Source organism: Mucilaginibacter sp. PAMC 26640 (genome assembly GCA_001596135.1).
Classification (GTDB): Bacteria; Bacteroidota; Bacteroidia; order Sphingobacteriales; family Sphingobacteriaceae; genus Mucilaginibacter.
On record CP014773.1, the window covers coordinates 4,498,374 to 4,613,716 of the forward strand.

Here is a 115,343-nt window from a genome sequence, read left to right on the forward strand (position 1 = left end):
GGGTGAATTAGCGCTAAAATCTGAACGCTCAAACTTACAAATGGCGAAAATAACTACGCCTTAGCTGCCTAATTTAGAATTAGCATAGCTTTTGTCCCGCCGGTTCTCTGTTCTGTTGGATCGGCAACCGGGGCATCGAAAAACGGAAATAGCCTGCTTAAAGGTGTGGTAAGCAAGCGAAACAAAGCACATACGGACTAAGGTACAGGTAAGCGGTTAACCTTCCATAGCCCCGACAATTAAATAACAGCTAAGCATGTAGAAAGCTTACCTTATACCATGTTTGGACGAGGGTTCGAATCCCTCCGGCTCCACTAAGTTCAATGTTAAAACAGACTAAAAGCCTGCAAATCAAATGATTGCAGGCTTTTGTTTTTTAGTCAAATGGTTATATAATTCACCAATTCACAATAAAAAGGAGCGTAATTCGGTGAGTTAGTTTTAGAAATTCCTTACTCACCAAAACGACTTATTGATCTGACAATCAAGGTGTTCAAATTTTGAACATCTTGTACAGATGTGATTGCAAGCTTAATTTTGTTTCACTTTTTAATGCTTAAAACATTATGAAAACTAATTTCAGCTTGCTTTTTTATTTAAAAAAGCCAAAAAACTATCAAGCCGGCCTGGTGCCGATTTATCTACGTATTACCGTAAACGGTAAACGTTCGGAAACTACCACAGGGCGGGAATGTGAGCCAAGTCTATGGAATTGCATTGCGGGTAGATTAAAAGGGACTAAGGAGGACACCAAATCTTTTAATGCCTATTTAGACACTTTGCAAAAACAAGTGTATGAGGCGCACAGTCAATTGACCGAAGCAAAAAGCAGTATTACCGCTGAAACTCTTAGGGATAGGCTATTGGGTAAAAGCGAAAAAACAAGAATGCTTATAGACGTATTTAAAGAACACAACAAGAAAATTGCCACATTAGTTGGTAAAGAATATGCCGCAGGTACATCAATTCGTTATCAAACTTCACTGAAACATACACAAGAATATTTGCAGTGGCAATACAAAATGTCGGATATAGATATTAAAAAAATCGACCACGATTTTATTGCCAATTATGAGTTTTATCTCCGTTCAGAACGCAATTGCGCTAATAACTCTGCTTTTAAATACATAAAGAATTTCAAAAAAATCGTTGGCATTTGCTTATCAAGCGGGTGGTTAGACAAAGATCCCTTTATCAATTACAAAATAAGGATCAAACAGGTTGACCGGGTTTTTCTCAATGGCGATGATTTGCAAGCTATGGCAAACAAAGTATTTTCAACAGAGCGCTTAAATCAGGTAAGGGATATTTTTTTATTTTGCTGTTTTACGGGTTTAGCTTATGCTGATGTAAATAAGCTTAAACGCAACGAAATTGTCAAAGGTCTGGACGGAGAAATGTGGATATTCACAAAACGTAAAAAAACAGATACGCCAAGTCGCATTCCATTATTACCATCTGCCTTAACGCTACTTGATAAATACGCTGATCATCCAGTTTGCGGTAATTTGGGTAAGGCACTCCCGGTAAGTACCAACCAGAAAATGAATGCTTATTTAAAAGAAATAGCAGGGATTTGTGGCATAGATAAACCTTTGACTTTTCACATTGCCCGACATACTTTTGCCACTACCGTTACACTATCCAACGGTGTACCGATAGAGAGCGTAAGCAAAATGTTAGGTCATACCAATATTAAAACTACACAGCACTACGCTAAAATATTGGATTTAAAAGTTAGCCAGGACATGGCCGCTATTAGACAGAAATACGCCGCAATTTAATTTCATAATCTCTAAGGTCACATTTTGTGACCTTAGAGATTCTCATTTTTTTAAAAGACAAGAAACTAATGGAAAATCAAATAATACCTGATGAAATAATCATGAATCAAATCTATTACATAAGAAATCAGAAAGTAATGTTAGATTTTGATTTGGCAAAATTATACGAAGTAGAAACCAAACAACTGAAAAGACAAGTAAGAAGAAATCTTGATCGATTCCCCAATGATTTCATGTTTGAGCTTTCACAAGACGAATATCAAATTTTAAGGAGCCAAATTGGCACCTTAAAACAAGGAGAGCATACAAAATACTTACCTATGGTTTTTACCGAACAGGGTGTTGCCATGTTATCGAGTGTGTTAAATAGTAATAGGGCTATTAAGGTAAACATACAAATCATACGCATATTTACACGCATCCGCCAAGTGTTAATGGATAACACCGACTTACGATTGGAAATAGAAAAAATTAAATCTAAGCTCGATAATCAGGATAAGAATATGGAAGTTGTATTCCGATATCTTGATGAACTTATTGATAAAAAGTCAGAACCGCAAGAACGTAAAAGAATAGGTTTTAAACCGGATTACTTTTAAACGTATAAATAACAAATTCAAATATCACTCAGCTTAATATATCCGGTCAAAATGATGCTCATATTGACCGGAAACTTCTCTATAAGTGAAATAGGTAAATGGTGCTAACACATTCTTAATGGGCAATGGAGCATTTCGATATAGATTAAATAATTGATTTATGTCATTTTCGCTCTTTACCCATATAACAGGCTGCAAAAAATATTCATAAAAGGGGTTTGCAAATTTCATTTTAATTTTATCGCTTAATTTAGATGCAATAAGTCGCTTTACCCTTTCAGAGTCAGTTATATCAATTGTTTGAAAGTGGAGATTCACAACTTCAATTAGAATATATGCGCTATCATATTCGTTCAGAAATTAGAAAATCTGCAGTACAATTATTTTCATCTTGTATTTTCTCTTCAACGTTTATCAAATTACATCCCGGTTGTTTTTTGATTTCATTTAATACTGCCAGTTCACCTATGAAATTCAAATAATTTTTGTCAGGTTCTATCAACAGATTATAAATTGAATGATGTATTAATGCTTTTTCAGTGGATGTCAATACTGATGATAAAGATTGAAAAAGCGTACTATACCAGTCAAACATGCCTGCGCCCTCTCCGGTGTTATAGTGTTCGCTAATAAGAACACTGTAAAATGTAGCCTCTCTATAAATAGAATTTTGAGACAATGCCAAATCACTTTTGACTTTTTCTAAATTTTTGCTGAAATTTTTATTTATTGTTACCCAGCTTATATTATTTGTTCCCAAAAGGCCTAACAATCCCGACATTTTCTTTTCTAAAAATGGCCTTACATCATATTTCATATTGGTGATTCAATCTTTAAATGGGATTATTTAGTCTCAAAAATAAAATATAAATAACTCGAATTAAATATATAACTTCACTTAAATAGACCTATATAATACTTAATCACAAGGAAAAAGTTATATATCTCCAAAGTATATTTTTTTGATTTAAAGCACCCATTATTTTATTAATAGTAAATAATTTGTATGTTATGGAGATGTTGACCACCTGATTCCGGGCCAAACTGACCAGGCAATTAGCTGACGTGGGGCGTGCAGCAAACGCTATAAAAGCGTGTACAAAAATAGTTATTTAAAAGGCAATTTCATTAGTAGCTGGATTCCGGTTCAACGTTACGTTTTCTTCTCATAGATTCTCCCTTTAGTTCGATGCGGTGCGCATCATGAACGATCCGGTCCAGGATCGCATCAGCAACCGTTTTTTCACCGATAACTTCAAACCATTTGCTTACCGGTAATTGTGAAGTGATGATCAGCGAGGTCTTGCCATGCCGGTCTTCGATCAGTTCCATCAGCGCAGCCCTGCTTTGTGCATCAAAAGGCTGAATACCGAAGTCATCCAGTATGAGCAGCTGTGTCCTTTCCAGTTTAGCGAGTTCCTTGATATAAGAGCCGTCTGCCTTAGCCATTTTCAGTTTAGCGAATAGCTTAGGCGTGCTGGCATAAAACACCCTGTAGCCCAGCATACAGGCCTGATAGCCGATGGCAGAAGCCACATAGCTTTTACCGATACCCGTACTGCCCGTAACCAGTATGTTTTCATTGCGGTCAATGAAGGTACAGTCTGCCAGGCGCATGATCTGGTTGCGGTCGATGCTTCGGTCGGCATGGTAATGAACGTCCTCTACGGAGGCTTTATAGCGGAACTTGGCATACTGTATCTGCCGTTCGATACGCCTGTTTTGCCGGTCGTCCCATTCTGCATCTACCAGGTGGGCCAGCAGTTCATCCGCTGTGTAATCATTTGTTTTACCCGTTTCCATGCTGCTTTTGAAGGCATGGAACATGCCGAAGAACTTCATCTTCCGCAGTTTGTCTAGTGTACTTGTGTTCATTATTTGTTGTTTAATGGTTATTTGTAATAGTCTTTCCCCCGGATATTATCATGGTTAGGCATAGGCAGCTCATCTGCAAACAAGCTTTCCTCATACCCGTCCATCTTGTTCTCCAGGATGGTTTGTATCGTTTTATAGTTATGGATACCGTAGCTGAGCGCACGCTGGCAGGCCATCGTTAAGCGCTCGTTCCCGGCTTTCTTGGCGAAGCCAAGGACACCCAGGCAGGACTTGTAAGCCTGCTCCGGGTGTTGCTTGCGATCAAGGATCTTAAGGATATACAGCCGCACATCCTCATGGATGGATGCTGCCCAATCCAGGAACTTATCAGGTGTCCAGTCAGTTACAAAGCGGTGCGTAGTGGCCATGTGGTCTTTATCGGTCGTATAACCGTAGGGGTTCTTTGCCCGTTTATGCAAAGCGATACGCTCATAGTTGGAGTAGATCTCAACGATGGTGCGGGAATACAACAGCTTAACCCGCTTGCCGATGAAGCGGTAAGGCACGCTGTAATAGTGTTTATCAGGGCCGAGGTTGACGTGGCCATTCTTGATCACCTTAGCGTAGAAGTGCTTTTTGAACTGGTAAAGCAGGACAGGCAGCGGCATCAGGGTATGCCGTTCGATCTCTTCAAACTGTAGCCTGCGGCTATAGTTACGTCCTTTAAGCAACTGGCTGTTATGGGTTTCCAATGCTTCCCATATACCTGTATTCAACTCTTTTAAAGAATGATAGGTAACCCGGTTGATAGGCGCGTAGATCTTGGTATAGATGATCTTAACGGCACCTTCTACCAATGCTTTATCACGCGGGCGGTACGCCCGCGCTGGTAGTATGGTGGTGCCATAATGGTCTGCAAAGTCCTCAAACGTTTCGTTCAAAGTAGGTTCATAGCGGCTGCTTTTGGTTACGGCTGCCTTCAAGTTATCCGGCACAATGGCGGCGGGAACGCCGCCGATAAAGTGCAGCGTATTCTCGCAGGCTGCAATAAAGTCTTCCTTTTGCTGGCTCGGAACCGCCTCTACATAAGTAAGCTGACTGGCTCCGAGGATAGCCACAAAGACCTCTACTGCAATAACTTCACCGGTATCCTTGTCGGTATAGCTTAGCTTTTCGCCTGCAAAGTCCACATAAAGCTTATCACCGGCTTTGTGATCCATGTGCATGGTCGGGTTGACCCTGGCTTTCCATTGGTTGTAATAAAAGCAGAATTGGCTGTACTGGTAGCCGTCAGGGAACTCTTTGCGGTAGGATTCCCATAGCATGTACCGGTTGACACCGGTGCGTTTGAGTTCTTTATCTACTTGGGGAAAACAGCGCTGCATGGACTGCATACGGCTGGTAGGCGGGTGTTCTTTGCTTTTCCCGAAGAGGTCTTCGAGTTCCTTATCGTTAAGGGCATCGATCTCTTCAAATGTAAAGCTGGTGGCTTTAAAGGCGGCCAGGTACTTCTTTACGGTATTCCGGGATGCATCAGTCTGGGCAGCGATGGTCATTATGGGCCGCTGCTGGCTGTACATCCTTAAAATCTTTCTAATCTTACTCATGCTGATCGTCGAATTGGCCATGTTTGGAGGTATATGTTGCCTCCGAAAGATGGTTGCTTCTACAGCATTTGCTACACGTTGAGGGTGGTCAGTTTGTCCCGGAATCCCCTGGTCAGTTTGCCCCGGAATTGGTGGTCAGCTTGCCCCGGAATCAGGTGGTCTGGTTCATCAGAATCTCCAGCATGATGACAACAAAACCACATATTTAGAGGAAAAACCAAATGACCTCAAGGAGTTGATAGAAACCAGCATTTCAAGCGGAAATATCATTTTTCTTGGAAATCCTATCAGAAAATACTTGGAACATACCCTTAAAAACATTTGCCTGAACCTGGAGGTGAAATTAAGTTTCCGTTACAATGATATTAATGAAAAACGGATGCCTGATGAAATGTTAAATGAATTGAAGTCAAAGATCAATAAAAGCAGTAGCGATCTTAAAGCTAAAATACCTGTAATTGACCGTTTGGCCAATTCCTCTCAGCTGGGTAACTTGTTATCTCACGACAATGCTTTCAATCCTAAAATCGGAGATTTAAAAGCGTTTTGGGGCGATATTGTAGAATTTGAAAAAATATTTATTTGTCAGGATGATGGCTGTAAAAAGCGTAATGTGTCACTAAAGAATTATGACACAGTTGCAAAAACAATTCGGTGTGGTTGTGATAAAACAAAATATGATTGGAAAATATAACGACTAATAAATATGGTATCGTAAACAACGTTCTGATAATGTGTTTCGATATCAAATTCTCGACTAACCAATTAAACTAACAACCTTTTAGTTTTTCTATAATAGAGCCTTATCACCGCATTTTTAACGTTGAGGATAAACGGTTATTTTTGAATAAACGATCTATCTATGAGAGCACAATATTTTAAACATCGTCATTGGGCTGATTTTTCCCAAGACACCAACGATATAGGCCGCCCTTTGTTTTGGCCAAAAGACAACGAAGACAATCATTTTTTATACAGGTTATATGATAAGCAGGAAGCAGGATTTCCTGCTTTTTATCAATATCACCTCGATTATTTTCTAAAGCTTTATCCCGATGCCGAAGAAGAAGAATTTTTCACACACGTTTGGGAAATAATTGACGATGCCACCGCCGAACTGAAAGTAAAAAACCGCTACACTTCCAGGCACGCAATGGAGTTCAAAAATAAACAACATTTAAAAAGTTTCTTAGCCTACCTTAAAACTATCGACCAATGGAACACAGGCCGAACCAAAGATGAAATCATTGCAGATAAAGAGGGCGAAATCAGAAGTTTAAAAGAACAAAACGCCGAGCTGAGAGAAGAACTTAAAGCTGCGAGGAAATTAGAAACCGAAGACTTTATCAATATTCAGGAGGGCTATCTTTTGACAGTGGTTGACCTCGCAAAGAAGATGCAAGGCTTAGAATTGAATGGTAAGGAACTTGTATTTTCACAAACACAAACGGTCTGGACAAAGATGGTCTGTAAGAATTTCAGACATGGCAATAAGGAAATTAAGTTCGAAACCATAAGGAGATATTTCCCGGGCAATCCTGATGAACCCAGCGGCAGGTCAGCCGTAGTTCCCGCCAAATCACAGCTTTTTCAAATAGTTGAAGCGAAAAGGCGAAGCTGATATAGTTCGCTTTTCGCTTAGCCCCTTTGTTTGCTCCCATCTATCATTTTATTGATAATGAGCTAATTGCATACTGTTGCAACTTAACTCAAACCACTCCAATTTAACCACGCGAATCTGCGTGGTAACGAAAAAGTGCATTTTCACTATTCCTTTGATCCAAAATCGAAGGCTATGGAAATATTCAGCACAAACGCCCTAAGCCAATGCATAAGGGATGCAGTCAGGGCAGAACTACAACAACACTTTAAAACAGGCGGCAGCCAGCCCCTGGATTCGGAAAAACTCTTATCCAAGCAGGAGCTTGCCGCTGAACTGGGCGTGTCATTGGTAACGCTTACCGACTGGATGAAAAAAGGCTTACCCTATTTGCGCCTGCATAAACGGGTGTACTTCAAAAAAAGTGAGGTACTCAATGCCATGCAACAAACTATCAAAGATTAAAAGGAGGATGACAGATGAATGTGGAATTGGTCACAAGAGAAGATTTAAGGCGGTTGGAGGATTTATTAAAAGAGATTAAACAGATCGTTCAGCCGGGACAAAGCCAGCCTAAGAAATGGCTAAAAAGCAGCGAGGTAAGGAAGATGCTTAATATATCACCAGGCACCTTACAGAACCTGCGCATAAACGGGACGTTACGCTTTACCAAAATGGGCAGCATTATGTATTACAAGTTAGAGGACATCAACAAGATTTTGGAGGAGAACGAACAATGATTATCTCAAAAGAATTAAATGGTTACAGCGACATTATTAAGCGCATGGGAACGGACAGGCGGGTAATGGCAACCCATGTAAGCTTGTTCACGACTCTGTTTATTTTTTGGCAGCGAAATGGCTTCGTTAGTCCGTTTGCCATCACCCGTAAGACGGTAATGGCGTTTTCCAAAATTGCATCCATTGCGACTTACCACAAGTGCATCAGGGAATTGGATGAGTACGGTTACATCCGTTATCAACCATCTTTTCACCCGGCAAATGGCAGCTTGATTTATTGGCCGGATGGCTTAAAAGCCAACGGCTTTAAGGCATTTTGAGTTATGCAGATATACCGACTATACCCGCTTGCGGGGATAGCGGTTTTTTATCCGCTTGTAAGGAGCAAGTTTGTGTTTTTGTTGCCACAAAAACATCCCGGATGCCTACGGCACCGGGCAAACTTGCCTTTTGCGCCCGTTGGTTGCAAAAGGAAAAATTGAAGAAAGAGTAAGGAGTTAACCGATGGAAGCGACAGTAAAGACAACTAATAAACAACAGGTAAACCAGACAAAAAACAAAGGCGGTGCGCCGAAGAAAAGAGTTAGGCGGGAGTTGATTATCCGCATTAGAATGACAGCGACCGAGCGCTTTTTTATCGACAATAAAGCCAAGACCGCAGGTATGCGGTCAAGCAGTTGGATAAGGGCAGCGGCTAAAAGCGCGAAGATAGTTCCCCGATTAACGCATGATGAGCGGCACATCCTTTGGATGCTTGCCGAGCTTGCTAACAACCTGAACCAGCTAACTAAGCTTGCACATCAACTTGGGCTTTTAACCGTAGCACGGGATTGCAGTAAGATTTTGAACGAGATAGATATTACTTTAAAACACCTCAATAAGCATGATAGGGAAAGTGATAACGGGTAGAAGCTTTGGCGGGTGCATCCGCTACGTGGTACAAAAACATGATGCGGTCGTATTGGATGCCGCAGGCGTAAGAATGCAGCAGGTCAACCAAATCATCAATGATTTTAACCTGCAACGAAAGTACAATCCCAATTTAGGAAAGGCCGTTGGCCATATTGCCTTGAGTTGGAGCGTAAACGATGCCGCTAAGTTGAACGATGAGATAATGGTAAATATGGCTAAAGAGTACCTGCAAAAAATGAAAATACAGGATACGCAATACTTAATTGTTAAGCACCGGGATAAAGATCATCCGCATATTCACATCGTTTACAACCGGGTGAGCAACAATGGTAAAACTTTATCGGACAATTTTCAAAAGCAGAGGAATGTACTGGTAGCTAAAGAATTGACCTTAAAGCATGGCCTTTATATCTCACCGGGTAAGGAAAAGGTTAACCGACAACAGCTTAAAGGTGAGGATAAGATCAAATATGAATTATTTGATGCGATTAAAGCGGCCAGCAAAAAAGTGAAAAATATTAACGAGTTAAAGCTGGTATTAGCTAAACAAGGTATTGTTACCCACTTGAAATACAAAAGTGGCACTACCGAGGTACAGGGCATCAGTTTCAGTAAGGGTGAATACAAATTTAAAGGATCAGATATTGACCGTAGTTTAAGTTATGCAAAATTGAGCCAGGCCATAGAGCAACAGCAGGTTAACCCGGAAAAGACTTTGGCTGATCAGCTAAGGGAAGTAATGAGAAACGCCGAACAGGAAAAGAGCAATAGTCAAAAGCCGGAACAAACCACCTATTTAAAGCCCCAACCTGAAACACATTATTTGAAACAAGCCTTATCGGCGGGAACTGACTTGTTAGGCGGTTTACTTGCGAATATGCCGGAGGAAGGCAATACACCGGAGAGTAAAAGGAGAAAGAAAAATGAACGCGAACAAAGCAGAGGAATATCAAGATGAAAGAGATAGATGAATTAAATAACAGAATGGACAGCAGTGAGGAAATCGTAGATAACCTCGTAAAAAATAGTTTAGAAATGGAAAAGCAGGTGGCTAAAATCGCTGAAATCCATATTCCAGATTATTCAGTGGCAATGGATACAATAATTCGGGAGGTAAGGGAAATCAAACAAAATGATAGAACAGATCAGCAATTGATTTTGCTTAAAACCCTCATTGAGAAGTTGGACAAGGCACCAAAGTCAGCTGTTAAGCAATTGCGAATTATTTTATTCCCCGAAACTAATCAGGGACAATATTACAAAATTGTATTTGGCAGACTTATTCCTTGGGGTTTATGTTTAGTCGCTATTACTTATTTATATTCTTTAGGTGGGAAAGCAATTGAAGCCTACAGTCAACATAAACAAAGTCAACAATCAGCCCATTATCAACGGGCTTGGATTTATTTTAAGCAGATAGCAAAAAGGAGAACTTTATCAGCTATGGATACAGCTTATACTAAAACAGCAGATAAATAAACCCTTATATAATTAATTATTAAAAAATAAAGTCCCCTTTCACTCGCTGTTAGGGGACTTTAACCTAAGTATTATGATTTGAAAAACACCCGGGCTCATAAAAATGTATATCATAAATAATCAACGGAGGATATTTATGAAACAACAAGTAATTGAAGATGTGAACATTATGCCTCAATTAGATAAAGCCTGTGGATTGGACATGCACAAAGATAAGATCGTCGGCTTTATCTCCGGGAAAGATGGCAGCAATCAGGAGTTCAGGGAATTTGGAACTTACACCTGTGAACTCAAGCAGATCAGAGATTGGTTACAAAAGTGTGATATTCACCATTGCCTGATGGAGAGCACGGGCATTTATTGGATGAGCTTATATGCCATACTTACCGAAGCAGGTATCGAAGTAATCGTCGCGAATCCAGTTCATATCAAGCAGATGCCGAAACGAAAAACTGATCGCAAGGACGCTAAATGGCTTTGTACATTGTTACTGCACGGATTAGTTCGACCAAGTTTTATGCCTGACAATACTCAGCGAATAATCAGAGATTATTGCAGGAATCGTTTATTCTATACTTGGCAACTCAATCGCATACGGAACCGCTTGCTTAAGATATTGGAAAGCAATAATATCAAACTTCGTTCTGTCATTAGTTCCATACATACTTTATCGGCAATGGATATGATAAGACTATTGGCGAAAGGTGTCACAGATCAGGAACAATTACTTAGTTGTGCCAGAGGCAAAGTAATTAAAAAGAAAGAACAGTTGATCAAAGCATTAGATGGGACATTGCAAACCTATCATCACACTCAATTGCAAATGCTATTACAGGATTACGACCATGTGCAAAAGCAGGTCGACTTTTTAGATAACTCAATTACTGAAATAATCAGTGAGCATTATGCACAGGCATTTGAATGTCTTGATAGCATTAGCGGCATTGGTGTTAAATCAGCCGAAATCATTATAAGCGAAGCCGGAAAAGAGATGAGCAGATTTCCATCAGCGGATCATTTCACTGCGTGGTGCGGTATTGCACCGGGCAACAACGAAAGTGCAGGCAAGCGAAAAAACACTGCAATTAAAAAAGGTAACAGTTATTTAAGAGTCGCCATTGTTGGCGCGGCTTGGGCTGCGGTTCGCATGAGAGATTCCTATTGGCATGCTTTATTCGATAAATTACGGAAACGAATGAAAGCGCAGAAAGCTATAGTTGCCGTCGCAAGAAGATTGCTTAAAGTGTGTATAACACATTAGAAACGCTAACTATTTACAAAGAAAAGGGCATTGCTCACTTCGTAGACTTGCAGGCTAAAGCAGCATTGTATAATAACGCGAGGCTGTCGTGGCCTCAAAGCAATATTGATTAACAAAATTAAAAGGACGGAAAAGGTAATAGAATAAAAAGTCTGAAACCTAAGCTGCCAAAACTGTAGATAGCACCCAGGCTTGTTCCATGAGAACGCAGAGGAAACTTATTTTTATTAAATATAATATTGCTTGACTCGTCCGGAAAAAGCTATACACTAAAAAGAAGTGTATGAAAAAAGAAAACGAGGATTTATTAGCGGGGGGTCGGTTCCACGAGAGAGGACATTTCCAGGTAAGTTTACGGGATGAGTTGATAAAAGAGATAGAGGCTGGCACTCCAAGAAGTGTAATAGTTTATCAATATGGTGTATCTCGAAGTACGTTAAGCGATTGGATGCGTAATCACGGATCGAAAGAATACCAAACAAAGCAGCGAGGGGCTCATTTAACAGAAGTTGAAAAAAGATCGATAGTTCGATTGATTGAGCAGGGAGAGTTAACTCCTCATGCAGCGAGGAAGGCGAACGGGATTAGTGGTAACACATTAAATAAATGGCTTAGGGCCTCAAAGAAGGAAAATGTCGAACTTGCGGTTTATGATCCATTTGAGATGAAGGATAAGCTTGCAGAAGGGCTTGAATTACCGGACAGTGAAAAGAAGCTTTAAAAAAGGTGCTGGAAGAAGCGCAACTGAAGATCAGTGCGTTAAATACGCTAATTGATGTTGCGGAGGATCAGTTTAAAATCGCAATCAGAAAAAAAGCTGGTGCCAGGCAGTCAAAATAATGAAGCAGGACTATCCCCAATTGGGGTGGGGCTCTCTGTGCAGACTGTTTGGCAAAACGCGCCATGCCTATTACGATCATTTATGGAGGAGCCAGCATGATTCGATGAAAGAGGAGATCATTCTTCAGCTTGTACATGGACTAAGGGGTCCGTTGCCCCGGCTGGGTACACGGAAACTGCTTTTTTTATTACAGCCTCAACTGCAATCACATGGTATTTCGGTTGGCAGGGATTACTTATTTGAGTTACTCGATGTCCACAAGCTGCTGATCCGCCAGCGCAGGAAGAAAGTATTCACCACAGACTCCCGCCACTGGATGCATAAGTACAGTAACCTGGTTAAAGGGGTGGATATTATACGCCCGGAACAGGTGTGGGTGAGTGACATGACTTATATCAGGGTGATGAACCAGTGGGGCTATTTAAGCCTGATAACAGATGCTTTTTCCAGGAAGATCATGGGTTATTGTTTCCGAAGCGATATGCTGGCATTGGGGTGTATAGCAGCCCTGCAAATGGCGCTTGATAGCCGCAGTTACAGCGGGCAGTCGCTAATCCACCATTCAGACAGAGGGGCTCAATATTGCTCGAAGGACTATGTGGAACTGCTGTGCAGTGAACACGTATCCATCAGCATGACCGAGCGCGGCGACCCGTATGAGAATGCGCTGGCAGAGCGAATGAACGGTATTCTAAAGGTTGAGTTTAACCTGTATAGCAGTTCATGCAACTTTGAGCAGACTTACGGGAAGATACATAGCAGCGTTAAGGCATATAACGAATTAAGGCCTCACGGAAGTTGTGATTACCTAACTCCATACCAGGCGCACAAGCAGGGAAATGTATTGGAAAAGCGATGGAAGGCCTATCCCAGAAAATGGCAGAAAGAAAAGCCAGTGGTTGTGCCGGTATAAATAAACCCCAACAAAAGTTATTCACAAAAAAGAGGAGGCCGGCAAAAAGCAAAAAAAGAAAAACGTGTTGAAATATGGAAAACTGAAGGAGTTTCCCACATTCCAACACGACAAACAACAACAAGTTATTAATGATTATCTTTAAAAAAACACCTGTATAGTTCCTTTCAGGATTAACAGAAAGTGTTGTATAGGTATTACAGGATTTACTCACAAATCTGTATAGCTATTTCCGGACGGGTCAGCTGGCCAGTGCTAATATAAAAGCGGACACTCGATTGTAACGTTATCGAACAGTTGTTAGAGATAATTATTATATATCATACTTATAATCAAGGCGCTATGTAAATGGCATAGCATTGGGTTATGTAGCATATTAATCCGTCGTTATGTTTCAAAACTATCTGTTAACCGCTTTCCGCAGCTTGCGCAGGTTTAAGCTTTTTACCTTTCTGAATGTTTTTGGTTTAGCCACGGGCATGGCGTGCAGTATTCTGATCCTTTTATGGGTGCAAGATGAACGAAGCTATGATCAATTTAACGAACATTCCGGTCACATCTACCGGATAACCGCCAATGTAGCCGGCACACCAGCAGCGGTTACGCCGCCGCCAGTCGCGCCAGCAATTAAGCAACAGTTGCCCGCTATCAAAGCGGTAACCAGGATAGTGCCCGTCAGCGCAGTCGTAAGTGTGGGCAGTCAGAAATTTGCTGAGAAAAATATCTTTTACGCAGATGCTAACTTCCTGCAAGTATTCAATTACCCGTTATTGCAGGGCGAGACTAACCAAGTACTCACACGTCCGGATGGTGTGGTAGTTTCAGAAAGCGCTGCAATCAAATACTTTGGCACTGCAAACGCCATCGGAAAAACGATTCATGTAGATAACGATGCGAACGGACATGACTACCAGATAACCGGTGTGCTGAAGAACACCCCACACAATTCGCATTTACAATTTGCGATTTTGTTACCCATCGAGTTTTATAACCAATCGAATGGCGGTGTTTGGGACAATTTTGCCGCTTACAGTTATATTCAGTTGGATGACAACTTTAAAACAGATGCCAAGGCTATAACGGCGCTTGAACAGCAAATTGACGCCATCTATAAGGCTAATGACAAGAGTAATACCAAAAGCACCTTTACTTTACAGCCACTTGCCGACATTCATTTGCACTCGCAGTTAGCACTGGATGTGGACGGGCAGGGAAATAACCAGTATGTTACGATATTTTTTCTGGTCGCCCTATTTATTTTGCTGCTGGCCTGTGTCAACTTTATGAACTTGTCAACAGCATTAGGTAGCCAAAGAGCAAAAGAGGTTGGTTTGCGCAAAACCATTGGTGCCATGCGTAGCCAATTGATTGCGCAGTTCATGAGCGAATCCTTATTAGTAGCTATAATTTCTTTAGTGATTGGCAGTGCTATTGCATGGTTGCTATTACCGTTATTTAATGACCTGTCTGCCAAACAAATGACAATGGACCTGTTAAATTTCAAATTACTGGGAAGTTTGTTAGCATTAGCGGTATTAGTAGGAATCGTTTCGGGCAGCTATCCGGCTTTTTTTATGTCCTCATTCAATCCGGCTAAAGTGTTAAAAGGATTAAAGATACTCGGCAATCAAAAGTCTTATTTACGTAACGGCTTAGTAGTTTTCCAATTTGCTATAGCAGTCATCTTAATGGTGAGCACCATTGTGGTCAACTATCAGTTAAGGTTTATCCAAAACCGCGATATAGGTTTTAACAAGGCAAACCTGCTTTACCTGGAGATGCCCAAAACCGGTGATCTGCAGAACAACTACCAGGCGTTAAAAGCGGGCCTACAGCAAAGCCCTGATATTACTGATTATAGCCTGATCAATCAATTGCCTACCAATCTGAGCTCGGCCACAAATAATGTTACCTGGAGCGGAAAAGATCCCCGCCTGCAAATTCTTTTTCCGCACATCAGCGTAGATGGTAGCTTCGTTAAAACCTTCGGCATGCATATGCTTGCCGGACGTAGCTTTGATGACCAAGCCAAGGGGGATGAAAATAATTATGTATTAAATGAGAAAGCAGTGAAGGTTATGGGAATGACTGCTGAAAATGCTGTGGGACAAAAGATCAGCAGTAAAGGACATGAAGGATTGATTATTGGCGTAGTAAAAGACTTTAACTTCAAGCCGGTTCAGCAACCAATTGAGCCCCTTATTATAAAACATACCAACAATGGCGGCTACCTTGTCTTACGGTCCCGTCCGGCAAATGTTCAGGCCCTAATCCTGAAGTTGCGTTCTATTTTTCAGCATGTTTACCCAAATGCACCTTTTGCATATGGTTTTGTAGATGAGGATCTCTCTAAATTATATGTAGCCGAGCAGCGCATGGGCGTGTTATTCAATACCTTTTCAGTAATATCAATCCTGGTATCATGCTTGGGCCTTTTCGGTCTGGCCACTTTTGCGACCCAGAGACGTATAAAGGAAATTGGCGTAAGGCGTGTATTAGGCGCTGGCGTTGGGGGAATAGTGACCATGCTAATGCAGGACTTTGTGAAACTGGTGGCATTATCACTTTTCATTGGTTTTCCATTAGCTTGGTATGCGATGGACAAATGGCTGAGCAGCTATGCTTACCGGATAGAACTCAATTGGTGGATGTTTGCCAGCGCAGGTCTTTTGGCCATCGTCATCGCAGTGTTAACAGTCAGCTACCAATCGATTAGGGCAGCGTTAAACAATCCCGTTAAAAGTTTGAGAACGGAGTAAACAATAAGATTGAAGTAATATTTGGTTCTTTTTAGAGGAAACCTTATCACAATTGGACAAAAGAATTTGTCCTTTTAGATGATGGCAATTTAATATTTTTTGGGCTGCTTTTGTTATTTACCTTTTAACAGTTCGTTCTTTTCTTTTTCAGCCTGTAATAGGCGTTCAAGTAAAACAATCTTTTCATTATACAATTCGACAATTTTATCAATTGGATTAAACGATGGTTGAAAATTAATTGCGTTTAACGTCGAAGTATCCTGACTGGTAAAAGTATTTGAGATTATATTCAAAACAGCATCATCATTAAAGTTTTTGATAGCGTCTGCAGGTACACCCAAAATCTTAGAAATCTTTTCTAAAGCTTCGCCGTCAACATCTGCACTCTGTTCGATTTTAGAAACAGCTTGTTGACTTATTCCCAATTCAGTAGCAAGGGTTTCTTGCTTCATTCCCCGCAACTCACGAATTTTGCTGATTTTTCTGCCGATATGTAAGGTTGGTTCTGCCATAAGTCAAATGTATTGTTAAAAAGTAAATGTACAAAACAACGCCTTTATTGTAAAGTACAATCGCTTATGGTTCGGTACGGTGATGTTTCGCTATTCTTTTGCTTTGCCGGTTAATGGAGGCCGGTATAAAAAGAGTATCATGTACAACGGAACTTATGCACCCTGGGAACATTATCCTAAAACGCTTCGCCATTACGAAGTGGAAAATCCAATGTCTGTAGTAGTCGATTTTTTTAGTGCTGATTCAGTAAAAGGCCACGGCAAGCGGCTAAAGGAATGGCGTTATTATGTAGTTAACGATGAGCATTACGATGAAAAACGACATGGACCCGGCACTTTACTTTTTATATATGACCTCAATTTGAGGATTTTGGAAGCTATGTACCTGCTATTAGTCAATTACAAGAGCTTCTCTTACCAGCGGAAACAGCTTACGGGAGAACAATTAGAGAAAGAAAAGGAACAATGGGAATACTACCCTAAAAACCTTTCCTTGAAAGAACAGCTTGAACCCTATAAGGCAGTTAAGAAAGTCTTTAAGAAAATTAAGCCGCAGGAATATAGGGATCAGCTTCACGAGTGGTCACATGTAGCCCTTTACAATAATGCGGATGTAGAGGCTTTATATGCAGGTGAGGTGATTACCGTTTATGAAAACTTAATTAAGCTTTACTCGGCAGCATGGCTAATCTGCCAGCGAGAGGGCGGTCGCCCACAGCTAAAGCGGAGCAAGCTTGAAAATAGCTTAACCGAAACATCCAGCGAACCAATTGCGCTAAGAACCATAAACGCCGAACCAACGGCAGCCGAAAAATTGGCATTGGAAGAAATCAAAAATTTGATTGTAAAACGCTGTCCGCAGGTTCAAATGATTATTCATTTGGGAACTCATCCCAAGCCGTTTACATTTTACCTGCTTATTCTGATAGACGATGATGAAAAAACACCTGAGCATGAAATCAGTAATAAGATTGAAGATAATTGCCAATACCTTGCTCATGTACATGCTATAGTCCACAAGGCAAACAGCGCAAAAGAAGCGCTTAATATCGGCAGGCGCTTTTGGTTAACTGTTATGGAAAAGGGATTTGTTCTATATCAATCCCCGGAATTAATATTACCGGAGCGTCAGGAAATAACTAAGGAGGTATTACTGGAAAGGGCAAAGTTCAATTGGGAACGTTGGGGCAAACAGGGTAGCGAATTTTTAAGAGGTGCAGAATTATACAGGGCAGATAATAATTTCAGGCTTGCAGCATTTCTCTTGCATCAATCTGTTGAAAGCGTTTTAAAAGCAATTATACAGGCCGTTATAGGCTACCGGGTACAGATGCATAATTTATCAAGGTTATTAAGGCTTACCTTGTTGTTTACAGATGAATTAAAAGATGTTTTTGAGCTTAATACCACCGAGGGGGCACAATTATATCAATTGTTGCAAAACGCCTATTCACAATCACGATATAACAGTTCATTTGATCCTGATGGAGATTCAGTAAGGATACTATCGAAGCAGGTAACGAAATTTAATAAGGTCGCAGAAAGAACTTACAAGCAATATATACAAGATATTAAGTGTTGACAGCCTCAGCAGTATTGGCAGGCGGGCATTCGTTCGCCTTGCCTTGCTTCTGAAACTATTGATCGTAAAGATGGTACCGCTAAGAACCCAAAAGCAGCATGTCGGGCGGTTGATTTTAATCGTCCGACTTTGCTGCTGAAAAGCAAAACGACTCGTACACCCGTTGGAACCATGCAGCTACGGCAGGCGGCTTCATTGCACCTCGCGCTTGCGCGCCGGGTTTCATTGCGCCGTCAGCCTCGCTGCCGCTGGCAGGAGTGAAATTCGTTCCTCATAACACACCTGCCTTTCCCATCACTCAAATATTATAATCCCATTTCACCGCATCCGGCAAAGTTACCGACCGGCAGGTGAAATGTAAAGGCTATACAAGCGAAGCATTTTAATTTGTTTTTTAGCGGTGCTTCGGCCTTGACATTTCACATGCCTTGCGCTTTTGGTGCCTAAGCGTTGAAAATGGGATGGGGTGTTTAATGTCATAAAGAGTGGAAAGTCATGTTAAGCAATAGTTGTAATTATGAGGTAGCTTTGTTCACTTATTTATAGTTTTCCTCAACTACTTCTATTTCCTCGGCTGTTAATTGAAAAATTTCATAGACTAAATAAGCCATAATGTTGGGGTGATATAACTCATAATTTTAATTGAATATACAGAGGAAGTGTTAAGAAACTTAGCATCGAGATCCATCGGACAGGATTTTATTGTGCTGACGCCTTTATTTTAGTAGCAGAACATTTGATTTTATACACAAACTTACAACGCTCGAACAGGATGAATGTATTGCAATTGCAAAAGAAAACAACATGAGTTACAAAGAATTATCTGGTTATGATCCGTTATGAATTAACAAATTAAGCTGTTTTTCTACTCCCCATTTTCATCAAACAGCAATTTTGCAAAATCCCAAAATACACCTGGTGTTTGCCGGCGCTTTCTAAGCAGCCGTAGAAATGCGCCAAATGTTAAGGTGCTATCATAAAGCGCCTGAGTGATCCCCAGTTTTCCTAATGCTAAATGTCCCTCCTTGTAAGCCCAAAATTGTCTGATCATCAATCCCAGATCGTATTTACCATTTTTAAAATCATCCTGAAAAACTATTAAGGTATCCAAATCAATCATGATTAGAGGTTTAACATCAATCAGATCCTGAACTTTGGCCAAATCAGTATCATTGATTAGTTCTGTTTGAAACCACTGATTGACAACCTCGTTTATTCCGGGAGTTGATAGGCTTTGATCAATGTAAAGTAATATTGGGTAAAAAGTCAGGTACTTGTACTTCAAATCACTATCGAAAGGCAAACCGTTTGCTATCGCCCGTTTGATATTGTTTATTATCTGCCTGACTGCTTTAGGCTCAACCTTTACTCTATCCTTTTTTTGTATTTCTTTATACCAAAGTTTGGCTTTTAACTCATCTGAAATCCGGCCGACATTAAAGGATTGTTTAGTGACCCCATTTATAAAAGTATCTTTAAGCTCAAATACGAAAACTTCATCCGAGGCGCGGGTATAATAATCAGGCTCGGCACTGAAGGCCGGGCCATATAATTTTCTTATTTGCTCACCAGAAAATTTGAGGTATTTACCATTATGGAATATCGAATCGAGCACCTGTTTTGATAGGTATGATTCTGAAAACTCATCATTCAAATATCCTTTAAAATCTATTTTGGGGAATAATTCAGGTTGTTGTTTAATAATTCCGCTAAACTCAAAAAATAAGGAATTATACACTTTATTGTAAACCAATAAATTATCGATAATTAAAAATTTATCAGATTCAATTTGAAATAATGGTTTAGATCGTGGCAATATAAAGTCATGAAGAGTAAAACCTGTATCTTCACTTTCAATTGCTAACGCATTTAAAAACATCCTTGATGTTTCAGCCCGTTGAGTGTTTGGATCAACAACTAAATATGCCAAGCCATTGATATTATTTTTAAGGGCATGATCTACAAGAGGAAATATAGCCTTGAAATATTCCTTCCAATTAGAAGCGCCATACGATTTTAAAAACACCTCAAGTATTTGCGGCAGATTGATTTGAGCAAATTGGAAAAAATATGATGCTTTTATAAACTGGCTAATCATGGCATCAGCAGCATCTATGTGATTTAGATCGTGATATGGCAATAACATGGTCGTCATTGTCAATCCAAGCATCATCAGTACCCCTCCACCTTTTGGAATGCTTTCTATTATACGCTGTGAGTTGAAGTTAGCAACATAAATTTCATTGATGAGCAGGTATGCTTTTAGAAGCCGTTCATGAGTCCCATCAACATCAGGTGGATGAATATTACGATTCTGAATGCCATAAACTTCTAAAAATCGCTGTAACAATGTGAGATTCGACCACATGTTCAATAGGCGAAGGCTCTTCCATTCCTTTTCAGTGTAGCCATGGAGTATCCGCAACCTATATTGATTGACAAGTGGGGATTGAGAGCCAAACCAAAAGTCAAGTTCATCATCAAAAGATTTATATTTTCCTTCCCTTACAACAAAATTCAGTCTGGCAACAATTGGAAAAGCAACGTCAAAATCAACACCGGAGATTAAGGATAAAATCTCACCATGTTTGTCACCCGATAGTTCGGGAAACAAATATTTATACTCCAGCATCGTCACGTTGTTTACCGTCATTTATTCAAATTTCCTAATTTCTATCGCGCAATCAATTAACTCTTTGACTCATTGGGGTTATCGTCCTGATCGTTTGCTGATTCGCCGGACTCGTCTTGTAATTCTTTCATTAATTCGGGCATATAGGCATTTAAGCTATCCCTCATTGCTTGTTCTTCCTGTTTAATATCCTTTAAAAATAACCTTAATTCATTATCGGATAACGTGCTTTTCCATGATTGACCAGTCTGTTTGAAACCTTCCCTTTGAAGAATGTTAATCATGCTGTTACCATCTCTTATTTCAGTAGTTGCCATTAAATTTTGTTTCCCGTACAATTTCAGCAAATGTTTAAAAATTATAGATGAGAACCCTTTGCCCTGATGTTCTGGATGCGTATAAAAATATCCTGCCTCCCAATCATAATCATTTGCTAAATCTGGCAGGTTTGCTTTATCTGCTCCAAAATCACTTGCTGTTTTAGGTTTAATGGCACCTATTGCAACAGGTTTGCCCCACGAGAATCCCATTGCAATAAGTTTGCACCTTTTTACCTTTTCTTCTGAAGGATTTCGAACTTTTCCTTGCTCTTCTAAAAGTTCAACAAAGCTGGCAATTTGTTCTTCAGTAAATTTAGAAGGTTCACCTATTTTGAATGACTTATCATTGATCCATGGAACAATTGTTCCGGTATTTTTCCAAGGATTGCCGTCTGTTCGATTTCTGTATTTACCTTTATAATCCATTATAAATAATAAAGCCAGTTCAACGTACCAAATGCCAAGCTGTAATGCCTGGTATTTTGCCATTAAGTCTATTTTTCTCAATTCCGTACGCTTGGATTCCTGGCCGTGTACCAACGCATTTCTGATAAACGTAAAAGCTTCAGGCCCATCAATGACGTTAGGTAATGCGGCAAGCTCCTGAAATGCCGGAGGTACTGCTGCATCAATCTTTAATTGAAAAATGATCATACGGATTTTATTGGCAGCTGATAGTTTTTCAGCATCGCCACCAATTATTACCTTCTGTCGTTCAACAATTAACCAATTGTAGATTAATTCTAATGCTGTTTGAATTAAGATAATTGAACCATCAACCATTCCCGCTTGTGAATTGGCCTCTACATACCAATGTATCGCGGTTTTAAGAAAGTCCTGGTCATTTTCATCTTTCCAGAGTTTATTGTAAGATTTCCATAAAGATTGCAAGTCGTTCAAATAATGGATATCAGACCAACAGTTTACGTGTTTATGTATATCAACTGTATAATTTGTATAATCAGTCCAAAGGTTCTGACCGTCGAAAGAACCCGTGTAAAACATTGGTGCTATTCGTCTTCCGTTCAAAAAATATAGAAAGTGATGAAAACGATCATGCCATTTATGCAAATCTGACAGGCTCAGAGCCCCTTTGATATTCGTAATCTTCCCTAAATAGGTAATTAAGAAACCACCATCTTCGTTGAGCTTTTCCTGTCGAACTTTATAATCGACAGTTTTGTCAAGAATGATCTTATAGGGCTTATCCTCAAGGGTTAACCGAGATTTTTGAAGTTTAACAGAACCATCAGTAATTTCCTTAACTGAATCACCTAAATATTCCCGCATATTAGGTATGGCGAAGATTACTTCGTTAACGGCAATAGTTTTTTCGCCCCAGATAAATTCGTTAGCATGGCCCCCACAGGTGGCTTGTTCAGTCAAATTTAGATCGTAGACCTTTATTTTAGCCATAGACTGATTGTCTATCCAAATTTCATATTCTCCAGTTTCATTAAAATTTGGTTTAGCAGAAGTTGTAAAAGATGCCTTAAATTTTACCCCCATATCTGGAAACCATTTAAAGATGATGTCCCCATTTACCGGGAATTCCTTTTCTTCCCTTTTCAGAATGAAATCACCAGAATAAATTTTAAGAATTTCATTGGCTTCAGCCATGGAAACCAGAGATACATTTCTTAATGGAACATCTTTAAAGAATTCCTGCAATTGATCAAACATATTGTTAATATATATAAAGTTGAGGGATAGGTTGGTAAAGTGTGATTAACAGTGACAATTATTAGTTTAGAAATAACTGGCGGATAAGACTCTTAGTTTCTTAGTTGCAGATAAAGCAATGTCCTTGCGTCGTATCTGTCAGCCAAGTCGTCAAAGTCCTCATTCCTCAAACCATTTATGCTTCTATCACCAGTAAAACATTTTAGATAATCTTCCATAAATGCTTTCAGGTTTTTAAAATCGTATTGTGCTAAGGAACCTCCTTTGCTTGCTACAATTTGTTCTGCGGGAATGACATAAACATCATTTTGTGAGTAAACAAAGACAAAGCTACCTGATGATATTTTGAGCATTCGGTTGCATTGCTCACGCAATCGTTCAAATTCTGAGCGGCCCATCTTAATTTGAATTAATCCTTTTTTATCCAGATAGACGGTATCAGGAAGTATCTGGGAATGAATTTCATTGCCTGTTTTAACTCCCGGATAAACAGTGCTTGACATAACAACGGGATCAGCTTCATATTTGGCCTGAGCAAGAAAACCTTTCTTTACTTTAAGGCCTGGAATATCAACATCCAGTAGCGTTGCTAAATCTGCCCCATATTGAGTTTCTGCAGCATTACGACCTCTATCACGTAAAGTTCTTGTGCTTATAGATATTGTACTTGGGTTCGGCGATTGAAAATCTTCAAAATCTCTCTGGATATTAGCTAAAAGACGGTCGGTGATATTGGGTTCGGTTTCTATAAGTCCTTCTCTCAGGTCTGTCAACACACGTTCAACACTTCTGGAAATCTTTTGAGAAATGGTATCAACAACTTCTAATGGTATCATGATAGGTTTAAAGAGAACAAGATAGTAAAAATTGAAGAAGAAATATTGATGAAGCTTTGAGTAGAAATATCTTTATTAAGCCCTGTTAAAACAGAGTTTAAAGGTTTCGGCGATATCCTACAAAAAACCGAAAGAAGGTAAAGGAAGCCAGTAATGTAATGGAGCGGGCAAGTATCAGAACACGTGCTATAGAATGGAAGCTGCGTGATGTACGTGAATTACCAACTGGTACCGTCACAAATCTAATAGAAGAAGTTGTAAAAAATAACTTGTTAATTGAAGATGAATCAGAAGTTTGGTAGAAAGGAAATCCACAAAAATCCTTATATTTGTATTATAAGATTTGCAATTAATCTGTATTTGAAAAGTGGTGAGTAATTCGGTGAGTAAGAATTTATATCCACGTAAAATATTGAATATCAAGCCAAGATAAGGGCAATACAAATCCCTCCGGCTCCACTAGTTATGTTTTAAAAAATGCCCTTATTGCATCAATAAGGGCATTTTTTTGTGACTACTATTTACAGGAGTGTAAAAAGTGGTGTAAAAACAATCTCTTGAATTGATTTTTTTGTCTATATTTATTTAAAAAAACTTCAATAGCTATTTCAATTGGATACTTGCACAGACCGCAATTTAAGATATAAACCCATTATTAAATGGGCTGGTGGCAAAAATTGGCTGATCGATAGACTGAAAAAAATTATCCCAGAAAATTTTAATCGTTATCATGAACCCTTTTTTGGAGGCGGCTCTACCTTCTTTAATCTAAAACCTTCCGCAGGGGCTTGCCTTTCTGATACTAATGAAGAGCTAATTAATTTCTTTATTCAGCTGCAGAACGATTTTGAAAGTGTATTGAGTATACTTTCTACAAACGAAATTAGTGAAGAGTATTTTTATAGGTTGAGAGAAACAATTTTAGTCGACGATGTTGAAAGAGCTGCAAGGTTTTACTATTTAAATCAAACATGCTTTAACGGCCTCTATAGGGTTAATCAACAAGGCAAATTTAATGTCCCATACGGGAGAAACAATATCACAAATTTAAGTGATCACGATAAATTTTTAAAAATTCATGAAATGTTACAAACTTCTATAATAAGATGTTGTGATTTTGGAGAAACGTTAAGTGAAATAAATAAAAATGATTTAGTTTTCTTGGACCCGCCTTATACGGTTGCGCATAATCTAAACGGTTTTATAGAGTACAATAAGAAGCTTTTTTCATGGTCAGATCAGGAACGTCTGGCAAAATATATTGCCAATATAATCGAAAAGGGCGCATTTTTTATTTTGACGAACGCAAATCATAGTTCGACAGTAGAATTATATAAACATTTAGGTAAGGTCTCTGAAGTTACAAGATTTAGTACTATTGGGGGAAAAGCTCAATCTCGTAAAAAAATATCTGAAATAATAGTTACTAATTGTCCTGAATTAATTTAACCTAAACCAGATGTCATTTTTAAAAATCGCTGTGATTAGTGACCTTCATTGTAAGCACAAAAGTGCTGAACATAAAAATTTGACGTCAACCATTTTGTATTCAAATGATATAGGTGTCGCTGAATTTAAGCATCCTGTGAAAGCTCTTTACAAGTTTATAAAAGCTCAAGAATTAAAAGCTGATATAGTTTTATGTCCTGGAGATGTTACTGACAGTTCTGACGATCAAGGTTTACTTACAGGTTTTTCTTATCTTGAGAAAATATCCAAAGCTTTAGATACAGAAAAATTGATCTTCACAATAGGGAATCACGATGTCAATAGTAGAGATTCATTGGCAGATGATGTATTCAATAAATTAAAAAATATTGATGAAAAATATCCTCTACCAACCAAAACTGCCAATGATCACTATTGGCTACATGGATTTGCTGTAATAACAGATGGGGATGTTTTAATTTTGGTTTTTAATAGCTGTTACTCGCATCGCACTTCAGCAAAAGCACAAAAATCGAAAATTGATCAGCCCACTTTAGATAAAATAAATGCAGAATTGGCTCTACATAAGGTAGCAGACTTCAAGCATAAGATATTACTTTGCCATCATCACCCATTAAACCATGCTAACATAGACTACGAAGATTCTGATGTTATAGACAAAGGGGACTTATTAATAGACTTAGTTGTCAAAAACGGCTTTCACATATGTGTCCATGGACATAAGCACGAGCCTCGACTTAGGACTGTTAGCAAGTTGCCCATATTTTGCTCAGGAAGCTTTTCTTCTTTGATGAATGTATCTGTCATTAAAGGGGACAATACATTTCATATGATTTATCTGAAAGAAACCGAAAATAAAGGGTATATTAAAACATGGGTACATCTACCTATGGTTGGATGGATGACCCGCGATGACAGCCAATTTCCATCTTATGTAGGATTTGGATATCAGGGAAATATTGAAATCCTTGCTAAACAAATCGTTGATTTTTTAGAAAAAACAGGTTCTTCATTTATACAATTTGAAACACTTGAAAAGCAATTTGAAGATATATTATATTTAGACGAACAAGATCAGAAAAAACTTTCGACTATTTTGTTAGATAAATATCATTGGAGTTTCGAGCCTAATTATCCAAACAAACCGCGGCTTCTTTTAAAACAAGTTATATGAATAAAATTGAAGCACAAGAATCGTTTAATGCTCGATACCTTTCATATGAAGATATCGCAAAAACGTTCATTCCTAATGATCAATTCTATCAACTAGTTACCAATAATCATACATTATTGATGGGGCCTCGTGGCAGTGGAAAAACAACATTGTTGAAAATGTTAGCCCCTCCAGGACAGTTTTATCTAGATCGGTACAAAACCGCTACAGATATAAATTTAGGGTTTATTGGCATATATATACCAACTGATATACAATGGAATAAACAAATAGAAGTATTCTTATCCGATGAAAATTACTCCCGCAAAATAAAAGAAACATTTCCAAGATTTTTGGTAACAACGAATATCTTGATCTGTCTTGTAAATACTTTTATTCAAGTGCTTGAATTGAAGTCAAATCATGAACATCTTGATATCCTTTCCAGCGAAATTGATTTAGCTCATCAAATTATTAATTTTTGGGGGATTGAGAAGCCTGTTAGCCCAACATTAAATAGTATTAAGCAATCATTATATCTAAGACTCACCAGAGCTAACACCTTGCTTAAAAGGCTTAGATATAGTAATGAACTTGATGAAGGTGAATTGCCAAATTACTTTTTTGAAGACTATTTCGACTTATTAGTACTTGGTTGTAACGCCTTTGAATCTATCTTTGAAAAAGGTAACGCTTTATTGTCTCGAAAATGGGCACTGTGTTTCGATGAATTGGAAATTTCACCAGATTGGCTTCAAAAGGATTTATTAGAGAAGATACGAAGCGTTGACCAAAGGTTTATTTTCAAGCTTACTACAAGTCCTATCGTGTCAATCGTCGATAAAATTTATGATCGTGGCAATACTATTCAAGCAAGAGAGGATGAAGATTTCAAGGTTATAAGAACTTGGAACTATGATTTTAATTGTCAGCAACAATGGAACAAATTTTCTGATCAGTTAGTTACGCAGAAAATTGCAAGGTTCTTCTCAACGGATGTTACACCAAAAATTGTATTTGGTGAGGACTCTGATGAGAGGAACTTAAAAAATGTATTCCCAAGAAACTTTCTTACGAAGCCGCGACCTAAGTCTGTAGCGAGTCTTTACGAAGAAGGAAATTACTATTGGAGCTTGTTTAAAGGATTGGCTGCAATTGACCCTAGTTTTAAAAAGTTTTTAGAACAAAAAGCTATTAACCCTAACAATCCATTACCTAAATCACCGGTTCAAATGGATCAGATATTTCGGAAGGTTAAAGAAATTGTATTGTTTAGGTTTCATTTCAAACAAAATGATCTTAGCATAAGAAAACGTCGGAATCCTTCGCTGTACTACGGAATACCCGCCATTTATGAAATTTGTGATGGCAATCCAAGATTTTTAATAAGTCTTATTGATTCGCTTCTTTTTAACTTAAACGAGCCTCTGATTAAATTAAATATAAATTTGCAGTCGCAAATTATCACTGATTATTCTCAGAAATATCTTAATCTGATCGCGTCACACCCAGATTCTAATAAGGAAATAGCACATGGAAGAAATTTAAATTTAGCTACGTTAATTTCACAAATTGGCACATTTTTCTTTGATAGACTTGTTCGAGACGAATTTAAGATGAACAAGCCGACAACATTTTGGGTCGATAAAGATGTTCCTGCAAAAATTTTAGAATTAATCGAATTAGGTGTGCATTTAGGCGCTTTTATTTATTTAGACCCTAAAAAGGTTGTAAGTAAAGAAGGCCTTTTAGGTGTCAAATTTAGGCTTTCCTATCTTTTACACCCGCATTTCAGATTACCTAAAAGAGAATATGATACTATTATGTTATCAACCATTCTTAAAAATAAGAAAAAACAATCAAGTCTCGATCAACTTACAATTTCTATTTAATGAAAGTCATCACCACAACACAGTTGTCGAAATTAGATATCAAAAAGATAGATATTGGAATTTTTTCAGCAGGCTACGAAAAAAGATGCACTCACATTGCGACTACCATTGATAAGACTGCTCAATTTGAAGTTAAACTTTGTTTGTCCTTTATCAATCAGGATTCTGAGACTAAATTAAACAAAAAAATATTTACGCAGTTAGGTTTTGATATAAAAGGTGGAAATGGCAATGATGGTAGATGGGTAGAAAATCTACTAATAGATTACTTTAAAAAATTAGATATTTTAACCGAAGAAATAACTGTTTTTATCGACTACTCCTCAATGACTCGTGTTTGGTATGCAAGCATCTTGCGTTTTTTTTATTACTCACCTTTAAAATTTAAAAATATAAGACTCATTTTTGCATATTCATTCGCTCAATTTTCTAATCCGCCTATCACCACAGTGAGAAATATCCATGTCGAACCCCTTGATGGCTATTCTTCTTTTTCCTTACCTGACAAACCAACTGCCTTAATACTTGGATTAGGCTACGAGCCAGAGAAGGCTTACGGACTTACAGAATTTTTTGATGCTGAAACATATTTGTTTTATAACGATGCAAGTTTAAGTGCAAAGTTTTCCAAAGCTGTCGAAGAAACGAACAAATATCTACTAAATTTAGTGCCCAAAGAAAATATTTATTTGTACCCTATTGGCGATATGATATTTACTGAAAAACTACTGTCTAATTTATGTCGGGCATTAGGTGAAAGTAATCGTATAGTAATAGCGCCCACTGGTCCTAAACCATTTACGCTTATAAGTCTAATTACCTCGTTGAAGTTTGATGACGTAGATGTATGGAGAATTAGTCCAGGTAATGATGCTAAGATTACAAACAGAGAAGCAAGCGGAACGGTTTCTTATTTGCAGGTAATGATTGGTTAAAAATTATTTCAAGGCGTTTAATACCCTTTCACCTTTACTACAGTAATAGTGGTAGAAATACCGACTACCTTTGCAATTTATATAATTGTACAATCATTTTCAATGTATTTTACTATTTCGGCCTTTGGTCGGTGTTTCCACCGCACCAACCGTTTAATCCTGCCCTGCTCAACAATCGACTCCCTCCAATTTAAGATAAGTTGCTCATGAAACTCCGCAAGCAATAACCGTTAAATATTTAACAGGCGATCTTATAACATCTAATCCACCGTTCATCTGTTTTTACCCCTCCCTCCCGGTTGAGCCGTACACACAAAATAATTGAGCCTTACAAGCAACTCTTACCCCATTTGATCGTTGATATTTGTACCATGAAAAACATCACAAAAATTCAGTTGGGCAAAAATGGCCCGTTGGTATCTAAACTTGGTTTAGGCTGCATGCGGATGTCCTCCATTTTAGGCAGCCCTTCTCCATACGAGGCAGAAAGTATGGCTACGATCCATAATTGCAAAACTCGTTCAAATTCTCTTTATGGTCGACTAGAAAAGTTTATTCAAACTACGGCATTGCCTAAGGCTGGCCTCTGATCTATAATCTTGTCGTTTTCTTTAGCAGTAAATACGGGTTTATTATGAGTTCGACTATAAAAATTGGGGAGTAATGATCCAGCTTTTGAATTAAATGCATCCTAGGCAATTCCGGCAGTAATTACCACTATTATAATTTATTTGGTTTACAACCATCCGGCAACTATTAATTTTGATTCTTTACTGCATAACGACGTTGGATGACAGTGCTTCTTTGTAGGCTTCAAGCAATTGTATGTATTTATCCTTCCAGTACATATCGTCTCCATTTTTAACATCGGGGAATGCAGCTTTTTGATATTGATTAACCCTTGCTTCAAACTGATCGCTTGTAAACAGGTCAGGGAATTCTTTGGAAAAATCGTGACGAATGGCAGATCCTATCCGCAAAATAATGTCGTATTTCAGATACTTATTCTGAAAGTAATTATAAACGGATCGCCTATTTACACTCAAATCAGCAGCCAGATCAGTTATGCTGTATCCATTTTTTCTAACTGTATATTCTACTATTTGCCCGTAATGTTGCTCCATAACCTTTTAATTTGATAAGGTTAGGCAACTTACAAGCCGAAATCATCTTTTAGGCTAAATGGTGTAATATCAAACTGGCGGTTTGCTTTAGTGTCAAAATTTTGTTGCTCAGTTACAAATCCTGATTTTTTTGGGAGGTTTTCTTCAGAATTCAAAATAACGTGTGTATCAATTTTTAGTCGGTATTGTTCATCTCGTTTTATCAATTGAAATACTGCATGAACGCTTGCACCAAATCAAAAAACATGAATGACCAGCTGCCGTCATCAATTAAGTAGCCCAATCATTATAACATTACTCTAAATTTACTCAAACCACGGCGTTCCCTGAGGCTGGCCTTTGGTGTATAAGCTTGTCGTTTTCTTGAGCCGTTAATACGGCTTTATTAGCCCTGATTTTTTCCCCAAACAGGATAACAGAGAAAAATTTAAACCGCCCTAATAAGAGTTGGAGTACAATAGGAAATGCAATACCAATCACGATCCCGAAAATAATTTGAACAACTTTATTATGGATCGATAGCTTAGCCATAACTACCCTGGATGCAACACTTCCAAAAATGTGGAAAAGATATATAGCATACGAGAAGCCACCTAACCAGATAAATCGATCGTTTTTCCACACCATCCCTATGAGCAAAATACAAGCTGTGGATCCTACGAAAAAAGTAAGGAGGTTATTGAGCCGGATATTTTCGGGATGATTAAAAATATATAGTTGATAGCTAAACATACACAGAAAAATCAGTCCGGCGATTTTCAGTATCCAGCTATGAAAAATGATAGTATAAAATCGTTTTAGTATAAGGCCAAGCGTAAAAAAGGTGAGCAGGAAAGGGACCTTATGTACACTAAAGTTATTGAACTTATAAGGAAATGCTATAAAAATTACGGTAAATACCGATAGCCAAATAATTGAAGGGATAAACTTGCTCAACAGGTTCAGATTTTCGAAAGCCATAATGATTAAAAACACTACCAGCATTCCTTGCAGGAACCAAAAGTGGGCGTACGGGTATAAATAGATATAGCGAATGTCTGTAAGGTGGTTCTTGTAATTTACCCCGGGGGTAAAATGTTGAATTACATAAAATAGCGTGGATACCACAATTAGTGGAATTAAAAGTCTGTTAAGTTTTCCCGAGACAAACTGACCATTGGATGCAAACTTTGAAAGCGGTTTATAGGCGTAGATATATCCTGAAATAACCGTAAACAGGGGCATCCGGATATATTCAAAGGTATAATAGAAAAACCTCCAAATAGAATCGTCTGCTACTTTTAAACCATCAGTTGATTTAGCACCTATTACGTGCCCCGACACCATTAATACGATAGCAACTCCCCGTAACGTTTCAATTGCTGTGTTTTTTTCTACTTTCCTATTTTGCGACATTATTTCGGTTTAGGTTAATAATTATTGTAAATATATCTTAAGGCAATATATTTTAAACTGTATATTTCATTATGTATACTCGTTTGAGCATTTATCAAAAATAGTGTGTGGCCATGCACCCCGTTGTGTATAGCCTGCCTCACTTTTGGCCCGCCTACTGTTGCCCTTGATCATAAGCATTTTGGAAGGATAAAAAACCTTAGGATACTACGTAAACTTTTATTGATCATGATCGCTCTGATCAAATCAAGTGTGCTACGCTTAGTTTCACGGTTGCTAGTGGTAAGTAGATCTACGCAATTATATAAATACGTAGAAGTACGTATAAACCACCCTCCTTTCGTCCCTATATTAGATCAACCTAACCCATTGATTATGAAGTCAAGATCATCTGCTTAAAAGGTAATTTCTGCGATTGATAACAAGACGCTAACGATACAACATTTGAGGTAGGATTGACAAGTTAACCTGCTTTATTAAAGAATTAAGTATTGCTGATTTAACCTACCTAACACTTATTACCATATGGAAAAAAGACCTAAAAAATCCGGCGTCGGGCCGGGAGCATCATGGAATAATCTTTTTACGAATATTAGCAGACAGGGCAGTAAATTTAATTCCCCCATAGCAGCCAATAACCTGTATTATGCTTTTTTATCGAAGGTTGACTATGACGAAAGCAGCAGTACGTGGTCGGTTGCGTTTGAGGTTCAACCGGCAGTGTGGACGGTTAATATATTTGAAAACGGGAGCAAGCCAATAAAATACAAGGCGCCGCTGGGGCCGGCTTCCATTTTCCACATGCCCTACGCTTCAGGCCAGGATCTGTTATCGGTGCTTGGGCTTACGGATCCGGACGATATTGCAGAGGGAACATGGTACCTGATCAAAATAGTTCCGCAGGTAAGCGAGGTATTGTCAGGCATTTTCTACAACCCGGATATTGACACCAACCCTACCGATGAGACGATGATGTACGGGGATTATAATCTCATTGATGCTTCGCTGCAGGTGGAACTGGAGATGAATGTATATGTGATCAACAACCCGGTACCGCGAAAAACGGTTGACGGTACCGTTGGGTACAAAAATGTAAAGCGAGGTTTGGTTGATCGGTACATGCCTTATGGTAAAAAGCAATCATTTAAACGGGTTAAAACGGAGCCTGATGCAAGGCTGGCGGTTACCGCCCCCATAACAAGCATCGGCGCAATGGATATCGGTCAGGGAAATTGTAATCTTTTAATAGATACCGTTAACCAGCCGTTTACCTACTTCGATCTTGGCTATCCTTTGTGGTTTTATGTGGGCAGCTTACCGGCCAACATGAACTATGCCAATTTGGGGGGTGCATACCAGGGCCCAATTACCCAAAATCCTCCCGGTAATGATCTGGAGGTTGTACTCTCTCACTGGGACTGGGATCATTGGCGCCTGGGTAAGGTGGCCAATATGATTACACTCCCGTGGATTGTTCCCTACCAGCCCATAGGCGGTTCAGCATTAGCTTTTTATAATTCACTCACCAACGTACAGATATATAATAACGGGCCATTTAACGGGGCTGGCGGCACTTACAGCCTGTACAGATGCGCCCCCGGCACCCTTCCGGCAGCCGCAGTGCTTAATAATACAGGTATTGCAATGAATGTAAACATGAAATTGCCAGCAGGTACCGTACCAGCTACCACCGTTTTAATGACGGGCGATGCCAACTTTAGCAGCATCCAGGGCGGTCCGTTCAACTTCGTTGCCGGTATCGAAGCGGTACATCACGGCTCAAACGCCCACGGCGCATCGGGCAATCTGCCAGCCCCTATTGGTGGCAACCCGGGTCGTGTATTTTACTCTTACGGTTTAAGAATGCAAGGTGGCATCCTCGTATATGTTTATGGCTTCCCTGTTCCCGCAGCTGTAAATAACTATCATTTGGGCGGCTGGACAATTGAAAGCAGCACCGCCGAAGGAATGCATATAAGAGCACTGCCTACCACACAAGCCAACCGGGGCAATGTGCGCGTTGGCGTACAAACAGCGCTCGATCCGGTAACATACGGATATTCAGCTTTTTCAGTATTTCCACCTGCTAATGCAATTAACTAATCACAAACCAGGATTATGGCAGACACAATAACAAATTTAGAAGGGGTAAAAGCGTGGCTGCAGCCAGTTAAGCCGGGCGATGTGGTTGGGGTATCATCAGCTATGTTTGACGCACCTATGGTTAACGAGCTGCTTGACATGCTACCCGATACTACAAACATTGAAGTAACCGTAACAGCGGTGGCGCCTGACGGCGATAGCCCGTCATTAACAGGCGTAGCTACTGTGCTGGGGCAGCCTTTAACTAACACCATTTTCACGTTTACGCAGCCGGCAGACGTGCTGTTGCTGGATTTGAACCTGAACATTCCTGAAGAGGTAACCTGGCAGTTGATTGATATCTTTAATATTGGGTTCACTAAGCTCAAAGGCACCATGACCCCCGATGCAGAGCAAAGTGTAATTACGCTGGGGTTTGCCTGCGATGTGGTAGCCGGTTCGCCCAAACAAGTGCACCTGCCGGTAGAAATGGCTATACCTACCTTTGATGGAGATTGGACATTGTCGGGCAGTTTCGATCAAATTGGCGATTTAAGCTATGATATACTCGACGCCCTGGCAGGCAATAATAACATTACGAGTATCCTGCCCGATCAGATAAGGGTACAAATCAATAAATTCTCGATAAAGGAATTTCAATTAAGCTTTAATCCGTCAAATCAAACTTGTGCTTTTATACGCATCGTATTAAAATACGACGCCGACTGGCATTTCTTCGGTAATTTATTTGTGGTAGAGAATATAGAATTTGAGTACGAAATTTATAATCCTTTCACTTCCGAAAATTACTATCAGGCTACGTTATTGGCCAATATGAATCTTTTTGAAGGATTTCCCTTCCAGGTGGGCGGGCAGTTTCCGGATAAAGTTGTATTTGCACAATTGCAGCCCGACAGACCGGCTGAGCTTACCAAAGTATTTAACTTCCTTAAACTTCCGCTGCCGGGGGGATTCCCTGACATCGAGATCAGCACACTTAGCCTTGTTTATTACACCGCCGACGGGGGCTATGATTTTAAACTTTCCATAAATAAGCCTATACCCATAGCGGGCAAGGTAAGTCTTGATAGCGCCTCATTCGACATGGGTGCTAATTATGACGATGGTACCGATAAATTAATCGGCTTCGGCAGCTTGTATGCAAAATTTACTATTGATGAAACGGTAGTGCTGCTATCTGCCGTTTACAAGGAAGGCGAAGGCGTTGATATGACCGGCGAAGTGGATAATTTGCCAATAGGTCAGCTGATAAAAGAATTGCTGCTAACTTTCCAGATCACCGATTACCCAAAATTTATTGAGGGTATAACTTTAACCAAGCTAAAAGTAACCTACAATACCTCAAGCGGCGATTTCACCTTCCTGTGTATCGGCCACATCCCTATGGCCAATAACCCGGGCGTAGATATCGAAGTAAGCCTAAAAGCCCTGAAGAGTGGCGATGGCTACGATAACGATATAGAAGCAATGGGTAAGGTAACCTATAACCTGCAGGAGTACACCCTACTTTTCACCAAAACAAGTACCGAAACAGCGTTTTCGGCACAGTGGCTCAACAAAGGCACTCCGCTTGGGATTAATGACATTGCCGATATGCTGGGTATTGGCAACGAGGTGCCAGAAATTCCGTCAGATCTTGACCTCGGCCTTAAAGCTGCCGCATTTGTTTACGACAAGGCAGAAAAACAGCCACTGTTTGTGCTCGAAGCGGCATCTGCCAATTACGGTAGTGCAGCCTTCGCAGCTATAAAAGACCTCAAAACCCAGAAGTGGATCTTCTACTTCGGTATGGCTACAGATGCGGTTATCGACCTGTCGAACCTGCCGATCATCGATAAGATCACCTTCATCAGCGAAGGGATTCTTGCGGTGCAGGCTATTCACGCAGATATATCGTCAGGCCCGATCAGCAAAGACAGTGCGACTACCATTAACGATTGCATCAATAAATACGCCCCGGGCGGCATCATATTCCCGAATGTTCCGGCAGCGGGGATGATCAATTCAGTGGCGTTTTCTATGCAGGTGAATATAGGCGGTACAATTATTCCTATCTCGCTCGGCGCTGACCAAGGTACGCAGCTCTTCCTGCAATCGCAGCGAAATATGCTCCAGATCGACGACAGATACGAAAGCCTCTACCCTATTGTACAAACCACCAATTCAGACAATGGCGGATCGAAAACTTTCTGGTTCAACCTCGAAAAGAATTTCGGCCCATTGTATTTTGAGAAAATCGGTCTTGCCTATAAAGACTCTAAAATATGGGTATTGGTTAACGTTGCGGCCACAGCCGGCGGCTTAACCATTGCACTCGACGGCTTTGGAGTGAGCCTGCCAATTAAGGATTTCGACGTTTCGTTTACCATCAGCGGCATCAGCCTAACCTTCCAAAGCGGACCAATATTAATCAGCGGTGGTTTAATGGGCAGCTTCAGTCCGGTAAACCTTGTAGGCCAGGTATACATCAAGAACAAAGTTTTGACCATTGGCGCATTGGCAGGCTACACCGTGGTAGACGATCATCCGTCACTCTTCGTTTATGCCGTGCTCAACTACCCTATCGGCGGGCCGCCGTATTTCTTTGTGACCGGCCTCGCAGCAGGGTTCGGCTTCAACCGAAGTCTCGTAATTCCGGGCATCAACGGCGTGGCTAACTTCCCATTTGTGCAGTGGGCCATGGGCCTAAACAATCCGCCTTCGTCAATCGCAGGCAACGACATTGCCAAACAGATTAACCAGGTACTTACAACCATTGTCGACGATGGCATTGTGGCTCCTGCCGCCGGCAGCAACTGGCTCGCGGCAGGCATCCGGTTCACCAGTTTCGAGATCCTCGATTCATTCGCCTTGCTCACCATCGCCTTCGGCAATAACTTCGAGATCGCATTGCTTGGCCTTTCAAGGCTGATACTGCCGCCAGGTGCCGGTATCCAGGGATCGCCGTTGCCGGTAATTGTTTATGCGGAATTAGCGCTCATCGCTTCCTTCTCTACGGAAACAGGATTGATCGCCGTACAGGGACAGCTCACCAATAGTTCATACGTACTTTCGAAAAATTGCCACCTCACCGGCGGATTTGCGTTCTACATTTGGGTAAGCGGCGATCACCTCGGCGAGTTTGTGGTTACGATGGGCGGCTACAATCCAAATTATCAGCCGCCATCATATTACCCGGTAGTTCCGCGCCTGGGTATGAACTGGAGGGTAACTTCCAATCTTACAATTAAAGGCGGCGAATATTTCGCCCTTACATCAAACGCTGTAATGGCGGGCGGTTACATGGATGCTGTTTGGCAAAGCGGCGGTATCAAAGCCTGGTTCAGCGTACAAGCCGACTTCCTCATCATGTGGAGGCCATTCTATTACGACATTCGCGCCGGGGTAAGCATCGGCGCCAGCTTTACCATCGATCTTTGGTTCACCACCGTAAGTATGACCATTCATGTTGGTGCTACCCTGCATATCTGGGGTCCTGAATTCTCGGGTATCGCCACGGTAGATCTCAGCATCATTTCGTTCACCATTTCGTTTGGCGCCAAAGGCCAGATTAAGAACAAAACCATCACCTGGAACGAGTTTGCCAAAGACATGCTTCCGCAAAAGAATGCAACGGCCAAAAAACTGCGCAGTATGCATGCCGAAGATGCCGGTAAAGAACCCGATCCGGATGTTTGCAAGATCGTTATCTCCAACGGTTTGATCACCGAGTTGAGCAATGTTCCCGGCGAACTAAACTGGATTGTAAGCGGCGAGAAATTCGAGCTGACCACACAATCTGCCATTCCTTCAAAAGACTTCGAATTGCTTGGCTTGGTTCAGGCTGATGAAGATGATGAAAATTACGCTGTGGCGCAAAACACCGACTTCGGTATCAGGCCCACAGGAACTGCAACATCAGCCTTAACATCAAAGCAGGTTCTAACGATCACCAGCAGCGAAAACAGCTCGTTCCGCGCCAGCAAAACACTTGGTAAGGTGGCAAAAGGCCTGTGGCAGCCGGTTCCGTTTGATTCAAACGGCAACCCGATATTAGGCAACCCTGTTAAAGATACCACCATTGATGGCGTACTTACCGGGTTTAGCGTATTGCCGTATGTGGCGCCTCCTAAGCACACGTTGCCAGTAACGCTGGCCAACCTGCAATATACGCTGGCGCCAGAGTTCCAGTACTTCATCTGGAGCGACACTTATGTTGCCACTGAAGATGATTTTGCAAGCGATACCGTTCAAAGCACCATTATGAGCAAACGGGCCGTAGACAACCGCGACCTGTTACTACAAGCCATCCTGGCCAACGGGCCTGGTATTAATCCGAATGTTAACGTAGCCCTTTTGGCTGATCCTGCTACAAATTACCTGCTGGCGCAACCTTTAATGCGATTATTGGGGGAAGAAAAATAATTAAACAATGGCAAAGAAATCAAAAAAAGTTACTGCCCTTTCTGAAAACGAAACGGAAAAGAAGGTGATCTTTATCCAGTATGATGAACCGCCATTAAAGGCAGGTAAATACACCGTAACGCTGGAGCAACAGGTAAACCTCAATACCGGTGCGCCCTATACCACAACGCGTGAATTTGCCGTAACCGGGCAACGGTTTACGCTAAATCCGAATGATTTTAATTCGGTTTTTCCGCCTAATCTGGCCAATGGCGAATTCTCGGGGGTATTTCCGCTCGCAGTGTTTAACCGGCGTACGCTTCCGTGGGAAAGAACATCAGTAAAAACAGACCCCAGTGCTCCCTGGCTTGCCCTCCTTTTATTTAACCAGGACCAGGTTCCCGAGATCAAAAAAACTACAGTAAAAGATCTCGTTCCGCTTGGCACTGCCATCACTGTAGAAGGTTCGGATCAAACCGGGGTAGGCACCATGCCGGCTTCGCTGTTCTCCTACCCGGGGTTGAACGAACTGCAATACGGCGAATCGCCAAACGATGAGGTTAACGTGATTGATGTGCCGGTAACTACCTTTAACCAGATCGCACCGTCTCCGGCCGATCTTTCCTACCTCGCCCATATCCGCGATACCGAGACCATCGACAAAACAGACCAGAAAATAATCGACGAAGAGTTTTACTCGGTAGTGGCCGGCAACCGCATCCCGAAAGATGATGCCATAAGCTATGTTTTCCTCGTGTCGCTGGAGAACTTTGGTGATTGCCTGCCGGGCAACGACGGCGCTAATCACCTGCCGGTTGGCACCAGCTTTGTAAGACTTATTACTTACAGTTCGTGGCATTTTACCGTAAATCTGGGCAATGAAACCTTCGAAAAGTTATTGGAGGGACTTAACAAAAATATCCTTGGCGAACGCGGCCTCACCACACTTCAATATCCGTTTGACGGAACCGCTCCAACCGATGCAGAAATTGAAACCGCATTGAAAAATCAGGCCGACAATAAACTAACCGCCGCCGATTCCAAAATCCTTGTTGGCAATGCACTGGCTATGGGTTATGTGCCACTCAACCAGATTCTGCGCCATACCGGTAATACGGTGTCGTGGTACCGGTCTTCACTTACTCCGTTAAACGTAGCCCAAACATTAAACCCACCTTTCAGCACGCCCGACGCGATAAATCAGTACAATCCCGAAACCGGCATGTTCGATGTATCTTACGGAAGCGCGTGGCAAATAGGGCAATTAATGGCCTTGCAAAACAAGGCTTATTCAACCGAACTATACAACTGGAAAAAAGGTGAAACAATGCTCGAAGCGATTGCAGAAGAGCAAAAGATCATAGCCGATAAATTTAAATCGCTCACCGCATTCAATCATATAATGCTGGCGAGAACGAATATGCTACGCGACAGCAATTCTGAACCCTTGCCCGATAGCATTACCCTATGGCTTGCGCAACTCGCACTGCTCAAAGGACTGCCGTTCAACTACCTGGTGCCTGATGAATCGATGCTTCCGCCTGAGACTATCCGCTTTTTCTACATGGATAATAATTGGGTTGATTGCTTGCTCGACGGCGCTTTCAGTATAGGCCGCTCTGCAACTGCCGATGATCTTCGCGATCTCACAAGATTCAACAAGGTAAAACTGGCCGGTAAAAGACGGTCAAAACTATTCAGGCCGCGCAAGTTTAAGCTTCGGGCGTATAATAACGATACCGGCATTGTCACCGGTTTCCTGTTGCGATCGGCGGTGGTAGGCGGATGGCCGGGCCTGGAAGTAAACGGCTACAGCGATATAGACGGCAAGAACGAGATTCAAAAATTAAGAATGGAAGCACTTTCGAGCGATACGCTGATCTGCATTTTTGACGGCGAAGTGCAAATGGTGGCTATTCACGAACCGCCTGAAGCGCTGCACCAAGGCCTGATAAAATATAACAACGGCTGGGCATCCACCCTGCGCACACTCGGCGGAGCCGACCCCGGCTCGCAAATACCCGGCGCTTATGTTGCAATGACCCTACGAGCAGATGGGCAGACGCTGCTGGTTCAACAGGCTGCCGACAGCATTAAACAAACGCTGAACAGCCCGCCATACAACGAAGGTATAGCAGACTTTACTTCGGCAGAATACGCGCTTGAAATGATAAAAGGAGTTGTGAAGGTTGAATTTCTTAACAAAAAATAACACTGGAAATGCATACAACAGTTACAAATGATTTAGGATTGGTAGTTCCGGTAGATATTGCGGCGCTTTGCGTAGGGATTATTGACCAGAACGATAAGAAAGGCACCAACAGTTTTGCCGGTGCAACCACAGTATACACCAACCAGGCCGGGAAAAACCAGGCTTACGTAGGCACCAACGTAGTGCGCGCGCTTTCTGCGGCCCCTTGGCAGCAGCTCACTACAGGAATTCACCTTCACTGGAACCTGCCCGAAACCTTAACTAATGGCACTAACAACAAAGCAGGATTGCTCGTTTTTAATTCAGTTCCTAACCGCTGGCTCATCAGCCGGGTAGTAATTACCGCAACCGGCCCGGTTAGAAGCAGCTGGGTAGTTGAAAGTGATGCCCTGAATATGAGTTTACCTAAGGGGCAATTAGCGATCACCCTTCCGGTGAAAAAAGTAAAAGCCACCGATCAGGATTATATGTACAACGGTACCTATAAGGTTTTTGACGCACAGTGGACCGATCCCGGCAACAACGATAATTTTAAAAACCTTACCGGCCAGGATTTGACGGCAGTATCGAGCGGCGATTCATCATTCGCGGCATTTTACCCGAACAGCCGTAGTGTTTTTGGTTTCCAGGATAAATTAGAGGATATCAAGATCACCGCGAACGATCCGCCTGTTGATATCATGTACGAAGTGACCGGCTGGTTCAGCAACCCTGCCAATGACCCTTTAAAAGGTGGAAAGACCAAAGAGCAGGTCAATAATGACCTTAACTGGACCTACACCGGTGATAGTGTAGTAACTAACTATTCAGTATATAGTGGTTTAGTTCAAAACGTGTTATGGAATCCGTACAATAAATACATTGTAGACCAAGCCAATCAGCTGCCTATAAATGCAAAACTTACGATAGGCAATACGCCGCCGGAGTCTTTCGCGGCTTATTTCAAGAATCAACTGCACCCCGACATTGCATTCTTTGAAACTTTGCTGAATGCCTTCCAGAATGGTTTGCTCAGTGAGTTTATGCAGCCCAAACCCGATCAGCTTGCGCAATTGCAGCAGGTGTTGCACCAAAAAACATTTGCCGACTACAGTTCCGGCACCATCTACCAGATCGTACGCCCTGAAAAGGATTCGCCAGAAGAAACCGAAGTAGAATTGCCGCTTCCGCTGGCAGAATCGCTTAACCTGTTGAACCTTTACCAGCAGGAGCTCGATTTTTATATAAACTATACCGGCCGTTTTCAATGGCAGCTCTTTGCCGATTGGTATAAGCTGGTCAACACCACCGATCCTAGTATTCAAAATAACTTATATCAGATAATATACCAAAACCTCGGCATAGTTTGGCCGGAGGTCCAGGCAACAAATAAAACCCTCAGCGATCAGCTTTCTGCACAGAAAACCATAGTAAAGGGCCAGATCCAGACATTCGATGCCATGCTGGAGCTTAAGCCTACCGCACCGGCACGTTACTGGCAGCCAAATGAACCTGTTGTGTTATTGGTGCCTGAGCATATGAGCAACGCCATCCGCAGCAAAGCATTAAAGCAGAACTATGATGCAAATGGCTACCTGCCATGCCGCACAACACAACAGCTCATTACCCAAGTGGTGGTGAATAGCGTGACGGTTGCAGCTACACAGTTTGCGAGCGCAGAATTGCCAAGCCCTAATCATCTTCCGTATCCGGATGTAACCAATCAGCTTTTAGAAGAATCTTACCTGCTGAACAGTCAGTTGGGTTCCGCACTTACCGGGGTATCGGCCAACGATCTGGAAAAAGCGCTGAACGCTGCCATGGCCGGCAAGGAGCAATCGGTTTATACCTTTACAGGCGTGGTGCCTTCGGCAATCGAAGTAAGCTGGTGGCATTCTAATCCATGGTACCCGGTATTTACCGAATGGATTGTTAAATATTATCCGCTGGAAGCTACCGAAGCAAATGGCCAACTCCTGAATTATAACCCCGATTTGTTCTATAATAATTACGCTATCGACCAGAGCAATGGCGGTTCTGTAGTTTACACAGGCACCCTCGACCCCTCAACTATCGATTTTAGCAAGGCTCAGCAATACAAAAGCTCGGCGGTATTGAGCAACAGCGCTGCGAAAACATTCCGTACCCAACTAGAGGATTATCTTAATGTGTACCCGAACGAAACATTACAGTTCATTGCCGATGAACTGGCAGTGGGCCTATTTGCTTCTGCACCGCTGAGTGGGATGAATAGCTTGCTGGCCATGCAACAACAAAGCATGCAGCTGAATATTGCCGTAACGCCGCAAAATCCATATTATTCCATTACCCAGTTGGTAGCACAGGTATCGGCAGGAGCCAACAAGGTATCGCCGGTTCCGAATGGTTATTTTAACCCCATCCGCGCGGGCTTCCTCGAGTTCAGTATTTCTGTGGTAGATGTTTACGGACAAAAACGAACCGTAAATATCACCGAAACCATCACCTCGGTCCAGGTTACCTCATTATTTAAGGGATCGATAGTACCAAACGTGGTGTACGTGCCGCCGGCTATGGCACAGCCAACAAGGCTGCTTTTCCGCTGGCTTGCCGCAATCGGCGATGAGATCCAGGAAATGAATGCGCATCCGTCCACCACCCCGATATGTGGTTGGTTTTTACCGAACCACCTAAACGGCAGCCTGTTCATTTACGACCAGCAAGGCAGATCGATGGGAACACTGGGCATGAACGGAAATGAGACCGCCATGGTTTGGCAATCAGCTCCGGGCAACAACGCCACCATCAATGAATCGGTAGAGGAAGTTTTCGCCCTACAAAACCCTAACCTGCGCGATATGGCGGTAGCGCTGTACAACAACGGCCCGGCCTTCTTTACCCAATTCTGGAAGGCGATTGATAACATGCACAACTTTATCGATCCGGCTAATTACGCGCAAAGCAGCGATCTGGCTGTGTTGATAGGCCGCCCAGTTGCGCTTGGAGAAGTGATGTTGCGACTGGAAGTAGACGGAGGCCCGGCAATGAACCAAAGCTGGACCACCATTACCACCGACAATTACCGAACCGACAACAAGTTTACCGATGTCCGGTTCCCTGTTATATTGGGCGATATGAACCAGATCAACGATGGTTTGATAGGTTACTTTCTTGATAAGGATAACGCATTCGATTTCTCTACGTTTTATACCGAAGGTGCACCGGCTACCAATACGTCTGGCGTGATCAGGCCGGCCGAAAACACCATAGAATTGGCTGTTTCACCAAAACCCGATTCGGCAAAACCATATGATTCACAGGCCAATGCAGAATTTGTACTGATGCTGTTTGACCCAAGGGCAACCATTCATGCAAGCACAGGAATCCTGCCTACAAAATCTATCGACATCCCATCGGAACTTTATGCAGATACCCTGGGTATTCTGGAAATGACCTTCCTTACTACACCGGTATTAAAAGGTGTTACAGGCTTTAATATGCCGCTGCCCGAAGAAGAAGGTTATCAATGGTCTTGGGTGGAGGAAACTTTTATAAATGACGAGCCTGCATGGGCTATAAACCCTGATGTTAAATACATAGAAGGACAAGCTATTGGCGATTATACGCCGCAAACTATCCGCGAAGGCTGGCTGAGGCTCAATCCGCAGCTACTGCGTTTCGAGATGCTGAACGACAGGCAACAGGCTTCGGCCCCTGCTAATACATTAACAACACTGTACCTTGTAGTAACCAATCGTAAACCTGCAACAATTAAGTTTATACCAGGCGTTTTCCCGCTTTTAGGCGCGCAGAATACAGGTTCATTGCTGTATTTCCATTTGGGCGGTCTGGTCGATCAGGCTAAAGTATCAGCCATACAGCCAATGGCTGATGGTTGGCAGTTCCGAGCGATGAACACCCAGCGTTACGGCAACTACTGGGCGGCAACACCAGTGAATGAGGTATCGCTACTACCTGATGACAGTTTCACCATAACGCTGGCCAACCTGCAAACATCTGGTCAAACCGGGCAGATCCAGATGTATTTCGATTATCTGAACATTACCAGCCTTAATGATGGAATCGATGCTCCGCTCATTACGCTAACCAATTAAAAAACAGCTTAAACAACTAATCAAAACTAACCTAAAATTATTATCCCAACCTTTTAAAAACCAAGCATATGAAACAAGAAACTACCTTTCCGCAACTGTCCTTTGCTATCAATAACAAGGAGCAGGCTAATACCATTTACATTACAACCGACCCGGCGAATAACCAACTGACGTTTACGATAACTACAAATATCGAAAACACACATCTTAACATCGGGCAACTGGTTCCCCCTGCAGACGCATCATCGTCGACAGGTACAGAATTATACCTTGATCTGAGCAGCCTGCAGATCCCTGCCGCCGATTTTGCCAAAATTGTTTGCACTGCAACCGGATGGCTGTTCCAATCGTATCCTGACAGTATTATTTGTATGGCGCCAACTGCCGATACTGTAATTGGCGTAACGGATACCGTAACTATTGAAATTGCTAACCTGATTTTGCCAAATCCGCCCGAAACGCCAAACGTAAATATCCCGGTGACTTATTACCGGGCTTCACCAATTACCATTGGAAATTTACCACAGGTTTCTTTTTTCAAAGTACTTTTGCAGGCCGCACCAGATGGTTCTGAAGATTTGCACGAGGCCGTCGATTGCGCGTTAACCACCACGCCGTTTATTGTAAATACTATCGACAACTACGGACAGGTGCAAAACAACATTACGCTGGCATTCAAACCCGGCACAAAACCAACAACCGTAAAGGCAGGAAGCAGCACAACCTTTACCGTAAGTTTTGTTTACGCCCCCAATGCACCGGGATACGGCGCGCTGACCACACCTCAATCTGCCTGTGATAATATTGTTGTTGAGCAGGGTGAGAATGCTTCGGCCTGGAGCGTAACACCAAACACAAACGCTGCCAACCCTTGCTGGGTACTGCAGCCACCTAAGGATGCACCTATTATTGGCACAGGTACCGGTGCTATCGTGTCGTTCTATGTTAACGACATTGTAACGCGTTTCGAGCCGGGTTCAACATTAATGTATGTTCAATATCAAAACGTGCCGGGCTATAATGATGGTGCCTACTATATCACCTTAACCAAGGTACCCCACGTTTCTATCAGCAGCATTAATGTAAACCCTAACCCATCCGTAATCAATAACGGCGAAGCTTCTGTAGATATCACCTGGGCGGCTAAAGACTATACATCACTAATGTTGATGCCTTTTTACCAGGACGTTACCAGCGTAAACAGCTTTAAAGCCAAGTTGAAAAAATCAACCTTAATAAACCTCGTAGCCACCGGCGCCGGCAACAGCGCCAACCAGGCCACGGCTACTATTACTGCAGACGTGCTGCCAGTAATTAACTCTTTCGATGTAACGCCTACCGATGTTTATTATCATGATTATCCGCACGATGCCAAATTTTATTGGGAAGTAGACACGAATGATACCGTGCTGCTGGTGAATGATACAACCGGAGCATCAGAGAACGTACCAAAAAACAGTTCGAAAACAATCAACGTTACCGCGCCGGGCATGTGGTCTCTAATACCGCAGGATACCGCCAATCCATACACACTGGCTCGTAACGTGCTGGTGCAATCGTTCAAGCTCGATCCTCAGCCAAAAGCAACCACTATCACTCCTACTACTGCAGTGGCATCGCCCTCGGCAGAATTTATCTCGGTGCTCGATAAAACCGGCAACACCATCAATATCCTGAACGCGCTGAATTTCAGCCAATATGTTCCGCCAATAACGGCAGGTGGCTCCCCTGTCGACGAAGTGTTCTCTTATAACGGTGTATACTTGTTCGTATTAAATGCAACAGGTTCGGTTACTGTAATCAAAGTCACCTGGGATGCAAGTAAAGGCTTATACAGTTTCAATACCTTAACTACGCTTACCATTGAAGGAACACCTGTACGCATCGCCATATCAAATGACGATAAATACATATTTGTAACAACAGCGCTAACAGGTTTGGGCAAACTTGTGGTAATTGAAAACACCGGAGTTGACCAGTTTACTATTAAACAAAGCATCGAGCTTACCCAATCGCCGGCCGGTATTGCCGTAGATCCTTCCGGATTAAACGTTTATGTAGCCATGAGCGGCGATAACAGCATCGCCGTTATCGGATATAGCTCGGTAAACAATGCCTTCACCTACAACAGAAGCATCACCAACATACCGCAGAACCCGATTGACATCGCTGTAGGCGATCCTCAGGGCAAAACGCTGATGGTAGTATGTACTGCCGCCAACCAGTTGATGGTTCTGGATTATGATGACGACGGAACATCGCCCCGCCAGTCCATCGAAATAAAAACCGGACCTGTAAGAATTGCCACCACACCAGACAGGGCTTACGCCATTGTAATAAATAACACATCAAACGATGGGGTATTGGTGAGCTGCTACGGAGGAACAGGTAGCTGTAAAGTACTTGAGGCGGGCCTTAAAACTGGCAACAAGCCAAATGCGCTATCAATGGCTAACGATGGCACCGCCGCCTACATTACGAACGGAGACAAAGCCGTTGTAACACTCAATGTGATGAACTACCAGGTGCGCAACACGCCGATAGATATCGGCAAGCAGCCAACTAGTGTTATCGCATCAAACGATGGGAAGAAAGTGGTCATGTGGCACAACGCTTTGTACATAAGCGCAAAACCCGGATTCACTAAAGGGATTTATATTTATGAAACCTCTTCAGGCTCGGTGTCTACCAGGCTGGAGGAAGATACCATCGTGAAGTGCGTATTTTCGTCGACCGACCCTACAGCGTTAATGTACCTGATAAAACAGAACATTGCTGAAGTAACTGTCATGGAGACATTAAGATTCACCGTTAAATCGGCCATTCAGATACCTAAGGGAGCGGGCAGCGTGCAACGTTTTCCTGTTGAACTTGGCATGTCGGCAAATGCCAAAAACCTTTATGTGCTAACACGCGATGCTTCTGGTAAGTACAGCTTTCTTGCATTCACTGCCGACGAAACCAAGGGTACCTATACACTGAATACAGACGTAGATGTGTTTACAAATTCATCTACATCAAACAACGTGCTGATGCAGAATACGCCCGATGGTACAAATGTTTTTGTGTTGAGCTCGTTGGATAAAACGATCTGGAATTTGAAGCTCTCTGTAGATAAGTATGTGTTGAATACGAAAACGGTGAGCCTTTCAATACTGGCGCGCACCATGGTAACCGCTCCTGACAACAGCACTTTATACGTAATACTGCAGCAGACAATGAGTTCGGCCATGGTTACGGTAAATGTTGCTGACTTAACTTCGTGGGAACATAAATTCCCGGCATCCTATTCAACGCTTATCAACTTCCAACAGGCTGTAGTTTCGCCAGATGGCAGCATGTTATTCATCACTGATGCAAATATTGCAGGGGTACGGATAATGAGCGCAGCAACATTAAGAGTAATTCAAACCTTATCGTGGTCAAGCATTGAATACCCCGTGGGCATAGCCATTCAGCGCAACGGATCGGCGGTTTATATTACCGGTTTCAACAGCAATAACATGACCATGATTAATCAAATCATAAACTAATAAACCTAATTATTCACTTTTAAACAATAAACACATGAGTTACAATGGATTTTTTATCAGAGACTATATTGGTGAAACAATAGATAGTTCAACAGGTACCAACTGGACCAATTCGCCGGATATCATTTGTCCGGGCCCTACGCCATTGCCTGACCCTTCTGTGATTATAAACGCAAGTAATTATAATGACGGCACGCCATCAATAAGTAATCAAACCCCGCTTGTAAATAATTGGGTGTATGTACGGGGAGTAAATCCTCAATCCGTTCCGCAAACTTCAACGGTGTTTCTTTATTATGTGGATACATCGATCATACTGTGGCCGCAAAACTGGAAATATGATACCATCACGTTCGGCGGAACAACGCAAAACTGGTTTCAGCTTGACGCCCCTGCCAGCAGCAATAATCAGGGCATAGCCGGAACCATAGCGCCCTTTGGCTGGATCCCGCCACGGAATAACATCCACTATTGTTTGGTTGCCTGGGCAACTAACGGCGCAGACCAGCTCACACCACCAGATCTGGGAGCTATTGGTACCGTGAACGATATGGCCACCTTTATACTTAGCCATCCTAATATCGGCTGGAAAAACACCACCGAAGTTGACGCCACCGTACCTACCATGCAGGGGTCGGCTTCCATTATAGGGCCGTCGGCGGGAGGTGTGCTAAACCTTGGTTTACAATGTCACAAACTTCCTACCGATGGCTACATTGAATTTTCGGTACCAGGTCCTGATTCGGATAATACCATCATCTTCCCTAAAACGCCTATTATATCAACAAACTACGCGCCAACGTTCCAGGTTGAGTACCCGCCAAATTTTACTACACAAATGAACTGGACTTATTACCAGGGAGCAACACCATGCCCAGACGGCGCAAACGTAATTCCAATATCAGGAACTTGGGGTCTTACAGAATCATTTATAGATCATGTAAGAAAAGTAGCGCCAGGCCATTTGGTAGGTGCACATTTTTATGGTACGCCTGCCGAATTCTTAAAACGTGACGCACCTGCAGCAATGTTAAGCGGCCCTCCAAAAAATATGATGATCGTTGGCTCGGTTCCATTCAAAATGGTTCGCTAATAAACCGCAAAAACCAATGTAAAAAAAACACTTTCCCGCTTTGGGAAAGTGTTTTCTTTATAAAACCCGCAAGCTGATGATATCGATTAGATTAGGAACATGCTTATTCTTTTAATAAGCTTTTTACGAACTCGCTCATGGCCAATAGTCATCTAGTTATCTAACGAAATTGCGCATATAGTGAGCCGTACAAACAAAATAATTGAGCCATACAAGCAACTGTAGATTTGTTTGAACATTCATATTTGTACCATGAAAAACATCACAAAAATTCAGTTGGGTAATAATGGCCCGTTGGTATCTAAGCTTGGTCTGGGCTGCATGCGGATGTCGTCCATTTGGGGCGGCCCTACTCCAAACGAGGCCGAAAGTGTGGCTACGATCCACGAAGCGTTAGATAGTGGCATTAACTTTTTAAACACCGGCGACTTTTACGGCGCCGGCCATAATGAAATGCTGATAGGTAAAGCCATTAAAGGTAGGCGCGATGATGCCTTCATCAGCGTAAAGTTTGGTGCCATCTTTCACAATGGCCAGTGGCTGGGCATGGATCTGCGGCCTGTAGCGATCAAAAATTTCGTCAATTATTCGCTCACCCGTTTGGGCATTGAAACCATTGACCTGTACCAGCCCAGCAGGATGGACAACAGCGTGCCGGTGGAAGATATCATTGGCACAGTTGCCGACCTGGTAAAAGAGGGTAAGGTGCGCCACATCGGTGTTTCGGAAATTACTGCAGAGCAGCTGCGCAGCGCCAATCGTGTTCACCCCATCAGCGCATTGGAGATTGGTTATTCGCTGGCCGAGCGCGGGATTGAACATGAACTGCTGCCCGCAGCAAACGAACTGGGCATTGCCGTAGTGGCCTTTGCAAACACCGCCGAAGGTTTATTGACTGGCGACCTGAAAGCGCCGCTTGCCGAAAATGATTACCGGAACCATTTTTCGCGTTTCCAGGGTGAAAACTTAATCCATAACCTGGAAAAGGTGGCAATTTTAAAGCAATTTGCCGGAGATAAGGGTTACACGCCAACCCAGGTAGCCATTGCATGGGTGAATGCACAAGGCGATTTGATGATGCCTCTAGTGAGCATGAGCCGCAGATCGCGTTTGCCTGAAAATATGGCAGCTATGGGAATTGTATTTACTCCGGAGGAAATGAACCTGTTAAACCATACTTTTGCCCCTGGCGCTATATTGGGCGGCACTTATTTGGAACGCTAAATGGAAAGCCCTGCAGAAATTCTCCCCGGTGTTATTTTTTATTCGTATCTGTCGGCTGTACGGAGAGAAAAAGTATGTTTCTGGAACCACCATACCCTGATCTTCCAGGTGTCTGGAGCGTTTGTTTTAGAAACGTCTGCGCAAAAAATTGCGATGGGCGGGGGAGAATTGCTGCTGATTGGCAAAAACCAGCTGGGTACCTTAACCAAAACACCCCTGCCCGGCGCCAATTATGAAACCATTGTGATTTCCCTGCAGGAGGACCTGCTGCGAAAGATCGTACTGGAAGAAAAGCTGGAAGCGGACCGGAAGTATGTAGGTCCACCAAATTTGCTCATCCCGATCAACGAATTTCTGCAGGGTTATTTCCAATCCATCATTCCATATGCACGAAACTCCGGGGCAGAGATGACGGACGAAATGGGCATTTTAAAGGTGAAAGAAGGGGTTAAACTGCTCCTGCTGGCTTTGCCAGTACTTCGCAATTTCTTATTCGACTTTTCGGCACCGTACAAAATCGACCTGGAAAAGTTTATGCTGAACAACTACACTTTTAATGTGCCTGTTGAAAAATTTGCACAGCTTACCGGCCGAAGCCTGGCAGCCTTTAAGCGGGATTTTTTGAAAACATTTGGTGCCCCGCCCCGCCACTGGTTGCAGGATAAGCGACTGACAGAAGCCAGGTACCTCATGGAAACCAAACAAAAAAAGCCTTCGGCTATTTACCTGGAACTGGGGTTTGAGAGCCTTTCACACTTTTCAAGTTCCTACAAGAAAAAGTTCGGCAAGTCGCCCACGGGGTGAACCGGCTACCCGCAACAAGCATGCAATTTTAGGTAAGACCAATTGGATTGCCGGCGTGTTAGCTGCTAGCGCTAAGTGTGTCAAAAATCACATCAAAAACGTCGACCGCTGTTAAAGTTTGATTGGAAATGGCACTACCGGTCACTAATACCGGCTTGTATTGATCCTCTATATTTACCCGGCCATGCGATCCTTTGATCAGCGAGGCATCCAGCGGGATCACATCCATAACATAACGGAAACCCATTTTTTTCCGGAGCAATTTATAAGCCGCACGCCCTTTTGAAGTCATAAACATTTCAACAGGATCGTACCCCGGCTTTTTATGAATATCTACTACTCGGGCATAGTCCGGCGCAACGGCATCGTCCAGCCAAAAATAGTAGGTGAACCAACTATCTTTATCAGCCATTACCACCAGGTCTCCTGCGCGTTCGTGGTCGATATGGTATTTGGCTTGTTCTTCCCGATCAAGCACCAGCTCCACACCCTTAACGCCGCTAAGCAGCGTTTTCACGCTTTGCGTAACAGAGGGGTCATTGATATAAATATGTGCTATCTGGTGATCGGCCACCGCAAAGGCTTTGGAAGCGCCGGGATCCAGCAGTTCCAGCCCGCGCTCTGTCCGTATGCCCAGCATACCCTCCTGCCGAAGCAAACGATTTAAGTGCACGGGGTTATTTACGGGTGCAATACCATATTCGGAAAGCAGGATTATCCTGGCGCCCTTGCGCTCGTAAAAGCTCACCAGGTCCTTCACCACCCCGTCTATTTGATTGAGCTCGGGTGCTGTTTGGGGCGAGGTTGGACCAAATTTTTGCAGGCAGTAATCCAGGTGCGGCAGATAGATGAGCGTAAGAGTTGGATCATGAAGATCATCCGTATGCATCGCCGCATCGGCTATCCAGCGGGTAGACTTGATATTAGCGCCGGGTCCCCAAAACTGGAACAAGGGGAACTGGCCCAGTTTTTCCTGCAATACATCGCGCAGCTCGGCAGGCTGTGAATAGCAATCGGGCATTTTACGGCCGTCGGCCAGATAGTTTGGCCGGGGTGTAACCGAGTAATCGGCAGTGGAATACATATTATACCACCAGAACATCATAGATGTGGTGAATGAGGGATCGAGTGCTTTGGCTTTATCCCAGATCTTTTCGCCCGTTACCAGCTTGTTAGATTGTTTCCAGAACTTTACCTCACTGTCTGCACGGTCATACCAGCCATTGCCGACGATGCCGTTTTCGGCCGGCCACTTACCGGTTAAATAGGCAGATTGTACCGAGGTGGTTACCGCAGGCAATAGCGGCTCAATCAGTTTGAGGTTATTTTTTGCAATGTAATCTTTCAGGAATGGCGTATGCTCACCTATCACTGAGGTAGACAGGCCAACAATATCAATAACGACCGTTTTATGCATAACGTAAATTTTTATGAATTGATCTGATCGATTACCCAGGCCAGTTCGCGGCTGATGGAACTCGTCATAGGAATCTTAAGCTCCGGCGGTAACACACCCCAGGTATAAGTTTCAATTTCCAAATGGTTTGTTAATAGTTGCGCTTTCCATAGCGCCAGTGTTTCCCGGATGTCGCTTTGCGTAGAACTCAGCAAGCCAAACTGTTCCAGAAAAATTGGTACGTGAAAATGGGCACGCCATTCGGCAGCATCCTCTTTGGATAGTAATGCATCGGGCAAATCCGGATAGCGGTTCAGCCGACCGTCTTCAAGTCGTTCAATTACCTGATGCAGGTAGGTTGACTCGTCAAATTTGGCAAACTCGTTTAAAATGGCCTTTTTATTCTCGGGGTAATGATCAAATGAAGCTTTGAGGGCGGCGCTAATTTGTATTTTACCCGTTTTAATGCCCTTTGCAGAAAGTTCTGCAACTACTTCTTCATGCCGCTCATACCCGATTGCAAAATGGCAAACATCGTAACATAGATTGATATGGCGTTTTATTATTTGTTCTGCATCGCTTTGATCAGCAAAATATGCTATCCCGAGGGGTAATAGTTCCTGTTCGTACCAATCAATAAACTCGCGACCGGTTTCTAATAAACCATCCGGCTCTGGCTCGATGTCCAAATGCAAAACCTCACCGGTTTGCTCAAAAATATCATTAAGCTGGCGGGCTATCTTGAGGATATTCCTGGTGGCTGTAAGGGTAGCCTCCTTTATTTCACCGGAAGTAGTAAACCAATACTTATAACTTAATGGTGAGGTGGATATGCCACCATCCATGCCTTCGGGAAGCAGCCTGACCAAAATTTCAAACAGGCGCTGTGTGTAAGCTAGTCTTTCGTTTGTGGTCCAGTCCGGCGCATGAACCTTATCTTTAACAACCGTATCATGAAAGCCGCCATAGGGGAAACCGTTCATGGTAAATACGTAGGCATTGTTCTCCTGTAACCAATCTATAAATTGCTGCACATTATTACCGGCTAAGATCTCTATGCTGGCCTGGTTAGACAAACGCAGGCCTATCCCCATAGGGGCATTGGGCGATACTTCCGTTTTAATTTGAGGGAAATTTTGCTGCAATGCTTCAAAATGTGCGTCCCAGCTTTCGCCAGGATGGATATTTGTGCAGTAGGTTAGATGTGCGTTATGAATCTGCATGCTTTTATTCTGATGGTTATTGCTTTATGTCAGCTAATATACGACCGGCTTGTTCCAGTAAACTGGCATCCATCTCGTGCACTTCCTCGCCTTTGCCTATGGCGCGTAGCAGCATAATGGTTAACTGCCCGCCGAGGTGTTCCCTAAATTCCTCCAAACCGGCCAGCACTGGGCTCTTACCTTCGTTTACCTGCAACAGAGGATGGGTGATCTCAAACCCTAAACCAAGAAGCACATCAATCACACGGCGGGTATCGGCAGATGACAAACGCCCTGATAAGTTAGAATACACGGTATCCAAAGCGATGCCGAGTGCTACAGCTTCACCATGTTTAACATCAAAATTACTCAGATATTCCAGCTTATGTGCACTCCAATGACCAAAATCTAATGGTCGGGAAGAGCCGCTTTCAAACGGGTCGGCACCTGCAATATGTTCCATATGCAGCTTGGCACAGCGCCAAACCAGTTGCTTCATGGCGGCCATATTCCGATGTGCAAGCAAGGTCACGTTATTTTCTATCCACTCAAAAAATTCTTCGTCTTTTATCAAGGCCACTTTAATTGCTTCAGATATTCCCGAACGCCAGTCGCGATTGGATAAAGTGGTTAGGAAATATTCGTCGTTGAATACCGCTGCAGGTGGAGCAAATGTGCCCAGAAAGTTCTTTTTGTTAAAGTAATTGATGCCGTTCTTTACACCAATACCCGAATCGTTTTGCGATAAAACGGTGGTTGGGATGCGAATGTGTTTAATACCGCGATGCGATACGGCGGCGGCGTAACCTGCCATATCCAAAACAGAACCGCCACCAATAGCGGCAATATAGGAATGGCGGTCAACCCCGTGAAAGTTCACCGCTTCGAGCACCTGGTCAAAATAGCTGGAATCATTTTTCGCCTCCTCACCGCCGGCTACCACCAGCATTTCTTCCACAAGTTTCACCTCCGTGTTAGCGGTAAAATAGGCTTTGATTTGCGCGGTAAGTTGTGGATGCGCATCAATAACACCAGCATCAATCACAAAAAAAATTTGCTGCGGTGCCTTGCTTGTTATTTGTGAAAAGAAACTGCTCAATGTTGAATTGCTCGCATCGAACAGGCCGGCAGTAAAAAATACTTTATATTCATATTGTACAGTGAACGACTGTTGTAAATGTTGCATGATAAATACTGATCAATAAATTAAAAGATCATGTGACGGCGAAAATACGGGCGAGCCACATAGATAAGGGTAATAAACACGCTATTAATAGCGCTACATAAATTGTGCTGAAGGTAGCTGCCCAGGCGGCGTCCATCAAAATAAGCGATAGCACGCCGGCCTTTACCGCCGCGCCAATATTTTTGCCAACCGGATCTGCTATTGCCTTAATTAGCGGCTTAAAAATCATCCATAGAAATGGGGCCAAAAATAAAGCAGTTAACCACAACGTGTGGTTATACCAACCGAAATAAGCAATAGTGGCAGCAACGATACCATAAAGAAAAGTTGCAATATAAAGGTTACGCTTGCTACCGCCATGCACCTCTCCCCTGCTGATCATGGTTATACAAAAAATGTAAATAATAGGTACGGCGGCTAAAAAATACCAGCCCGGCAACAGAGAGGGAATAATGCTGATACCAAGCAACAGATTTAAACCGCGGCACAGGCCCATGTTGAAGGGCCCCAAAATAAAGTGATGCTTACTAAATTTATTATATAGCAACGCAAAAAACGCGATGGCTGCTGCTAAAACCCCGGAGAAAATACCACTTGAAAAGGCGGCAATAATACCTGCAAATAACAGCACAGCACCTAAGGTAGCTGCATTTTTCAGACTGATAATACCGCTTGGAATTGCCCGTTCGGGTCGTTCTGTTTTGTCCAGTTCAGCATCGAAGACGTCATTAAAAACAATGCCCCCACCATATAAGCAGGCGGTAGATAAACTGAGCAATAATGCATTCGCGAGGTATCCAGTGAGTGTTGCTAAGTGTGTAAATACACCGGCGATAGCTATACCTGCCAATACATCTGCTACAGACGTAACCATGTTGGCAGGGCGCATCATTCGAAAATAATGGATAGTTCTGTTCAAAATCTTAACTGATAATGATAGAAGATTTGTCTATACGCGGTTGCTGCCCGCCACGTAAAATACTGTTACCAGCAAATTTGCTGCTTTGGTCTATCGTGCTGGTAAACTCAGTTTCGTCTATTTGTCCGCTTTGCGCAAATGCGGTGATGGCATTGCGATAGGTAACCAATTCGATATCCTGAGCACTGATTCCCTGCTGCTGCATTAAGGCTGCTGTTTTGGGTACAGCCAGCGGATCGCTGATTCCCCAATCCGCTGCAGAGTTGATCATGATCCGTTCGGAGCCGTATTGCTTCACAATTTCCACCATGCGCTGGTTACCCATTTTAGTGAACGGATAAATTGTAAATGCCGCCCAAAAGCCCCGGTCCAACACTTCTTTTACAGTCTCCTCATTGTTGTGGTCGATTATTACACTATATGGAGCAAGGCCATGCTCGATAGCAATGTCCATACTGCGCTGAGTGCCGCGTTTTTTATCCCGATGGGGGGTATGCACCTGCACCGGTAGTGCAGCCTCCCTGGCTAAATCCAGTTGCAAGCGATAATATTTATCTTCAGCAGCGGTCTGGTCATCAAAGCCAATCTCTCCTATACCCACCACTCCTTCTTTGTAAATAAATAATGGCAAAAGCTCCATCACCTGCTCGGCCAGGGCTTCGTTATTTGCTTCACGCGAATTTAGGCCGATGGTACAATAATGTTTAATACCGAACTGAGATGAACGGAACCGCTCCCACCCTACCAGGCTGCTATAGTAGTCGCGGAAACTATCCAGGCCCGTACGTGGCTGGCCCAACCAAAATGCCGGTTCTATCAGCGCTACCACTCCTGCATCGGCCATGGCCTGGTAATCGTCTGTTGTGCGCGATGTCATGTGCACATGCGGATCGAAAAACTTCATTCCCTTAACAGCACTTATATCAAACACCTCCGGTACAGTTCCCGGCTGGTGTTCGTTTTCAAACGAGTGGCTACAGCACATATCCTTAAAAATTTATTCAGTTTAATTGATATTCTTGTTTCAAATTATTTATAACCCCCGCCCCTTCAAATTGCCCGGCCAGGTTCCACAATTCTCTCGTTACGTCACGGCCGGCAGCCCCACGTTCGCGGGCGTGGTCCAGCAGCATCCGGGCAAGCTCGGCATTGTTACGTTCATGAAGTCCAACAATTAATTCCAGGTGTTTCTCGGTGAAAATCGCTTTCATTACCAATTGATTCCAGGCATCTGTGGAGAGTTGCTCAGCAGGATATGGGTTGTGATACATGATTGCTTCCAGCACGTTCGCAATATTACTGCGAATGCCTTCGGCACAACGCATAACCCAACAATCTGGATAGGCCAGTAATGGCAGGGCCGAATACAGGGCTACCAGCTCATTCATCTCCCCGGCAAGAAATAAATTTTCAACAACCTTTACATAACGATTTTTGTCTGTGGTATCAGCCAATGTCAATAAAAAAACCCGCCCCAGGCGGTCAGCCGTCCATCCCTCAACGGATAAGTTGGGCCGGGTGACGTTGAGTTGTGTGATTTGTTCAGGTTTAACTGATATGACTGCCTTCCCGGTCTTTCGCGGCATCATAACAAAGGCAGCATTAAAAGCAGCGGTATCGTTGCTATTTCCTTGCTTCATCAACCACGCAAAGACATCCGGCGGGGTATTGTCTTGTATAATTGAACCAAGCAATTGGTTTAGCGCATGGATATCGTAGGTATACATTGTATTATAAAGACAAATAATTGATCATTAAAGCAGCAGTGATAATTAGCAGGCCAAAGAACTCGCGTGTTTTTTCTATATAAGGCTTTTCTGCCTGCATAGTTTCTACTAAACTTGGCCTGTTATATTTGGAAACCCAATCACGTACGCCATCCTTTTGAAAGAATAGCAACCCTGCATAAATAAGATAAAATGCGATTAGTAATAAATACACCGTTGGGTATATCATGTTTGCCACGTATAAGCCACAGCAAATGGTTGCACTAAGGTATATGGGCACCCAAAGATACCAGTCAGGGTCGTTAAAATTCAAATAAGCGAATATCAGAAACGCTATTACACACAAAATGTTGAAGTAAATCAAAGGCTTTGTTTTTTAAAAATTTCAGAAGTATAAAAGTAATAAAGTATAAAGGAAATTGAAGCAGGAATTTTATTTTGACTTTTGATATACATTTTAAAAACCTTGTTTTAAAAACCTGAATATTGCGAACCTCAGAACAAGAGTTTCGGGGAGGCAGAAAATCCTTTAAGCAACCATCGAGCAAGCTAAATTACCAGCATTAAACTATACCGTTTAAATCTAGTTACCCAAACTAAGGTACGTTTAACTAAGGAATACTATGATAAAGCCTTGAGGACTTCTTCGCAAATCCTTCGATACAATTTTTGAAAAGTAGTTAAAATTCCTAATCCAAAAAAACTGCATTTCGCGCTGAAAAAATTTTTCCTCAACGCTTGCTGGCTTTAAGAACGAGCCAATCTTTTTAAATAGCAGTAAAAATATAAAGCCCCGGAAACTTCGCCGGGGCTTTAAGGGAGGGTTTAATCAATAGTTACCCCTGTATACGCGAAACTAACAGCCTATGTTGCACCTCGTAAACAAAAAAACTCTCCGGAATTCCGAAAAGTTTAACTATTGACTAAAGAGCACCCCTGCCCCGTAGTTGAAGATAAAACGAATTGGTTTTAAAATAGTTTGTAAAAATTTTAATAAATGATCTTAAGAAGATAATCAAATATACGTATTGTTAAATATTTAAAGCTATAGGTAAACCAAAACTAACTATTGATTAATTACCACGCAATCTATCCTATGTGGAAATAAAAGATTAACACTTACTCAATTTTAATTCAATCGCAATATTTCGAAATGTAAACCACCAGTTAACTTAAAGATGAGTGATTTTACCAGCCTCAAAGGTTAATTAATTAGCTTGATGTAGTGCCCCAATTCCGACCATTAGCAAACGTGATTCTGTCAAGAAAGGAAAAAAGATAACCTTTTGGTTAATTTAACCGTACAAGGTAGAACTATTGATTAAAAAAACACCCTAATGATTAAAAACTTTCCCAACAGTTTAATGGCACTGCTATGTGCTGTTAGCTTAGCATTTGGATCTTGTAAAAAAGATTTAGCCGTTCAACCAGACGTAGCGCCTCACGATTCAGCAACACTATCAGCTGCTGATTTAACCAAAAATCCAATTTCAACATTTGACAATTTATCACCCTCATTTACGCTGGGTATAAATGGCCATCCACTAGGCGATATTGCCTATTTTGGAATTCCGGCTTCGGCTCAGATTGATATGATAAAGAAAATGGGAATGGGCATTTACCGGGTCAATATCTTATCAACAAGCGATGGTACATGTACAGTACCAAAAATTTTGCAGCCACTTTTAGCCGCAGCAGCAGCAGGCAACATCACTTTACTTCCTATGTTAAATCCCCGAACGCTTAGTTACAGCGATACGGAAGATATAGCTTATCAAAAAGGAAAAACGCTGGGCGGTAATTTTGCAATGAAGTACGCTTCCGTATTTAAATACTACGATTTAGGTAACGATCTGGATTTAAAATCTATTTTATCCGGCAAAGACGGCAGGGTAGCAAAAGACTACGATAACCGTACACTTAGTATAACCGCTGCTTACCTTAAAGGTATGAGCGAGGGTATACATGAAAACGACCCTGATGCGCAAACGATGATCTCTGCCGGATGGGTGCATTGGGGTTTCATTAAGTATTGCGAAGAGTACGGCGTTAAATTTGATATTCTGGCCTATCACTGGTATTCGGATATGGAAGGAGCCATCGCCAGGTCGCCGTCGCTTAAAATAACCGATATCACCCTCACGCTAAACACATTATTTCCTGGCAAACCAATTTGGATAACCGAAACAAACAGCAGGCCTAAATCTTTAGGTACGCTTGAAGCTGATCAGAATATGTTTTTAACAAGCTTCATAGCTAAATGTAAAGCCAACCCTACTGTTAAGGCAGTTTTAGTGTACGAATTATTTGACGAGCCTTACAAAAATGGTGAGGAGGGATACTACGGTATAGCTAAATGGGCATTGCCGTACACCAAATCAATCAACAAATTGATTGCTGATTCATTTGAAAAACTACAGTCTGTACCTGTCGTGACTGAGCTGTTGACAGATTTAATTGGTTATACAAGCGCGAAACTGCAAACCGCTAAACTAACAGTTGGTGCAACCTATTATACGGACAGGGTATACCAAATAACATCAGGACCAGACTATATCCTAAACGGTAAGCTGATTAAAACCGCTAATGATGATAAATTAAGCAAACTCACAAGTTTTCTATCTTTTAAAGTGCACAAAAATGCAACGGTTTACGTAGGGTATGATTCTCGTGCAAAGAAGTTGCCTACCTGGCTGGAAGGTTTCACAAAAACATCAGAGACGCTAGGTGTTGATGATCCAAAAATTGCCACTCTAAACATCTTTAAAAAGGAATTTCCAGCAGGCTTAGTAACGCTTGGTGCAAATCTATCGGGACCGGCGATTGGCGCTCTTTGCCAATACGTTGTTGTAATCAAAGAAAAATAATTGGATTGAATCAAATACATAGGCACAGCTTTTTAAGTGCCTTTGTATTTTAAACATTCCGCATAATCATAACAATTAATTTAGCAAGTAAAGGTGTCTTTATTAAATTCCAACATCAAACTAGCGCCCTACTGATTTGGGGCAAATACTGAGAATATTACACATCTTGTGTATAAAAGGGTACGATCTTAGACAATTACTTATCACTTCTTATTTTTTACAATACCTTCGCTTTATCTACAGGGTTTTTACCCATTGTGATAAGGTTTAGGTTTAAGTCCCCAAAGAGCAAGTCTAAGGGGACTTTATTGTTAATGACAAAACCGAATATTACGCAATCGAAGCCCCCTTGATAGCCTGCCCAGCACCTCTGATATCACCCGAATGGTAACTTTTCCACGCAGATCATTGTAAGTTAATGTACGGTGAGAACAACGGAAATGGCTCATCCATCCCTTCAATCATTTTTTGGAGCCTGACTAGTCTCAGGATTTTTACGTTTTTATAACATCTAATCATAGCCAGCATTCGTCTTCTTGGTTTGCTCATAATGCAATTTTTAAATGGTTCTTAATTGGTATACCATCAAAACTACAGCACTAACTAATCATATTTATTGTTCATTTTATTCAATTAATTAATTAGTAATTAATTGTAGCTATACACCTAATTGGTGTTATAGTGGCTTCCGCAGTTGTTTACACTTTGAGGTAGGCTTTATAGGATCAGATTCACAACAATTGAGAATACAAAGGATGAGCCAGCTATATGACGCCGCGCGTGTGGTTAGCTCGTGGATCAGACGTTTTAGGGCGGTGTAGAATGCGGTGTTCGGGGGAACTGTAGTTTAAACCATAAACCTTCAACCATGATATCATCATGATAATTAAATTAAGCTGCTCAATGGTGTAGGCAATTAATCTTTTAACCCGTTAAAACGGTGTAGAAGTTTAATGTTTAACGGTGTAACTTACGATTGGCGAGGAGGAATTAGCAGTAATGACAAAATCTTTTGTTGCCTTCAGCAAACCATTTACATAAATATTAGCAGTGCCGCTGGCTTGGCTTACCGCCGCGTTCGATGAAATTTTTATGTAGGCCGTCTTAAAATAATCCTTATTTGTTACTTTAAAAGTTGTTTCAAATAATTTACTGGTAAGGGGTGCAGTAACATCATAATTTAAGCTATCAGCAAAGGTTACACTGCATGCACAATCAGTATTTAAATTTACCTGGTATTTTACTCTGATGCCCTTATTGATTGGATAAACTACGGGATCAAGCTTACAAGAAGCGATAACCAGACATAAGGACAAGAATAAAAAGCTTTTAACAATATTAATTTTCATACGTTCCTGGAATTTTAATTGGAGTTAAATTTTACAATTTTCTTATTAGCAGCCATTTAGTTTACACCACCTCTTGAATTTCCCTCCGTATTAATAGGAAAGGAGTGTAAGTTATAACTACCTGCTTATTTCAACAAAACTAGGTTATAAGCTCGGGAAATTTGAGAAACCAACTAAGTTGGACCGATGATGTGAAATAATGAGAATTTTTTTACTTAAAATGGGAATCTGTGAATTTGGATTTAGGAGAACCACTTGCACCATATTGGAAAAAAAGCAAGGTTTCTAATTAAATGATAGTTTGGTCACCAATAATAACTGTCTTAAAATATGACCTATAATACACGGCATTAAATAAATATTTGGCTCAATTCACTGTGTTACATTACTTTTTGTTTAAGAACCTATGCCGCGATAAGTATGAAATCCATATTATATACATAAATGGATCGTAATTTGTACACCTTATCTAAATACTAAGATAAATAATATCTTAGCACCTTAATTATTTTTAGAGTTTTAATATAAATATGATTAAAGAAATCTCCAGGGTGTTCAATGAACTGGGCATCGAGATTGATCCAAACTCTACTGACATAGTGGGCTACTGGGATAAAAATCTACGTTGCAAATATGCTAATGCGGCCTATTTTGATTGGTTTGGCGTATCGCCAAAAACCATGATCAACAAAATGCATATCAAAACATTGCTTGGACCGCTCTATACTTTAAATGAGCCTTACATCGATGCAGTTTTAAAAGGCCGTGTACAGGTATTCAGTCGTGATATACCATCACCATTCGGTTCCATCCGGCATGCTGTTACTACCTACAGCCCGGCATTTGAGGGTGATGAAATAATTGGGTTCTATGTTCACGTTGAGGAAGCAACAAATAATGAAAAAGCATCAAAACCGAGCTTAGACCCCATGAATGGGAAGGCTGAAAAATTTCTGCAGGTTCGGGATCCTATTGAAGAAGTAAGAAAATCTTTGGCCTCTTCGCTTCATGAAACGTTTCCGGGAATAAGCAGCCTGGCGAAGGCGCATTTCATCTCTGAGGCAAAACTGAAGACTGATTTTAAGGCGAGATTTGGGCGGGGTGTTTTTGGTTATTACAGGCATTTACAAATGGAACTTGCAGAGTTTTATATTAAAGAAAGACAACAGACAAAGAGCTACCTTGCCCATGTTTTTAATTTCACCAACATTACTAACTTTTCAAAATGTTACGAGAAATATCAAAGAGAAAAATCCAGACTCAAAATTACTGAGCAATTAACTAAAGCTAACGACGACCGGTATAAAGTTTTTATTACGCAGGTACCATTTGCTGTGGCGATGTTGGACCATAATATGTGTTTTATATCAGCATCGCAAAAATTCATTAGCGATTACCACCTAGACCATAAGCCTGTAAATGGTTTAAGCATCAACCAGGTTTTTCCAACTATGAAATCCCATTGGAAAAAAATGCACCAGTTGGCTTTGAGGGGAAAGATACAAAGCGGTGAAGATCTCACCTGCTTAGCCGACGGTTCTAAGAAATGGACAAGGTATGATATAAGGCCGTGGCGTAACAATGAAAACGAAATAGGTGGAATAATTATATTTACAGAGGATATAACCCATTTAAAGAGACAGACAACCTGCTGAAATTGAGCGGGAAATTTGACAATATTAGTTGGCGGCTGAATATATTCTTAGAAAAGAAGATGGTGTAAACTTTAACAAATTTTCAATTGCGATATATCCGCAACATATATAATCATATCTTCTACAACTAGCTAACCGGAACGATATATTTTACATTTGATTCACTATAAAGTAAAATATTCGCCTATGGAGAATTTTTTAGTTGATCTTACTAATTGCGATAAAGAACCAATTCACATTTTAGGGATGATACAATCCCACGGATTTTTGACCAGTGTGCAAATTTCAACAGGGCTGGTAAATTATGTAAGTGAAAATATTTCCCCTTATATAAATGAACACCCCGGAGAACTACTTGGAAAGGATCTTTTGTATTTGGCCAATGCTTTGCACCTCAACACCCCGGGTTCGCAGTTTCTATTCAACCAGTTGGTTAACACGGGCTATAACAAAAAAATTGTTGAATCTCTCAGCCCCTACTACGTAGAATTGGCGGGCAAGCCTTACAATATTATTTTGGCCCTGGATGATCGAAACCTGATCATCGAATTTGAAGTAGTCATAAATGATGAGTTTGATTCTGAAAAAGTTATCGGCGCATCGGTATCCAAAATTTTACTAGGCAGCTCCCTGCAGGCCATATTACACAATGCCGCGAGGGAAATAAAAAAGATCATCAAGTATGATCGGGTAATGATTTACGAATTTGGCGACGAAGGCCATGGCAAAGTAACAGCAGAAGAAAAAAATGACGACCTGGAGCCGTTTTTAAATCTGTACTATCCGGCATCAGATATACCCAGGCAGGCCAGGGAACTGTACAAAATAAACCTTACCCGCATTATTGCAGATGTAAATACCGAACCTTCGCGCATTATTACCAGCAAAAACGAAGAAATTCCACTGGATCTCACTCATGCCGAATTGCGGGCCGTATCGCCGATGCACATTCAGTATTTGAAAAACATGGGCGTACAATCAAGTTTCAGCATCTCTTTAATTTGTAAGGGGCAACTGTGGGGCCTGGTAGCTTGCCACAACTATTCTCCAAAATTCATCAACTTTAACGCCCGGTCGGCTGCTAAATTAATAGGTCAAATACTTTCATCAGCAATTGAGTTTCGTCACCACGAAGAGAGTATGGAAAAATTTGAGGTATTGGACAAAGCCTCCACACAGCTCATTGATTTGATTGACGATACCAGTGAAATTTCAAAAGCTTTGACAGCTAACAGCGTGACTATAAAAGATATTACGGAGGCATCTGGAGTTGCACTGCTGTTTGAGAATAAAATTACTTGTTTGGGAAAAACCCCCGGCGAGACCCAAATACTTGAAATTAATAAATGGCTGCTAAGCAATATGGACGATGTGGTTTATAACACTAACCGGTTCCCAAAGTTTTACAAACCCGCGGTAAAATTTAGCGGTGTAGCCAGCGGGATTTTAGCCTGTATAATCTCCCGCGAATTTAAGGAGATGATCATATGGTTTAAAACCGAATTACTGGAAAATATAGAATGGGCGGGCAACCCGGAAAAGCCTGTTGAAATTAGCAACGAGGGCGTAACCGTAATAAGTCCAAGAAAATCATTTGAAAGCTGGACAGAAACAGTAAGGCATACTTCCGCAAAGTGGGCCCGTGCCGAGGTAACATCGGTTATAAAAATGCGCGAACATATCCTATATGCTATAAAGCGTAAGGCAAACGAAATACGGATGCTTAACGAAAAATTAGTATTGGCATATGAAGAGCTGGACACTTTCAGCTATACCGTATCACATGATTTAAGAACTCCCTTATCATCAATAAAAAGCTATTCGGAATTGCTGCTGAACAATGACAACCTGGATGATAGTGCAAAAAAACTGTTGGAACGCATAAGGAAGTGCACAGATAAAATGGGGGTATTGATCACCGAGATCTTAAATTATTCACGGGTTGGGCAAAGTGAAGTGCAAACTAAGGTCATTGATATGAAAAGTTTACTTGAAGAAGTGAAATTGGATATTACCGAATCGATTAAAACGGGTATAGACTTTATTATTAACGATACACCCGAAGTATCGGGCGACCCCACAATGATTAAACAGGTATTTAACAATTTGATAGGCAATGCTGTTAAATACGCCGGCAAATCCAAACCATCAAGAGTTGTAGTGAGCGGTGCCGTACTCAAAAAAGAAACGGTTTATTCCATTGCAGATAACGGAATAGGGATCGATTCAAGATATCACCACAAAGTTTTTGAATTATTTAAGCGTATGGAAAATGCACAGGACATTGAGGGTACAGGGGTGGGCTTAGCGATCGTAAAAAAAATAATTGAAAAGCACAAAGCGCGAATTTGGTTTGAAAGCAAGTTGGGGGAAGGTACCACCTTTTACGTAGCGTTTAATAAGTCGCCATGAGCATAATGGTAAATAGTGATGTTGAATTGCACATAAATAGTAAACAAACACCCCATAAATGAAGAAAATACTTATTCTGGAAGATGATTATGATACCGGCGAAATAGTTGAAATAGCGCTTAACGGCATGTATGAGATTTTATTAAAACGAGATTGCCTCAACCTGCAGGAAGTACTATCAGCGTTTTTACCCGACATGATATTGATGGATAACTTTATACAATTTGGGAATGCTAAAGGTATAGTTGATGGTTTGCGTGCTAACGGGTATAAAATTGATATTCCAATCGTGTTATTTTCTGCCCACAGCGATGTTGCAGAACTTGCTGCCGAAATTGGAGCAGTTGATTATTTAGCAAAACCTTTTGAACTGGAAGATCTATATAGTTGCCTAAACAGGATTTTGACCCCGGAACAACCTTCTCAGTATAAGCCCTATAAAAACACTTTGCTATTACCAAAACCTCCTCCGAGTTAAATTAATGGCGCAGAATTAAATTATTACAGCATAATTTACAATCCCACAAGCTGCGCTTCCCTTTATTCAACTCGCTGATTGATAAAATTTTAATATAATTAATCAAATATCACTTATAACTATGATTGAGCATCGCGGAAATACTGTTGAGTACGTAATTAGAAAAAATGGCTATAGTATTAGCACTTTGGCTGCCGGAATGGGTGTCAACCGGAGATCGGTTTACAACTGGTTCAATAATAAACTGTTAAAATCAGTTATCATATACAAAATTGGTTGTCTTATTAATCATGATTTTTCGAAAGAATTCCCTGATTTATTTAAAGGCGCCGATTTTAATAACCCCGAAAACAAGTTTAAACCATCCAAATATTTAGTGGATGCTAAAAATTCAAACACCGACGAATGGAAAATGAAATACATTTACCTGCTGGAAAAGTATAATCAACTACTTTTTAACGATCTGGAATCTTCTGTAAATACATCAAAAAAATAAGAAATCTGCGTAGCTTATAGCACCGTAACCTACCAGGGACTGGGGGAAAACAACGTCGGTAAGATTTAATTTTAAGGTATCTTATGTTTTATTTTCCCCGGCTAAGCTTGCCTTTTTTTGAACCTGATCTTTAATTGCATGCGCACAGGCATGAAATCAGCAAAGGTATTTATACAAGAAATGTGTTATTTTCATATCAGGCGGCTGCAAAAATTGTTCTAATTAAGTCTGATGTGATGGGTTTAGATATAAAAGCCTCAACTAACGGACAAGCTTTTGATCGGGTAATATCTTCTACGAAAATGGAAGACGATAATACAAAAATGTGAACGTTTTTATCGCGGAACAGATTAAGCCGGTCAAATTCTTCCAGTATCTCCCATCCGTTCATACCAGGCATATTAATATCCAGAAAGATATAATCAGGCATCAATTGGTGCTGCATTTCAGCTAATTCCTTTAACCTGTCTATAGCAGTTTGGCCATCGCTTAATATCTCAACAACTGTATCCTTCAATACATTATTGATCGTTTTTTTACATATAAAACTATCCAGGTCTGTATCATCAATTACCCATATAATTGGTTTTGAATTTGGCATGTTAACTAAAAATTGTAAATTCCAAATATACTTGTACAGCTAACCAATAGCTATATCAGCGCTAACTTGCCCCTAAAATGTCCTGTTATACAATTTTGGTGAATTGCTGGTCACGCTTGTCGAACTCAAAACCCGTCTAATCTCTTCCTTATTTCTTTAAATAGTTGGAAATACCTTATCGTTATTTTAATATATTATTGTTCAAACTTAACGTTGTCGGGGGCGTTTTTAAAAATTCCAAGTTGTTGCTAACCAACTTTACACGTAATCAGCACACTTTAACTTCACCAGATATAGGTGAATAGTAAAATGGGTATTATTACAGTATAGAAGCTATCAATGACTATTATTAAAGAACCTTCTTTCGAGCTTGCCAATGATCAGATTGCGCCGGCTTCGAAAACAGATAAAGCACTTATTAAGTCTGGTGTAATCTGGACAGCATTACAAATGCTGATCAACCAATCATTTTCATTCATTGTTAAACTGATATTAATTAAGCTTTTGCTACCGTCGCAATTTGGCTTAGTTGGAATGGCAACTGTATTTACAGGACTGGTGCAGGTTATAAATGACATTGGCGTTGGGGCTGCACTTATCCAGCGTAAAGAAGCCGACCTAACGGAAACCCACTTCCACACCGCATTCTGGACCGGTGTTGTATGGTCTGTTATCCTTTTTGTGATTATAAGTGCCGGGGTTGGGCCGCTGGCTGCCTACTTCTATCACCAGCCGGATTTAAAGCTGATTATCCCTGTAATAAGTATTGGCATATTGTGCAGCCCTGCTAACCTTGTTCATAAAGCCCAGCTTACCCGGCAAATGAACTTTAAGAAAATTGCAATAGTTGATAATACAGCTAACATTATTTCGGGTGTTTTAGCTGTAGTGCTGGCCTTATCAGGTGCAGGCATTTGGGCACTAATCTTCAATGCGGTAGCAACGGTGGTGATTGCAATGCCACTTTATTACAACGCTACCAAATGGCTGCCAAAGTTGCACTGGGGTAAACAAGCATTTAAAGACATTTTTGGGTTTGGGGCGTATACAGCCGGCGCTAATGTGTTTACCTACTTTTATAATAATGTAGATTATCTGCTGATTGGCAAACTTCTCGGCGCCTCAACACTAGGCACCTATACGTTTGCTTTTGTAATTACCGACACATTCAGAAGCCGGATAATGGCTGTAATTAACAATGTAATGTACCCCATTTATGGTAAAAAGCAGAGCGAACCAATTGCACTTAAGCGTTACTACCTAAAAGTAGTTCAGATAAACTGCCTTCTGGTGTTCCCGATCATGTTATTCCTGGTTTTATTAGGCGCTCCGTTCGTGCTTTATATATTTGGCACAAAATGGCAGGGCGCCATCATTCCCCTGCAAATCCTGTCAGTTTCGGTAATGTTTCAAATGATGGTGAGCGGTAATACGGCGCTCATCAGGGGGCTAGGCAAACCGGGACTGGATATGAAATTGCAAATCCTCAAAGCGTCATTGTTTGTACCTACACTTGCTTATGCTACCATCTACTACGGCATCATTGGTGCATCCATAGCTATATTATTTAATAAATTCCTTTTGATTGTTATAGCGCAATTCACTTTCAATTTCTTACTCCCCGTGAAAATATCAACGGCTGAATTGTTAAAATCACTATATCCATGTTTTGCGGCCTCCGCTGCAGCCATAATGGTGTACCTGGCTGGAAATGAGCTGGGATTGCATTTCCTGTTTTTAAGCCCACTGTTATTTGTGTCTTACGGAATTGTTGTGTGGTTGATGATCGGGCACGAACTTAAACTACTGTTAAAAAAAACTTCATAAGTATCTTAATATCCCCATTTACAATTATGGTTATAGAACTACGCGGTGTTGAATTTGTAAACAAAGGCGCACAATTAATGATGCAAGCCATCATCAAAAATATCCGCGAAAACTACCCGAAAGCAATTTTGACCATGCAGATAGGTGCCAAAACACCAAAAGTAAAATTGCTGCAAAACGGCATCAAGGTGAAATTTAGCAATGAGAGGTCTAACAGGATAGGTGCATTTATACCTGGATTTATAAGGCACATGGCAGGTTATTATCTTGAAAAGGAAGTCGACATTGTATTAGACGCCTCAGGCTTTGCTTTTGGAGACCAATGGGGCACTGCTTATGCAGAACGCAGGATGGGTTCCAAAATAAGTAAATGGCACAACGAGGGGAAAAAAGTAATTCTACTGGCCCAAGCATTCGGCCCGTTTAAATCTGAAGATCTCAGAATTGTAATGAAGAAGATTATTGTAAACGCTGATCTGGTGTTTGCCCGCGAGGACGAATCATACCGCCATTTACAAGAAATCGCCTCGCTCCCAACAATTAAACAATCAGCCGATTTTACAAATTTGATAAGCGGTTGTTTACCTGCAGATTTTGATGCCCATAATTTCCAGGTAGCCATTATACCAAATTACAAAATGGTTGATAGTAATGCCGCAAAGCAGGATGTATATATCAGTTTTATTAAACACGCTATTGCTAAAACTCAAAGCCTTGGTTTAAAGCCCTATTTTCTCATTCACGAGGGCGTAAAAGATCAACGACTTGCCGAAGAGGTTAACAGCCACTTAGACTTTCCGCTAGATATTATCGTAAAAGACGATCCACTGGAGATCAAAGGCATAATTTCCGCAGCTAAATTTATTATTTGCTCCCGCTTTCATGGTGTGGTAAGCGCATTGAGCCAAGGTGTACCATGCATCACAACCAGCTGGTCGCATAAATACGCTATGCTTTTAAAGGAGTATGATTTTGAAGAGGGTTTGATTCAAGACCTCACCGATTTTGAAAAACTAAATACATTGGTTTTTAATTTGACAAAACAGGCTCATCGCCAACAACTTTCAGAAAAACTGTTGAAGAATAGCCAAATTCAGAAAATAAAATCAGCACAAATGTGGGAAGATGTATATCGGGTGATAGATAGCTACTAAACCCGGGATTTGCGTTTTAGCTCAACGAGCCTAGTTTACCTAGTCAGCGCTCATTTGTTCTGAAACAATAAAAAGACGATTATCTTGCGAGAACATGATGATCGCCTCACGAGTTGATCACTGAAAATTGAGGCTGACTTTTTCTGGCAATCCTTTCTGTAAGCGTAGCGTTGTAAGTTTCCAATAACTGAATATACTTATCCTGCCAATACGACTCATCGTCCGTAACGGCTGCTATGGTATGAAAAGTCGGCTTCGGGCGTTGGTCTACATCAAATTGATCAGCGGTAAACAATTCCGGAAAATCTTTAGAAAAATCATGGCGAACAATCAACCCTATTTTGTAAATTACATCATACTTCACATTCTTACTTTGAAAGTAGTTATAGATAGTTCGCCGGTTTACATTTAAGCCAGCAGCTAAGTCGGTTATACTATAACCATTCTTTCTTACTATGTACTCAACAATCTGTCCGTAATGCTTCTCCATAATTACATTTTTTCTGCTTCATCCGAACAACTTTGAAGCCAATAAAAGCGCTTTAAACCTTGAGGTTGTATCGAATGATACACATTTCTCGTTGATTAAAATTTTGTTTTTGCGGTTACAAATATTGACTAAAATATAGTTTCTCTACAATTACAACAATTAACCCCGTATCATTTAATGGCCAATATGTGTGAAATAAATACACCTTTTGTCCTTTTTTGTTATCAATCCGAGAAAAAAACCAAACTTTTGGGTTAATTCTTCCGTACAAAACACCAATCTATTGAATTACTAAAAACACCCCAAATGATTAAAAACTACCCAAAAAGTTTAATGGCACTGGTATGTGCTATCGGCTTAACCTTCGGATCCTGCAAAAAAGATTCGTTAACCCAGGAAGCGGCGAGTAATTCGTCATCATCTTTTCCTTCAAACACGTTGGCAACAACATCTCTTCAAGATCACTCAGGTTTGTCCAGCTCGTTTACGTTGGGCGTGAATGGCCATCCACTTGGCGACATTGCCTATTTGGGTGTCCCGGCTGCTAAGCAAATTGAAATGATCAAAAAAATGGACATGGGCATTTACCGCATCAATATCCATACATTAAGTGATGGATCATGCACCGTGCCAAAAATTTTACAGCCTCTTTTGGATGCAGCAGCAGCAGGTAATATTACCTTGTTGCCCTTGTTGACACCAAGAACGCTGAGCTACAACGATTCTGAAGCAGACGCCTACCAAAAGGGAAAAACCCTTGGAGGAAACTTTGCTGCAAAATATGCTTCAGTATTTAAGTTTTACGATATGGGAAATGACCTAGATGTCGCCTCTATTTTACCGGGCAAAGACGGCCGTGTTACGGAGGATTACAACCTAAACAAACTTAAGGTTATTGCAGCATACTTAAAAGGAATGAGCGAAGGCATACATGCTAATGATCCGGATGCACAAACGATGATCTCAGCGGGCTGGGTACACTGGGGCTTTATTAAATACTGCGAAAACAACGGTGTTAAATTTGATGTACTTGCCTATCACTGGTACTCGGATATGGAGGCGGCCATTACTAGAGCTAAGTCATTAAAAATTACTGATATCACCATTACATTAAATGGTTTGTTTCCCGGTAAACCCATATGGATTACAGAGACTAATTTAAGGCCAGACAACCTGAGCACACTGGAAACCGAACAAAATACTTTCCTGACCAGTTTTATTGCAAAATGTAAAGCTAACCCTACCGTTAAAGCGGTGCTGGTTTATGAATTGTTTGATGAACCTTATAAAAACGGAGATGAAAAATACTATGGTATAGCTAAATGGACCTCGCCTTACCTTACCTGGATTAATAAATTAGTTGCTGACACCTTCGAAAAATTGAGTGCAAAGCCTTCCAATACAGAGGAAAGTAAACCTGAACCAGCAACGGCGCCCGCACCCGTAACGGCACCTGCACCTGCACCGGTTGCTGTTGATTTAGTAACAAATTTGGTAAGTTACACTGCCGCTAAACCCGTATTGGCTAAATTAACCACAGGCAGCACTTACTACCTAGACAGGGATTACCAAATCAAATCGATATCCGCTTCTTTAATCAACGCTTCATTAATAAAAACAGCAAATGATGATAAGCTTAGCACGTCAAAGTCTTTAATCTCCTTTAAATTAAACCGGGCTGCCACCGTTTTTGTGGCCTATGATACCCGCGCAAAAAAAATACCAACCTGGCTGCAAGGTTTTTCTAAAACTACCGAGAAGCTTGGAACAAACGACCCGAAACTGGCTTCTTTAGCCATTTATAAAAAAGACTACCCAGCGGGCACATTTACCTTGGGTGGAAATCTTTCAGACTCGGCTACTGGCGCACTATGCCAATATGTTTTGATGGTGAACGAAAAATAAAGGCGACAATTTAACTGAACAAAAAGAGCACCCGGGTAATACGGGTGCTCTTTTTGTTTAGATAGTAGCAAGATTTACTGCGTAGTTTATTTAAAAACGCATAAAAAAACCCCGGTTGTAATACCGGGGCTTGGGCGGGGAAATTAGTCAATAGTGCTTTTTTATACGTCTCCAGCCTGAAAATAGTTGCAATTACCCAAAAAAAAACCCTAAGGAAAAAATCCAAAGGGCTTATCTATTGACTAAAGAACACCCCTGCCCTTTAGTGTAAACAAACTTAACACTAATTTAATTAGTTAAGCAAATGAATTTAATTATTTCTTTGCGCGGCCAATGCTCGCCTGGATAGTATTTATCTAAACCGGATTCACTTTGGTTTCAAAAGCGCCGACGTACCTGCCTAAGCCCGGACAATAGCCGACAGCATCTTATAACGCGGGAAAATATGAGCAATTTTTCACACTGCCTACACCTAGCTAGGAATTATTCTCCAATTGATTTGTAAAACTTATTCAAACATTTGTAGCAAATATACTTGCGTAACGGCACCAGCGGGGCGCAAAACTTGAATATAAAATTACGGCTTACACGTGAAACATCTTTACTGTTGCATTTAGGGCAGCACACCGAAATGGAAGTATGCTGTTTGATAGATCGCAATGCTGTATACATAGGCTTGTTTTAATTATTTAAAAATACTGTCGTTCGAAATAAATCCATTACAACTTTTCATTTCGTTCCAAAAATGTAAAACTTGAGAATTTTTTATTGCAGTATCCCGAAAGGAAGTTTTAGGCAGGTTAAGAGCGAATGATGAAAATATGAACTGCTGATTAAACAGAATTAATGATACAAAGAAACCCATGCATCAAATTGATTCATTTAAACAATACAACTATGAAAAGTAGGTATTACAACCCAGACAACTAGTCACTGCGGTCTGTTGAACCTTAGCTAAAACGTCGTTAAAGAAAGCAAACTGAATATCGCATTGGCGTTAAGTAATGACTATTCAAATTTTATAGCATGTATTTTCAATAGCTTATGCCAAATACTTTCTCATAAGCTTTAGCACATTGCAGTCTGATTGAATCCGGTAAGTCGGAATTTTCGGTAAATTTGAAAAATAAATGGTCGAAGCTAATATAGTCGATGACAACATGGTTCGATATGAGATCATCTGATGTATGATCGCCATCGCCACGGTGCGACTTGAACCACCACCAATTTTCAGTCTGAATTGCTTCTAATTCATCAATAAAATTGGATACCTGATTTATAAATTGCTGCCCTGGGTACATCATATCTTCAATTTAGGCCGATCGGGCTAATATAATGCCACCGAAAGATCTTTCGGACTGTTGTTCCTGATTTCGGGAAAGGTATGATAATTTGTACCAGAAATATTACAAAAACGGCTCAAACAAATGTGCTAACAGAAGCTTATATTTTAAATCATGTGTTTATTAAATAAATTAATCTATGGTTTATGATTTTTCAATAATAATTCCCTAATTTAAGCCTCTATTAAATTAATTATTTTTTTCGGGTCGGCACCTTTTTTTTGATGGCATGCTGCCAATTTTATTTACAGATACATTCAATTTTTTAAGAAAATGATACGAAACAGTTCAGAGATCATCGAGGCAGTAAGATTGTTAGAAAACAATTTGGAAACCTGCCAGCCCGTTAGCGCGTTGGGTATTGATAATCACAAGCAAATTATGATTATGATTGAAGTGATATCGGTACGCTGTACACAAAGCTGGATAGATAATAAGTATTTGACCTTTCCACAAAACATGCGGGAAAAACTAGAAAACACTGAATGGAGAACTGCTACTGATGCAAGAGAATGGCTTGATGGACAGTTTGAAATTGAAGATTTGTTATATCCGGATAAAATGTCGCAAAAAGGCTGGGCTACTGTTTTGTCTGGAACAATTATGAATAATCAATAACAATTTTTTGATTGTTAAAAAGGTTCAAGGTTTTTTACTTATCGTTTAATAAAAGAGATGGACAAACACTACGGAAATATTGTAGCTAAAATTTTGGCGCAAAATGGATACATCATAGGTGATATAGCCGAAAAACTGATGGTGAATACCAGAACTGTAAATAATTGGCTTAAAACTAAAAATCTGAACGTAACGGTCATCGCTACAATTGGCAATGCCATTAACTACGATTTCAAATCTAAACTGCCAGAAGTATTTGTAAACAAGCGGCCATCTAAAATTTTTATTGTGGACGACGCCGAGCTTGACAGCGTTATTGTGAAAATAGGGCTGAAACAGGTTCTTGGAAACCTTGAAATCGAAGTATTTAATAATGGCGACGATGCCATAAACAAGTTATTAGAAATCAGCATTAACGACCCCTCATTATTCCCAGACTATATATTTCTAGACCTACATATGCCGGTGATGGGCGGATGGGAATTTTTAGACGCTTATCATCGATTAAATATTGACCCGGAAAACAAAATCAGGATTTATATTTTAACATCTTCAATATCCCGTAAAGATTTAACGCGCTCTATTTCAAATCCATTAATTGCAACATTCCTTTCAAAACCTATTGAATTGAATACCATCCGGTCGATTTTTTGCGGAGTGTAAGTATTTAGACTTCAGCGGATTTGTTGGTAAACAATGCTAAAAATAGGTTTTCGACAACGGTCTAATTTATAATTCCGTTTACTACGGCAAAGCGAACTAAGGCAGCAGTATTACGGGCACCGGTTTTGTCGATGAGGCCTTGACGGTATCCTTCAACAGTACGCTTTCCGGTAAATATTTTGTCTGCTATTTGTTGGTTGGTGTAGCCCTGAGCAATTAATTCAAGTACTTCTACTTCTTTTTCAGAAAATTCAAGTCCATGCGGTGATACGCGCTCTGTGCGATCAGAAACTGTCAGCATCCGGTTTAAAATCTTCGTCGATAACTGGGAAGCGACATATTGATTGTTTTTTGCTACATGTTTTATGGCAAAAATAAGTTCATCTGCGCTGATGCTTTTTAAGAGGTAACCGGCTGCACCTGCCCTAAAAGCCTGCGCAACATATTGTTCGTTATCATGTGCACTTAATACAATTGATTTAATCTGTGGATAGTTGGCTTGCAAGTTACCTACAAGTTCCAGCCCGTCCATCCCCGGCATACTTATATCCGTAAGCAATATATCGGCTTTGATTCCGCTATCAAGTAATTCTAGCACGGATAAGCCATCAACCGCCTCTGCTACGACATTATAAGTGGGCTCTTTATCCAATAAAGCTTTAATACCAGACCTAATGACATTATGGTCATCCGCAATAAGTATGTTAATCATATCATAAAAACTAAAACCCTCAATCTGGACTTTGCAATTTAGCCGTTCGTTTTTATTTATAAATCTAAAGTTATGGTTACAGCAGAACCTTCCCCAATCACTGAATGAACCTTTACTTTACCATTGTAAAGTGCGAGCCGGTTCCCTATACTAAGCAATCCTGATCCTGTCGGATTAGCTGCTTCAGCACTATAATTAAAACCTTTACCGTTATCATTAACTTTAATAGAGATCTCATGGCTTAATCTTAGTTGTATATCTACTATTGTAGCACCAGAATGCTTGATGCAGTTGTTAATTAATTCTTGTATTATGCGGAAGATATTTAATTCCAACGCCAATGCAGGCCTTTCAACATCTTGGAAGCAAGCGATTCTAATATCCATATTGGCCGATGATAACCTGCCTGCCAATTCGTTTAGCGTAGCAGGCAATCCAAATTCAACCAAAATGGATGGTGCCAATGCAAAAGATATATTGCGCAGATCACTTATCGCCTCGTCAACCAGCACATCAATTTCGGCCAGGCTGCCTGTTTCATTTAGGACAGGTTTTAACAGGTCAATCTTCATCTTGACGCCATACAACAATTGGCTTACACTATCATGCAGCATATGGCTAATTTGCCTCCGTTCGTTCTCACCAGCTTGTAAAATAGCCATAGATACCTGTCGTTGCTGATTGTCTTTCAGTTCTGTCTCCCGTTGCTCTGCTAAAACTTGTTCGGTTACATTCATAATAATACCGGCAAGACTCTTACTGCGTGTAATATTATTCAAAAACTGGCCTTTAATTCGACCGTAACATATTTTCCCATCTTCGGTAGGAAACCGGCATATTACGTTGATTGGAACGTCAGAATCTATTGCAAGTCTAAAACTGGCTTGTACCATGTTCTGGTCGTCCGGGTGGATATATTTTATAAATGTACTATAAAGTCCATCGAAACCTGAAACCGGTATTGGACACAGTATTTTGTTAGACAGCAACAGGTAAAACCTCATCGTATCAGTTTCCAGCTCCCAAGTCCCTGCATGAGATGCCTCCAACGACATCTCCAATTTCTCTTTAAATTGCTCTACAACATAAACATTTGGTGTTAATGTGCTGATGTTTGTAAACGCGAGATAATAAGCTATCGGCCCGTTATCGTTTGAGCCTATTCCATCCACACGAACAGCTTGCACCTTATCGCCAGGCAGTATTAAATCTAACTCCAAAAAATTTCTATCGTTTCCGGTACTTAGGGAATCTAGAAAATCATTCAGATCACTTAGGTAAGTACGTTCTACAAATTTTGAAAGCTTTTTTCCAACCAATTCGGCTATACTCAATTCAAATAAACTGGCACCCGCCAAATTAACCTGTCTAATAACACCTTCTGCGTTCAGTAATAAGTACGGGAAAGGCGCAAAATTATATACGCTAAAAAAAGGAGATTCTTGCATTCCGAACCCATCTTTTGCATTTCCTTTAGCTGCACCATGTCCATTAGAACCGGCTGCGAGGTCGATTGCAATGATACCTTTTTCTTGACGTGATCTTGAACTTTGGGGATTATTCAAATCAATTATAATTACGGTAATAAAATGAGTAATGAATGTAACATAATTGATGCAAAATTTGTTTCAACCAAGGTAGGTCAAAAAATTGACATTGCACAACAAGCTAAGCCTCATGTAATATTAGCAATTAAGCGAATAATCATACGACTACCGTTTTGCTACACGAAAATGCCAGAGTATAAACAAAATCAATTTGTTTATACTCTGGCATTAAAATTGTTATTGTACTATTGCGAGATGTAGTCTTTACTGTGCCGAATTAGATAAAAAAGTTTTTGATAATGTTTTGTCCAAGTGATTAGTATATTGGGTAGCCCATTTTAAAATACCGTATGTTCTCTCTTGAGTACTTTTGTATGGTTCGTCAAATAATTCGTAAACCATAGCTACCTTAACCTGAGGATTTGCTTTACATTTAGCTACAAATTTTGTCACAAAAGCGTTTTGATCTGCTTCATTGGTTGTACTTGTTGCTTTATATCTAAAGTTGAATTCCGTAAACCATATGGGTTTAGTAGGGAACAATGAGGATAATTTTAAAGTAATATCCGGAATGCCCGGCCCTTTTGGCGCAGCATTTTCCATATCAGAGTACCAATTATAGCCTACAACATCAAACTTAACACCATACCATTCGCACATGCGTAAAAAACCATAATGCAACCAACCTGCTGTAATCATAGTTTTAGCACCGGCATCTTTAGATTTAATGCCCTCGTCCATACCTTTCAAATAAGCTGCTACGACATTAAATTTTGCTGTAATATAATGAGCTTGACTTTGACCAGTTGTTTGTGGCAATAAAAGAGGCAATTCAAGATCATTTCCTAAATTATAATAAGTGAAATATTTGCCGTATTTAGCAGCAAAATTTGCCCCTAGCGTTTTCCCTTTTTGATAGGACGTGGATTGGGAATCATTATAATCCATTGTGCGCAGATAAAGCATAGGTAAAATCTTCACGCCACCTGCAGTAGCTGCCGCTTGCAGTGCCTCTAACAATTGGGAAGCGGACGCAGTACCATCAGATGTAGTTTGAACGTTTAACCTATACCAATTCATGCCCCTATCTTTCAACATTTGAATTTGTTTTGTTGGAGAAGTTGCGAGGTAAGGGGCATCCCCCATATGGCCGTTTATACCAAGAGCAAGTGTACTGCCTGATAGGTTAGAGACAGGGGCGGTTGAAGCAAGCATAAAATTTGCCGGCTTTGATACATAGGTTGCTTCTTCTGCAACCGGTTCAACATCAATTTCCTTTTTGCATGAAGCGAAGGTTACAACGCTAAGGCACGTTAGTAGCAAGCCTTTTTGTAAAGTTGTTTTAAGCATAAGTTATTTTTGTGTGTTAATCAATAGTTCAGGTTGTTAACGTTGCCTGTAATAGGAATGTTGCATTAGAATGATTTTTTTTGAAACAATTAAAATAAGACGAGGTTATAATGAGAAATATTGTAAAAAAAATATGAGTATTTTAAATATTTAGCATTAATTGCAAAATTCAAAACAATACAGGTCCAGTTGTGTGAAATAGTATGACTTATATTTTCATATACCTCACAAACGGTCCAAATTTTAAATTCCGAGTAATAAATTCATAAAAAATCCATAGATTAAAGGAAGGTTGAAAGCTAATGCATCACCTAAGCTTTTAAAAAATACATCGTATTTTCTGATTTATTTAATGTTTCAGTGTTCAAGACTACCTGAATTTGCCCGATAACTGTATACCATAGTGTTACCCTGACACAGGGTACTTATAAACACTGCTGTGTATTTTAGTAACATGAGTACGATGACACCTTTCAAGGTTAATATAAGCTATTTTGGTTTTAAGCTAGCCTTCCGTGTATTCCAGATAGCGCAAAAAAATAACGTTGAAATTTATGAGCTTAAGTGTGGCGGCCTTAACTACGTTGTAATTAAAGAAAACCTCAGCTGGTCGTTTATGGCTCAGTTAGATCCTTGCCAGGAACTAAAAGATGTTATAATTAAGAGGTTAAAAAAAAGGGCGATTAATATGCGTTTACCACACAACTATATTGCACCATCTGACGCTGTTTTACCAAATGTATAAAAGCGTGCAACTTGCACAATTAGGGTAACGAACAACCACAATACCCTGTTAAGTAACATCGATTTACAGTAAAATGAGTAAATTTAGACTTACTTATTTACTATGAAAAACTTCAACATTACCTGTAATATAAACAATGAATCTCAAAAGTTTAAACTGATATTCAGGCAATCGGCAATAGCATCATTCTATATCTATAAAAATAATAAGTGGATAGGAACATTGTGCAGAAACGATGGTGATCAATACAGATTAATATCTTATAGCAGGTTCTCTATTTCACAAATTGATGTCGATGCAATAGGCAAACAAATAGATAGGCAAACCTGCTTACAACATCTAAATCCTAATAAAAAGGACTTAGTATTGCGGGCAGCATAAAGTCCCAAATTGCTTTCGGCCTGTACAAAAAGAATAGGCCTAACTATTTTGGTGATTCTTCAGCCAAAACGCACTAACGTTTGATCAACCGCCAGTTTTATGAAGATTGAGCAAAACAAAGATCAAAGTGGAAACTAAATTTGATTTTATCAGCAGCAAACCCTGCTGCCGGTAAAGTAAAATAGTCACTGTAAAACTGAGTCAACCCTACATTACCCACTATATAATAAGCCGGCCATATAATTGTGGGCGGCTTTTATTTTTGACACCTATCCACTATAAATTATTTAGAATACAAAAAAAGGCCGTCCTTTTTGAGGGCGGCCTTACTTTAGTTTGAGTTTATTGTAGTTTAGTTAGTTTTCAATATTATATAAGGTGTTAAGCAATAACCGTAGTACTATGAAGATAGGATTGTATAAGGCTGCTTACTTTAAAAGGACTAATATTTTTTAAACAAATATTATCCTCGCAAATAAATTTACCGCATCCTGTGATCATATCACAAGGAACGACCTGGTTAAGCAAGGTGACCTGACCTTCGCTAAAGCTGTATGGTTTCCAAACATTAATGTTCGACGTACCACTGAATAAAATGAAAGATTTTACTCTGAGCACAGCGGCGATATGAGAAAATCCAGATTCGAGCCCCATAAACAAACTGGATTTTTTGACTATATATATAGATTGGGGAATATTATAGGAACCAACACAATTCACCACATTGGGCATGTTGGCAATTGTTTCAATCTCTTCTGGAGTGGCATCCTGCGATGTACCCAAAACATATACGGTAATATCCTTGCTTACCACCTTTAGGGTCTCTATAAAATTCTTTACGGGCCATTTTCTCGACTGGGCCCCCGCACCTAAATGCATCACCATATATTTGTCAGGAAATACTTGCGCGGTTACCGGTTCACAAGGGATGTCGTCTACATTCCAAAACTCCGGAAAATTAATATCAGGCAGCTTCAGGTAGTCAAAAAGCGGCTTTATCAAATCCGATGCATGACCATTAGCTTCAAATGGAAATAGTATATCCAACAGGTCACCGCCGCCGCCAACATTATAACCGGCAAATAATTTATGACGGGTGAAGAACTTTAAAAAAATGTTATTCCTCAGATCTCCCCGTACGTCAAAAATAAGATCTGTATTGATTTTTTTAAGTTGCTTTATAAAAACAGGATAACTCCCCTTCTTACCCCTTGCAAACCATGGCGCATCAGCAACAGTAACCGTATCAACAAATTTCAATTTGCTTGCAATTGCAAAATTTTGACTATTTACAACCAGGTTGATCTTATAGTTAGATAAAACTTTTAGCTTTTTTATAGCTGGCAACATCAAAATCAAATCGCCGATATGGGCAAATTGCACTATTGTTATTTCCTTTATTGCTGATGGATCAACCGTCTTTTTGTTGAACGGCTTATAGAAACTATGGAGCAGCTTGTCTGCTAGTTTAATTACCTTTATCTTCTTTTGCGAAAAGTCGGGGTAAAATCTGTATTCAATTTCGTTCATGGCAAATTTGTTATAAACGCTTTACTATTAAGGTTGCATTGAATGAACTATTTGGTCTAACGGGAGCTTAATTAGCATTCATCATGCTAATTAGGGCTGTCGAAGAATGCCCGTCTATAAAATCAATAGTCCGCACAGCACCACCATTAGCTAATACCTTTTTCGCACCGATAATATTTTCTATTCTATAATCCGCCCCTTTAACCAACACATCGGGCAATATAGTGGTGATGACTGCAGCGGGGTACATAAGATGAGTGATAGAGCATCAATTTAATGCGCTAATTCTCCAATAACTATGCTATGGGTGTGAGACGATACCTATTCGAAAAGATCGTCGACTGCTTTGCACAAAATATGCCCTATCAAGATATGCATCTCCTGTACGCGTGCAGTAACTTGCGCAGGCACAACAATGTTAATATCGCAGACATCATTCATCTTGCCACCACCCCTACCAGTTAAGCCAATAGTTTTACAACCAGCTTTTCTAGCCACTTCCAAAGCGTTCAAGATTGATTGGCTATTACCACTCGTAGATATGCCTATGAACAGATCACCGGGTTGTGCAAAGGCTTCTAACTGTCTTGAGAATACAAACTCATAACCATAGTCGTTAGCTATTGCGGTTAAGGCTGATGTATCTGTAGATAACGCCAGGCCTGGTAGTGGTTTTCTTTCTTTAACAAACCTGCCGGTCATCTCTGCGGCAATATGCTGCGCATCGGCAGCACTGCCACCGTTGCCCGCCAAGTATATTTTGTTACCGTTTTTGATAACATCCTGGATCAGCAGGCAACTTTGTTCTATAGGCGCAGTTGTATGTTCTATTAAATCCCTTATTGTTTGAAGGTGATCATTAAGTTCTTGTAATACCATAATTAATTAATTTACTGGCTGTAGGTTATTTGAATCTTTTTCAATATCCATAATTATCTCGTCAATCGTAACGGTAGCGCTACCAATTTGCCGTAATACAACAGCGGCTGCATGATTGGCAATTTCACACGATTCTACCACGCTAAATCCTAATGCAACAAAATAGGATAGAGTTGCTAAAACTGTATCACCAGCACCTGTAACATCAAAAACCTCGGTGGCCTTAACTGGCGAAGCAGTTATACCATCTTGATTAAAGATCACAATGCCTTCTTCAGATAAAGTTACAACTAAATTTTCCACCTCAGTTTGCTCTATAATTATGTTTGCGGCAACCTGCAGTGCATCTGCCGAATCTAAACTCTCGAGCTTAGCCGCAACAGCCAGTTCACTCCTATTGGGTTTTATAATAAACGCACCGCTGTATTTTGAGTAATTATTCCCTTTAGGGTCTATGATCACTTTTTTACCGAAACGTTTGGCAACTGAAATAATATTCCGCGTTAAGCTTGGTGATAAAAATCCCTTGTTGTAGTCAGATAAAACAACAACATCAGCGTTTTCAATCAATGTAGTTAATTCGGTAATCAAATCATTTTCAGCAGCAGCACTCAAATTATTGGTACTTTCCTTATCAAGTCTAGCAAGCTGATGTCCGTCAACAAGTATTCTTGTTTTAACGGTCGTTGTCCGGGTTTTATCTTTAACAATCGCGTCTGTACTGATACCCTCGCTATGTAGAATGTCCATTGCCTGTGCGCCGGCTACGTCGTCTCCAATTGCGGCGCTTACAGCTACTTCTGCACCAAGAACTACCAGATTTTGAACCACGTTACCAGCACCGCCCAAGGTAAAATTTTCTGTTTTTAAATTCACCACAGGTACCGGCGCTTCAGGTGATAAGCGGTGAGCTTTGCCGTGTAAATAGTGATCGATCATCAAATCACCAATAACCAATATTGCCGGCTGCCTATTTATAGACCGCGCATTTTTAATTTTATCTGTCAACATTTTTTTGAGAATTAAGAGTTGAAAAGTTTTGTTACTTTAATGCTAATACGCATTTTTATCGCCTTTGATCACTTGAAAAACGGTCATTAACACAATTTTCAAATCCAACGACATAGACCAATTTTCCAGATACCAGATGTCGTGCTCAACACGCCTTTGCATCAATATCGGATCTTTTGTTTCGCCCCGATAACCACTTACCTGTGCCCATCCGGTAATGCCCGACTTCAGGAAGTGCCTAACCATATATTGATTAATGATCTTGCTGTACTCATTGGTATGCGTAAGAATGTGTGGTCTGGGGCCTATTACACTCATCTCTCCTAAAAACACATTAAAAAATTGTGGCAATTCATCCAGGCTTGTCTTGCGTAAGAAACGCCCTATTTTTGTTATACGATCATCATCGATCGTAGCTTGCCTTTCGCCAGCATTTACCTTCATGCTGCGGAATTTATAGCAAACGAAATCTTTATTGTCTTTACCGCTTCGAAGTTGTTTGAATAAAACAGGCCCCCGGCTTTGCAGCTTAATTAGCAAACCAATAATAGGATATAACCAGCTTAGTAAAAAAATAATAACCAAAGAGCTGAAAATAATATCGAACAATCTTTTCTTAACGCGGTTACCAATTTCCTCCAATGGCTCATCGCGGTGACTTAACACTGCGAACTCACCCATATAACTTACCTTTAAATGATTTACTAGGGAAGCCGACATGTCCGGAATCAACTTAAGCCTCAGGCATTGTTTCTCCGCTTCCATTTGAAGCAAATTGTACTCGTGTAACCTATCTGGAGATATAGATAAATAGATGTCCCTGATACCACTTGCCGCTGCAGATTCTATCTGGCTCACAATAGATGGTAGAACACGGCCATTACTATCCAGATACGAAGCGTTATCCTGATCAAGGAAACCTTCAAAAGCAAAATGACTGTCACGCTCTTTAAAGAAACTGGCTAGTTTCAATGCAACGTCGTTATTGCCTATAACAGCTACAGAGCGGGCAATCTTAAAGTACTTTTTAAAGATTGTTTCTGATACGAAATATAGGTAACTATTAACCATCATACAAGGCAGCATAATGAGGTAGAAGATTACCGTTGAACTGAATGCGTATTCTGCACCTTTTGAGATAAGAATATAAGGTAAGAATAGAATTGCGAACAGGGTGAAGCTTTTAAGAGTTAACGAAAAGCTATTTTGACGGCTGTGTAAAAATTTGCGGTTATATAAACCAAAATAAATTGCTGTAAATATCCACAGGTAATTAGCCACAATTAGCTGGCTCGTAAAGTTATTTACGCCGAAACTATTGTGGCTAAAAGCTGTGATGAATGCAATATTTGTTATGAGAATATCAATAACGGACATGGCCAAATAGACCAAATATAAGTAGCGTGTTTTCATGGGTATTTATGTAAATAATTTCAAGTATTGTTATACAAGTGGTGTTTTTAAAATCAACATTTTAATAAAGTGATCAAAACGTTATTAAATGCATTTTTATCTATACCGTAATTATGAGCAATTATACATCCATTTTAGTCATAAAACAGTACGCGAAATGTTGTTGGACCGTTATTGTGAAAAAGTGTGAACCTTTTTCTTATATTAAAGGGCCCTTTCCGTTTTCATCTCTCCAATGGCTTTGCGGCCTACACTATTGTAGTAAAAACCATGGTCAATCATTTGCTCTAATCCGAACAAATTCCTTCCGTCGAAAATCACTTTACGTTTAAGTAATGAGCCAACCCTGTCAAAATCCGGGTTTCTAAATACGCTCCATTCGGTAAGTATCAATAGCGCATCTGCCTCTTTTAAGGCATCATATTGGTTTTCGGCAAAGGTTACCTTGTCGCCAAGTAAATCCTTTACGTTAGCCATTGCTTCCGGGTCATAAGCCACAACATTTGCGCCGCTCTGCAACAAAGCTTCAATAATCTCCAAAGCAGGTGCTTCACGGATATCATCAGTTTCGGGTTTAAAAGCCAATCCCCATAAGGCAAATGTTTTGCCGCTTAATTCGCCTTTGTAATACTTATTGAGCTTATCAACCAGTATAGTTTTCTGAATGGCATTAACATCCATTACAGCGTTTAATATTTTAAAGTCGTAAATATTCTCCTCAGCGGATTTTGCCAGCGCCTGAACGTCCTTAGGGAAGCAGCTGCCACCATAACCAATACCCGAGAATAAGAATCTTTTACCTATTCGCTCATCTGCACCAATTCCAAGTCTTACCATATCAACATTTGCGCCTACCCTTTCACATAAGTTAGCTACCTCGTTCATAAAAGAGATTTTGGTGGCCAGGAACGAGTTAGCCGCATATTTTGTAAGCTCTGATGAACGCTCATCCATAAAGATGATAGGGTTACCCTGGCGTACATACGGTGTGTAAAGTTCAGTAAGAATTTTTTTAGCGCGGTCATCCCTGGTACCAATAACAATACGATCGGGCTTCATAAAGTCTTCAATAGCAACGCCTTCCCGTAAAAACTCTGGGTTAGATACAACTGCAACTTCTACATCTGAGTATTGTTCAAAGATTGCCTTCACCTTGTCTGCTGTGCCCACAGGTACAGTTGATTTGGTAACAATTACCTTATAGGAAGAGATGATTAAAGCTATATCTCTGGAAGCACCAAGTACATAAGTTAAATCGGCAGACCCGTCTCCACCCGGAGGCGTTGGCAGTGCTAAAAATATAACTGCTGCATCATTAACGGCTTCGGCCAAATTAGATGTAAAACGAAGTCTCTCTTCCGTAATATTGCGGTGAAGCAATGTTTGTAGCCCTGGTTCGTAAATAGGAGATTCGCCATTCCTGAGCATCTCTACCTTTTGTTCATTAATATCAACGCAAGTAACATCGTTACCCGTTTCTGCTAAACATGTGCCGGTAACCAAGCCAACATAGCCGGTACCAATAACTGCAATTTTCATAGTGTGTGTATTATATTAAAAATATTTTTTGTTTGTTTTTTGTTACTCGCGCTGCGCGGATTTGCCCAGGCTAACCATGAACTTTTCGCGAGCGGTGACGATAGACAGATAGTATCTGATGTAAAACACTAGTAGCTTTTGGGCTACATGCATTTGTTTCCCTTTAGATAATATTAATGGAATGCTTTTAATTGGCGGCCTAAGGTCATAAAGAAACTTTACCGCCGATTGAAAAAAATTGCCTGAGGTATTACTAAAGTTTGCTTGCCCACCCCCAACTCGCTTGGCTTTTTTTACAAGCTCGGCCAGGTGATGCCTTGCCGGGTGGTTTACAATCACTTTATCTGAATATTGAATTTGGTAGTTTGCATTACGTGCTCTTACTGCCCACTCATAATCGCCGCCAGACAACAGATCCTCCCTGAAATTGCCTACTTCATCAAAAACGCTTCGTAAAGAAAACATATTTGCAGTTACACCTGTACCATCTTGCTCTACGTATATATCCTGGTTAAAAGCATACACGGTTTCATACAGCTCGGCATTAGTTAGTCTGTCAGATTTGTAATACAAGCGAATTTTACCTGCTATACGCGCATAGCTGGCATCTTGTTCAAAAGCCGATACCGCATTGCTGATCCAATCTTCGTCAGGTATACAGTCTGAATCTGTAAAGCCGAGGATTTCGCCAATGGCAAGTTTAATTCCGGCGTTGCGTGCAACGTAAGAGCCTGGTTGGCTTTCAACAACTATTTTGCAATTTTTAGGGACAAAATAGTTTTCCGGAACTTTATCTGCTGTGTAATTATTTACGACAATGATTTCAAAGAAATTGGCATCGTAAGTTTGATTAGCTAAAGATTGAAGGCATAAGGATAGCCTAGCCCAATCTTTGTAAGTTGGAATAATGATCGAAACAAATTTCGGAGTCATGATATTAAAATAAGTGGATTGTAATTATCATTTAAAGCCTATTTCACTTGCTTTAAATACAATTTGGTTTTAAACTTCATCTGCTTGAGCAGGCTCACCCGCAATTTATATTGCTGCAGCAGGCTATTTGCATACGCCGGGAAGCTGGAGTAGTTGCTTGTAATTTCTGTATAGATGTAATTATCAATAGCCGCATGCAATTCGGGGGTAAGCAAGGAGCGGTATCTTAGTTCATTCTTTATACGCAGGCGCAAATTAATGCGGTTGTTCATTATTTGCTTTAGCTTTTCCTTATCAGTTGTTTTAGACACGGAATTAGCAGAGAAATGGATAATGGTATTTAAATTTTTATCTACGCTTATCTTAGATTTATTTTTTAACAGCCGGAACAGAAGATCATATTCTTGCGATGAACTAAGATTTTCGTCCCAACCGTTCACCTGCATCAGCGAACTTTTGCGCCATAGGTTAGAACTCGTAATACCCAGATTGGAAGTAATAAGCCCCTTCCAAATATTACTGTCTGTACGCCTGGTAACTTCAGTATTATTACTATGATACTTTAACAGGCACTCCCCTGCAATTACGTCGGCATTTGTATCAACTGCAATTTTAAGCTGACCCGTTATTTTCTCGGGAAGCAGTTCATCGTCGGCATCCAAAAACTGTATCCAATCACCTTTTGCATTTCGCAATCCATAATTACGGGCAGCTGGCGCACCTTTTTTTGACTCCCTGAAAACTTGAATGAGGTCTGGGTACCTGCACTGCTGATCTAGTAAAGCGTTAAAAGTATTATCGGTTGAGTTGTTTTCAACAAGTATTATCTCAACTTCTTTTAAAGACTGGGCAATTACGCTTTGTATGGCGCGATCGATAAAACCTTCGCAATTATGACAGGGAATAACTACTGATACCATTTTCTTTTTATTGATGTAAATTAGTTTTTCCTAAATCCTTTGTATAACGTCAGCAGCTCTTCTTTCATCAACAGCCAAATACTGAGCCCGTAACAAGCAACAGTGATCGCGCCTATTATAATGTAATTTATACCTATCGATTTGAAAAAATACGTTACAAGAGCTGTAACAATTGCGGCGATAACCGGAGCCTTAATCGCAATCAGAAACTCAATGAAAGTAATTTTAATAGGAATAAGAAAATTAAAGGTATACTGAGCAAAAAGAACTACAACAACCTTGTTCAGCAAAATAGCCCAGGCAGCACCTGTTATACCGTAGTAATAAATGCCTATTGCCAATGATGGTAAAAATATTAGCGCTTTTAAAACTTGCTGCTTCATTTCAAGCCCTGGCTTACCCAGGCCTCTCAATAAGGCAGTGTTGCCACTAACCAATATATGCAACATCACTGATAACGATAAGATCTGCAGCGGCGCCACTGTTTCGCTCCACTTGGCACCGAATATTTTCACGACAAACTGCTCGCCCGAAACGATAAAATATACCATTATAGGGAAAATGAACAGGCAGTTGAAAAGAATCACCTTAAGATAATATCGCTTTAAAGCAGTGGGGTCTCCTTGCTTTTTACCATAAATTGGATACATTACATTGTTTATCACTGCCATCAATCTGCTTCTGAATGTATCAGTCAACACAAATGCAAGTGTATAAATACCCAGGGATGATGCACCTAGTAACTTACCAATAAGCAGGTAATCGATATTATTGTACAGGTAATTTAATATGTTTGAACCTGTGGTATATACGCCGAAGCCAAAAACGTCCTTAAACGCTTGTTTATCCATAATGAACGCCGGTTTCCACTTGGTTGCGTTAAAAAATAATGGCATAGCGAACAAAACTGTTGCCACTGAGTTAAATACCAGCGACCAAACCCCAGCACCCATTAAAGCCATAATTAAAGCTATGGTGCCCGCCAGTATGTTTGAAGTATTATCTATAAAGGCAAGTTTCTTAAAGTTCATTTGCTTGGTTAGCTGCGCCTTATGCACCAGGTTCACCGGACTGAACAATATGCCGATACTTAAAACCGGTATAATTTGCTTTAGCATTGGTTCGTTGTAAAAACTCGCGGCAAGCTGCGCAACACCCAAGCTCATGATAAGATACAAGAATACCGACCAGATAACGCCTACCCAAAATGCAGTGTGAAAATGTTCGTTCCGCAGATCTTCTGCTTTTCTTTGTACCAATGCGGCACCTACACCTAAGTCATTTAACACCTGAACAAAACCGGTAAATACAACTGCCATACCCACAAGCCCAAATTGACTCGGAAATAATAATTTAGCAAGTATAAGCTTAAGGCCAAATGCAAAGGCTTGGTTAATAATCATTTGGATAAAATTCCAAACGATGCCGCTTGCTACTAACTTCTTATCAGTTTGTATAATTGGCTTTTTTAAAGTAGTCTCCATTTAATATAAAATAATTAAGGGTAGTGCCTATAAGGCCTGGCCTAAAAAACAGGCATTTCCTCTTCTTTTTCTTGAGGCGCAACTGAGGCAGTAATTGATTTGTATAGGGCGCTGTGGTTATCAATGTATTTGTCTACAGAGAACTTACCAGCCTCGTTAACGCAGCTTAGTTTCTTTTCTGCGAGTTCGCCCCTATTGTTTAAAATGTGTGTTACCTGGGTTAATAATTGCCCGGGTTCCGGCGAAAACATCCAGGAACTATTTGGGCTATAAAGCTCTTTTAACCCACCCCTATCCGATTGAACCACCGGTACCATGTAAGATAATGACTCGATTACAATCCGTCCAAAAGGCTCATTCCACAACGCAGGTACGATCAAAACATCAATATTGTTATAAAAATCGACCGGTTTTGCTACGCCCAGGAATTCATATTCAATATCTGCAAGCTTCGCCTTTAGTTCGTTAATAAACTCAACATCACCCTTACCGGCGAATACCAGTTTAACGCTAGCTTTAAGTTGTGCAGGTAATGAGCTGATTTCGTTTACCAGGTATTCCACACCTTTATCCACATCAATGCGACCGATATAACCAAAGACAACTTTAGCCGACGGCGCGTTTATCTTGAGCGAGCATTCGGTTGTATCAACAGCATTATAAATAATACTACTATGGCTTCGCACATCTTTGCTAAAAGCACTGTACTTATTCAAAATAAAATTACTGATGCCAATGAAATGATCCGGGTATTTAAAAAAGCGCTTTTTGATTGTATTAGTAACTCCGCAAGGCGCGCACAGCGATTGGCAGTTACCATTATTATACATATTGCATTTGTGGCAAAGCATATAATAGTCGCGCATGGAGTGCACCAACGGAATATCAAGTGATTTAATAGTGCGCCACAAATAAGGCGAAAACCCTTGAATACTATTGGTATGTACAATCTCAGGCGCTATGCGTTTTAAGATCGCTTTTATTTTATTATGGTACGAAAAATTGCAAGTGTCTATGAGATGCCAAAGCACCTTAGTCACCGGCGAACGTTTTTGTTTATCGTAGCTATTAAAAATATTTTTTTGTTTTATACTAATCACTATTACGCCGTTCACCCGGTAAACCTTATCTGCTAACCCTGTGGTGAGCACATAAACGTTGTTGCCCGCTGCCCGCATGCCTTCTGCAAGAAGTTTTACCGAAATTTCGGCACCGCCAACAAACGCCGGAAAATAGTAGGTATTAGTAATTAGGATTCTCATGCAATGATAGCTTTCTGCGTTAATTTCTCAACCACCTCATTAGGTGTGCGGTTGGCCAGTTCATATTTTTTTAGTACAAACTGCTTGATCTTTGAAACGAAGGCACCTTCGTCAAATGATTCGGCGTGGCTGCGGATGAATTTGGCATCAAACTCCAGTGTTTCAAATTTGTTGATGGCATTTGTTAAAGACTCTTTAGTTTGCTCTTCAAAGAACACCGCTGTCGATTTTAACGAGTCACCTTCATATGGGATCATTGTTTCTGTCACCCCGCCTTTACCATAGGCTATTACCGGGCGGCCGGAAGCATTAGCCTCCAGAGGGGTTATTCCATAATCTTCAAGCTGGGGGAAAATAAATGCCTTACAGTTTGCATAAACGCCTGCTAATTCTTCGCTGTTTAAGCCACTCAAAAAGGTAATGTTCGGGCCAGATTTCTTCTTTATCTCGCCTTCCATGGTTCCTTTACCAACAACAACTAATTTTTTGCCAGGCATTGCTATAAAGGTGTCAACTACCATATCTACCTTTTTATAAGGCTCAAAGCGCGACACTACCAAATAGTACTCACCATCTTTGCCGGAAAGGAAAAAGTTGTCGCATTTAACCGAAGGATTAATGATTGCAACTTCATTTTTTGGCTGATATGCTGCTTTAATTCTTGGCAACACTTCTCTCGAGTTGGTAATGAACCAGCTAGTTTTATCTGCAAAGCCCTTATCTACCCCTTTTAAAAAGGTCAGAATTTTGGTGTACACAAATTTCTTCAAAAAGCCAGCGTTAAATACTTTCTCGTAGGACTCGGTGCTCCAAACCAGGCGGAACGGGTTATGGCAATAAGTGATGATTAATGCTTTTGGGCTGGTTTTAATGTATTTAGCACAATGTGTGGTTGATTGCAATATGATATCGTAACCGGTTACATCCAACTGCTGCATTGCTAATATGCCAAGTGGAAAATAAAATCTTTTACAATTTTTTTCGCTGTGAATGATTTTACCGAACCAGCTGGTTTTTACTTCGCAATCTTTAAACTCTGGGTAGGTATTTTCCGAATCGTAGCTCAATGTGTAAACAGGCGCTTCAGGGAAAGCGTTATGAAAGCTCAGGGCAACCTGCTCGGCGCCACCTTTACATACAAGGTTGTCGTGTACAATTGCTATTTTCATGGTTTTTTTTATTGGTTTAATAAGTAGATGTGAATAAATGAGCAGCTAACAGCCGCCCGGATTTGCATGGTACAAACCGTACAACTAGTGCATCCGGAGAGTACAAATCAAATAGATATTAATTATTTTTTATAGATTGTATAGCGTTCCTTATTATCTGCCGGTAGGCCTGATAAGCATCCTTTGTAATATAATTTCCAGAATCATCCTTGTACACCAATCCATAGTTGGCTTCGTTTGGATATCTAATTTTTAGCGCGGGTTGATCATAAAGCTCATATATAAATAACCCCGTGACACCCCTGGAAATCAGATCAGGGATAGTTGCTGTAATATATTGGCTTTGCTGAGCAAAGGTTGCCTTACTGGTGCCTTTAGATTGGTTAAATTCTGTTACCCAAACTGGTTTATTAAATCTGTTTTTAAATTCAGTCAGCACATCATCTCCAAAAGGTTTCGCAGCACCTATGGGGCCCATATTAGAGTACCAGTGGCAACCTATGATGTCGTAATTAACATTGTTATCCTTCAGTAATTGCAGATAATAATAGTGTATATAACTAACTGATATTGTAACTTTTATAGTTGAATTTGAAGATTTAAGTCCATCAATGAAACCTTTGATTGAGGCAATTATTTTCTGCGATTTTTGCGTATCATAATCCCCCTTATTTCTGCCGCTCGGGTTGCCAGGACCCATCATTTTATTATCTGCCTCGTTATTCACCTCCACAACTTGCAAATATTTACCGTAACGGGCGCCAAAGTTTTGCCCCTGCAAATAACTCTTTTGGTAAATCAAAGCGTTATCGGAACCTTTTAAGCCACTTTGCATCAATGTTGGCAATGGCATAACCCCATTTGCACTTAGCTTAGTAAGCAATTGAGCGAATAACTGCTCCTTTTTTGGGTAGCCATTACTGTCGAGCAATACATCAAAACGATAGCTTTTCAGCTTCAGATCATTGATTCGGTCTAACTGGTCGTCAATGTTATCTGAGTACGCGATTTGAGTAAGCGGGTGCCCGTTTATCCCCCATACAAACTGCCGGGGCGAGATTTGTCCGCTGCAATTACAATAAAGGCATATCAGCACAGCAGCTAGAGAAGAACTAAATAATTTATGCATTGCTTAACATTTTTTGAGAAGGAGCGTAATTATAAACCGGCTCATTCGTAACTTCGGGGGTCTTTAAGTTCTGTAGCACATAACCCAAGGCTATAAATATCCATAACGACGGGTAGGCAAATTCTGGCACGGTAGCCATCATGATTAGATACACGAGAAACAGCCCTGCTTTGTAACAAATTGACAGTAACACCCCCGGAATTTTCAACCATAAGTTTCTTAACACAAAGGTGGTAAACACCGCCAGACCGACCAGGCCATTATTCACCATAATGGTAGAGAAAAAGTCGGTGGAGCGCACATAACCAAAACCTATTCCAAACGCCTGGCTAAAACCGTTAAGGCTGGCCCAATAACTTAAGTGAGTTGTGAAACCGTTGCCCCTGTCTCTTGCTGAAGCGCTGCCTTCCAACTTTCCGGCAAATACGAAGTTGTAAATGCTATCCAATAGGTGGCTAAATATGTCTAACTGCAGCACGAAACAAACCGCTATGACCGCAATACTGAGGTAATAGAACAATTGGAACTGCCTGCGGTAAATGATCCAAAAACCACCGAATAGTATCATACAGGCATAAGCCGTAGTAGAGAATGTTAAAATAAGGCAGCCTAATAATAACATTTTATCAAAAGTTCTTTTCAGGCCAAAGGTTAACACCCAAAACGGAAATACTGTAAAAACAAACATAGATGGCTCGCCAGTATAACTTTTAAATCGCATCAAGCCTATCCCACCAAGGTTAACGGTTTGGAACAAAGAGGCAGATTTTTCATCATCTCCAAAGGTGCGGTTAACCATAAAGTCGCCGTTTTGGCCGGTTAACATATAAAAGCAAAATTCGTACAGGCCGTAAAGGCATAGCAGCCTTAAGCCCCAGTATATATAATCAATGATCTTCTCGGTAGAGAAATACTTTACGTACGCATAGATTACAAATCCTACTATAAGCGGCAGTGTTTGTGTAAGGTGTGATTTGCGATAGAACGTCTTAGTAAAATCGTTACGGTTGATCAAAATAAGCGGTTTAATCAGCTTCAGATTTGTAACTAAGTTGATAAACTGAGAGCAAAAACTTAAGGCCGCTACTACACACAAAAAATAAAACAAGTCTAAGTAGAACGAATACTTTTTTTCCTTTAAATCCGACAACGGAATAACAAAGAACATCAGACCAGCCAACACCGTTATAATGGTTGTTCCAGGTATCACCGGAATTAACAAAAATGCAGTGATCGGGAAAAACAGCATTAAGATGTTTACATACTGCTTAATGAACTTGCCGGTTACGCTTTCCGTTGATTGCAGAGAAAGACTATTAGATATCATGCTACTGTGATTCTTCACCTTTAATTCACTTTATCACCATAGCCCATACTGTAACCGGCTGCCGAGTAACCAGTACCAGAGAAATCAACATCATTGATAACCAGATATAGATTTTCAACATTATCCTTCGTCTTAATTTCATTCAGGATGTCCATCTGATTTTTGTTGGTATAGTTGTGCCTGCACACAAAAATTGTCATGTCTACATGCTTTTGAATTACCAATGCATCAGATACTAAACCCACCGGAGGGCTGTCAATTAATACAAAATCAAATTTCGTACGCAAATCAGCTATAAGCTCGGGCAACCGATCGCTTAACAAAAGTTCACTTGCATTTGCCACAACCGGTCCAGATGATATCACAAAACAGTTCTCATCAAAATTGCTTGGCCTGATAATTTTATTTAAAGGAAGATCTTCCATTACATAATTGGTAAAACCAGGACGAGTGACATCCAAACCTAAAAATCCTGCCAGGCGTGGTTTACGCAAATCTAGCTCTACCAAAACCACACTCTTACCGGCCATTGCCAGTGTGCTGCCGAGGTTAGACGTTAGAAACGTTTTTCCTTCACCTTCTACACTGGAGGTAATCATGATCACATTAGATTGGTCGTTATCCAGCAATCCTCGCAGTTTAGTTCGCAGGGTTCTGAAGCTCTCTGTAACCAGCGACCTTGAGTTGATATCAACCAGATATTTGTCTGTTTTCTTGTTATGACCAATTTTGCCGATAACTACTACATCAGTTTGCTTCTCAATATCGGCTTCCGAGTTGATTTTTTTAGCAAATAAGCTCTTAGAGTTAACATAGCCTAATGGAATAACGAAGCCTAAGAAGAACGACATTACGTAAATAATTGGCTTGATGGGCTTAGCGGGTGATTTGGTACTCTTTGCATTGTCCACAATTCTTGAGTATGGCATATCTGCCGCTTTAGCCATCGCAGTCTCTTCACGTTTTTGCAATAAATACACATACAATTGCTGTTTTAACTCCTGTTGTCTTGCAAAATCACCCAAGGCACGTTGTTTGCCTGGCACGTCTTTTATAGTATTATTTACTGCGTTGTTTTGGCTGTTTGATCCGGCAGTTGTTAAAGCAATCTCTCTTGCGTAACTATCTATGCTTTGCAACAGGTTACGTCTGGCTAATTGAATTTGCTGATCAAGATTTTGTATTACCGGGTTAGATTCTGTATATGATAGTTTACTTTTCTCACGCTCGTTAATCAAATTATTATATTGAGCAAGACCAGCTGCAAAAGAAGTATTCTGGATGCTCAATGAACTTGGGATAACATCTCTGTTAGTTGCATCGTTTAGCCTGTTTTTTAAGTTGTTGATAATAGACAACTGTACTTGCTGCTGCTGATACCTGTCGGCATAAGCGCTCGCGTTACCAACCAGTACTTTAGACTGCTCGTTGATATCGGTAATATTATTATTGCTTCTAAAAGCCTGATAGTTTTTTTCAATTCCCGTTAACTCGTTAGCTACAACTTCTATCCTGTTATTTACAAAATTTATGGTGCTATCAATGTTACGCTTCCTGTTGGCAAGATTATCTGCCAGGTAACGATTCATTAAATTTTGCAGAATCGCTTCGCCTTTTTTTGAATTTGGGTAGTATAAAGTAAACTCAACCGTTGTGGTGGCTTTATCTGTAAACTGGGCATCGTAGTTATTTAATAACGCGCTAACCGCATCGTCTTCGGACATGATGTTAACTGAAAACTCCTGTTCAACAGGCACTACACCTGGCCGTTTTTCAATTTCAATATTATACTGCGGAAGACTAACCGTTTTTCCAAAAGGAACTTTTAAATTAATATCCTCATCGCTGTTTGCGATATTGACCGTATTAGCGTCTATTACATTAATTACATATTGACGTTGTCTCAGGGAATCAACCTTATTATTCTTTATTTTTACAATAAAGGGCGTTTCTTCATATGCCTCGGTTGCTAAAATACCGCTCCGATAAAAATATTGAATGTTCAGATGCATATTCTGCACTACTTCCTTCATCAAGTTGCGGGAACGTAGCACATCGCCTTCGTTTTTGATATTATCGGCAACGTTTAAAACCGAAGCGACCCCCCCATTTGCATATTGAGAAGACTGATCTGGTGTTGTAGGATGCTGTTGAAGAAGTATTGTGCTGGTTACCAGGTATTGTTTAGTTACAAAAGTTACATAAGCATACCCTAATCCCAGAAAGAATATAAAGCTGATTGCAAATAATAACCAATGTGATTTGATCTGTAAAAGAAAATTAGAAATGGCGTTGCCGTTTTCTTTCACCAGGCGAGTTTCCATAGATTGTATTTAATTAATTTGTATTGATTGATTATTGCACCGAAGATTATAAATACCTTATACCAAGTATAATTGCTGTGAATACTGTTGCACCTGCTGTAATGAATTTGATAACGTTATTATCATTGTTCAACACCTTGGTTTTGTTAGGCTCTACATAAATAACATCATTCTGTTTTAGATAGAAGTAGGGTGAGTTAAGTGTAGCTTTTTTAGTAAGGTCCATTTTCACAGTAATATTTTTACCACTCGCATCTTTCCTTATTAACAAAACATTTTCACGTTGACCATAAACAGTCAAATCACCCGCAAAACCTATTGCATCAAGTAAGCTTACTTGTTCGTTGGGTACAACATAAGAAGCAGGACGATTTACTTCGCCAATTACTGTTATTTTAAAATTAAGGAACCTAACATCTACTACCGGATTTTTGAAAGACTCCACTGCTTTCGCGGCAATTACCTCCCGGGCTTTTACAGTGGTTAGTCCCCCTACTTTAATTTTACCTAAAACAGGTACGTCTACAAATCCCGTCTTATCAACTAAATAACCAGAAACCGGAGTTATCATGCCGGATTGCGGCGAACCTGCATTTACAAAGCCACCATTGCGGCTGTTAATACTATTTGTAGCCTGGGGATCAATTGTATTGATGTTGATTGCTAAAATATCATCCGGTTGTATAAAAGTTTCACTGTAGCTAGCAATATCTACTTCCGCTGCATTATTAGATGTTGGCAGATCCTGAAAATATTTTAAGCGTTTTGTGTTAAAGCATGAACTGAATGTGCACAAGCCAATTAGTGCAGTAAATAAAATAGCTTTTGGCAGGAATATAATCTTCATGGTATGGATATGAGTATTAATGTGTTTTATGTTAAATTTTATGTTTAAAATGCTATGGAGCTTCGCCACTTCGCTTACATGAGCGAGCTCCTTAAATAGCATGTTTTCAATTATAGCCCGTTATTTATTTTAATCTAATAATTGTGGCTTTAATTATGATCAAATATTGCAATTAAAACCCTTAATAATTAACGTTTACTGGGGTTGGTACATTAATGTAAAATAATGGGAAATAAATTCACCCAACTGTGCAAACCTGTTTATTGAACGAGCAACTTTGAGTACATAGTACCCGAGTTTGACCGGACATTTATGATATAAACCCCTCTGGACAGTGCGTGATTTAGCTGTATTTGCATCCAAGCCATCCCGTAAGCGTCGGTGATATACTTTTGTGTCTGAATAGTTTTACCAAAAGAATCTGAAATAGTTATCACACCTGACTCACCCTTGGGGAAGTTGGACATGCTCAGGTTAAACTGGCTACCGAGATTTGGATTTGGGTAAACAACTAACTTTTTATCGGTTGATGCTGAATCGACTTTGTCTGCTAATAAGCTGTTATTATTGCTAACTGTTACTGTTCTGGGATCAACATTGCTTACCTGGTACAATTCGAGCGCTGCCAGGGCTACCCTATTCGCCGTAGGATTGAACTTAATGGTTAACACGCCATCGTTTACCGTTGTCGTAAAATCTTTTACCATCGCAGTACGGTATCCTGCTTCGCTAAAGATGTCGAAGTTTGGTAATACCAACTGATTTTCGATGTTAATACCAAACACCCTTAATCCGGCGTCCGTCCAATAATTCTCTACAAAATGCATCCTCACCAGGTAATCCCCATTGGTAACAGGAATTTCATAACGGGTTTCGGCAAAATCAGCAGCTGCTGATAAATACGTTTGATAGAGCGAATCAATATCTGTGCCTGCTATCGGACTAGATATTACCTGCTTATCTAACTTAATAGATCCTGTGCGGTAGTTTTTATCGCCTTCCCAGGCTGTATTACCTATGGTTACAGTCGCATCCGCACCGCCTTTGATTCTTTTTACTACATTAACTGTAGCTGTAGCTGTATTTCCGATTCCATATAGAGGTATACGCAATGGCGCTAACCCGCTGTTGTAATTCACTATCAGCAAGGCATTTTTGATACCTACGCTAGCAGGACTAAACTTAACATTGATATTTTTTACACCCTGAACTCCAATTGTTGTGGTGGTAAAAGACGGTGTAGAAAATTCACTTGCATTTGGCCCGGTAATTTTTACGCTTTTGATTTGGATAGACGGGTCGCTGGTGCTATCCGCATAAGAATTACCATTGTTCTTTAAGGTAACCGCTATGGTTTGACTACTGCCGGTTACTGTTGGGCCAAAGGAGAAGGCGGTATTTGGCAACGACACCAGTTCGGAATAGTTAACCGTTCCAGAATCCGGCCTCATATTTTCAATATAATAAATATTATCCTGGTAGTCATAATTGGTAAAAGAGGTACCCAGGTAATCACAATCTAAAAAGTATGCATTTGGTATCACGTTACCTGCAGCATCTAAAGCCTTCAATACCCTGATGCCAATTAAGCCATTGATATTTTGCTTACGGTCTGTTGACGAAGTGCCCACACGGAAACCAAATTCAGTTGTGGGGTTAAAGGTTCCACGCGCCAGATTAGTTGTCGACCCAATAAGCCTTGGCAATATCGATTGTCCATCCAATGGGTTATGAGTAAAAAGATTAAGATTAGAGGACGAGCCCTTATTAAAATACTTTATTGATTCGGTTGCAGAGCAGCAACCATGATAAGCCGCCAGCTGCGTAATGGTCACCGGCTTAGATGCATCCGCTCTCACAAAATAATCCGCATTAATCTCGCTCGAATTGCTAACACGAGTAGCGCCATCAACATTACCATCATCGTGTCCGTAGCCTACGATAGTGCCAAAGCCAAACGCATTGATCAGTTGCTGTGCGTAAGGTTCATTAGTACTCTCTCCTTCCTTTTGCCAAATTCCGGATAAAATCACTTTCTTCAAGGGCGAAATACTGTCAGTGCTGGCTATTGTTAGTGTATCATTAAACACCTTTAAACGAGTTGCGGCATTCTTGGCTATAAATTGAATGGTTACATCTGTAAAATTACCAGACGTTACAGAAAACGGAACAGTTGCTAAAGTATCGGTATTAACAGACACAATTTTCCACACTGCCGGATTCGAAAGCTTCAGGTTGTTCACCTTCAATTTGCCTGTCCCTTTGTTATTGATACGCAGCTTCACTCTATCGTGGTTAGCATTGTAGGGGGTTGTATCAGGACTGGTGCGCCTCCATGGTACCTGTATTAATGAAAATACCAAACGATCGTTTGAAGGGAAAGCATCTAAATTTTTTAAAGACATGTATGCGCCTGAATTAGACTGCGCAATTACACTGAAATTATAAGAATTGGTTGTTGTATTTCCATTAGCATCAATAGCTTTAACGGCCAATGTATAACTACCGGCTGTACCCAAAATAAATGGTGCTTTATAATCTACAAACGCACCTGCGTTAAGCGAGTATTGCAGCGCAGCCAGTCCGGATCCACCTGCATCAGTTGAGGATAAAAACACCTGTACTTCGTCGTCATAAGCTCCGGCTGATTTTAATGTACCGACAAACCTTGCCGTTGCCGTAGGTGCTGTATTGTCTGTTACCGCCGCCGCTGGGGCAAATGTTATGTAGTTTAATTTTGAATTTGTACCGCCATTAGCATCAACAGTTAGCTTACTATCAGAAACCTGGACAACGGCTGTAGCTGTTCTATACTTGGTACCGGTTGTTTGGCTAAAATCTGCTATAGCAGGCAAACCTTCAACGTTAATTTGGTTGTTGCTATCGTAATATCCATTATCACCTGCACTAACCGTTACGCGGTATTGTCCGTTTGTTACGGCATACTCCCATGTACCGGGTACCTGGCCGCCGGTAGTAGCCTGCATTTGAACAAGGCTAAGCTGTTTGATATCACCCGTGGCAGTTCTTAAGCGCATATTTGCCTGCAGGTCAACAGGCTGTTTTGTATTTGGATTAATCCATCCAAATTGACGGGTTGCATCATAAGGTAAACCAGTATCGGCAACATAACCTGACGGAGTGGTGGTAGCTGCGGTTTGAAAGTTAATGTTGACATTTTGGGTAGGAGGCACAACTGGAACGGTTAACGAAGTCACCGCAAAATCGTCGAACGTATAGGTTATAGGTGCTGTGCCGTTACGGTAAGAGGAATAAATTGCTGCATAAGCTGCGGTATTAGTAATATTCATACCTGCAACGCTAACAGACGTAGTAGGATATGACGACCCCACATTTATAAATGTAGAACTATCAGTAGAGTAGTAGCCCTCTACCGTGTTATTTGCAGAATCAATAATGAGACGCAAACTAACTATCTTGCTGTTTAAACCGCTAATAACTGCTGTTGTACGCTGGTCGGGGTTACCGGTACCTGTTGTGGTAGATGATACATCGTTTATTTCCCTCCTTAGTTCAACCTTGTTGCCGGCAATGGTCAGTTTAATAAATGTTTTATCATTCAAGCCAAACCAAATACCCGCTTGTTGCGCTTGTGTGCCATTATAAGGACTCACAACTTTAGCATCTATCTGAAGTTTTTTAACTGGTGCAACCTGCACACCCAATACGTTAATCTGATTATTATTCGCTTGGTAATCTATCCCCTTGTTAGATACTAATTGTAAGCGGCCACCTGTCAAAGTAATTTTTGAAGGCTCATAACCTGGTACTGCGCTAAAAGTACGTGTACCATCAACGGCTAACCTGGTTCCCGAATAAGTGTTTACTGTGGTAAATCCGGTACCCTGCCCTGATTTGTCACTTATAGTCCCGGCAACTGGGGAAGTAAAATTTAAATTATATGGCAGCGCAACCTGTATGGCACTGCAATTAAGTGTACTAACCGGGCTGCAGGTATCTGCCACTGCTGTACCCCCAATGTTATATGATGCCATACTTTTAGCGCTTAGTAATGGTTTCCCAAATACTATATTGCCCGTTCCCAATAGGAACAGCATTAATAAAACATTGGCGAAGCCAACTAAACCGGTTTTGTAATTTTTACCTATCATATGAATTGTTTAAGCATGAGGTGATGCAAGCGGTGGGCTACCTGCGTTTTGATGGATGGTTAGTATTTTTTTTCGTTGCAATTACTTTTTGAAGCTGCTTTTGCACAACAACCTTTAAAAGCGTTATCTGAGATATCAGGTTTGGATTGTCATTCCAATTAAATTCGCTTACATACAAGTTTCCATTGGTCACATCTTCGGTCAGGTCTAACGGATTTGCAAAACCGACCATCCCTTGTAACCCATAGTTGCCTGAACCACTTGCAGAACGTACAATATCATATTTACCGTCATCCTGTGGTTTTAGGTTGGGCAGTTTGCTGATAGAGCCGGGTTCCAGCACCATAATATCGCCGCCACCGCTGAAGCGGCATACCAATAATTTGCCACGCAGCGCGCCGTTGAAGGCCCCATTTTTATATTCAATTACACCATTTGGTGATTTATTGTAACCGAAATCGAAAGCGGCCCCTCTATAATTCTTGTCTGGTTTTACCGATGGTTTGTACATCGGGTTATCGGCAAAACCTCGATTTATTACATATTCTCCCCGCAATGGGTTTGGATGGCCATAATATCCAACTCCTTTTAAAGGATTTACTCTGAAAAGCCAGTCGTGCTGAACCGGCACATTGTCTGTGGCTAATATCGGTGGCCCGTCATAGTAAGTCCCGTTAGGACGTTTGGTTTTTTCAATGGCTGCCGGAGAATTCCCGCCACCACCAGATCCATTTGCAGGAAGATACAATTGCCCGTTACTATGCCAAACCATATCATATGCATTGCGAATTCCCGATGCGTAAATAGTTAATGGCGACTCTATTGCATACGGATTATACTTACCGTCGGCCAGTTTTATACCTCTGCTTGGTGCATGGTTTATCAGGTTCTTATTATCGCTGGTTTTTACATCCAGCGGTAATTTAATCGTGTTGAGTTTACTGATGTTTAATCTGAGTACGGCTCCGGAAAGTAGTGTTTCTTCCCGCTGCCACCCTTTGTCATAGTTCCCTGCAGAACTATTACTGCCCTGCGATATATAAAGTGCCCCGTCAGGCCCAAAAGCCATACTGTTAACCATATGGTCTCTTGTAGATCGCGGCAGGTTGACGATGATCTGCTCCTCGTTTTGCAAGTCCGGACCGTTAAGCCTGGATATTTTACCATCGAAAGCCGGGGCAGCATTCATTTCTGCAGAAGAGTAAGAAACCCAGGCTATCAAATTACCGGCTGTTGATTTAGGATCAAAGGTTAAACCAATGGCTGTAGATTCGCCCCTCTTTTTTACGAGTGTATTAATCTGCTGCATGCCGCTAAGCATACCGCTTTGGTGGTCAACGTTAAAGCGCTCGATACCGCCGTTGATCTTGAGCGCATAAAATTTGCCATCTGGCCCAAACAGCAATGATGTGTATTTCTTGTTTTGTGTACCCGGTACAGATATTTTGGTAAATTCGGCGTTGATAATATTACTGGAGTCTACCGGTGCTGATTCGGTTGAAAATGTAGATTGAAACGGCACGAAAGGAGTACCGGCATAGGTTTTAACGCCTTCGGTGATTATAAACTTATAATTTGTATGCGGTTCCAGCGGTTGGGATGGCGTAAAGCTGATGGCATCCCCTCCCCCGGTGCCTTGCACGTTGCCCTGAACATTCACTTCTACTCCGTTATCTAGTTTTAAAAGCTTCACTGTTTTGTTGGTGATCGTAGCATTGTCTGTACCACCCTTAAAGCCTTTCACAGCCGGAATAGAAAGGCTATTTGCAGCTATCGTGATATTGGTTGTAATAGTTGCACCATTCATCGGATTTGCCGATATTACATATGGCCTCGCTTTTTCTACTACTCGTAGTGAAACATCAATACTTGCAGGAGCGTAACCGGCAGATGATACTTCTACCCTGGCTGTATAAGTCCCAACAGGCAAATCTCGTGCACGGGAATAATCGAAAGTAACCGAATCCAATTGGGTCTCAGAAGCATTAAATTTTATCCAGTCTTCTCCCGCTTTGGTATATTTTGCCTTTAGCTTATACGCTAGTTTTTGCTCTGCAGAGTTTCTAATTTTAAAAGTTGCGGTGTGTTTTGAACTATCCCCCTTTTCGATAAACAAATTTTGGTTTGTAGATAAAAGGTACAAATATGGGTTGACGCTAACGGGTACAATACTTACATAACATATTTTAGTGTTTGTTCCGCCGTTTGCGTCTATAGTTAGCAGCCCATCAGTAACAGTAACGGTAACGGTTGCTTCTTTGAACCTACCCGGGCTCCGCAACTTCCCGATCGGGATAAAATTTGATATCGCCTTAACGCCTTCTACGTTAATACAATCAACCTGTTTAGCTTTTGTAACTGCACCATCACCCGCTGCAACGGTAACTTTGTATACGCCGTTTATTACCTTCAACTCCCAAAAACCATTGCTCTTTACCCCATTAAACGGACCGTACCTGAGCGTACTGATATCATTGGCCTGCATGTGTACAAACGTTGACAGCAAAACATCTTCAGGCTCCAAACGTGCTCGTCCATTGCCCTGTAAATTTATAGGCTGCTTTGTTTTGGGATCTTTCCAACCAAAAGTTAAACCCGAACCTTCATACACACCCGGACGCTCAGAAAACGGCTCTCCTGTATCTTTCAACCATCCCGGGGGAGCTTGGGTAGTACTATCCTGAAAGTTTATCTTAATTGGTACTATTTGTGGTACTGCCGATAAATTGAATAAATCAGTGGGCGGGATAATACCTCTCTGGCCAACCTGCCCTTTTGATAAATTACCGTTGATAAAAAGAAGAACAACTGCTAATATGATAAGAAGTGGTAAAAGTAGAAACTTTTTAAAAAAGTTGAATGTAGATATCATGTTGAATGTAAAGTGTTAGGCAGCCCCCTTAAAAGCTTCGCCCTCTCGCTTACAGTTACTTACTGCACACGAGTATTAAATAATTGATACAATTTTAACGCATTTTGGCCCGTTTTGGGTGGTGCTGAGGGCAGTTGTACGGTTTATGTGCAACAGTGAGAAAGACTGTATAGATACAAACGCTACAACACAAAGCATGAGAAATGATGTGAACTAAAAATGGCTGAAATGAACTCGATTTAGTATCAGATTAAAAAAATAGTGTTTTTTCTTTTCCCAACACTTCACATATTGATATACAAGGTTTCATTTCCGGCAACATCACGAGCGTTTTGCAGTAATTTAGTTGGATAAAAAGTGTGGTTATTAGCGCATGATAAAGCAGCATCACAAATACTAATACAATCTGCGTCTACCTATGAATAATGTTTATAATACTAATTGGATGGTACTTTACACGCGTTCGCGTTGGGAGAAAAAAGTTGACCAGTTATTAAAAGAACAAAACATAGTGTCTTATTGTCCCCTCGTTAAAACGAGCAAACAGTGGGCAGATCGCAACAAAACGGTGGAAGTGCCACTTTTTAATTCGTATTTATTTGTGCGAGGCAACATGACGGATCTTGAGAAAATCTCACAAGTTCCTGGCGTGGTATCCTACATTACCTTTTGCGGAAAACCAGCAATTGTACGGGATACAGAAATTGAGAACATTAAAGACATTGTTAAAAACTACTCAGATATAGAAACCATACCTCTGGCAAATTTGCAAATCGGCGACGAGGCAATGATAATCGATGGCCCGCTTTACAATCAGCGGGGAGAGGTGCAGCAGGTAAATGGAAAATCTGTGATAATGGTAATTAAAAGCATGAACTGTGCTTTAACAGTAAAGATCGATCCAAAAGAACTGATCGTTTGCTAATTAAATTTATTTAAAAGGTGTTAATCACCCATTTATGGACAAACATTACGGACAAATAGTTGAACTGACTATCAGGAAACAAGGTTTCAGTATCAGTGAACTCGCACGGCTTGCCAGTATTAACAGGAAATGCGTGTATAACTGGTTTAACCAAAAGTATCTTAAACCGGAAGTAATTCACCGGATAGGTGGTTTTATTAAACATGATTTTTCGGTAGAATTTCCGGAGCTTTTTACGCCGGAAGATTTCCTTCCGACCGAAAGCTTCAAAATGGGCTTTAGTCAGGGTTTCACTGAACCCGAAAGTGAGAAAGTTTGGAAAGACAGATATATTGATTTATTGGAAAAATACAACCAATTACTTTTGGAGCAATACGAACGAAATATGTAATTCGTGAATCCCCGATACAGATCAGGGTGAACATTAATCTTTTGCCCTAAAATATTAAACAGCGCCGCACTTAAAAATGTTGGCGCTTTGCTTTTTTACAACTTTGCTAACACCAAGTTTATTAAGCATTTTATTCTTTGTCACAATTACTGACCCTGAAAATACAATGTAAAATAAGAGCTGATAAAAAGGAAACTATTCTTTGCCAATCGTATTGATTTCCAATTTTACAGCAACCTAATCAACACCATATACATTGAATGTTCAAGCACGTATCCGAAAAAAAAGCAAAAAAAAGCAGACTGAACGATGTTCAATCTGCTAAGCAATTTAAAATTGGATTACTATTAACTAACTTAAATATTCTCTAAATTATGGGATCAACACTTTTGTGGTCCAGGTTTCACCAACCTTTTTAACTGCGCTGTTACGAAAGATTTGTTTTTCTTCACGGCTATAAACGTTTAAGATTACATTTTGATCAACGTCTGTTGGCGTAACGTTAACTGTTAAGTCGTAGTTGCGTTGGTACCTGATATAATAGATGGCCTGAGATTTTTCTACATCTATCTCGCTCAACGTAGTTCCGGTACCATAGCTCACGTGGCATTTGCCGGCGCACTCTATAGTAAGTTTAGCATAGCCATAATCCCTGTCGTTATTCACTGCGTTTGTGCTCTTTTTACATCCTGTTCCAAGTAGTATTACTGCTGACAAAACCAGCATACATTTGAAGGTTATCGACTGGATGAACTTCGCTGATCTGTTCATGCAAAGTGAGCTTAAATTGTTTCCTAAATTTTTCATTTGTTAATTTTTCATAAAAGTAGACCATACATTCGGCAATTAACTGTTTATCCCAAGAGTGTATAACAGTATGTGAAATAGTGTAAAATTGACCCAGCAAACGGGAAAAATTTCGCTCAGCGGCGATGTGAAAGGTATGCCAAACGAGAAAAATGCGAGCAGTGTTCAAAAAATTTGCATGAACCAAAGCTGTGTAATTCTTGCCTTAAAGTGAATATTTCGGCGTATTTAGAAGGTTAGAAGAAAAAACCTACTCTATTTGAATAACACTAACGAGTTATTATTTTATCCATTTCCGCATTGATAGAGGACGTATTCTGGTGTTAATATTATGATGCAATAAAAAACCGTTTTGTTAAAAAAAAACGTATTTATTTTTGAGGAACATCCGTATAAATACACCAGTGTATTTATCGGAGTTAATAAATTTACCATTTGATAATGGTAGGTTAATGTTAAGGATGTGACAACTAAAAAGATATGATGGATAAGCATTACGGACAGATTGTTGAGTATAGGGTAAGAAAAAATGGCTATAGTATTAGTGACCTTGCTAAAGGTCTTCAGGTAAACAGGAGATCTATTTATAACTGGTTTAACCAGCGCCACCTTAAAAAAGACATTATACTATCTATTGGCTGCACATTAAGACACGATTTTACAGAAGAACTACCGGAATTGTTTTCAGCCGAAGATTTCAAATGTTGCCTTTACGGCCCCACAACGGAAAGTAGCGAAACTGCAGAAACCCAATCTGAGAATGAGCGTTATAAGGATAAATACGTTGCTTTACTGGAGCAATACAATCAGCTACTGGTAGATTCTTTATAAATCTGCAAAGCGAATCTTTTCATACTTATTCTCACTCTTTCACATATTAGGTACAAAAACCTTTATTTTCCCTGTATAGGCGGAGTTTAACTTAATTTTGCGTGTCTTACCTCCGGGTACGGTGATTTTAATCTTATCAAACATGCCGCTACTTGTTCTAATCAAAAATAGGCTCTATCTTCAATTTATCCTGTTAACCATCAGTATTGCCATCGCCATTTTAATAGCTGTAACTGTACCCCTTCAAAAAGATGAGCTCGGCGCCCTTGTAAATATTTACTTACCCATTTTAATAGGTGTTGTATCATTATTTATATACGGCGGTATCAGTATCATCAGCAAAAATACCAGCATCAGGCTAATTAGTCTAACGGTGTTTATCTTACTCAATATTGTCATTGGTATCAGGCTGAATTTAGGCTTCAATAGTTTTAACAAAAATTTGTCACCCTCATCTTCACTAAATGCTAAATCGTCTTACAGCGTGGGCTCACCCCGGCAGGATGTAGAAATCACCAACCTGGATGGGTTTACTGCTGCTAATCGTGCAGTATTTTCATATACTTTCAATCCTGACCTGCCTGTTAACAATGCCTCAACACATAATACGATCATCAATCATGACGTTTCCAGGTTAAGAGTTAAAAACAAATTGGGTAAAAATCTTACAATTTACAAACCTGATTTTACTGCTAATGGGTTATGGACGGCAACTGTAGCCAACAGCAATACAACATTTCCCCTTACTCTACATCCTGGGGATTCTTTGGATTTAAATATAACTTTCACAGCCAAAGCGCTAAACAAAAGGGTTGAATCGGTTTGGTGGAAAGCAGTCTTAAAATTTCAACATGCAGCTGTCGGCTTCGGCCGTCTTTATAATTATCAAATACCTTATGGCAGCACCTGCGCCAATATTAGCGGAAAGCTAATGTTAGCAACCGATAATGCAACCAAGCTTCAACCTATTGATTTAACCGGAATATGGGAGTATCGGTATGAGAACGACTGGGAACCCGGATTACAAAGAATATTAAATTCTCTTAATTTCAAGACCAAGGTTGGCTTTACTTATTTTGACAATGGTTTGAAAGGAGAAACTACAACGAAGCATTCTGATGAGGTTGCTGCCGACTATTTTGAAGCAGCCAACCCAACCCGACCCGTAAAAATCAGAAAAATTGCTTCCTACCATGGCTGCTGTACAACCGAAGATTCGGACACGTTAGCGATATACGACCCTAACAAACAGCTAACCAGGCAACTCCAATATACAAATCAGTATAGCGGCCAAATGTTGCTGCCTTTCGCGTCTGATCTACCTGATGCAAAGCATTTGGCAAAACTTTCCGGGCCATTTGCTGTAAAAATTGGATTAAGTTATACCGACCGGACCCTAAACCACGGGAAAAAAATTGGCATAAGGATTTGGAAAGCAATTGACGATCAGGGGAAAGTGATTAATAATGCTTACATCTTAGGCAGCGACTACCTGGGTAAAAAGGGTACAAACTACGACTATCAGGATAATGTATATTACATTGAAAACATTAAACTTTATAACAAATCCCATGCACCCCTAATGGCACAAAAGTAGCGGCTTTCTTATGACCCAACCATTGCGAATAAGGGGGCGAATTGCCAAATTTCAGCCTGAGGGTCGGGTGGTGTGGCAACCTTCAGGATATTCATATATCAGAGATGGTGAGGATGCTTGAAAAACCCACGGCAGAGATTCAATATTGGTTTGTTAAAGGTTCCACTACATGAGGCTACACGAAGAGGCATCGGTTAATGATCCTCAGCCTATTTTAATAAGCAGGTAGACCCCTGCGTTTTTTTGAAATTTAAGTCTTGGACTGCTACACACAATCTGCGATTTTCAGTACTAAATACACAATTTTATACATAAGTAGAACGAGTTCCTCACGCAGTTAGCAGTAACTCCAAAATACGTTTAATATTGTATGAATTTGATGTGTAAGTGATAATAAAAGGTACCACAAGTTAGGCATTTCCCCGTTTGCCGAGTTGAATCTGATCATAAAACATCTTTAATTATTTAAAGCAGGAAACAAACGTCATAACACCTGCGCTTAGCTAAATTTTTTATGAAACGGTCTATTTTTTCTTTGTTCTTCTTGTTACTTGGTTTAACAGCTTTGGGTGTAATTCCTGATTTAGGTACTAACCTTACTGTTCAGGATACTTGCGGGCCGGTAAGTACCCTACCCTGCGCTGCACTAAAAGTTAACCTTCCTTATACCTTATCTTTCGATGCACCCGTAGCTAATACTATAAACGATAAAAACGGACAAGGAACCGGCTTCACTACAATTAACACCTTATCGGGCACGCGCCTGGCGGCAGATGGGCAAACGCCAATTAAATCAGTACCGGGCTATGATCCTTCTAAAATTACAATTACCGGTGGCTACCTCCAATTAGTAACGAACAAGGGAATAGATTTTCAAACCAATAACAATCAACTGAATGTATTGGGTGTTCAAATAAAGGCATCTGGGAAAATTCAGCTCGAGGTAAAAGTTATTAACCCTTATAACAACACGCAATCGCAACAAGGCGGCCTATGGTACGGCTTAAATGATAAAACCTATCTTAAACTGGGTATAACAGGTAATAAGGTAGAGTTTCGTAAAGAAGTAAATGATGTTACCAGCACCGTTTCTGGCACAACTAACCCTGACCAGCGCGTAACAGGCGTTATTACCAGTTTAAGTACGAAAACCGTAACCCTGCGGTTAGTAATAGATTCAGCGTCGCAAACGGCAGAAGGCTTCTATTCTACCGATGGTGTAAACTTCACCAGTGCTGGTGCAGCGGGTTATCCAAATTCATCCTTAAACATTCAAAACAGCGGATTGGCATCCGGAATTCTCTACGCAGGCATCTTTGGTACTTATCGCAACGGAACTACCCCGGTAACGTACACATTTGATGATTTTAAGGTCATCTCGATAGCACCGCAAATTTTTGCGGGCTGTGCGCCTTTAAGCACATTAGCGTGCGCTGCTTTGAATGTAAACTTGCCCTTTAATTTGTCGTTTGATGCGGCAATACAGGGTTCCATCAATGATAAAAATGGACAAGGTACAGGTTTCACAACTGTAAATACATATTCCGGTACACGGCTATCGGCCGATGGCCAGCCCTCAATAAAACAAGTGCCCGGGTATGAACAGTCTAAAATTACTTTATCGGGAGGCACCTTGCAGTTGGTTGCCAACAAGGGCATAGACTACCAAACTAATAATAACCAACTAAATGTTTTGGGAGTACCGATACAGCCTTACGGCAAAGTGCAGCTGGATGTAAAAATAATAAATCCGTACAACGGCACACAATCCCAACAAGGCGGGATATGGTATGGGCTAAGCGACAAAACCTATATTAAATTAGGGGTTACGGGCAATAAGGTAGAGCTTCGTAAAGAAGTTAACGATATTACCAGCACAGTAACAGGTGCATCTAATCCCGATCAGAGGGTTACAGCAGCCATAGCTAATTTAAGCACCAAAACAGTTTATTTGAGATTAGTTGTAGACTCTGCCGCGCAAACAGCAGAAGGCTTCTATTCCCTTGATGGCTTAAACTACACCAGCACCGGAGGTGCCGGCTATCCAATACCTGCAGTGAGTATTCAAAACTCGGGAATTACATCAGGAAGTTTATATGCAGGCCTGTTTGCTACGTATAGGAATGGAACCAGCGCCGTAACTTACACTTTTGATGATTTTCGTGTTGCTGCGGTTTCCCAAACCGTAATTCAGCCGGTACCCGCATATACCCTGGGATTCTCCCGCGATACGTTAAATTTCACTGTTTTAAAAGGTGGAGAGATATTGCCGCAAGCTGTTAAACTTCTTGCAAATCCTCCAACATCAGTATTTACTTTAACCAAAACCACGGCTGACTGGCTTACTTTACCAACCAACCCGGGTGATAGTTTAAAATTTAACGCGCAAAATATCAGTTCGAATTTACCCGTGGGCAATTACCAGGCATTGGTTACCTACGCATCTGACGGGTATAAACCTGCAACACTACTCATCACACTGGATGTAGTAGAAAGCATTACCGCGAAAACAGTGAACGTTAATTTTCAGCCGGCCCAAACGGTACCCCCGGGTGATTATATTATAGATTACGGCCAGGCTTATGGTGATCGTAAAGGTCAATATCAGGGTGCATTATTGCGGTACGGCTGGAGGAAACGAAGCGATGGCACTCCTTTGAGCCTGGTAGGAAACGGCCGGCTGCGAACACTGCCTGAGGATATTTTGCTGGCAACCGTTTTTCATATGCAGGCCAACAGTTTAACAGGTACTTTCCAGGGCGTAAAAACAGAAGGGTACTGGGAATTAGAAGTGCCAAATGGCACTTATGATGCCACCGTATCTGTTGGCGACGGAAATGTTTCTACCGCCACCGAAATTCATTACATAAATGTAGAAGGAGTAAACGCGATTAGTAATTTTAAACCTATAGGTAAGCAGGGCGATATTGGCAGGTTTAAATCAAATACCATCAGGGTGAACGTTTCCGATGAACACCTCACCATAAATGCTGATGGCGGCACAAATACTAAAATTAATTTTGCCAATATTGTGCCTGTCAGTACAGCCCCGTACCTGTACTGGGTTACAAGTAGTAAAAATTTATTGCTGCGCAAAGGGACCAATCAAAACACCTCATTTATGATGGTGCTTAGTAGTTCTAATAACCTTGGAAACGCTTACCAGCTCAGCATTACCTTTCCCGCGGGCAGCCCGGCATGGTTAAGCACCCCTCCTACTGCAACCGGCGCGCAACCAAAAATTGCCTTTAATTATGCTGCTGCAAAAAATTTAAATGTTGGAGTTTATTACGCCACTATCAAAGCGACATCAACCGCCTTTACTAGCGCAGAGGTGGTTTTGCAGCTAAACGTGGTGGATGATGCCACCCCGTATGTAATTGCTACCTCCCCCGCTAACGGAGCAAAGGATGTAAGTTTAAATACGGTGAGTATTGCCGCAAATAGTCTGCATGTGCCGGCAGTAGCAGGATACCAGGGAGGTGTGGACAACCAGACTATTAACGACACGACCGTTAAACTATATAAACAAATTGACACTTCCTTGTATCAGATCAAGGGCACCGTGCAGGGAACCGGTGGCGGAGATGCTATCAGCTTCTCACCGTCGACATCGTTGGAGCCTTACACACAATACAAATTTGTTGTTACATCTGGAGTTAGATCATATCCAGGTACGGCCTTCACACCCTATGAGATGAAATTCACTACAGGTCCGGCTGTGATCGACTCTTCAACTTTTTTAAACGCGCAGTTTAAAAAAATACCCGTACCAGGCACCCAAAATATAAAGTACTCATCAATGGCTTTTGGCCCCGATGGTAAATTCTACGCACTTCGGTTTGATGGTTTAATTGAACGATATACTGTAAATCATTCTGATGGTAGTTTTTCCGAAAAACAGACTATTAATACGCTGGTAAATAAATATGGTGCACGTACAGCTATTGGGCTGGCATTCGACCCGCAGTCGACACCAACAAACCTGCTGTTGTGGATCTCTCATTCGTCTGGCGGTTTAACTGCCGGGCCAATGTTTGATGGCAACATCTCGCGCCTAAGCGGTGATAGCCTGCAAAATGAGCAATTAATGGTTACCAAACTTTCTCGTTCTACCCGAGACCACATGGTGAACAGTGTGAAATTTGGCCCTGATGGCGCATTATACATCTGCCAGGGAAGCAATACATCTGCTGGAGATTACGATGCAGACTGGCAACGCGACGAAACATTGCTCGCCGGATCAGTTTTGCGATTAGATTGCAATAAGCTAAATGCCATTGGTTTGCCATTGAATGCCCAAACCACAAACAGTCAGGCGGTTATTAATGCTGCGCCTGCGGTATCGTATCTTATGTCCGATGGCACGTATAACCCCTACGGCACCGAATCCCCATTAACCATCTATGCATCTGGCGTACGCAATGCATACGATTTAGTTTGGCACTCAAACGGGCAATTATATATACCTACAAATGGCTCTGGTGGCGGTGGTAACTCACCGGCCTCTGTACCAGGCACCAGGCGGCCTAATGGTACATTTTATAACGGACCAACTATTGAAGCAACAAAGGGGGTTAAAGTACAGGACGACTGGTTGTTTAGAGTTAATCCCGATAAGCCTGTCGGATACTTCGGCCACCCTAACCCGTTAAGGGGCGAATATGTTATTAACAGAGGTTTTATAGATAACCCATTATACTCACCTGCAGTTAATGCTGACTCTAATTACAGGGCGGCTTATGACTTCGGCTTGAACCATTCGCCAGATGGTGCTTTGGAATATAAAAGCAATAATTTTAATGGTGCACTAAAAGGTAAATTGCTGGTTTGCCGCTTCAGCGGCGGCGGAGATATTGTTGTAATGGAACCTGGTTCTCTTACAAAAACTACCTATTTAAATGGCGATGATCATATTTACGACGTTGTAAAGGTTACCACCGGATCTAGCAATAGCGGGCTTGTTGGCATGTCAGGATTCACCAACCCATTGAATATTGTGGAAGATGTAACCAATGGTAACCTCTACGTTGCGGAATTTAATTGGAATGATAACCCTAACCTTACTGCGCAAATAACGCTATTAAAAGCACAGTCGCAGCCATCGGCGCCGCTTGCTAAATTGGCCGTTGCAGCTAATTTAGATGCCCCTGTAAGTGAGTATGACAGCAAAAATTATTGGATAACTATAGCAAACCAGGGCGACGGTACCTTGAAAGTAAAGCACGTAAACCTGATTGGTGAAGGTGCCGCCAAGTTTAAAATTAGCGGCTTGTCACTTCCCTCAGCTAAGGATCCTCTTATCATCAAAAAAAACACCTCCATTTCCTTTAAAGTAAATGCTACAGGGGCTTATAACAGGTCAACCATAGCCAACATTAGAGTAACCACTGTTGGCGATACTACAAAAGATGTCCAGATAGACAACATTATGCCTGCACAAACCGCCGACAGTGCTATTACATCTTATATAATTGATCAACAGACAAACAAAAGTGTAGCCACTTCCCCTGTATTAAAGGTATACCCTAATCCAAATCATGGTGAACCCGTCTCTGTGTCATTGAAAAATTTAAAACCCCAAGAGCCCCTCAATATTTACTTATTCAACCGGAATGGGCGGCAGTTAAAAACAGTTAAGGCTAATGCAGATCTTAACGGCGAATACAGTACTACGTTTGTTATTGATGGCAGTGAGGCCGTGGGCTTTTATTTGGTGCGGGCGGAATATGCTGGTGGTGCAAAGGTT

At 40.8% G+C, this 115,343-nt stretch carries 89 protein-coding genes and 1 other RNA gene (2 of these 90 cut by a window edge); 47 read left to right on the forward strand and 43 right to left on the reverse strand.

From position 1 onward, the window contains the following. The 3 genes from ssrA to A0256_19490 all read left to right on the forward strand — a co-directional run. Positions 1 to 317, forward strand: a transfer-messenger RNA (tmRNA) gene (ssrA, locus tag A0256_19480); it begins 54 nt to the left of the window's first position. 249 nt (positions 318 to 566) lie between these two features. Then, positions 567 to 1,784 carry a recombinase gene (locus A0256_19485; GenBank protein ID AMR33445.1) on the forward strand — a complete coding sequence of 406 codons (1,218 nt, stop codon included), beginning with the start codon at positions 567 to 569 and terminating at the stop codon, positions 1,782 to 1,784. Positions 1,785 to 1,852: 68 nt separating this feature from the next. Further along, on the forward strand, positions 1,853 to 2,383 hold the full coding sequence (locus A0256_19490) for a DNA-binding protein (protein ID AMR34626.1): 531 nt from the start codon (positions 1,853 to 1,855) through the stop codon (positions 2,381 to 2,383). 33 nt (positions 2,384 to 2,416) lie between these two features. Here A0256_19490 and A0256_19495 read toward each other — a convergent pair whose 3' ends face one another. From A0256_19495 to A0256_19510, 4 genes are all read right to left on the reverse strand, one after another. After that, complete coding sequence (locus A0256_19495) at positions 2,417 to 2,701, reverse strand: hypothetical protein (GenBank protein AMR33446.1); 285 nt, start codon at positions 2,699 to 2,701, stop codon at positions 2,417 to 2,419. A 25-nt stretch (positions 2,702 to 2,726) separates the two neighbouring features. After that, positions 2,727 to 3,200 carry a hypothetical protein gene (locus A0256_19500; GenBank protein ID AMR33447.1) on the reverse strand — a complete coding sequence of 158 codons (474 nt, stop codon included), beginning with the start codon at positions 3,198 to 3,200 and terminating at the stop codon, positions 2,727 to 2,729. A 311-nt stretch (positions 3,201 to 3,511) separates the two neighbouring features. Further along, positions 3,512 to 4,258, reverse strand: coding sequence for an ATP-binding protein (locus tag A0256_19505; GenBank protein ID AMR33448.1), 747 nt, complete (start codon positions 4,256 to 4,258; stop codon positions 3,512 to 3,514). A 17-nt stretch (positions 4,259 to 4,275) separates the two neighbouring features. Beyond that, a complete protein-coding gene (locus tag A0256_19510; protein AMR33449.1) occupies positions 4,276 to 5,826 on the reverse strand; it encodes a transposase in 1,551 nt (516 codons plus the stop codon). Positions 5,827 to 6,040: 214 nt separating this feature from the next. On the opposite strand from A0256_19510, the gene A0256_19515 reads away from it, so the two are divergent. The 12 genes from A0256_19515 (at position 6,041) to A0256_19570 (ending at position 16,310) form a co-directional block, all read left to right on the forward strand. Further along, complete coding sequence (locus A0256_19515; GenBank protein ID AMR33450.1) at positions 6,041 to 6,499, forward strand: hypothetical protein; 459 nt, start codon at positions 6,041 to 6,043, stop codon at positions 6,497 to 6,499. Positions 6,500 to 6,667: 168 nt separating this feature from the next. Beyond that, positions 6,668 to 7,426: a hypothetical protein gene (locus A0256_19520; protein ID AMR33451.1), complete on the forward strand. Its 759-nt coding sequence runs from the start codon at positions 6,668 to 6,670 to the stop codon at positions 7,424 to 7,426. A 174-nt stretch (positions 7,427 to 7,600) separates the two neighbouring features. Further along, complete coding sequence (locus A0256_19525) at positions 7,601 to 7,870, forward strand: hypothetical protein (GenBank protein ID AMR33452.1); 270 nt, start codon at positions 7,601 to 7,603, stop codon at positions 7,868 to 7,870. Positions 7,871 to 7,884: 14 nt separating this feature from the next. Beyond that, positions 7,885 to 8,145, forward strand: a complete 261-nt coding sequence (locus A0256_19530; protein ID AMR33453.1) for a transcriptional regulator — start codon at positions 7,885 to 7,887, stop codon at positions 8,143 to 8,145. Beyond that, positions 8,142 to 8,465, forward strand: a complete 324-nt coding sequence (locus A0256_19535) for a hypothetical protein (protein AMR33454.1) — start codon at positions 8,142 to 8,144, stop codon at positions 8,463 to 8,465. The genes A0256_19530 and A0256_19535 overlap by 4 nt, the downstream gene beginning before the upstream one ends. 184 nt (positions 8,466 to 8,649) lie before the next feature. Next, positions 8,650 to 9,054: a hypothetical protein gene (locus A0256_19540; GenBank protein AMR33455.1), complete on the forward strand. Its 405-nt coding sequence runs from the start codon at positions 8,650 to 8,652 to the stop codon at positions 9,052 to 9,054. Next, positions 9,029 to 10,015 carry a mobilization protein gene (locus A0256_19545; GenBank protein ID AMR33456.1) on the forward strand — a complete coding sequence of 329 codons (987 nt, stop codon included), beginning with the start codon at positions 9,029 to 9,031 and terminating at the stop codon, positions 10,013 to 10,015. Before A0256_19540 ends, A0256_19545 begins: the two co-directional genes overlap by 26 nt. Next, positions 10,012 to 10,536 carry a hypothetical protein gene (locus A0256_19550; GenBank protein AMR33457.1) on the forward strand — a complete coding sequence of 175 codons (525 nt, stop codon included), beginning with the start codon at positions 10,012 to 10,014 and terminating at the stop codon, positions 10,534 to 10,536. The genes A0256_19545 and A0256_19550 overlap by 4 nt, the downstream gene beginning before the upstream one ends. A gap of 103 nt (positions 10,537 to 10,639) precedes the next feature. Continuing rightward, the gene (locus A0256_19555; protein AMR33458.1) at positions 10,640 to 11,797 is read left to right on the forward strand and encodes a hypothetical protein; all 1,158 of its coding nucleotides are present in this window, start codon (positions 10,640 to 10,642) and stop codon (positions 11,795 to 11,797) included. A gap of 283 nt (positions 11,798 to 12,080) precedes the next feature. Then, positions 12,081 to 12,518 carry a hypothetical protein gene (locus A0256_19560; protein ID AMR33459.1) on the forward strand — a complete coding sequence of 146 codons (438 nt, stop codon included), beginning with the start codon at positions 12,081 to 12,083 and terminating at the stop codon, positions 12,516 to 12,518. Between the two features lie 118 nt (positions 12,519 to 12,636). After that, entirely contained in the window at positions 12,637 to 13,551 is a 915-nt protein-coding gene (locus tag A0256_19565; protein AMR33460.1) for a hypothetical protein, read from the forward strand. Between the two features lie 389 nt (positions 13,552 to 13,940). Further along, positions 13,941 to 16,310: a hypothetical protein gene (locus A0256_19570; GenBank protein ID AMR33461.1), complete on the forward strand. Its 2,370-nt coding sequence runs from the start codon at positions 13,941 to 13,943 to the stop codon at positions 16,308 to 16,310. Between the two features lie 113 nt (positions 16,311 to 16,423). On the opposite strand, the gene A0256_19575 is transcribed toward A0256_19570, so the two are convergent. Then, the gene (locus tag A0256_19575; protein AMR33462.1) at positions 16,424 to 16,822 is read right to left on the reverse strand and encodes a transcriptional regulator; all 399 of its coding nucleotides are present in this window, start codon (positions 16,820 to 16,822) and stop codon (positions 16,424 to 16,426) included. Positions 16,823 to 16,904: 82 nt separating this feature from the next. Between A0256_19575 and A0256_19580 the strand changes: the two genes are divergently transcribed. Beyond that, positions 16,905 to 18,404 (forward strand): hypothetical protein, encoded by a 1,500-nt coding sequence (locus A0256_19580; protein ID AMR33463.1) that lies wholly within the window; start codon positions 16,905 to 16,907, stop codon positions 18,402 to 18,404. An 865-nt stretch (positions 18,405 to 19,269) separates the two neighbouring features. On the opposite strand, the gene A0256_19585 is transcribed toward A0256_19580, so the two are convergent. From A0256_19585 to A0256_19595, 3 genes are all read right to left on the reverse strand, one after another. Further along, positions 19,270 to 21,057, reverse strand: coding sequence for a hypothetical protein (locus A0256_19585; GenBank protein ID AMR33464.1), 1,788 nt, complete (start codon positions 21,055 to 21,057; stop codon positions 19,270 to 19,272). Positions 21,058 to 21,092: 35 nt separating this feature from the next. Continuing rightward, the gene (locus A0256_19590; protein AMR33465.1) at positions 21,093 to 23,039 is read right to left on the reverse strand and encodes a hypothetical protein; all 1,947 of its coding nucleotides are present in this window, start codon (positions 23,037 to 23,039) and stop codon (positions 21,093 to 21,095) included. A 92-nt stretch (positions 23,040 to 23,131) separates the two neighbouring features. Continuing rightward, positions 23,132 to 23,875, reverse strand: a complete 744-nt coding sequence (locus A0256_19595) for a hypothetical protein (GenBank protein AMR33466.1) — start codon at positions 23,873 to 23,875, stop codon at positions 23,132 to 23,134. A gap of 612 nt (positions 23,876 to 24,487) precedes the next feature. Here A0256_19595 and A0256_19600 point away from each other — a divergent pair. The 5 genes from A0256_19600 to A0256_19620 all read left to right on the forward strand — a co-directional run bounded on the left by A0256_19600 (position 24,488) and on the right by A0256_19620 (position 29,894). Further along, positions 24,488 to 25,324, forward strand: coding sequence for a hypothetical protein (locus tag A0256_19600; GenBank protein ID AMR33467.1), 837 nt, complete (start codon positions 24,488 to 24,490; stop codon positions 25,322 to 25,324). A gap of 10 nt (positions 25,325 to 25,334) precedes the next feature. Then, positions 25,335 to 26,498, forward strand: a complete 1,164-nt coding sequence (locus A0256_19605) for a hypothetical protein (GenBank protein ID AMR33468.1) — start codon at positions 25,335 to 25,337, stop codon at positions 26,496 to 26,498. Continuing rightward, a complete protein-coding gene (locus A0256_19610; GenBank protein AMR33469.1) occupies positions 26,495 to 28,369 on the forward strand; it encodes a hypothetical protein in 1,875 nt (624 codons plus the stop codon). The genes A0256_19605 and A0256_19610 overlap by 4 nt, the downstream gene beginning before the upstream one ends. Beyond that, on the forward strand, positions 28,369 to 29,304 hold the full coding sequence (locus A0256_19615) for a hypothetical protein (protein AMR33470.1): 936 nt from the start codon (positions 28,369 to 28,371) through the stop codon (positions 29,302 to 29,304). The genes A0256_19610 and A0256_19615 overlap by 1 nt, the downstream gene beginning before the upstream one ends. 371 nt (positions 29,305 to 29,675) lie before the next feature. Continuing rightward, the gene (locus A0256_19620) at positions 29,676 to 29,894 is read left to right on the forward strand and encodes a hypothetical protein (protein ID AMR33471.1); all 219 of its coding nucleotides are present in this window, start codon (positions 29,676 to 29,678) and stop codon (positions 29,892 to 29,894) included. Positions 29,895 to 30,074: 180 nt separating this feature from the next. Here the strand turns inward: A0256_19620 and A0256_19625 are convergent, their stop codons facing one another. Together A0256_19625 and A0256_19630 are read right to left on the reverse strand one after the other, a co-directional pair. Further along, complete coding sequence (locus tag A0256_19625; GenBank protein AMR33472.1) at positions 30,075 to 30,428, reverse strand: hypothetical protein; 354 nt, start codon at positions 30,426 to 30,428, stop codon at positions 30,075 to 30,077. A 309-nt stretch (positions 30,429 to 30,737) separates the two neighbouring features. Next, on the reverse strand, positions 30,738 to 31,823 hold the full coding sequence (locus A0256_19630) for a hypothetical protein (protein ID AMR33473.1): 1,086 nt from the start codon (positions 31,821 to 31,823) through the stop codon (positions 30,738 to 30,740). Between the two features lie 525 nt (positions 31,824 to 32,348). Here A0256_19630 and A0256_19635 point away from each other — a divergent pair. The 8 genes from A0256_19635 to A0256_19670 all read left to right on the forward strand — a co-directional run bounded on the left by A0256_19635 (position 32,349) and on the right by A0256_19670 (position 51,248). After that, positions 32,349 to 33,926 (forward strand): hypothetical protein, encoded by a 1,578-nt coding sequence (locus A0256_19635; GenBank protein ID AMR33474.1) that lies wholly within the window; start codon positions 32,349 to 32,351, stop codon positions 33,924 to 33,926. 15 nt (positions 33,927 to 33,941) lie between these two features. Next, entirely contained in the window at positions 33,942 to 38,330 is a 4,389-nt protein-coding gene (locus A0256_19640; GenBank protein AMR33475.1) for a hypothetical protein, read from the forward strand. Positions 38,331 to 38,337: 7 nt separating this feature from the next. Continuing rightward, a complete protein-coding gene (locus A0256_19645; protein AMR33476.1) occupies positions 38,338 to 40,521 on the forward strand; it encodes a hypothetical protein in 2,184 nt (727 codons plus the stop codon). A gap of 8 nt (positions 40,522 to 40,529) precedes the next feature. Beyond that, positions 40,530 to 44,594 (forward strand): hypothetical protein, encoded by a 4,065-nt coding sequence (locus tag A0256_19650; GenBank protein AMR33477.1) that lies wholly within the window; start codon positions 40,530 to 40,532, stop codon positions 44,592 to 44,594. A 68-nt stretch (positions 44,595 to 44,662) separates the two neighbouring features. Next, the gene (locus A0256_19655) at positions 44,663 to 48,127 is read left to right on the forward strand and encodes a hypothetical protein (protein AMR33478.1); all 3,465 of its coding nucleotides are present in this window, start codon (positions 44,663 to 44,665) and stop codon (positions 48,125 to 48,127) included. A 34-nt stretch (positions 48,128 to 48,161) separates the two neighbouring features. Then, the gene (locus A0256_19660) at positions 48,162 to 49,220 is read left to right on the forward strand and encodes a hypothetical protein (GenBank protein ID AMR33479.1); all 1,059 of its coding nucleotides are present in this window, start codon (positions 48,162 to 48,164) and stop codon (positions 49,218 to 49,220) included. Between the two features lie 252 nt (positions 49,221 to 49,472). Beyond that, complete coding sequence (locus A0256_19665; protein AMR33480.1) at positions 49,473 to 50,444, forward strand: aldo/keto reductase; 972 nt, start codon at positions 49,473 to 49,475, stop codon at positions 50,442 to 50,444. Beyond that, positions 50,445 to 51,248, forward strand: a complete 804-nt coding sequence (locus A0256_19670) for an AraC family transcriptional regulator (protein ID AMR33481.1) — start codon at positions 50,445 to 50,447, stop codon at positions 51,246 to 51,248. A gap of 58 nt (positions 51,249 to 51,306) precedes the next feature. Here A0256_19670 and A0256_19675 read toward each other — a convergent pair whose 3' ends face one another. Genes A0256_19675 through A0256_19705 form a run of 7 tightly spaced genes read right to left on the reverse strand, consistent with a single transcriptional unit; the run spans position 51,307 to position 58,039 of the window. Beyond that, positions 51,307 to 52,665 (reverse strand): phosphodiesterase, encoded by a 1,359-nt coding sequence (locus A0256_19675; GenBank protein AMR33482.1) that lies wholly within the window; start codon positions 52,663 to 52,665, stop codon positions 51,307 to 51,309. An 11-nt stretch (positions 52,666 to 52,676) separates the two neighbouring features. Continuing rightward, entirely contained in the window at positions 52,677 to 53,867 is a 1,191-nt protein-coding gene (locus tag A0256_19680) for a xylose isomerase (GenBank protein AMR33483.1), read from the reverse strand. A gap of 16 nt (positions 53,868 to 53,883) precedes the next feature. Beyond that, complete coding sequence (gene aroB / locus A0256_19685; protein ID AMR33484.1) at positions 53,884 to 55,032, reverse strand: 3-dehydroquinate synthase; 1,149 nt, start codon at positions 55,030 to 55,032, stop codon at positions 53,884 to 53,886. Positions 55,033 to 55,060: 28 nt separating this feature from the next. Further along, positions 55,061 to 55,924, reverse strand: a complete 864-nt coding sequence (locus A0256_19690) for a polyprenyltransferase (GenBank protein ID AMR33485.1) — start codon at positions 55,922 to 55,924, stop codon at positions 55,061 to 55,063. 31 nt (positions 55,925 to 55,955) lie between these two features. After that, entirely contained in the window at positions 55,956 to 56,936 is a 981-nt protein-coding gene (locus A0256_19695; GenBank protein AMR33486.1) for a hydrolase TatD, read from the reverse strand. Between the two features lie 16 nt (positions 56,937 to 56,952). Beyond that, positions 56,953 to 57,678, reverse strand: coding sequence for a hypothetical protein (locus A0256_19700; GenBank protein AMR33487.1), 726 nt, complete (start codon positions 57,676 to 57,678; stop codon positions 56,953 to 56,955). A 4-nt stretch (positions 57,679 to 57,682) separates the two neighbouring features. Next, complete coding sequence (locus tag A0256_19705) at positions 57,683 to 58,039, reverse strand: hypothetical protein (GenBank protein AMR34627.1); 357 nt, start codon at positions 58,037 to 58,039, stop codon at positions 57,683 to 57,685. Positions 58,040 to 59,015: 976 nt separating this feature from the next. Here A0256_19705 and A0256_19710 point away from each other — a divergent pair. Continuing rightward, on the forward strand, positions 59,016 to 60,545 hold the full coding sequence (locus A0256_19710) for a hypothetical protein (protein ID AMR33488.1): 1,530 nt from the start codon (positions 59,016 to 59,018) through the stop codon (positions 60,543 to 60,545). Positions 60,546 to 61,495: 950 nt separating this feature from the next. Here A0256_19710 and A0256_19715 read toward each other — a convergent pair. Then, the gene (locus tag A0256_19715) at positions 61,496 to 61,894 is read right to left on the reverse strand and encodes a hypothetical protein (GenBank protein AMR33489.1); all 399 of its coding nucleotides are present in this window, start codon (positions 61,892 to 61,894) and stop codon (positions 61,496 to 61,498) included. Positions 61,895 to 62,424: 530 nt separating this feature from the next. Between A0256_19715 and A0256_19720 the strand changes: the two genes are divergently transcribed. The 4 genes from A0256_19720 to A0256_19735 all read left to right on the forward strand — a co-directional run bounded on the left by A0256_19720 (position 62,425) and on the right by A0256_19735 (position 66,935). Beyond that, positions 62,425 to 63,549 (forward strand): hypothetical protein, encoded by a 1,125-nt coding sequence (locus A0256_19720; GenBank protein AMR33490.1) that lies wholly within the window; start codon positions 62,425 to 62,427, stop codon positions 63,547 to 63,549. Positions 63,550 to 63,735: 186 nt separating this feature from the next. Further along, complete coding sequence (locus A0256_19725; GenBank protein ID AMR33491.1) at positions 63,736 to 65,961, forward strand: histidine kinase; 2,226 nt, start codon at positions 63,736 to 63,738, stop codon at positions 65,959 to 65,961. 58 nt (positions 65,962 to 66,019) lie between these two features. Beyond that, positions 66,020 to 66,439: a hypothetical protein gene (locus tag A0256_19730; protein ID AMR33492.1), complete on the forward strand. Its 420-nt coding sequence runs from the start codon at positions 66,020 to 66,022 to the stop codon at positions 66,437 to 66,439. A gap of 121 nt (positions 66,440 to 66,560) precedes the next feature. Continuing rightward, the gene (locus A0256_19735; protein AMR33493.1) at positions 66,561 to 66,935 is read left to right on the forward strand and encodes a hypothetical protein; all 375 of its coding nucleotides are present in this window, start codon (positions 66,561 to 66,563) and stop codon (positions 66,933 to 66,935) included. Between the two features lie 196 nt (positions 66,936 to 67,131). Here A0256_19735 and A0256_19740 read toward each other — a convergent pair whose 3' ends face one another. After that, positions 67,132 to 67,536 (reverse strand): hypothetical protein, encoded by a 405-nt coding sequence (locus A0256_19740; GenBank protein ID AMR33494.1) that lies wholly within the window; start codon positions 67,534 to 67,536, stop codon positions 67,132 to 67,134. Between the two features lie 534 nt (positions 67,537 to 68,070). Here A0256_19740 and A0256_19745 point away from each other — a divergent pair. Then, positions 68,071 to 69,363, forward strand: a complete 1,293-nt coding sequence (locus A0256_19745) for a lipopolysaccharide biosynthesis protein (protein ID AMR34628.1) — start codon at positions 68,071 to 68,073, stop codon at positions 69,361 to 69,363. Between the two features lie 26 nt (positions 69,364 to 69,389). Continuing rightward, positions 69,390 to 70,517, forward strand: a complete 1,128-nt coding sequence (locus A0256_19750) for a hypothetical protein (protein ID AMR33495.1) — start codon at positions 69,390 to 69,392, stop codon at positions 70,515 to 70,517. Positions 70,518 to 70,623: 106 nt separating this feature from the next. Here A0256_19750 and A0256_19755 read toward each other — a convergent pair whose 3' ends face one another. Further along, positions 70,624 to 71,007 (reverse strand): hypothetical protein, encoded by a 384-nt coding sequence (locus A0256_19755; GenBank protein ID AMR33496.1) that lies wholly within the window; start codon positions 71,005 to 71,007, stop codon positions 70,624 to 70,626. A 306-nt stretch (positions 71,008 to 71,313) separates the two neighbouring features. Here A0256_19755 and A0256_19760 point away from each other — a divergent pair, with 306 nt between their 5' ends. Beyond that, on the forward strand, positions 71,314 to 72,912 hold the full coding sequence (locus tag A0256_19760; protein ID AMR33497.1) for a hypothetical protein: 1,599 nt from the start codon (positions 71,314 to 71,316) through the stop codon (positions 72,910 to 72,912). 10 nt (positions 72,913 to 72,922) lie between these two features. On the opposite strand, the gene A0256_19765 is transcribed toward A0256_19760, so the two are convergent. Both A0256_19765 and A0256_19770 read right to left on the reverse strand, forming a co-directional pair. Beyond that, positions 72,923 to 73,138, reverse strand: coding sequence for a hypothetical protein (locus A0256_19765; GenBank protein ID AMR33498.1), 216 nt, complete (start codon positions 73,136 to 73,138; stop codon positions 72,923 to 72,925). Positions 73,139 to 73,946: 808 nt separating this feature from the next. Beyond that, positions 73,947 to 74,213, reverse strand: coding sequence for a hypothetical protein (locus tag A0256_19770; GenBank protein ID AMR33499.1), 267 nt, complete (start codon positions 74,211 to 74,213; stop codon positions 73,947 to 73,949). A 315-nt stretch (positions 74,214 to 74,528) separates the two neighbouring features. Here A0256_19770 and A0256_19775 point away from each other — a divergent pair, with 315 nt between their 5' ends. Both A0256_19775 and A0256_19780 read left to right on the forward strand, forming a co-directional pair. After that, positions 74,529 to 74,873, forward strand: a complete 345-nt coding sequence (locus A0256_19775; GenBank protein ID AMR33500.1) for a hypothetical protein — start codon at positions 74,529 to 74,531, stop codon at positions 74,871 to 74,873. A gap of 57 nt (positions 74,874 to 74,930) precedes the next feature. Then, positions 74,931 to 75,536, forward strand: a complete 606-nt coding sequence (locus A0256_19780) for a hypothetical protein (GenBank protein AMR33501.1) — start codon at positions 74,931 to 74,933, stop codon at positions 75,534 to 75,536. 61 nt (positions 75,537 to 75,597) lie between these two features. Here the strand turns inward: A0256_19780 and A0256_19785 are convergent, their stop codons facing one another. Both A0256_19785 and A0256_19790 read right to left on the reverse strand, forming a co-directional pair. Next, a complete protein-coding gene (locus tag A0256_19785; GenBank protein AMR33502.1) occupies positions 75,598 to 76,248 on the reverse strand; it encodes a DNA-binding response regulator in 651 nt (216 codons plus the stop codon). A gap of 56 nt (positions 76,249 to 76,304) precedes the next feature. Next, positions 76,305 to 77,813, reverse strand: coding sequence for a hypothetical protein (locus A0256_19790; GenBank protein AMR33503.1), 1,509 nt, complete (start codon positions 77,811 to 77,813; stop codon positions 76,305 to 76,307). Between A0256_19790 and A0256_19795 the strand changes: the two genes are divergently transcribed. After that, positions 77,799 to 78,056 carry a hypothetical protein gene (locus tag A0256_19795; protein ID AMR33504.1) on the forward strand — a complete coding sequence of 86 codons (258 nt, stop codon included), beginning with the start codon at positions 77,799 to 77,801 and terminating at the stop codon, positions 78,054 to 78,056. The two genes, A0256_19790 and A0256_19795, sit on opposite strands and share 15 nt — an antisense overlap. A gap of 3 nt (positions 78,057 to 78,059) precedes the next feature. Here A0256_19795 and A0256_19800 read toward each other — a convergent pair whose 3' ends face one another. Beyond that, positions 78,060 to 79,145, reverse strand: a complete 1,086-nt coding sequence (locus A0256_19800; protein ID AMR33505.1) for a hypothetical protein — start codon at positions 79,143 to 79,145, stop codon at positions 78,060 to 78,062. 463 nt (positions 79,146 to 79,608) lie between these two features. Between A0256_19800 and A0256_19805 the strand changes: the two genes are divergently transcribed. Both A0256_19805 and A0256_19810 read left to right on the forward strand, forming a co-directional pair. Next, on the forward strand, positions 79,609 to 79,890 hold the full coding sequence (locus tag A0256_19805; GenBank protein AMR33506.1) for a hypothetical protein: 282 nt from the start codon (positions 79,609 to 79,611) through the stop codon (positions 79,888 to 79,890). 102 nt (positions 79,891 to 79,992) lie between these two features. Continuing rightward, positions 79,993 to 80,271 carry a hypothetical protein gene (locus A0256_19810; GenBank protein AMR33507.1) on the forward strand — a complete coding sequence of 93 codons (279 nt, stop codon included), beginning with the start codon at positions 79,993 to 79,995 and terminating at the stop codon, positions 80,269 to 80,271. A 381-nt stretch (positions 80,272 to 80,652) separates the two neighbouring features. On the opposite strand, the gene A0256_19815 is transcribed toward A0256_19810, so the two are convergent. The 17 genes from A0256_19815 to A0256_19895 all read right to left on the reverse strand — a co-directional run bounded on the left by A0256_19815 (position 80,653) and on the right by A0256_19895 (position 105,043). Next, positions 80,653 to 81,801, reverse strand: a complete 1,149-nt coding sequence (locus A0256_19815) for a hypothetical protein (protein ID AMR33508.1) — start codon at positions 81,799 to 81,801, stop codon at positions 80,653 to 80,655. 67 nt (positions 81,802 to 81,868) lie between these two features. Then, the gene (locus A0256_19820; protein AMR33509.1) at positions 81,869 to 82,051 is read right to left on the reverse strand and encodes a hypothetical protein; all 183 of its coding nucleotides are present in this window, start codon (positions 82,049 to 82,051) and stop codon (positions 81,869 to 81,871) included. 71 nt (positions 82,052 to 82,122) lie between these two features. Continuing rightward, on the reverse strand, positions 82,123 to 82,680 hold the full coding sequence (locus tag A0256_19825) for a phosphoheptose isomerase (GenBank protein AMR33510.1): 558 nt from the start codon (positions 82,678 to 82,680) through the stop codon (positions 82,123 to 82,125). A gap of 6 nt (positions 82,681 to 82,686) precedes the next feature. After that, a complete protein-coding gene (locus tag A0256_19830) occupies positions 82,687 to 83,691 on the reverse strand; it encodes a hypothetical protein (protein AMR33511.1) in 1,005 nt (334 codons plus the stop codon). A gap of 42 nt (positions 83,692 to 83,733) precedes the next feature. Continuing rightward, positions 83,734 to 85,104 (reverse strand): undecaprenyl-phosphate glucose phosphotransferase, encoded by a 1,371-nt coding sequence (locus A0256_19835; GenBank protein ID AMR33512.1) that lies wholly within the window; start codon positions 85,102 to 85,104, stop codon positions 83,734 to 83,736. Positions 85,105 to 85,308: 204 nt separating this feature from the next. After that, complete coding sequence (locus tag A0256_19840; GenBank protein AMR33513.1) at positions 85,309 to 86,643, reverse strand: UDP-glucose 6-dehydrogenase; 1,335 nt, start codon at positions 86,641 to 86,643, stop codon at positions 85,309 to 85,311. Between the two features lie 42 nt (positions 86,644 to 86,685). Beyond that, positions 86,686 to 87,576, reverse strand: a complete 891-nt coding sequence (locus A0256_19845; protein AMR33514.1) for a hypothetical protein — start codon at positions 87,574 to 87,576, stop codon at positions 86,686 to 86,688. Between the two features lie 38 nt (positions 87,577 to 87,614). Continuing rightward, positions 87,615 to 88,496, reverse strand: a complete 882-nt coding sequence (locus tag A0256_19850; protein ID AMR33515.1) for a hypothetical protein — start codon at positions 88,494 to 88,496, stop codon at positions 87,615 to 87,617. Positions 88,497 to 88,516: 20 nt separating this feature from the next. After that, the gene (locus tag A0256_19855; GenBank protein AMR34629.1) at positions 88,517 to 89,953 is read right to left on the reverse strand and encodes a lipopolysaccharide biosynthesis protein; all 1,437 of its coding nucleotides are present in this window, start codon (positions 89,951 to 89,953) and stop codon (positions 88,517 to 88,519) included. Between the two features lie 68 nt (positions 89,954 to 90,021). Further along, positions 90,022 to 91,242, reverse strand: coding sequence for a hypothetical protein (locus tag A0256_19860; GenBank protein ID AMR33516.1), 1,221 nt, complete (start codon positions 91,240 to 91,242; stop codon positions 90,022 to 90,024). Next, positions 91,239 to 92,411 carry a hypothetical protein gene (locus A0256_19865; protein AMR33517.1) on the reverse strand — a complete coding sequence of 391 codons (1,173 nt, stop codon included), beginning with the start codon at positions 92,409 to 92,411 and terminating at the stop codon, positions 91,239 to 91,241. The genes A0256_19860 and A0256_19865 overlap by 4 nt, the downstream gene beginning before the upstream one ends. A 118-nt stretch (positions 92,412 to 92,529) precedes the next feature. Beyond that, positions 92,530 to 93,540 carry a hypothetical protein gene (locus A0256_19870; protein AMR33518.1) on the reverse strand — a complete coding sequence of 337 codons (1,011 nt, stop codon included), beginning with the start codon at positions 93,538 to 93,540 and terminating at the stop codon, positions 92,530 to 92,532. Next, on the reverse strand, positions 93,533 to 94,867 hold the full coding sequence (locus A0256_19875; protein AMR33519.1) for a hypothetical protein: 1,335 nt from the start codon (positions 94,865 to 94,867) through the stop codon (positions 93,533 to 93,535). Before A0256_19875 ends, A0256_19870 begins: the two co-directional genes overlap by 8 nt. 20 nt (positions 94,868 to 94,887) lie before the next feature. Then, the gene (locus A0256_19880) at positions 94,888 to 97,191 is read right to left on the reverse strand and encodes a hypothetical protein (GenBank protein AMR33520.1); all 2,304 of its coding nucleotides are present in this window, start codon (positions 97,189 to 97,191) and stop codon (positions 94,888 to 94,890) included. Between the two features lie 46 nt (positions 97,192 to 97,237). Further along, on the reverse strand, positions 97,238 to 98,038 hold the full coding sequence (locus A0256_19885) for a hypothetical protein (GenBank protein AMR33521.1): 801 nt from the start codon (positions 98,036 to 98,038) through the stop codon (positions 97,238 to 97,240). Between the two features lie 260 nt (positions 98,039 to 98,298). Then, complete coding sequence (locus A0256_19890) at positions 98,299 to 102,171, reverse strand: hypothetical protein (protein ID AMR33522.1); 3,873 nt, start codon at positions 102,169 to 102,171, stop codon at positions 98,299 to 98,301. A gap of 37 nt (positions 102,172 to 102,208) precedes the next feature. After that, entirely contained in the window at positions 102,209 to 105,043 is a 2,835-nt protein-coding gene (locus tag A0256_19895) for a hypothetical protein (GenBank protein AMR33523.1), read from the reverse strand. Between the two features lie 418 nt (positions 105,044 to 105,461). Between A0256_19895 and A0256_19900 the strand changes: the two genes are divergently transcribed. Beyond that, positions 105,462 to 105,968 carry a hypothetical protein gene (locus A0256_19900; GenBank protein ID AMR33524.1) on the forward strand — a complete coding sequence of 169 codons (507 nt, stop codon included), beginning with the start codon at positions 105,462 to 105,464 and terminating at the stop codon, positions 105,966 to 105,968. Between the two features lie 34 nt (positions 105,969 to 106,002). Beyond that, positions 106,003 to 106,359 (forward strand): hypothetical protein, encoded by a 357-nt coding sequence (locus A0256_19905; GenBank protein ID AMR33525.1) that lies wholly within the window; start codon positions 106,003 to 106,005, stop codon positions 106,357 to 106,359. Positions 106,360 to 106,731: 372 nt separating this feature from the next. Here the strand turns inward: A0256_19905 and A0256_19910 are convergent, their stop codons facing one another. Further along, entirely contained in the window at positions 106,732 to 107,166 is a 435-nt protein-coding gene (locus A0256_19910) for a hypothetical protein (GenBank protein AMR33526.1), read from the reverse strand. 483 nt (positions 107,167 to 107,649) lie between these two features. On the opposite strand from A0256_19910, the gene A0256_19915 reads away from it, so the two are divergent. The 3 genes from A0256_19915 to A0256_19925 form a co-directional block, all read left to right on the forward strand. Next, entirely contained in the window at positions 107,650 to 107,997 is a 348-nt protein-coding gene (locus A0256_19915; GenBank protein AMR33527.1) for a hypothetical protein, read from the forward strand. A 142-nt stretch (positions 107,998 to 108,139) separates the two neighbouring features. Further along, positions 108,140 to 109,594 (forward strand): hypothetical protein, encoded by a 1,455-nt coding sequence (locus tag A0256_19920; GenBank protein AMR33528.1) that lies wholly within the window; start codon positions 108,140 to 108,142, stop codon positions 109,592 to 109,594. 544 nt (positions 109,595 to 110,138) lie between these two features. Next, on the forward strand, positions 110,139 to 115,343 hold the 5' portion of the coding sequence (locus A0256_19925) for a hypothetical protein (protein AMR33529.1). It continues 24 nt past the right edge of the window; 5,205 of the gene's 5,229 nt are visible here — the first part of the coding sequence; it begins with the start codon at positions 110,139 to 110,141; its stop codon lies off the right edge, out of view.

What these genes read in the sequence shown, in the direction of transcription:
- A0256_19485 (AMR33445.1), top strand. Translation starts at nt 567, where the DNA reads ATGAAAACTAATTTCAGCTTGCTTTTTTATTTAAAAAAGCCAAAAAAC.
- A0256_19490 (AMR34626.1), top strand. Translation starts at nt 1,853, where the DNA reads ATGGAAAATCAAATAATACCTGATGAAATAATCATGAATCAAATCTAT.
- A0256_19500 (AMR33447.1), bottom strand. Translation starts at nt 3,200, where the DNA reads ATGAAATATGATGTAAGGCCATTTTTAGAAAAGAAAATGTCGGGATTG.
- A0256_19505 (AMR33448.1), bottom strand. Translation starts at nt 4,258, where the DNA reads ATGAACACAAGTACACTAGACAAACTGCGGAAGATGAAGTTCTTCGGC.
- A0256_19510 (AMR33449.1), bottom strand. Translation starts at nt 5,826, where the DNA reads ATGGCCAATTCGACGATCAGCATGAGTAAGATTAGAAAGATTTTAAGG.
- A0256_19520 (AMR33451.1), top strand. Translation starts at nt 6,668, where the DNA reads ATGAGAGCACAATATTTTAAACATCGTCATTGGGCTGATTTTTCCCAA.
- A0256_19525 (AMR33452.1), top strand. Translation starts at nt 7,601, where the DNA reads ATGGAAATATTCAGCACAAACGCCCTAAGCCAATGCATAAGGGATGCA.
- A0256_19530 (AMR33453.1), top strand. Translation starts at nt 7,885, where the DNA reads ATGAATGTGGAATTGGTCACAAGAGAAGATTTAAGGCGGTTGGAGGAT.
- A0256_19535 (AMR33454.1), top strand. Translation starts at nt 8,142, where the DNA reads ATGATTATCTCAAAAGAATTAAATGGTTACAGCGACATTATTAAGCGC.
- A0256_19540 (AMR33455.1), top strand. Translation starts at nt 8,650, where the DNA reads ATGGAAGCGACAGTAAAGACAACTAATAAACAACAGGTAAACCAGACA.
- A0256_19545 (AMR33456.1), top strand. Translation starts at nt 9,029, where the DNA reads ATGATAGGGAAAGTGATAACGGGTAGAAGCTTTGGCGGGTGCATCCGC.
- A0256_19550 (AMR33457.1), top strand. Translation starts at nt 10,012, where the DNA reads ATGAAAGAGATAGATGAATTAAATAACAGAATGGACAGCAGTGAGGAA.
- A0256_19555 (AMR33458.1), top strand. Translation starts at nt 10,640, where the DNA reads ATGTATATCATAAATAATCAACGGAGGATATTTATGAAACAACAAGTA.
- A0256_19560 (AMR33459.1), top strand. Translation starts at nt 12,081, where the DNA reads ATGAAAAAAGAAAACGAGGATTTATTAGCGGGGGGTCGGTTCCACGAG.
- A0256_19565 (AMR33460.1), top strand. Translation starts at nt 12,637, where the DNA reads ATGAAGCAGGACTATCCCCAATTGGGGTGGGGCTCTCTGTGCAGACTG.
- A0256_19570 (AMR33461.1), top strand. Translation starts at nt 13,941, where the DNA reads ATGTTTCAAAACTATCTGTTAACCGCTTTCCGCAGCTTGCGCAGGTTT.
- A0256_19575 (AMR33462.1), bottom strand. Translation starts at nt 16,822, where the DNA reads ATGGCAGAACCAACCTTACATATCGGCAGAAAAATCAGCAAAATTCGT.
- A0256_19580 (AMR33463.1), top strand. Translation starts at nt 16,905, where the DNA reads ATGTTTCGCTATTCTTTTGCTTTGCCGGTTAATGGAGGCCGGTATAAA.
- A0256_19585 (AMR33464.1), bottom strand. Translation starts at nt 21,057, where the DNA reads ATGACGGTAAACAACGTGACGATGCTGGAGTATAAATATTTGTTTCCC.
- A0256_19590 (AMR33465.1), bottom strand. Translation starts at nt 23,039, where the DNA reads ATGTTTGATCAATTGCAGGAATTCTTTAAAGATGTTCCATTAAGAAAT.
- A0256_19595 (AMR33466.1), bottom strand. Translation starts at nt 23,875, where the DNA reads ATGATACCATTAGAAGTTGTTGATACCATTTCTCAAAAGATTTCCAGA.
- A0256_19605 (AMR33468.1), top strand. Translation starts at nt 25,335, where the DNA reads ATGTCATTTTTAAAAATCGCTGTGATTAGTGACCTTCATTGTAAGCAC.
- A0256_19610 (AMR33469.1), top strand. Translation starts at nt 26,495, where the DNA reads ATGAATAAAATTGAAGCACAAGAATCGTTTAATGCTCGATACCTTTCA.
- A0256_19615 (AMR33470.1), top strand. Translation starts at nt 28,369, where the DNA reads ATGAAAGTCATCACCACAACACAGTTGTCGAAATTAGATATCAAAAAG.
- A0256_19620 (AMR33471.1), top strand. Translation starts at nt 29,676, where the DNA reads ATGAAAAACATCACAAAAATTCAGTTGGGCAAAAATGGCCCGTTGGTA.
- A0256_19625 (AMR33472.1), bottom strand. Translation starts at nt 30,428, where the DNA reads ATGGAGCAACATTACGGGCAAATAGTAGAATATACAGTTAGAAAAAAT.
- A0256_19630 (AMR33473.1), bottom strand. Translation starts at nt 31,823, where the DNA reads ATGTCGCAAAATAGGAAAGTAGAAAAAAACACAGCAATTGAAACGTTA.
- A0256_19635 (AMR33474.1), top strand. Translation starts at nt 32,349, where the DNA reads ATGGAAAAAAGACCTAAAAAATCCGGCGTCGGGCCGGGAGCATCATGG.
- A0256_19640 (AMR33475.1), top strand. Translation starts at nt 33,942, where the DNA reads ATGGCAGACACAATAACAAATTTAGAAGGGGTAAAAGCGTGGCTGCAG.
- A0256_19645 (AMR33476.1), top strand. Translation starts at nt 38,338, where the DNA reads ATGGCAAAGAAATCAAAAAAAGTTACTGCCCTTTCTGAAAACGAAACG.
- A0256_19650 (AMR33477.1), top strand. Translation starts at nt 40,530, where the DNA reads ATGCATACAACAGTTACAAATGATTTAGGATTGGTAGTTCCGGTAGAT.
- A0256_19655 (AMR33478.1), top strand. Translation starts at nt 44,663, where the DNA reads ATGAAACAAGAAACTACCTTTCCGCAACTGTCCTTTGCTATCAATAAC.
- A0256_19660 (AMR33479.1), top strand. Translation starts at nt 48,162, where the DNA reads ATGAGTTACAATGGATTTTTTATCAGAGACTATATTGGTGAAACAATA.
- A0256_19665 (AMR33480.1), top strand. Translation starts at nt 49,473, where the DNA reads ATGAAAAACATCACAAAAATTCAGTTGGGTAATAATGGCCCGTTGGTA.
- A0256_19670 (AMR33481.1), top strand. Translation starts at nt 50,445, where the DNA reads ATGGAAAGCCCTGCAGAAATTCTCCCCGGTGTTATTTTTTATTCGTAT.
- A0256_19675 (AMR33482.1), bottom strand. Translation starts at nt 52,665, where the DNA reads ATGCATAAAACGGTCGTTATTGATATTGTTGGCCTGTCTACCTCAGTG.
- A0256_19680 (AMR33483.1), bottom strand. Translation starts at nt 53,867, where the DNA reads ATGCAGATTCATAACGCACATCTAACCTACTGCACAAATATCCATCCT.
- aroB (AMR33484.1), bottom strand. Translation starts at nt 55,032, where the DNA reads ATGCAACATTTACAACAGTCGTTCACTGTACAATATGAATATAAAGTA.
- A0256_19690 (AMR33485.1), bottom strand. Translation starts at nt 55,924, where the DNA reads ATGATGCGCCCTGCCAACATGGTTACGTCTGTAGCAGATGTATTGGCA.
- A0256_19695 (AMR33486.1), bottom strand. Translation starts at nt 56,936, where the DNA reads ATGTGCTGTAGCCACTCGTTTGAAAACGAACACCAGCCGGGAACTGTA.
- A0256_19700 (AMR33487.1), bottom strand. Translation starts at nt 57,678, where the DNA reads ATGTATACCTACGATATCCATGCGCTAAACCAATTGCTTGGTTCAATT.
- A0256_19710 (AMR33488.1), top strand. Translation starts at nt 59,016, where the DNA reads ATGATTAAAAACTTTCCCAACAGTTTAATGGCACTGCTATGTGCTGTT.
- A0256_19715 (AMR33489.1), bottom strand. Translation starts at nt 61,894, where the DNA reads ATGAAAATTAATATTGTTAAAAGCTTTTTATTCTTGTCCTTATGTCTG.
- A0256_19720 (AMR33490.1), top strand. Translation starts at nt 62,425, where the DNA reads ATGATTAAAGAAATCTCCAGGGTGTTCAATGAACTGGGCATCGAGATT.
- A0256_19725 (AMR33491.1), top strand. Translation starts at nt 63,736, where the DNA reads ATGGAGAATTTTTTAGTTGATCTTACTAATTGCGATAAAGAACCAATT.
- A0256_19730 (AMR33492.1), top strand. Translation starts at nt 66,020, where the DNA reads ATGAAGAAAATACTTATTCTGGAAGATGATTATGATACCGGCGAAATA.
- A0256_19735 (AMR33493.1), top strand. Translation starts at nt 66,561, where the DNA reads ATGATTGAGCATCGCGGAAATACTGTTGAGTACGTAATTAGAAAAAAT.
- A0256_19740 (AMR33494.1), bottom strand. Translation starts at nt 67,536, where the DNA reads ATGCCAAATTCAAAACCAATTATATGGGTAATTGATGATACAGACCTG.
- A0256_19745 (AMR34628.1), top strand. Translation starts at nt 68,071, where the DNA reads ATGGCAACTGTATTTACAGGACTGGTGCAGGTTATAAATGACATTGGC.
- A0256_19750 (AMR33495.1), top strand. Translation starts at nt 69,390, where the DNA reads ATGGTTATAGAACTACGCGGTGTTGAATTTGTAAACAAAGGCGCACAA.
- A0256_19755 (AMR33496.1), bottom strand. Translation starts at nt 71,007, where the DNA reads ATGGAGAAGCATTACGGACAGATTGTTGAGTACATAGTAAGAAAGAAT.
- A0256_19760 (AMR33497.1), top strand. Translation starts at nt 71,314, where the DNA reads ATGATTAAAAACTACCCAAAAAGTTTAATGGCACTGGTATGTGCTATC.
- A0256_19770 (AMR33499.1), bottom strand. Translation starts at nt 74,213, where the DNA reads ATGTACCCAGGGCAGCAATTTATAAATCAGGTATCCAATTTTATTGAT.
- A0256_19775 (AMR33500.1), top strand. Translation starts at nt 74,529, where the DNA reads ATGATACGAAACAGTTCAGAGATCATCGAGGCAGTAAGATTGTTAGAA.
- A0256_19780 (AMR33501.1), top strand. Translation starts at nt 74,931, where the DNA reads ATGGACAAACACTACGGAAATATTGTAGCTAAAATTTTGGCGCAAAAT.
- A0256_19785 (AMR33502.1), bottom strand. Translation starts at nt 76,248, where the DNA reads ATGATTAACATACTTATTGCGGATGACCATAATGTCATTAGGTCTGGT.
- A0256_19800 (AMR33505.1), bottom strand. Translation starts at nt 79,145, where the DNA reads ATGCTTAAAACAACTTTACAAAAAGGCTTGCTACTAACGTGCCTTAGC.
- A0256_19805 (AMR33506.1), top strand. Translation starts at nt 79,609, where the DNA reads ATGACACCTTTCAAGGTTAATATAAGCTATTTTGGTTTTAAGCTAGCC.
- A0256_19810 (AMR33507.1), top strand. Translation starts at nt 79,993, where the DNA reads ATGAAAAACTTCAACATTACCTGTAATATAAACAATGAATCTCAAAAG.
- A0256_19815 (AMR33508.1), bottom strand. Translation starts at nt 81,801, where the DNA reads ATGAACGAAATTGAATACAGATTTTACCCCGACTTTTCGCAAAAGAAG.
- A0256_19820 (AMR33509.1), bottom strand. Translation starts at nt 82,051, where the DNA reads ATGTACCCCGCTGCAGTCATCACCACTATATTGCCCGATGTGTTGGTT.
- A0256_19825 (AMR33510.1), bottom strand. Translation starts at nt 82,680, where the DNA reads ATGGTATTACAAGAACTTAATGATCACCTTCAAACAATAAGGGATTTA.
- A0256_19830 (AMR33511.1), bottom strand. Translation starts at nt 83,691, where the DNA reads ATGTTGACAGATAAAATTAAAAATGCGCGGTCTATAAATAGGCAGCCG.
- A0256_19835 (AMR33512.1), bottom strand. Translation starts at nt 85,104, where the DNA reads ATGAAAACACGCTACTTATATTTGGTCTATTTGGCCATGTCCGTTATT.
- A0256_19840 (AMR33513.1), bottom strand. Translation starts at nt 86,643, where the DNA reads ATGAAAATTGCAGTTATTGGTACCGGCTATGTTGGCTTGGTTACCGGC.
- A0256_19845 (AMR33514.1), bottom strand. Translation starts at nt 87,576, where the DNA reads ATGACTCCGAAATTTGTTTCGATCATTATTCCAACTTACAAAGATTGG.
- A0256_19850 (AMR33515.1), bottom strand. Translation starts at nt 88,496, where the DNA reads ATGGTATCAGTAGTTATTCCCTGTCATAATTGCGAAGGTTTTATCGAT.
- A0256_19860 (AMR33516.1), bottom strand. Translation starts at nt 91,242, where the DNA reads ATGAGAATCCTAATTACTAATACCTACTATTTTCCGGCGTTTGTTGGC.
- A0256_19865 (AMR33517.1), bottom strand. Translation starts at nt 92,411, where the DNA reads ATGAAAATAGCAATTGTACACGACAACCTTGTATGTAAAGGTGGCGCC.
- A0256_19870 (AMR33518.1), bottom strand. Translation starts at nt 93,540, where the DNA reads ATGCATAAATTATTTAGTTCTTCTCTAGCTGCTGTGCTGATATGCCTT.
- A0256_19875 (AMR33519.1), bottom strand. Translation starts at nt 94,867, where the DNA reads ATGATATCTAATAGTCTTTCTCTGCAATCAACGGAAAGCGTAACCGGC.
- A0256_19880 (AMR33520.1), bottom strand. Translation starts at nt 97,191, where the DNA reads ATGGAAACTCGCCTGGTGAAAGAAAACGGCAACGCCATTTCTAATTTT.
- A0256_19885 (AMR33521.1), bottom strand. Translation starts at nt 98,038, where the DNA reads ATGAAGATTATATTCCTGCCAAAAGCTATTTTATTTACTGCACTAATT.
- A0256_19890 (AMR33522.1), bottom strand. Translation starts at nt 102,171, where the DNA reads ATGATAGGTAAAAATTACAAAACCGGTTTAGTTGGCTTCGCCAATGTT.
- A0256_19895 (AMR33523.1), bottom strand. Translation starts at nt 105,043, where the DNA reads ATGATATCTACATTCAACTTTTTTAAAAAGTTTCTACTTTTACCACTT.
- A0256_19900 (AMR33524.1), top strand. Translation starts at nt 105,462, where the DNA reads ATGAATAATGTTTATAATACTAATTGGATGGTACTTTACACGCGTTCG.
- A0256_19905 (AMR33525.1), top strand. Translation starts at nt 106,003, where the DNA reads ATGGACAAACATTACGGACAAATAGTTGAACTGACTATCAGGAAACAA.
- A0256_19910 (AMR33526.1), bottom strand. Translation starts at nt 107,166, where the DNA reads ATGAAAAATTTAGGAAACAATTTAAGCTCACTTTGCATGAACAGATCA.
- A0256_19915 (AMR33527.1), top strand. Translation starts at nt 107,650, where the DNA reads ATGGATAAGCATTACGGACAGATTGTTGAGTATAGGGTAAGAAAAAAT.
- A0256_19920 (AMR33528.1), top strand. Translation starts at nt 108,140, where the DNA reads ATGCCGCTACTTGTTCTAATCAAAAATAGGCTCTATCTTCAATTTATC.